This window comes from Halalkalibacter alkaliphilus, assembly GCF_023555415.1.
GTDB classification, from domain to species: Bacteria; Bacillota; Bacilli; order Bacillales; family Bacillaceae_D; genus Halalkalibacter; species Halalkalibacter alkaliphilus.
In genome coordinates, this window is record NZ_JAKRYL010000020.1 from 1 (window position 1) to 84,180 (window position 84,180).

Annotated in this window: 73 protein-coding genes, 1 tRNA gene, 2 rRNA genes, 1 pseudogene and 2 riboswitches; of the genes and pseudogenes, 69 read left to right on the top strand and 8 right to left on the bottom strand. The window is 38.2% G+C overall.

Going from position 1 to position 84,180, the window contains the following annotated elements:
- Window positions 1-549 precede the first annotated feature (549 nt).
- Window positions 550-726, top strand: a pseudogene (locus tag MF646_RS16955) (UTRA domain-containing protein); the annotation flags it as partial.
- Between the two features lie 49 nt (window positions 727-775).
- Here the strand turns inward: MF646_RS16955 and MF646_RS16960 are convergent.
- Window positions 776-1,375 carry a DedA family protein gene (locus MF646_RS16960; RefSeq protein WP_250097702.1) on the bottom strand — a complete coding sequence of 200 codons (600 nt, stop codon included), beginning with the start codon at window positions 1,373-1,375 and terminating at the stop codon, window positions 776-778.
- Between the two features lie 150 nt (window positions 1,376-1,525).
- Complete coding sequence (mgtE, locus tag MF646_RS16965) at window positions 1,526-2,887, bottom strand: magnesium transporter (RefSeq protein ID WP_250097703.1); 1,362 nt, start codon at window positions 2,885-2,887, stop codon at window positions 1,526-1,528.
- A 428-nt stretch (window positions 2,888-3,315) separates the two neighbouring features.
- Here mgtE and MF646_RS16970 point away from each other — a divergent pair, with 428 nt between their 5' ends.
- From MF646_RS16970 to MF646_RS17030, 13 genes are all read left to right on the top strand, one after another.
- Entirely contained in the window at window positions 3,316-3,729 is a 414-nt protein-coding gene (locus MF646_RS16970) for a fluoride efflux transporter FluC (RefSeq protein WP_250097704.1), read from the top strand.
- Window positions 3,726-4,109, top strand: coding sequence for a fluoride efflux transporter CrcB (gene crcB, locus MF646_RS16975; protein ID WP_250097705.1), 384 nt, complete (start codon window positions 3,726-3,728; stop codon window positions 4,107-4,109). Before MF646_RS16970 ends, crcB begins: the two co-directional genes overlap by 4 nt.
- Before the next feature lie 16 nt (window positions 4,110-4,125).
- Entirely contained in the window at window positions 4,126-5,268 is a 1,143-nt protein-coding gene (locus MF646_RS16980) for a trans-sulfuration enzyme family protein (protein WP_250097706.1), read from the top strand.
- 135 nt (window positions 5,269-5,403) lie between these two features.
- Window positions 5,404-5,519 (top strand): 5S ribosomal RNA (rrf, locus tag MF646_RS16985).
- A gap of 335 nt (window positions 5,520-5,854) precedes the next feature.
- Window positions 5,855-5,928: transfer RNA gene (locus tag MF646_RS16990), tRNA-Met, on the top strand.
- Between the two features lie 268 nt (window positions 5,929-6,196).
- Window positions 6,197-7,189 (top strand): thiamine-phosphate kinase, encoded by a 993-nt coding sequence (thiL, locus tag MF646_RS16995; RefSeq protein WP_250097707.1) that lies wholly within the window; start codon window positions 6,197-6,199, stop codon window positions 7,187-7,189.
- A 5-nt stretch (window positions 7,190-7,194) separates the two neighbouring features.
- Entirely contained in the window at window positions 7,195-7,653 is a 459-nt protein-coding gene (gene tsaE, locus MF646_RS17000; RefSeq protein ID WP_250097708.1) for a tRNA (adenosine(37)-N6)-threonylcarbamoyltransferase complex ATPase subunit type 1 TsaE, read from the top strand.
- Complete coding sequence (gene tsaB / locus MF646_RS17005) at window positions 7,646-8,365, top strand: tRNA (adenosine(37)-N6)-threonylcarbamoyltransferase complex dimerization subunit type 1 TsaB (protein ID WP_250097709.1); 720 nt, start codon at window positions 7,646-7,648, stop codon at window positions 8,363-8,365. The genes tsaE and tsaB overlap by 8 nt, the downstream gene beginning before the upstream one ends.
- Complete coding sequence (rimI, locus tag MF646_RS17010) at window positions 8,358-8,822, top strand: ribosomal protein S18-alanine N-acetyltransferase (protein WP_250097710.1); 465 nt, start codon at window positions 8,358-8,360, stop codon at window positions 8,820-8,822. Before tsaB ends, rimI begins: the two co-directional genes overlap by 8 nt.
- Entirely contained in the window at window positions 8,815-9,831 is a 1,017-nt protein-coding gene (gene tsaD, locus MF646_RS17015; RefSeq protein WP_250097772.1) for a tRNA (adenosine(37)-N6)-threonylcarbamoyltransferase complex transferase subunit TsaD, read from the top strand. Before rimI ends, tsaD begins: the two co-directional genes overlap by 8 nt.
- 369 nt (window positions 9,832-10,200) lie before the next feature.
- Window positions 10,201-12,387 (top strand): photosystem II reaction center protein PsbN, encoded by a 2,187-nt coding sequence (locus tag MF646_RS17020; RefSeq protein WP_250097711.1) that lies wholly within the window; start codon window positions 10,201-10,203, stop codon window positions 12,385-12,387.
- Complete coding sequence (locus MF646_RS17025) at window positions 12,341-12,739, top strand: hypothetical protein (RefSeq protein WP_250097712.1); 399 nt, start codon at window positions 12,341-12,343, stop codon at window positions 12,737-12,739. The genes MF646_RS17020 and MF646_RS17025 overlap by 47 nt, the downstream gene beginning before the upstream one ends.
- Window positions 12,740-12,873: 134 nt before the next feature.
- Complete coding sequence (locus MF646_RS17030; RefSeq protein WP_250097713.1) at window positions 12,874-13,776, top strand: ComEC/Rec2 family competence protein; 903 nt, start codon at window positions 12,874-12,876, stop codon at window positions 13,774-13,776.
- Window positions 13,777-14,191: 415 nt separating this feature from the next.
- Here MF646_RS17030 and MF646_RS17035 read toward each other — a convergent pair whose 3' ends face one another.
- A complete protein-coding gene (locus tag MF646_RS17035; RefSeq protein WP_250097714.1) occupies window positions 14,192-16,126 on the bottom strand; it encodes an ABC transporter ATP-binding protein in 1,935 nt (644 codons plus the stop codon).
- Between the two features lie 749 nt (window positions 16,127-16,875).
- On the opposite strand from MF646_RS17035, the gene MF646_RS17040 reads away from it, so the two are divergent.
- The 7 genes from MF646_RS17040 (at window position 16,876) to MF646_RS17070 (ending at window position 22,093) form a co-directional block, all read left to right on the top strand.
- Window positions 16,876-17,511 carry a redox-sensing transcriptional repressor Rex gene (locus MF646_RS17040; protein WP_250097715.1) on the top strand — a complete coding sequence of 212 codons (636 nt, stop codon included), beginning with the start codon at window positions 16,876-16,878 and terminating at the stop codon, window positions 17,509-17,511.
- 91 nt (window positions 17,512-17,602) lie between these two features.
- Window positions 17,603-17,785: a twin-arginine translocase TatA/TatE family subunit gene (locus MF646_RS17045; protein WP_250097716.1), complete on the top strand. Its 183-nt coding sequence runs from the start codon at window positions 17,603-17,605 to the stop codon at window positions 17,783-17,785.
- A gap of 17 nt (window positions 17,786-17,802) precedes the next feature.
- Window positions 17,803-18,561: a twin-arginine translocase subunit TatC gene (gene tatC / locus MF646_RS17050; RefSeq protein ID WP_250097717.1), complete on the top strand. Its 759-nt coding sequence runs from the start codon at window positions 17,803-17,805 to the stop codon at window positions 18,559-18,561.
- A 248-nt stretch (window positions 18,562-18,809) separates the two neighbouring features.
- Window positions 18,810-19,340 (top strand): DoxX family protein, encoded by a 531-nt coding sequence (locus MF646_RS17055; RefSeq protein WP_250097718.1) that lies wholly within the window; start codon window positions 18,810-18,812, stop codon window positions 19,338-19,340.
- 54 nt (window positions 19,341-19,394) lie between these two features.
- Window positions 19,395-19,925: a DoxX family protein gene (locus tag MF646_RS17060; RefSeq protein ID WP_250097719.1), complete on the top strand. Its 531-nt coding sequence runs from the start codon at window positions 19,395-19,397 to the stop codon at window positions 19,923-19,925.
- Between the two features lie 53 nt (window positions 19,926-19,978).
- The gene (locus MF646_RS17065) at window positions 19,979-20,509 is read left to right on the top strand and encodes a DoxX family protein (protein WP_250097720.1); all 531 of its coding nucleotides are present in this window, start codon (window positions 19,979-19,981) and stop codon (window positions 20,507-20,509) included.
- 174 nt (window positions 20,510-20,683) lie between these two features.
- Window positions 20,684-22,093, top strand: coding sequence for an MDR family MFS transporter (locus tag MF646_RS17070; protein WP_250097721.1), 1,410 nt, complete (start codon window positions 20,684-20,686; stop codon window positions 22,091-22,093).
- Between the two features lie 404 nt (window positions 22,094-22,497).
- Here the strand turns inward: MF646_RS17070 and MF646_RS17075 are convergent, their stop codons facing one another.
- Window positions 22,498-22,716 carry a YdiK family protein gene (locus tag MF646_RS17075; protein ID WP_250097722.1) on the bottom strand — a complete coding sequence of 73 codons (219 nt, stop codon included), beginning with the start codon at window positions 22,714-22,716 and terminating at the stop codon, window positions 22,498-22,500.
- Window positions 22,713-23,438 (bottom strand): CPBP family intramembrane glutamic endopeptidase, encoded by a 726-nt coding sequence (locus tag MF646_RS17080; RefSeq protein ID WP_250097723.1) that lies wholly within the window; start codon window positions 23,436-23,438, stop codon window positions 22,713-22,715. The genes MF646_RS17075 and MF646_RS17080 overlap by 4 nt, the downstream gene beginning before the upstream one ends.
- Before the next feature lie 402 nt (window positions 23,439-23,840).
- Here MF646_RS17080 and groES point away from each other — a divergent pair, with 402 nt between their 5' ends.
- From groES to MF646_RS17285, 40 genes are all read left to right on the top strand, one after another.
- A complete protein-coding gene (groES, locus tag MF646_RS17085; RefSeq protein ID WP_250097724.1) occupies window positions 23,841-24,125 on the top strand; it encodes a co-chaperone GroES in 285 nt (94 codons plus the stop codon).
- Between the two features lie 56 nt (window positions 24,126-24,181).
- The gene (gene groL, locus MF646_RS17090) at window positions 24,182-25,822 is read left to right on the top strand and encodes a chaperonin GroEL (protein WP_250097725.1); all 1,641 of its coding nucleotides are present in this window, start codon (window positions 24,182-24,184) and stop codon (window positions 25,820-25,822) included.
- 474 nt (window positions 25,823-26,296) lie between these two features.
- Window positions 26,297-27,151, top strand: coding sequence for a MurR/RpiR family transcriptional regulator (locus MF646_RS17095; RefSeq protein WP_250097726.1), 855 nt, complete (start codon window positions 26,297-26,299; stop codon window positions 27,149-27,151).
- 379 nt (window positions 27,152-27,530) lie between these two features.
- Entirely contained in the window at window positions 27,531-28,208 is a 678-nt protein-coding gene (locus tag MF646_RS17100) for an RraA family protein (RefSeq protein ID WP_250097727.1), read from the top strand.
- 22 nt (window positions 28,209-28,230) lie between these two features.
- Window positions 28,231-29,112 (top strand): NAD(P)-dependent oxidoreductase, encoded by an 882-nt coding sequence (locus MF646_RS17105; protein ID WP_250097728.1) that lies wholly within the window; start codon window positions 28,231-28,233, stop codon window positions 29,110-29,112.
- Between the two features lie 128 nt (window positions 29,113-29,240).
- On the top strand, window positions 29,241-29,711 hold the full coding sequence (locus tag MF646_RS17110) for a tripartite tricarboxylate transporter TctB family protein (RefSeq protein WP_250097729.1): 471 nt from the start codon (window positions 29,241-29,243) through the stop codon (window positions 29,709-29,711).
- Window positions 29,712-29,723: 12 nt separating this feature from the next.
- Window positions 29,724-31,238 (top strand): tripartite tricarboxylate transporter permease, encoded by a 1,515-nt coding sequence (locus MF646_RS17115; protein ID WP_250097730.1) that lies wholly within the window; start codon window positions 29,724-29,726, stop codon window positions 31,236-31,238.
- Between the two features lie 57 nt (window positions 31,239-31,295).
- Window positions 31,296-32,375, top strand: coding sequence for an amidohydrolase family protein (locus tag MF646_RS17120; protein WP_250097731.1), 1,080 nt, complete (start codon window positions 31,296-31,298; stop codon window positions 32,373-32,375).
- Window positions 32,376-32,403: 28 nt separating this feature from the next.
- Window positions 32,404-33,399 carry a tripartite tricarboxylate transporter substrate binding protein gene (locus tag MF646_RS17125; RefSeq protein WP_250097732.1) on the top strand — a complete coding sequence of 332 codons (996 nt, stop codon included), beginning with the start codon at window positions 32,404-32,406 and terminating at the stop codon, window positions 33,397-33,399.
- A 319-nt stretch (window positions 33,400-33,718) separates the two neighbouring features.
- The gene (locus MF646_RS17130) at window positions 33,719-34,750 is read left to right on the top strand and encodes a tripartite tricarboxylate transporter substrate binding protein (protein ID WP_250097733.1); all 1,032 of its coding nucleotides are present in this window, start codon (window positions 33,719-33,721) and stop codon (window positions 34,748-34,750) included.
- A 103-nt stretch (window positions 34,751-34,853) separates the two neighbouring features.
- A complete protein-coding gene (locus tag MF646_RS17135) occupies window positions 34,854-35,441 on the top strand; it encodes an HDIG domain-containing metalloprotein (RefSeq protein WP_250097734.1) in 588 nt (195 codons plus the stop codon).
- Between the two features lie 344 nt (window positions 35,442-35,785).
- Window positions 35,786-36,826, top strand: a complete 1,041-nt coding sequence (locus tag MF646_RS17140) for an Ldh family oxidoreductase (RefSeq protein WP_250097735.1) — start codon at window positions 35,786-35,788, stop codon at window positions 36,824-36,826.
- Window positions 36,827-37,509: 683 nt separating this feature from the next.
- A complete protein-coding gene (locus tag MF646_RS17145) occupies window positions 37,510-38,691 on the top strand; it encodes an ROK family transcriptional regulator (RefSeq protein WP_250097736.1) in 1,182 nt (393 codons plus the stop codon).
- Between the two features lie 72 nt (window positions 38,692-38,763).
- The gene (locus MF646_RS17150) at window positions 38,764-39,813 is read left to right on the top strand and encodes a type 2 periplasmic-binding domain-containing protein (RefSeq protein ID WP_250097737.1); all 1,050 of its coding nucleotides are present in this window, start codon (window positions 38,764-38,766) and stop codon (window positions 39,811-39,813) included.
- Window positions 39,814-39,886: 73 nt separating this feature from the next.
- Entirely contained in the window at window positions 39,887-40,339 is a 453-nt protein-coding gene (locus MF646_RS17155) for a tripartite tricarboxylate transporter TctB family protein (RefSeq protein ID WP_250097738.1), read from the top strand.
- A 3-nt stretch (window positions 40,340-40,342) separates the two neighbouring features.
- Window positions 40,343-41,860 (top strand): tripartite tricarboxylate transporter permease, encoded by a 1,518-nt coding sequence (locus tag MF646_RS17160; protein ID WP_250097739.1) that lies wholly within the window; start codon window positions 40,343-40,345, stop codon window positions 41,858-41,860.
- 54 nt (window positions 41,861-41,914) lie between these two features.
- The gene (locus MF646_RS17165; RefSeq protein ID WP_250097740.1) at window positions 41,915-43,897 is read left to right on the top strand and encodes an alpha-glucosidase; all 1,983 of its coding nucleotides are present in this window, start codon (window positions 41,915-41,917) and stop codon (window positions 43,895-43,897) included.
- Window positions 43,898-43,952: 55 nt separating this feature from the next.
- Window positions 43,953-44,099 (top strand): hypothetical protein, encoded by a 147-nt coding sequence (locus tag MF646_RS17170; protein ID WP_250097741.1) that lies wholly within the window; start codon window positions 43,953-43,955, stop codon window positions 44,097-44,099.
- A 4-nt stretch (window positions 44,100-44,103) separates the two neighbouring features.
- Window positions 44,104-45,444, top strand: a complete 1,341-nt coding sequence (locus tag MF646_RS17175; protein WP_250097742.1) for a hypothetical protein — start codon at window positions 44,104-44,106, stop codon at window positions 45,442-45,444.
- A gap of 12 nt (window positions 45,445-45,456) precedes the next feature.
- On the top strand, window positions 45,457-46,578 hold the full coding sequence (locus tag MF646_RS23455) for a M24 family metallopeptidase (protein WP_250097743.1): 1,122 nt from the start codon (window positions 45,457-45,459) through the stop codon (window positions 46,576-46,578).
- A gap of 455 nt (window positions 46,579-47,033) precedes the next feature.
- A complete protein-coding gene (locus MF646_RS17185) occupies window positions 47,034-48,200 on the top strand; it encodes a diphosphate--fructose-6-phosphate 1-phosphotransferase (RefSeq protein WP_250097744.1) in 1,167 nt (388 codons plus the stop codon).
- A complete protein-coding gene (locus MF646_RS23315) occupies window positions 48,187-48,918 on the top strand; it encodes a GntR family transcriptional regulator (protein WP_275980351.1) in 732 nt (243 codons plus the stop codon). The genes MF646_RS17185 and MF646_RS23315 overlap by 14 nt, the downstream gene beginning before the upstream one ends.
- Window positions 48,919-48,936: 18 nt before the next feature.
- Complete coding sequence (locus MF646_RS17200; protein WP_250097745.1) at window positions 48,937-49,827, top strand: class II fructose-bisphosphate aldolase; 891 nt, start codon at window positions 48,937-48,939, stop codon at window positions 49,825-49,827.
- Window positions 49,828-50,005: 178 nt separating this feature from the next.
- On the top strand, window positions 50,006-51,439 hold the full coding sequence (locus tag MF646_RS17205; RefSeq protein WP_250097746.1) for an aldehyde dehydrogenase family protein: 1,434 nt from the start codon (window positions 50,006-50,008) through the stop codon (window positions 51,437-51,439).
- 40 nt (window positions 51,440-51,479) lie between these two features.
- Window positions 51,480-52,382: an AEC family transporter gene (locus tag MF646_RS17210; RefSeq protein ID WP_250097747.1), complete on the top strand. Its 903-nt coding sequence runs from the start codon at window positions 51,480-51,482 to the stop codon at window positions 52,380-52,382.
- A gap of 757 nt (window positions 52,383-53,139) precedes the next feature.
- A complete protein-coding gene (locus tag MF646_RS17215) occupies window positions 53,140-54,138 on the top strand; it encodes a sugar-binding protein (RefSeq protein ID WP_250097748.1) in 999 nt (332 codons plus the stop codon).
- Complete coding sequence (locus tag MF646_RS17220) at window positions 54,135-55,571, top strand: sensor histidine kinase (RefSeq protein WP_250097749.1); 1,437 nt, start codon at window positions 54,135-54,137, stop codon at window positions 55,569-55,571. The genes MF646_RS17215 and MF646_RS17220 overlap by 4 nt, the downstream gene beginning before the upstream one ends.
- 1 nt (window position 55,572) lies before the next feature.
- Entirely contained in the window at window positions 55,573-57,150 is a 1,578-nt protein-coding gene (locus tag MF646_RS17225; protein WP_250097750.1) for a response regulator, read from the top strand.
- 331 nt (window positions 57,151-57,481) lie between these two features.
- Entirely contained in the window at window positions 57,482-58,876 is a 1,395-nt protein-coding gene (gene xylE, locus MF646_RS17230; protein ID WP_250097774.1) for a D-xylose transporter XylE, read from the top strand.
- A gap of 398 nt (window positions 58,877-59,274) precedes the next feature.
- Window positions 59,275-60,366: a D-alanine--D-alanine ligase gene (locus MF646_RS17235; RefSeq protein WP_250097751.1), complete on the top strand. Its 1,092-nt coding sequence runs from the start codon at window positions 59,275-59,277 to the stop codon at window positions 60,364-60,366.
- A gap of 153 nt (window positions 60,367-60,519) precedes the next feature.
- Entirely contained in the window at window positions 60,520-61,890 is a 1,371-nt protein-coding gene (locus MF646_RS17240) for a UDP-N-acetylmuramoyl-tripeptide--D-alanyl-D-alanine ligase (protein WP_250097752.1), read from the top strand.
- A 191-nt stretch (window positions 61,891-62,081) separates the two neighbouring features.
- Window positions 62,082-62,579 carry a GNAT family N-acetyltransferase gene (locus tag MF646_RS17245; RefSeq protein WP_250097753.1) on the top strand — a complete coding sequence of 166 codons (498 nt, stop codon included), beginning with the start codon at window positions 62,082-62,084 and terminating at the stop codon, window positions 62,577-62,579.
- 220 nt (window positions 62,580-62,799) lie between these two features.
- A complete protein-coding gene (urtA, locus tag MF646_RS17250) occupies window positions 62,800-64,074 on the top strand; it encodes an urea ABC transporter substrate-binding protein (RefSeq protein WP_250097754.1) in 1,275 nt (424 codons plus the stop codon).
- Window positions 64,075-64,135: 61 nt separating this feature from the next.
- Window positions 64,136-65,038 carry an urea ABC transporter permease subunit UrtB gene (urtB, locus tag MF646_RS17255; protein ID WP_250097755.1) on the top strand — a complete coding sequence of 301 codons (903 nt, stop codon included), beginning with the start codon at window positions 64,136-64,138 and terminating at the stop codon, window positions 65,036-65,038.
- 24 nt (window positions 65,039-65,062) lie between these two features.
- Entirely contained in the window at window positions 65,063-66,157 is a 1,095-nt protein-coding gene (urtC, locus tag MF646_RS17260) for an urea ABC transporter permease subunit UrtC (protein WP_250097756.1), read from the top strand.
- Window positions 66,099-66,899 carry an urea ABC transporter ATP-binding protein UrtD gene (gene urtD / locus MF646_RS17265; protein ID WP_250097757.1) on the top strand — a complete coding sequence of 267 codons (801 nt, stop codon included), beginning with the start codon at window positions 66,099-66,101 and terminating at the stop codon, window positions 66,897-66,899. Before urtC ends, urtD begins: the two co-directional genes overlap by 59 nt.
- Entirely contained in the window at window positions 66,883-67,575 is a 693-nt protein-coding gene (gene urtE / locus MF646_RS17270) for an urea ABC transporter ATP-binding subunit UrtE (protein ID WP_250097758.1), read from the top strand. Before urtD ends, urtE begins: the two co-directional genes overlap by 17 nt.
- A 95-nt stretch (window positions 67,576-67,670) precedes the next feature.
- Complete coding sequence (locus MF646_RS17275) at window positions 67,671-69,335, top strand: ATP-binding protein (protein WP_250097759.1); 1,665 nt, start codon at window positions 67,671-67,673, stop codon at window positions 69,333-69,335.
- Window positions 69,335-70,042 (top strand): response regulator, encoded by a 708-nt coding sequence (locus MF646_RS17280; RefSeq protein ID WP_250097760.1) that lies wholly within the window; start codon window positions 69,335-69,337, stop codon window positions 70,040-70,042. The genes MF646_RS17275 and MF646_RS17280 overlap by 1 nt, the downstream gene beginning before the upstream one ends.
- A gap of 207 nt (window positions 70,043-70,249) precedes the next feature.
- Window positions 70,250-71,572: a CitMHS family transporter gene (locus tag MF646_RS17285; protein ID WP_250097761.1), complete on the top strand. Its 1,323-nt coding sequence runs from the start codon at window positions 70,250-70,252 to the stop codon at window positions 71,570-71,572.
- 69 nt (window positions 71,573-71,641) lie between these two features.
- Here MF646_RS17285 and MF646_RS17290 read toward each other — a convergent pair whose 3' ends face one another.
- Window positions 71,642-72,520, bottom strand: coding sequence for an SMP-30/gluconolactonase/LRE family protein (locus tag MF646_RS17290; RefSeq protein WP_250097762.1), 879 nt, complete (start codon window positions 72,518-72,520; stop codon window positions 71,642-71,644).
- A 183-nt stretch (window positions 72,521-72,703) separates the two neighbouring features.
- On the opposite strand from MF646_RS17290, the gene MF646_RS17295 reads away from it, so the two are divergent.
- Both MF646_RS17295 and MF646_RS17300 read left to right on the top strand, forming a co-directional pair.
- Window positions 72,704-73,372: a futalosine hydrolase gene (locus MF646_RS17295; RefSeq protein ID WP_250097763.1), complete on the top strand. Its 669-nt coding sequence runs from the start codon at window positions 72,704-72,706 to the stop codon at window positions 73,370-73,372.
- The gene (locus MF646_RS17300) at window positions 73,369-74,199 is read left to right on the top strand and encodes a 1,4-dihydroxy-6-naphtoate synthase (RefSeq protein ID WP_250097764.1); all 831 of its coding nucleotides are present in this window, start codon (window positions 73,369-73,371) and stop codon (window positions 74,197-74,199) included. The genes MF646_RS17295 and MF646_RS17300 overlap by 4 nt, the downstream gene beginning before the upstream one ends.
- A gap of 56 nt (window positions 74,200-74,255) precedes the next feature.
- Here the strand turns inward: MF646_RS17300 and MF646_RS17305 are convergent, their stop codons facing one another.
- Together MF646_RS17305 and MF646_RS17310 are read right to left on the bottom strand one after the other, a co-directional pair.
- On the bottom strand, window positions 74,256-75,455 hold the full coding sequence (locus MF646_RS17305; RefSeq protein WP_250097765.1) for a DHH family phosphoesterase: 1,200 nt from the start codon (window positions 75,453-75,455) through the stop codon (window positions 74,256-74,258).
- A 121-nt stretch (window positions 75,456-75,576) separates the two neighbouring features.
- Window positions 75,577-75,747: a hypothetical protein gene (locus tag MF646_RS17310; RefSeq protein ID WP_250097766.1), complete on the bottom strand. Its 171-nt coding sequence runs from the start codon at window positions 75,745-75,747 to the stop codon at window positions 75,577-75,579.
- A gap of 220 nt (window positions 75,748-75,967) precedes the next feature.
- Between MF646_RS17310 and MF646_RS17315 the strand changes: the two genes are divergently transcribed.
- From MF646_RS17315 to MF646_RS17340, 6 genes are all read left to right on the top strand, one after another.
- The gene (locus MF646_RS17315; protein ID WP_250097767.1) at window positions 75,968-76,927 is read left to right on the top strand and encodes an AAA family ATPase; all 960 of its coding nucleotides are present in this window, start codon (window positions 75,968-75,970) and stop codon (window positions 76,925-76,927) included.
- A gap of 98 nt (window positions 76,928-77,025) precedes the next feature.
- Window positions 77,026-78,075: a DUF58 domain-containing protein gene (locus tag MF646_RS17320; RefSeq protein WP_250097768.1), complete on the top strand. Its 1,050-nt coding sequence runs from the start codon at window positions 77,026-77,028 to the stop codon at window positions 78,073-78,075.
- Between the two features lie 21 nt (window positions 78,076-78,096).
- Entirely contained in the window at window positions 78,097-80,277 is a 2,181-nt protein-coding gene (locus MF646_RS17325; protein WP_250097769.1) for a transglutaminase TgpA family protein, read from the top strand.
- Window positions 80,278-80,318: 41 nt separating this feature from the next.
- A riboswitch (purine riboswitch) is annotated at window positions 80,319-80,420 on the top strand.
- 104 nt (window positions 80,421-80,524) lie between these two features.
- Window positions 80,525-82,066 carry a glutamine-hydrolyzing GMP synthase gene (gene guaA, locus MF646_RS17330; RefSeq protein ID WP_250097770.1) on the top strand — a complete coding sequence of 514 codons (1,542 nt, stop codon included), beginning with the start codon at window positions 80,525-80,527 and terminating at the stop codon, window positions 82,064-82,066.
- A 91-nt stretch (window positions 82,067-82,157) separates the two neighbouring features.
- Window positions 82,158-82,259: riboswitch (purine riboswitch) on the top strand.
- A gap of 109 nt (window positions 82,260-82,368) precedes the next feature.
- A complete protein-coding gene (locus MF646_RS17335; RefSeq protein ID WP_250097771.1) occupies window positions 82,369-83,670 on the top strand; it encodes an NCS2 family permease in 1,302 nt (433 codons plus the stop codon).
- A 374-nt stretch (window positions 83,671-84,044) separates the two neighbouring features.
- Window positions 84,045-84,180, top strand: a 16S ribosomal RNA gene (locus MF646_RS17340); the annotation flags it as partial.

Consider the following 84,180-nt stretch of genomic DNA (forward strand, 5'->3'; position numbering starts at 1 on the left):
GCTTCTTTTTTTCGTAAACTTCACAGAGTGCTTCTAAGAATAGTATCGTGCCTTCCTTGTAGAAGAAAAGAAGTGAGTCCGAGCTGTTTCTCTTCGTAACACAACGTGAGAAACGTCGAAGAAAGAACACCATGCCTAATCACCCCCGTAGAAGTGAAAGGGCGAGCCAGGACGTTGCCAAGCAGAGGGTGTGCTCCAACTAAGAGATGATTGATTGTTATTGTCTAGAAAAAAGAGGACACATAAACAAAAATAACACTCCGACAGAAAATTAAAGAGAACCGACAGTAAATGAACTACTTTGGACAGTAAATCCTCCACTTTCCTACAGTATATTGTTCAAGTCCGACAGAAACAGATTATACGAAACTTTATACTACGTGTTACAGAATAAAGTCTAGAAATTACCCACATAAATGAACAATCTACATAAAAATACCTCTTTTTGAAGCGTACCAATCACAAAAATTCTCTATTTTGCATAAAAATTGCTTGCCTACTACATATAGATAAACTGTCGTTGATCATCCGTGCGATATGTACCTTCAAGTGGATAAGCTAAGTGAAGAAGAAGCGGGGTATTTAGGATTGAAAGTTGGATCACCTAAACTATGCGTGGAAACGATTTTTCATTTAACCAATGGCCAACCATTTGACTTTTCAAAAGTCACGTATAACTATGAACAATCACAATTCTTTGTCCAAGCCAATAGTAACTTTCTATAAGATTGCAGGCCTGCATATTTAAGAAAACCTAACCATCTGAATTATGTGGTTAGGTTTTCTTTGCTTTGAGTTTAAAAAAGAAGACGATTGACATGACAGCTATGAAAGCTGAAAGAGCAAAATAAATAACAAACTTGTATGTTTCAAAGGATTGTTTAACAAAGTACCATCTAATCCCAAGTTCATAGCCAGATAAAACAAATAGAGTAACCCAAAATAAGGCACCTACATAAGAGTAGAGCATAAAGGTTTTAAGTTTCAATCGAGAGATACCAGCTAGATATCCTGTAATATGTCTTATGCCTGGTATGAAATAACCAATTAATAAGAGCCAAGCTCCATGTTTTGCGAACAATTGTTGAGCTTTACTTATTCTAGTATGAGATAAATGGAGTTTAGGCCCATATTTCAAAAGGAATGGAAGACCTAATTTAGCTCCGAGTATATAGCTGATTGTAATTCCAATTACCGATCCTAGATAAGAACTTATTATTGCAGTGATTAAATCAACCCTACCAAGATAGGCATAATATCCAATAGTAATGAGCAATACTTCGTCAGGCAAAGGAAGCCCAACAATCCCACCTACGAGTGCAATAAAAATTCCAAAATAACCATATTCAAAAATTAAGTGCTTTAATACTTCCATAGTATCTTCCTATTCTAAAAGAGGCTAATCCCATTATATCGAATTTTCAAACAGGAAACGAGTTGAGATCTTTTGGAAGATAAAAAGAGTAACCACCACATATAGTTGTAAGTTACTCTAATCAAATGTTCTATTAATAAATTCAATAGTTTACAAGTAATGAAGCAGGCTTGTTGCAATTGTAAAGTAAATTAACAACCCTAATATATCGTTTACAGTTGTAATGAAAGGACCGGAGGCAAAAGCAGGGTCTATTTTTAATTTATGGATGATAAGAGGAACCGTTGCCCCAACAATTGTTGCAACACTTAACGAACAAAAGATGGACATACCAACAATAACAGCTACCATATAACTACCATAAAAAATCGGAATGATCAGTAATAACGTCATTGCACAAATGAATCCAATCATCATACCGGTGCTGAACTCTTTTAAGAGAATTCGGAAGAGACCTTTCTTCTCAAGTGTCCCCAGTGCAAGACCGCGTACAACAACTGCTAGTGATTGTGTACCAGCGTTTCCTGCTGATCCCATTAATAAGGGGATAAAGGCAGCGAGTAAAATGATTTGATTCAGTGTTTCTTCAAATTGTTCTATTACTCCAGCAGTAAGAAGCCCAAAAAACATAAGGAGGACAATCCAAGGAGAACGTAATTTTGCGGATTGAAATGCTGAAACGTTTATATCAGTTGCCCCTCTGGCTGCTGTAAATTCACCTAAGTCTTCAGTAGCTTCGTCCTCTAAAACATCAATAACATCATCAACGGTAACAATCCCTAGTAGGGTTCCGTCTGAACTAACAACGGGGGCAGCTAAGAAGTTATATTTTTTAATCATTTTGGCGACTTCTTCTTGATTGGTGTCAGAATCAACGGAGACAACCCGAGAACTCATTAAGTTTTGAACTAACTCATTTGATTGTGCTGTAAGCAAGTCTCTCAAAGAGACAACACCTACTAGTTGATCCTGTTCATTGACGACATATAAATAATAGATGGTTTCGGCATTAGGCGCTTCTTCTCGTAATTGCTCTATCACTTGTTGTGCACTATGTGAGGAAGCAAGTGAAATGAATTCTTTTGTCATAATGGCACCAGCAGTTTTAGGCGGATAGGCCATTAACTCTTTTACATCATTAGCATCCTCTAAATCCATGGCTTTTAAGAGAGCGTGCGCCGCGCTTTCATCTAGTTGAGAGAGTAAGTCAGCTGCATCATCTGTGTACAGATGGTTTATCATTTCTGACGTGTAATGTTGATCAAGTTCAAGGATTAACTCTTTTTGTTCTTGCAGTTCAAGAGCTTGGAAGATATCGGCCATTTCCTCTGGGTTGATCATTTCATAAAGATTTTGCCGTTGTTCCTTTACCAGTTTCGCATAAATTTCAGCTTGGTCAGTTGGATGTAACTGCAGGAATTCTTCACGGAATTGAAGGTTCGCGTTTTTCTTAAGTAATTCTATTAAGTGATTAGTGTAGTCGTCGATTGTTTCATTGTTAAGTCTAGCCATGTTATGACCTCCTTCTAAGATGTGTCACCACAGGCAGAAAGGTGCATGTGGATGTTTAAATAAATGTTTATTTAAAGTTTGACTAAGGGGTTCTGGATCAGCATTCATCTTTGAACATGCACCTCCTTAACAAAATAAAATAGGCACCTTAATGAGAGTGAGGTGCCTTTTAACAAAACAAAAATATTCGTTCCAGTTGGAAGTACTCTGCAATCTGCAGCATAAAAATTAGTCCCAATATTCGAACTATGGAGTTTTTAACATCCTCCTTACAGAATATGCAAGACTTGGTCAATCGTTCGTAAGAGAATACTAGGCATATAACAATTATTACATGGTGGTGGTTATTACAAATAGTCTGGTCCTTGCTACCAACGCTAGAGTAAGATAAAATCAAACTATTCGTACGAATTAAGGAGAATCCATTCTTGAAACATCATTTTTGGAAAAATATAGGGGCGATTGCAATTGGTTCAGCTATTGGGACAAGCCTTCGCTATTATTTAAATCTCTATACATTAGCAACAGGTTATCCAATAGGTACAATCATTGAGAACTTAGGTGGGAGCTTGCTTCTAGGTTTTTTGACTGGATGGTTTATTATCAAGGTCCCGCGTGAATGGCTTAAGGCAGGACTTGGTGTTGGTTTATGTGGTGGGTTTACTACTATGTCTACTCTTGCTAGTGATAGTGTCTATTTGTTTTTAGAACATACTTGGTGGCTTAGTGTCGTGTATATCTTATTATCCATTTTTGGAGGAATAGTGTGTGCACTAGCTGGATATATAGTGGGACAAAAAGCAGGAAAACGACAAGCTTCGCGGGAGGTGGAGCAAGGGTGAACCTACTACTGGTCAGTGTTGGAGGAGCGATAGGTGCAATACTTCGCTATTTACTGGGGCTCGTCATAATGAACAGATTTCCTACACCGCCGTTTCCGGTCGCAATGTTAATTGTCAATGTACTTGGATCACTCGGATTAGGGCTTTTCTACGGTAGCTATTACGGTGCAATTCCACTTGGAGCCTATGAAGAACCAGCTTTCTTGCTTATAGCTATTGGTTTTTTTGGGGCATTTACAACATTTTCGACTTTTAGTACAGAAACGGTACAACTTTATCAACAGAAAGCGTGGAAACCACTTATAGCTTACATAAGCTTGACTATTGTAGGGTCAATCACAATGTTTGTATTTGGTTTTTCAATCACGAAGTTAACATAGATTAGGGGATGGGAAGATGAGAGAAACAAATTTTAATACAAAGACTGTACATTTTCAAACAAAAGAACCAGCAAGAAATGCAAGTAAAGCAAAGCCGATATATCAAACATCAGCGTTTGTTTTTACTGATTTAGATGATATGGAAAGTTTCTATGAAGGGGAAAAAGAATACCTATACTCTAGATATAGCAATCCAAATACAGATGATCTAGGAAAGGGTATCGCCTCACTTGAGGAGACTGATGATGGAATTGCCACATCATCAGGAATGTCAGCAATATTAGCAGGAGTATTAGCCGTTGCAAATCCAGGAGATCATGTTTTGGCATCTGATGATTTATATGGAGGAACGTATCAGATGTTTGCACAGGAGCTGCCTAACTTTGGCATTGATGTTAGTTTTGTTTCCTTTCAAGATTTGAACGTAGTAGAAGCAGCTTTCACAGATAAAACGGTTTTGATTTATACGGAATCTATAACAAACCCCCTACTGCGAGTTGAAAGGCTTGAGGAAGTCATTGCTCTAGCGAAACAAAAAGGTGTTAAGACGATGATTGATAATACGTTTGCTACACCTTATTTGTTGCAGCCTGCCACACTTGGTGCTGATCTTGTTGTCCATAGTGCGACAAAGTATATCGGAGGACATAGTGATGTAACCGCAGGGGTTCTTGTTGGGGAGCAATCGCTTATTGATAAGGCAAAGGGAAAAGTGATTACTCTTGGGTGCAACTTGAGTCCATTTGAGGCTTGGCTCGCTTGTCGTGGCTTAAAGACATTAAGTTTACGTATGGAAAGACAAAGCCACAATGCGAAAATGCTTGCTGAAGCCTTGGAGACTCACGAGGGAGTGGCTCGTGTCTTTTACCCTGATTATGTTTCTGAAAAAGGAAATGGAGCTATGGTTAGTATTGATTTAGCTGACAATGTAAATGTTGAGGAGTTTTTCCGCTCACTTGGATGGGTAAAAATTGCCCCTACATTAGCGGGCGTTGAAACAACCGTTTCTTATCCACTTCGCACATCTCATCGTACGGTTCCCGACAAACTTAGAAAAGAACTTGGAATCGGTGCGCAATTGGTACGTATTTCAGTAGGGATTGAAGACGAGAAGGATATTATCGACGCTTTTGTTCAAGCGATCGACACAGCGAAGTAATGAGGAAGGGGTGTCTCATAAAGGTCCCAAACAGCCTTTTGAGACATCCCTCTTGTTGTGTTGAGAAAAAAAGTAAAAGAAGCTTGCTTTCAGTTTGATAACGTGTTATTATAGAACTTGTGTCAGAGAAAGTAGTCTGGTGGCGATAGCGAAGAGGTCACACCCGTTCCCATGCCGAACACGGTCGTTAAGCTCTTCAGCGCCGATGGTAGTTGGGGGCTTCCCCCTGTGAGAGTAGGACGTTGCCAGGCAAATTTCTTTGTATAAAATATGTCAGTATTGACTATACTAATTAGTGTAGAGGACATCAGTTTACTTTATAACGACGCGGGGTGGAGCATGCAGCGAAACATCGTCGAATAATCTGCGACATGTCTTGACGCATACACTACGAAGCGAAACTAGAAGAGGAAAAGATAACTTCTTTGAATAGCATCATCAGTTACTTTATAACGACGCGGGGTGGAGCATGCAGCGAAACATCGTCGAGTAATCTGCGACATGTCTTGACGCATACACTACGAAGCGAAGCTAGAAGAGGAAAAGATGACTTCTTTGAATAGCATCATCAGTTACTTTATAACGACGCGGGGTGGAGCAGTCTGGTAGCTCGTCGGGCTCATAACCCGAAGGTCGGCGGTTCAAATCCGTCCCCCGCAATACCAAGAAGAAGCCGAAACGAATATGTTTCGGCTTTTTCTATGCAGAAAACGTTTCGTAAACGGATAAAGCTTTATCCCAAATCGTTTTTGTTTGGTTAAGTTAGTTTTCTTTTAGAGTTTACATAACAATAGTTTTTCTAACTCTGTATCTAATTACTTGGGCATTTTGGTTAAAATCGGATAAACTAAAAGAGATACTCCTTAGGTATGTAGAAATCCTAAGGTTTTTTGCAGATTTATGATTTTGGTCGAGAGGGTCGGTTACAATGGAAGATGAGTTCGTGTTTATTACAAAAATATCTCCAGAAGAGACTTATCAAAAAGGGCTTGTTCGTGGAATAGGGGACGATGCAGCTGTTTATTCTAGTTCGGATCAAATGGAACAAGTCGTTTGTGTAGATACAATGGTTGAAGGAGTACACTTTCGCCGTGATACACTTAGTCCCTATCAAATAGGGAAAAAAGGGTTAGCGATCAATGTTAGTGATCTTGCTGCAATGGGGGCAATTCCTACCTATTATCTTGTGTCAATCGCTGTGCCGCCATCATGGACGGAAGAGGAGTTAACTCAATTATATAAAGGGATGAATGAGTTAGCAGAAACACATCGAATGGATTTAATTGGTGGAGATACGGTATCTACAAATGATGTTCTTGTTTTAACGGTGACGGCAATTGGGTTAGTGGAACGCGGGAAAGCTAGATATCGTGATCAGGCTAAGGCGGGGGACCTTATTTTTCTAACGGGGTATGCTGGTACGTCAGCAGCCGGGCTAGATTTATTGTTTCAAAAAGGATTACATGGTCCTTTTTCTATAGAGGAGCAAGAACTTGTAAAAGCTCACCAGGAGCCGCTTCCTCATGTAATAGAAGGGAGGATCCTTTCAACGGCAAACAAGCGCATTTCCTTAAATGATGTGAGTGATGGTGTCGCTAGTGAAGCGAATGAGTTAGCAGAAGCAAGCCGGGCGAAATTTATAATTAAATCAGACAAGCTTCCGATTCACAAAGCAATGCACTCATATCCCAAGGAGAAGCAGTTAAAGTATGCGTTATTTGGCGGAGAAGATTTTGTATTGATTGGGACGGTTCCAAAAGAGGATGCAAAAGACTTAGAAGAGGAATTTCACCAAATAGGTCTAATGTTCGAGATCGTTGGGTTTGTGGAAGAGGGAGAACCTGGTGTATTTTTACTAGAAGAAAATAAAATGAAAAAGGTAGAAAAGAACGGATATAATCATTTCAAAAAGCGCGGGTGAAGGTAGTGGAAGAGTGGAAGCTTAAAACAGAGTCGCCAGAAGAGACGATGCAACTAGCGGAGAAGTTAGCGGAAATTGTGCAGCCTGGTGATGTGATTACGCTTGAAGGAGATCTTGGTGCAGGGAAGACAAGTTTTACGAAGGGATTTGCAAAAGGGCTAGGTGTCAAACGTGTTGTAAATAGTCCAACTTTTACAATTATCAAAGAATATAAGGGGCGAATCCCGCTATATCATATGGATGTGTATCGAATGGAAGATGAGATGGAGGATTTGGGGTTAGAGGAATACTTTTATGGTGAAGGTGTTTCTGTAATTGAATGGCCTAGCATGATTCCAAATCAGTTACCAGAGGACTGCCTTGCGATTTCTTTATTCCATTTAGGGGAAACAAGTAGGGAGATTACGGTGCAAACGTCTGGGGTCCGTTCTTTGGAGTTATTAAAGGAGTTGCGTTATGAGTAAAACATTAGCGATTGATACATCATCATTTGTCATGGGGATAGCTGTTACAGAGGGTGATCGAACATTAGGTGAAGTAACAACAAATATTAAAAAAAATCATTCGATTAGGCTCATGCCAGCTATTGATCAATTAATGAGTGAAGTTGATGTCAAACCGAATGAATTAGAGAAAATTGTGGTAGCTAATGGACCGGGGTCCTATACTGGGGTTCGAATTGGCGTCACAACAGCCAAGACGCTTGCTTGGTCATTAAATATACCGATTATTGGAGTATCAAGTATTGCTGTGCTAGCACAAGCTGGCCGTTTTTTTCAAGGTGTTATTTCTCCAATTATGGATGCAAGACGTGGACAAGTCTATACGGGCCATTATGAGACAAAGGGAATCGACGTATTAGAAGTAACGAATGACCGTTTAATAATGTTAGAAGATTGGCTTGTTTACTTACAAGAATTAAGAAAACCTGTATTATTTGTTGGACAAGATGTTTCGATGCATGAAGTGATGATTCGTGAAAAACTAGGGGATCATGCTCACTTTGCTACCGGATCGATGGCTTTGCCGAGGCCTGCAGAATTAGCGAGATTAGGTGGGGCACTAACGGCAGATATTGATTCAGTACACTCGTTTGTACCAAATTATTTACAACTAGCAGAAGCGGAAGCCAATTGGCAAAAGGCTCAGAAAGAAAAGGGCATGAAAAATGATTGAGCAGGAAAAAGAGACGATTCGTTTTATGACAATTGAAGATTTAGAAGTAGTAATGGAAGTCGAGCGTGATGCTTTTACTACGCCATGGGATCCGACAATTTTTCTAAACGAACTAACATCGAATCAATTTGCACAATACCTTGTTTATGAAATGGAAGGTGAGATCATAGGATATTGTGGATTATGGGTAGTGATGGACGAGGCTCAAGTGACGAATATAGCCATTCACTCGAAAAGTCGAGGACAAGGGCATGGGGAAAGGTTATTACAATATGTCCTCTCTTTTTTGAGGCAAATGGGTGTTTCGAAACTTTCATTAGAGGTACGCGTGACAAATACAATTGCGCAAAAGCTTTACCGGAAAATGGGGTTTGTTGAAGGTGGCATAAGGAAAAATTATTATGCTGATAATTTAGAAGATGCTTTAGTGATGTGGGTGAATCTAGATGATGAGTGAAAAGGAAATGATATTAGCAATCGAGACAAGCTGTGATGAAACGTCAGCTGCAGTCATTGAGAATGGAACGAAGATTTTAAGTAATGTCGTATCTTCTCAAATTGAAAGTCATAAAAGGTTTGGTGGGGTTGTTCCTGAAGTGGCATCCAGGCATCATGTGGAACAAATTACGATCATTATTGAACAGGCAATGGAGGAGGCAAATGTGACATTTGCTGACTTAAGTGCTGTTGCTGTTACAGAAGGGCCTGGACTAGTTGGGGCTTTATTAATCGGTGTCAATGCGGCGAAAGCGATTGCTTTTGCGCACAATATTCCGTTGATTGGTGTGCATCATATTGCTGGACATATTTATGCCAATCAGCTTGTTGAACCGATTACGTTTCCGTTGTTAGCATTGGTTGTTTCAGGTGGTCATACGGAACTTGTCTATATGAAGGAAGATGGTCATTTTGAAATTATTGGCGAGACAAGAGATGACGCAGTAGGAGAGGCGTATGATAAAGTTGCAAGGACGCTTGGTTTACCTTATCCGGGAGGTCCGCATATCGATCGTCTTGCTGCAGAGGGAAGTGAAACGATTGATTTTCCTCGCTCATGGTTAGAGCGAGACTCGTTTGATTTTAGTTTTAGTGGATTGAAATCATCTGTTATTAACACATTGCACAATTTCAAACAACGTGGCGAAGAAGTGAAAATTGAAAACGTAGCAGCTAGTTTTCAAGCAAGTGTTATAGATGTTCTTGTAGGAAAAACAAGTCGGGCAGTTGAAAAATATGAAGTAAGCCAACTGTTATTAGCTGGAGGTGTAGCAGCTAATAAAGGCTTACGCCAAGCATTAGAGAACGAATTTCAAGCAACTAAAGTTGATCTAAGAATTCCACCGTTATCGCTTTGTACGGATAATGCAGCTATGATAGGTGCTGCAGCTAGTGTTAAATGGAAAAATCAGAAGTTTGCTTCCTACGATTTGAATGGAAACCCTGGACTTGACTTAGAACAACAGTAAATATGTTTAAAACCACTTATTGGCGCGAATGCTAACAATAAGTGGTTTTTTAGTTTAGAAAGAGAAAAATTGGTGCTTCGTGTTGAAATTTGGTTAAAACGGTAGTGAAATGGCTAAACTCAAGTTGGTTTTTGTCGTATTTCGTAAAAAGTTGTTAACAAGTTTTATCCACAACATTGTTAACATTGTGGGTAAACACGAAAATGCTAGAAAACACGTGAATAAAATTGTTATTAACTTATTTGTGGATAACTCAGTGGATAATGTGAATAAATAAGCAAACCCCTTAAAAAACGGTAATCTGACTGTTAATAACTATGTGGATATTGTGGATATGTCAGAAAATTAGCCCAAAAAGGTTTGAGAGAGATGTGGAGAAAGCTTATATTACTTTTAATAATACTAATTAGTTTCCAAAGTAATTTGTTGAGTTATGCTGAAACGACAGACAAAAAGGAAAAAATAGCTGTTATTTTAGTTCCTGGACTATCTATGACGGAAGCTCATTGGTTTATCCACAATGAGGGGACGAGCGAGCTCTTTGAAGAAGCTGCTCTTGGCGCTATGAATGTCAGACCGGATGGACCTTATTCATATTTAAATAATATGGTTACAATGGGAGCTGGAGCTAAGGCTGTTGGTGTCCAAGGCTGGAATAGCTATGAAGCAACAGAAGAAGTGAAGGGGTTTCCTGCAAGTGAGTGGGTCCATCAATTGACTGGGATAAGAAGAACAGAAGGCTTGTTGCATCCTGACTTTCATCGTTTAAATAATAAAAATGAACTGGGAACGCACCGAGGCCAAGTGGGGGTTTTTGGAGATATGCTGCGTGAGGAGGCAATTGTTCGCCAAGTGTATGGTCACAGTGACACGTTGGAAGAAAGAATTCGTTACGGTTCCTTACTTGCATTAGATCAAAGTGGCACGGTTAATGGCGATATTACTCAGTCTGTTAAAGAGAAATCGGGATCTCCAAATGGAATGGAGATGGATATTGAATTTCTTATTAACAAACTATCAACAGTTGGGGAAAAACAAAAACGTTTCTTTGTCATCGAGTGGGGCGACTTGTATCGTTTATATGACCAAATGTTCTATATGGAAGAGTCGCACTTTCAAAATGAACAGGAAAGTCAATTGAAGAGGTTACACTCATTTTTGGAACAGGCACGTCAAGAAGTTGATGAACTGTGGGTAATTTCACCAATGATGAACAAACAAGCGTATGATGAAAAGCAGCAGTTGGCGCCGGTTTTTTATTGGGGACAACAAAAGGGAGGATACCTCACATCAAATACAACGAGACAAGAATACTTATTAAGTAGTATTGATATTGTCCCAACACTGCTCGGCTCCTTTCATCTTCCGTCAGAATCCTATTCAGGTAATCAAGTGATGCAATCGAGTGTAGGTGTTATGGATAAAACTCCATTTTTCCAAACAGTTGATGAAATTGTGCTAATTTATAAAAGTAGAGCCAGTGTTCTCTCCATTTATATCACTTGTTTAGTCGTTGCTTTAATTGGCGCTGCTATTTATGGGGCATTTGGGACAAAAAAAAGACGAACGTGGCGCTACATAACGAGGTTAATTCTATTATCAGCATTGTGGTCACCGTTTTGGTTTCTTGCATTGTCAGGTACTGTGAAAACACTTGGAATAAGTGGATTTGTATTAGGTTTAATAGCTAGTTCTTTACTATGTGGATATGTTGTAGAAAAGGGAAGTGAGAAACCAATTTTTTGGATCGGGTTATTTACATTTCTACTTATTAATGTTGATATTATCCTTGGGTTTACGTTAATGCAACGCTCATATTTAGGCTATGATCCAATTATCGGGGCAAGATACTATGGAATCGGCAATGAATTTGCAGGAGTGTATATTATCTCTGCCATAATGGTTATCAGTCCATTAGTAGAATCCATACCAAAAAAACGGTTAGTCGCGTTAATTGTTCCTCTCTTTACTTGTGTTATTGTGATTCTTGGCAAAAATACGCTAGGAACAAATGCTGGCGCAACATTATCAGCTGGAATCGCATTTGCTTTCTTCTTTTATCGTATGATAACGAAAAGATGGTCATGGCGCTTTCTTCTCATTATTTTTGCTCTGTCTTTGAGTGCGTTATTCCTCTTCCTCTATATGCTACAATTAACAGGGGAGCAGACCCATATAGGCATGGCATTTGATCGGTTATTAAATGGAGATATTCGTTATATTACAGATACGATTCAGAGAAAAATGGCTATGAATATGAAAATCTTCCGTCATTCAAACTGGACACAGCTATTTGTTACGAGTTACTTGTTAGGTGCCATCATTCTTTGGCGAAGACGACTGCAGCTTGAAGGACGGGATAAGCAGCTCTTTTTACAAACGGGAGTAGTTGCTTCATTTGCATTGCTATTATTAAATGATTCGGGTGTCGTTGCAGCTGCGACGTCAATGTTCTGTGTCGTGTCAGCCCATTATTACTGGTTGTCTGCAAGCAAGGAGGAGAACAATTTTGCAGTTGGAAAAACGATTAATCCTAGCCAGACAGTTGAGGATTAGTGTTCTCATAGTGATCGCAGTTGCGTTAGCTATGGATTATTTTCCTGGATTAACAGGAGGATTGATAGGAAGAAACTTAGTATTCGTAATACTTGGTTTTTGTTTTGTGGCAGCAGTTGTAGCTGAATTATTGATCCCAAGAAAAGAGCATCGAAAAGTAAATGTTCCTTTGTTTGAACATGATTTATTTTTTATTTTTTACGTCGTTGCTGTGATTGGACTTCTTACCTTATTAGGTGGACAGTCACAAATAGGATTACATTTTACTCATCCCGTTCTTTGGGTTTTTGTTGTGTATGCCCTTATAAAATGGAATCTTGATCGGAAGCAGGCAAGGAAGGAACAAGAGTAGAGTTGTGGGCCTCGTTATTACTTAATCGCAGCACCCAGTCATTTTGACTGGGTGCTTTTTGAAATATTTTAAATAAATGTTTGATTAAATGAGCAAGATGACATTATAAACTATAGGCAGGAGTTGGTAAATGGATGGTTTCTTTCTATCGCAGTTTAGCGATTATTCTCGTGCTAATGTTAGGGGTGGGACTATCTCCAAACTCAATTTTAGCGATTAACAATGATGAGCTACAGATAAGATACTTTGATTTAGAAGCGGACAGAAAGTCAGGCGATGCGATTCTTATAGTAAGTCCAGATGGAAGAACACTGCTTATTGATGCAGGCATTGCTGAAACGGGTATTCAATTGTCAAACGACCTTGGGCAATTGGGAATTGATCATATTGATTATGCAGTGGCCACACATCCTCACCATGACCATATTGGTGGATATTTGACGATATTGGAACAAGTAGAAGTAGGGACTTTACTACTACCTGATCTAACACATTCCACAAAAGCATATTCAGCTTTTAAAAAGCTGATTCTAGCAAAGGATGTTGATTATAAATATGTAAAAGAAGGGGATCGCTTTTATTTAGGAAACGAAGTTGAGATAGAAGTGTTACATCCTTCTCAGGAAATGTTGGAGCAAGTGAAAAGAGAAAAGCTTTCAACATCTGAAATGAATAATTTATCTCTTGTTTTAAAAGTGACCTATAAAAATAACACATTTCTATTTACAAGTGATCTATATAAAAAGTTGGAGAAGGAGTTACTAGAGAAGAAAAAGGATGTATTGCAGGCTGACCTGTTACATGCACCTCACCACGGAGATCGTACATCGTCATCAATAGACTTTATAGACGCTGTTAACCCTAAATATATAATCATTAGTGCCAATATATTGCAAAGTAAAAAGGTGATTAACAGGTATGTGAAAAGAGGAAGTAAAGTACTTGCTACAAGGATAAACGGAGACATTCTTATTCGTTCTGACGGAGATAACATCTCTGTAATAACAGAAAAAGAGAATGGTGATAGATTATTTTAGTATTTTAATTAAAAGGTGAATGAAGGCCTAAACAGGAGAGGGGGAGAGAGGGGAAAGGTCGTCATAAGGTGAATGAAGCCCTAAACAGGAGAGGAAGAGAGGGGAAAGGTCATCATAAGGTGAATGAGTGCCTGAACTGGTAGAGAAGAGAAAGGGAAAGGTCGTCATAAGGTGAATGAGTGCCCGAACTGGTAGAGAAGAGAGGGGAAAGGTCATCATAAGGTGAATGAGTGCCTGAACTGGAAGAGAAGAGAGAAGGAGAAGTTCTTCATAAGGTGAATGAAGCTCAAAACTAGAAAAGAAGAGAGAAGGGGTGTCCTTCATCCTTTTGCTGCATACATATTTTTGGTTATTAAAAAAGAGAGACGACAACCGTGCGGTGTTCGTCTCTCTAAGCACAAAGGGGTCTTATCCTTTATTCCTGAAGATCCTCCCATTCTTCCATGAGGGATTCAATTTTAGTTTTTGCTTCATCAATCTCAGATTGAATCGTTTGCGCTTTTTCGTGATCTGAATAAATAGATGGATCACAAAGGTCTTCTTCTTTCTCGGCTAATGCCGTTTCCAATGAGTCAATTTGCTTTTCAATTTCCTCAATTCTACGTTGGCGCTGACGTTCAGCCTTTTTTGCCTCTTTGTCTTGTTCATACGAACGCTTATCTGCTTGAGTTCCAGCGGTTGTTGGGATTGAACTCGCTGCGTTCTCTTGTTGGCTTAGCAATTCTCGCTGTTCCATCTCATTTTTCTTTTCCACATAATAATCATAATCGCCAAGATAATTCGTAATTTGTCCTTCATCTAGCTCAGCCATTTTAGTTGCAATGCGGTTTAAGAAATATCGGTCATGAGAAACAAATAATAAAGTTCCTGGATAATCGATTAGAGCATTTTCTAAAATTTCTTTTGCATCGAGATCCAAATGGTTTGTTGGCTCATCGAGAATAAGGAGATTTGCCTTTTTCATCATTAATTTTGCCAGAGCCAGTCGCGCTTTTTCTCCACCACTTAACGTAGATACAGGTTTTAATACGTCATCACCACTAAAGAGGAAGTTGCCTAGTACCGTTCTAATTTCTTTTTCTGGTAAGAGGGTATGGTCATCCCACAGCTCGTGTAAAACGAGCTTGTTAGACTTTAAATTAGCTTGTTCTTGGTCATAATAACCGACTGTCACATTACTACCGAAGCGAATAACCCCATCTTTTAATGGAATATCTTTTATGAGTGCTTTTAGAAGTGTTGACTTCCCAGCGCCATTTGGCCCGATGAGTGCCACACTTTCTTCTCGATCAATCGAAAGGTTTAAATTTTGAAAGATCGTTTCATTGCCATACGCAACATGAAGATCGGTTGCACGGATAACCTCTTTTCCGCTTTGACGTTCAATTGTAAAAGAAAAAGAAGCTGATTTCTCTGATCCAGCTGGCTGGTCCAGCAAAGTCATTCGTTCGAGCTGTTTCCTGCGACTTTGTGCTCGCTTCGTTGTCGAAGCTCTAGCAATGTTTCGTTGAATAAAGTCTTCTAACTTAGCGACTTCATCTTGTTGCTTCTCGTATTGTTTTAATTCGAGCTCATAGCGTTTTGCTTTTTCATCAAGATACGCGCTATAATTCCCTGTGAATTTGGTTGATTTCGTTCGAGAGATTTCGACCACTTCGGTCACAATTTTATCTAAAAAGTAGCGATCGTGGGACACGATCAAAATCGCACCCTTATAACCAACTAAATATTGTTCAAGCCAAGTAAGTGTTGCAATATCTAAGTGGTTGGTTGGTTCATCGAGAATAAGAAGATCTGGCTTTGTTAACAATAATTTTGCTAAAGCTAGTCTCGTTTTTTGGCCACCGCTTAGTGTAGATATCTTTGTTTGATAATCAAAGTCGCCGAAATTCATCCCTGCAAGAACACCGCGAATATCAGCTTCATACTGATAACCACCCTTATCTTTATAGGTAATTTGAAGTTGATCATATTCTTTTAAAAGCTTGTTGTAACGAGTTTCGTTCTTGAGCAAGGCGGGATCAGACATTTGCAATTCCATATCCCGTATTTGTTTTTCCATTTTACGTAGAGGAGCAAAGACGGTTAACATCTCTTCCCAAATGGATAACTCTGATTCAAGACCGGTATTTTGAGCAAGGTATCCAAGCTCAGTACCTTTTGGCATCATAATTTGTCCACTATCATAGGAGAGTTGTCCGGCAATTATTTTTAGTAATGTTGATTTACCTGCACCATTTCGTCCAACTAGAGCAACACGCTCCCCAGTTTGGATATCTAATTTAATATTTGATAAAATGGGGTCAATCCCAAAAGACTTACAAACATTATGACATTGTAAAATAATCATGGATTTCATTCCTAACTAATAAAATCTATTCCTAAAAAAATACTTTATAAAAGCGCGACCAAAATGGCAATGGCTCCGCACGCCGTACGCCTTTTGAGAAACCCGCTCAAAAGGCTAAAGAGCCAACGTCGGCTCCGCTCATTGCTAAGAGGTAATACAAAAAGGGAAAACCGTCCTTTTTTATCATTACCAGTACGACCAAAATGGCAATGGCTCCGCACGCCGTACGCCTTTTGAGAAGCCCGCTCAAAAGGCTAAAGAGCCAACGTCGGCTCCGCTCATTGCTAAGAGGTAATACAAAAAGGGAAAAATCGCCCTTTTTTATCATTACCAGTACGACCAAAATGGCAATGGCTCCGCGCGCCGTACGCCTTTTGAGAAACCCGCTCAAAAGGCTAAAGAGCCAACGTCGGCTCCGCTCATTGCTAAGAGGTAATACAAAAAGGGAAAAATCGCCCTTTTTTATCATTACCAGTACGACCAAAATGGCAATGGCTCCGCACGCCGTACGCCTTTTGAGAAACCCGCTCAAAAGGCTAAAGAGCCAACGTCGGCTCCGCTCATTGCTAAGAGGTAATACAAAAAGGGAAAAATCGCCCTTTTTGTATTACCTCTTAAGTGTATCGTAGAATGCATCTTTCAACAACTTCATGAACAGATGTGTGAAACGATTACAAACTCTGTGAAATGGTGTACAATAACGGTAGTCTTGAATTGCCAACTTGACGATGGTAGGAGGGAGGCAATAGATGAAAATTGATCAAACGAAGATACCTCAAGCAACAGCGAAGCGTTTGCCACTTTATTATCGCTTCTTAGAAAACTTGTCTGCCTCAGGCAAGCAACGTGTCTCATCGACTGAATTAAGTGAGGCAGTTAAAGTGGATTCGGCCACGATAAGACGTGACTTTTCTTATTTTGGAGCACTAGGAAAAAAAGGCTATGGGTATAATGTGAATTATTTGCTTTCCTTTTTTCGTAAAACACTAGATCAAGATGAGCAAACGAAAGTCGTTCTTGTTGGTGTCGGGAATTTAGGAACGGCATTTTTACACTACAATTTTTCTAAAAATAATAACACAAGAATTGTAATGGCTTTTGATGTTGATGATCATAAAATTGGTGAGGAAGTAGGCGGTGTAACGGTTCACCATCTAGGTGATCTTGAGAAAGTTATTGATCCTGAAGTAACGGTAGCCATTTTGACTGTGCCACAAGTTGCAGCACAGAAGATTGCAGATCAATTAGTTGCTGCAGGGATACAAGGGATATTAAACTTTACACCAGCTAGACTCGACGTGCCAGAAACTGTACGTGTACACCATATTGATCTTTCGGTTGAGTTACAAGCATTGGTTTACTTTTTAAAGCATTACCCTGTATAAGGGTGGTTTTCCCTTTTTATACAGAATAGAAGCCATTGCCTTCTATTTGAACACACTCTATAATGAAACGTAGGACAAGGAGGTGCTACCTATGGGTGGATTAGGAGCAGGCAGCATTGCATTAATCGCAATCGTTGCGTTACTAATTTTTGGTCCAAAGAAGTTACCAGAGTTAGGAAAAGCTGCTGGGAATACATTACGTGAATTTAAAAACGCAACAAAAGGCTTAGCAGATGAAGATGAGAACAAGAAAAAAGATAACGATAAAGCCTAAGTAGGAAGGGTCTATAAATGGAACAAAGAGACATGTCGGTAATGGACCACATTGTGGAGCTTAGACGAAGAATTATTATAACTTTAGTCTTCTTCATCGTGGCACTAATTGCCGGCTTCTTTTTAGCTACACCGTTAATAACATATTTGCAAAGCACACCTACTGCTCAAGACTTGCCAATGAATGCTTTTAAGATGACGGATCCGATTCGGATATTTATGACATTTGCTTTTGCAAGTGCGCTTATTATCACATTTCCGGTCATCTTGTATCAGCTTTGGGCGTTTGTTAGTCCTGGCTTACATGAGAAAGAACAAAAGGCTACACTGGCCTATATTCCGTTTGCTTTCATATTATTTATAGCTGGTCTTTCATTTTCGTACTTTGTTCTTTTCCCCTTTATCGTTCAATTTATGGGGAGTTTGTCAGAACGATTAGGAATTACAGAGCAGTATGGGATTAATGAATACTTTTCGTTTCTCTTTCAAGTAACTTTGCCATTTGGATTATTATTTCAACTTCCTGTTATTGTGATGTTCTTTACCCGATTAGGGATGTTAACACCGAGTTTACTTGCTCAGGTGAGGAAGTTTGCTTATTTCGTTTTGCTTGTAATAGCTGGTTTTATAACACCACCAGAGATTTTGTCTCATTTGATGGTGACCTTGCCATTATTGCTTCTATATGAATTTAGTATCTGGGTGTCTTATCTGACCTATCGAAAAGTTCAAAGGTTGGAAAGAGAGCGAGAACAAGAAGAAAGCATAAAAGAGTGACTTCCGCTGTGATGAAAGTCACTCTTTTTTATGCTGTTTTGTGAGATATTGAACATAGTTTGACATGTCTTAAAATAGGGTAGCCAAAAAGGTTGTCCTGTCCTATACTATGAATATAGAAAAGGTTGTGAAAACAATCACATACTAAACAAGAGCTATCACAGCCGAATCTAAATAAAGTAGTGAACTACTTCAGTAATATATGTGAAGTATTGAACAAACAAAAGTAAATAAAAGGAGGACTTACAATGATCGGTCAATTTTTCAGAGAAAACAAATATGTCGCGGGAGTATGGTTGTTCTTACGAGTATATCTAGGATGGTCTTGGTTAACAGCAGGATGGGGAAAGGTGACTGGAGACTTTAACGCAGGAGGCTATTTACAAGGATCCGTCGCAAACCCTGTGATGAGCGGGGAAGCGTTAATGTATCCAAACTACGTATCATTTTTAGAGGGTATAGCGATTCCAAACGCCGATCTGTTTAGCTTTATGGTAGCGTGGGGAGAGGTATTAGTAGGACTAGGACTTATATTAGGAGTGTTCACATCAGCAGCAGCGTTTTTCGGAGTAGTGATGAACATGTCATTCTTATTTGCTGGAACGATTTCTTCTAATCCGTGGATGATTTTAATCTCAATGTTTATTTTAGCAGCAGGAGCAAATGCAGGCCGTTACGGTGGAGACAGATGGGTATTGCCTTACTTGAAAAGTGTCGTATTCAAAAATAGAAACAATGAAAAGGGCTTTGGCGGAGCGAACTTAAAAGAAGCCGTTTAACGTTTACAGTAATATGTGAATAAATGAACAAACTAATAATGAGGAGGACTTACAATGATCGGTAAATTTTTAAGAGAAAATAAGTATGTGGCAGGAATATGGTTAGTGTTACGAGTGTATCTAGGATGGTCTTGGTTAACAGCAGGATGGGGCAAGGTGACTGGAGATTTCAACGCAGGAGGCTATTTACAAGGATCCGTCGCAAACCCTGTGATGAGCGGGGAAGCGTTAATGTATCCAAACTACGTATCATTTTTAGAGGGTATAGCGATTCCAAACGCCGATCTGTTTAGCTTTATGGTAGCGTGGGGAGAGGTATTAGTAGGACTAGGACTTATATTAGGAGTGTTCACATCAGCAGCAGCGTTTTTCGGAGTAGTGATGAACATGTCATTCTTATTTGCTGGAACGATTTCTTCTAATCCGTGGATGATTTTAATCTCAATGTTTATTTTAGCAGCAGGAGCAAATGCCGGCCGTTACGGTGGAGATAGATGGGTGTTGCCTTACTTAAAAAGTGTCGTATTCAAAAATAGAAACAATGAAAAAGGTTTTGGTGGAGCGAATTTAAAAGAAGCAGTCTAACGTTTACAGTAATATGTGAAAATATGAACAAACAATAATGAGGAGGACTTACAATGATCGGTAAATTTTTAAGAGAAAATAAGTATGTGGCAGGAATATGGTTAGTGTTACGAGTGTATCTAGGATGGTCTTGGTTAACAGCAGGATGGGGCAAGGTGACTGGAGATTTTAACGCAGGAGGCTATTTACAAGGATCTGTGGCAAACCCAGTGATGAGCGGGGAAGCGTTAATGTATCCAAACTACGTATCATTTTTAGAGGGTATAGCGATTCCAAACGCCGATCTGTTTAGCTTTATGGTAGCGTGGGGAGAGGTATTAGTAGGACTAGGACTAATATTAGGAGTATTCACATCAGCAGCAGCATTTTTCGGAGTAGTGATGAACATGTCATTCTTATTTGCTGGAACGATTTCTTCTAATCCGTGGATGATCTTAATCTCAATGTTTATTTTAGCAGCAGGAGCAAATGCAGGTCGTTACGGTGGAGACAGATGGGTATTGCCATACTTGAAAAGTGTCGTATTCAAAAATAGAAACAATGAAAAGGGCTTTGGTGGAGCGAACTTAAAAGAAGCCATCTAACTGTAAAAAGAGGTAGACTCTAAAGAAAGAAGGGGTTTGCCTCTTATTGCTGTTTTCTAGGGTGAAATTAGTAAGATGGCCAAGGCGATAGGTCAATCTTATAGTGTTCCTGCTTTAACACTTATGTTATGATACAGCTATGATATTTCGAAAAACGAAATGGTGTGACTAACAATGAAAGTGTCAGGAAAGTGGATGGTCGTTGTAGCTGTACTGCTCGGATCTTTTACAATGATTTTAAATAATAGCATGTTAAATCCAGCTGTACCACAACTAATGAATGTGTTTCATGCAGATGCGGTTGCAACTGGATGGGTCATAACGATCTTTATGGTAACAATGGGGATGACCGTGCCAGTTACAGGATATCTCGGTGATCGGTTTGGGAAAAAGAAACTATATATTCTTGGGTTAGCCATTTTTGTTTTAGGCTCTTTACTCGGTTCACTTTCATGGAATCTGAGTTCGTTAATTATGTTCCGAGGGCTTCAAGGCATAGGTGGTGGAATTATGATGCCTCTTTCTATGGCACTTATCTTCGAAGCTTTTCCTCGAAAAGAACGCGGCTTAGCAACAGGGGTATGGGGCATATCTGCCATGATGGCACCTACCATTGGGCCAACATTTGGTGGGTTTTTACTTGAGACATTAGATTGGACTTACTTATTTCTTGTTAATGTTCCCTTTGGACTTATTGGTATCTGGTTTGCGTATCGTTATTTACCAACTACAACTGCTAACAAGCAAATTACATTTGATAAATACGGGTTTATCACCATTACTTTTGGGGTCGGTGCAATTTTGTATGCATTAGGAAGAATGTCTGAACTTGCTCACTTAACAGAGCCAATGAACCTTACGTTAGTGGCGGTTGGGATTGTACTTTTGTATGTATTTGTACAAATTGAAAAGAAAGAGGAGCAACCTCTATTAGATTTAGCATTGTTTCGTGTGCCAGCCTATATGTATAGCATGATTATAGCGAGTGTTTCATCTGTCAGTTTGTTTGCGGGAATATTTTTAATCCCATTGTTAATTCAACAAGTGTATGGTTTTGGTCCAATTATGACAGGTCTTATCTTTTTGCCATCAGCCTTGTTAACCGGAGTGTTTATGAGTGTAGGTGGACGGATTCTTGACCGGAAAGGACCAACTGGAGTCATATCTACAGGCCTTATTGTTGTTGCTATTGGTACGTTTCCGCTCGGATTTATGAGCCTTGAAACATCTTTAGTGGTGGTTTTCTTTTGGATGGCTATTAGAGGGATCGGAATGGGATTAAGCGGTATGCCTTCAACGACAACAGGAATGAATGCCATTCCTAGTCATCTCATTTCCAGAGGGTCTGCGGTAAATAATGTTATTAGGCAAATGAGTTCCGCCCTAGGAATTGTATTTGTTTCCATTTACTATGAAGTGAGAAGAGGACAATTAGCGATTACGCTCGGGTCGTTAGAAGAAGCAAGTCTTCATGCAATTAATGAAGGGTTTATTGCTATTGCCATTCTCACAGCAATTTCAATTCCAGTAGCTTTCTTCCTTGAAAAAGCAGCAAGGCAGGAGGAAAAATTGGCTTCAAGGTAAAAGTTTTAAAGGAGTATTATGCAAAAAGCATAGTGCTCTTTTTTATTGAAAAGGACACTAGAGCACGAATGAAAATACATACTAGCTGCATATAAAACAAGTAGGAATGAAAAACATAGAAGGTGGTAAGTAGTGGACGGCAAACGCAGGATGAAAGTGTGTTTTGTCATAGTGACGAGTATCTTAATATTATCTTTTGTGAGACACGTGTTTCTTTGAAGGGTGTACTAAGGAAGAAATGTCTGGGGGGTGTCGCAAAAGCCAGTAACAGAGGAGGCGCTGGCTCCGTTCGCTGCGAGCCTTCTATGAGAAACCCACGTATAAGGCTTAAAACAAGGAAGCGACTCCGCTCAGTGCTTGGGGGTTATTCCAAAGGTCAAAATCATACCTTTGGAATAACCCCTTTAGTCTTTCTTCTTCTTATTTGTTTTCTGGAGCTGTTTAATCACTTTTCGTAAACGATAAAAGCGATAGGCAATCATAAAATCAATTGCGGCAAAAGAAACAATTAAATAGCTCCAAAAATTCCAACCGGCGGTGTTTACATTTTGAATGGCAAAAAATATTAGTAACACACCTATGGAAAAATAGAGGAGCGCCATTGTAATCGGTGATGCTCTCATAGTAATCCTCCAATGATGAGTGATGTTTGTTGTTCAAGTTGTTCGAGTTGCTCCATCCAATCTTCAATTTGGTCTGCTAACAAAACATTAACAATGGAAACAAAAAGGTTAATTGCAACATGAGCGATAATCGGAACAAGTATACGTTTTGTTTTTACATATAGATAAGCAAAAACTAGTCCCATAGCTGTGTACACGAGTAAATGAGTAAAATCCATATGAACAGCAGCGAAAATTAATGAACTAAGGATCCCTGAAATCCAGAAATTAAATCGTTTGTAAAGAGCTCCAAATATAACTAATCGAAAAACAATTTCCTCTAAGATAGGGCCAATGACTGATATAACAAGAATAAAAGCAGGGAAAGCTTTTGCGAACTCTACAATGGTCTCTGTGTTTTCAGAACCAGGTTCAATCCCAAGAAGGAACATTTCAATTAATGCTGCTGCATACTGAGCAGCAAAAACAAAGAAAACACCAATAATAGACCAACGGATGGCTTCTCCTCTTGAAGAGCGCCCTCTTACTTCATGACGATTACGTATCTCAGGCATAAGCAATAAGACAATTATTATTAACCCTGTCGTAAAGCTAAACATACTCCAAATACCAGGTATACGCTCTAAAGGGATGTCAAGTTCCCTAAGAAGTAAGACGCCAGGTACAGCTGAAAATTGCATTAATGTGTATGTAATTAGAATCCACCAATATCTTTTATTCAATGTGTAATTCCCCTTTGTTAAAAAGTCTCAAAACGCATCTTCATATTTTAACATAAGCTTTACAGAAAAGCTGAAGGAAAGCCCCAAGTATTATCGAATATAATGTGAATAAGAATACTGAATTAGGAAAAGATAATGAAGGTTTGTTTTGAATCCTGCATATAAGCAGTCTTTTATTACGGTATGTAAGTACATAATTGATTATGTGCTTGTCTTGATTCTTGAACAAAATACATATATTAAAGTACCTGAAAGCGCACAGCAATTTTTTAAATTTTTTTTTTGCAAAATGCTTGCAAATATACCCAGTTATGCTTATTATAATAATTGTGTTAGCACTCGGAGGTGATGAGTGCTAATAATAAAAATTTAATTTGTAGATCTTGAAGGAGGGTGTTTTCCTTGTTAAAGCCATTAGGTGATCGTGTTGTAATTGAACTAGTTGAATCAGAGGAAAAAACTGCAAGCGGGATTGTGTTACCAGATTCTGCGAAGGAAAAGCCTCAAGAAGGAAAAGTGGTAGCTGTTGGTACTGGTCGTGTGACTGACAACGGTGAGCGCGTTGCTCTTGAAGTAAGTACAGGAGATTCTATCATCTTTTCAAAATATGCAGGTACTGAAGTGAAATTCGAAGGCAAAGAATATTTAATCTTACGTGAGAGCGATATTCTTGCAATCATTGGCTAATAAAGAAAGAGCTTAGTCTCTACATAAAATAGAAAAAATTCTAGGAGGGTACAAACATGGCTAAAGATATTAAGTTTAGTGAAGACGCTCGTCGTTCAATGCTACGTGGTGTTGATGCACTTGCGAACGCTGTGAAAGTAACACTTGGACCAAAAGGACGTAACGTCGTTCTTGAGAAGAAATTCGGTTCTCCATTAATTACAAATGATGGGGTAACAATCGCGAAAGAAATCGAGCTTGAAGATGCATTCGAAAACATGGGTGCAAAGCTTGTTGCTGAAGTAGCTAGCAAAACAAACGATATTGCAGGGGACGGTACTACAACTGCGACAGTTCTTGCTCAAGCTATGATTCGTGAAGGTCTTAAAAACGTAACATCTGGTGCGAACCCGATGGTCATCCGTAAAGGTATTGAAAAAGCAACTGCTGCTGCAGTTACTGAACTTAAAAACATTTCTAAGCCAATCGAAGGAAAAGCTTCAATTGCACAAGTTGCAGCGATCTCTTCTGCTGATAATGAAGTAGGTGAAATCATCGCTGAAGCAATGGACCGTGTTGGTAACGACGGTGTTATCACAATCGAAGAGTCTAAAGGTTTTTCTACTGAGCTAGAAGTAGTAGAAGGTATGCAATTCGATCGCGGATACGCTTCTCCTTACATGGTAACTGACTCTGATAAGATGGAAGCAGTTCTTGATAACCCTTATGTACTTATCACTGACAAGAAGATCGCTAACATTCAAGAAGTTCTTCCTGTTCTTGAGCAAGTAGTACAACAAGGTAAGCCAATCCTTATCATCGCTGAAGATGTTGAAGGTGAAGCTCTTGCTACACTTGTAGTGAACAAATTACGTGGTACATTCAACGCTGTAGCTGTAAAAGCTCCAGGATTTGGTGACCGTCGTAAAGCAATGCTTGAAGACATTGCAACATTAACAGGTGGTGAAGTGATCACAGAAGACCTAGGTCTTGACCTTAAGTCTGCTAACATCACTCAACTTGGACGCGCTGGAAAAGTTGTTGTTACAAAAGAAAACACAACAATCGTTGAAGGTGCTGGAGACGCAGCTGCAATCGCTGGCCGCGTAAGCCAAATCAAAGCTCAACTTGAAGAAACAACTTCTGAGTTTGACAAAGAAAAGCTACAAGAGCGCCTAGCTAAGCTTGCTGGTGGAGTAGCGGTTCTTAAAGTTGGTGCTGCAACTGAAACAGAATTAAAAGAGCGTAAACTACGCATTGAAGATGCATTAAACTCAACTCGTGCTGCAGTTGAAGAAGGTATCGTAGCTGGTGGTGGTACAGCACTTGTTAACGTTATTAAAGCTGTTCAAGCAGTTCAAGCTGACGGCGACGAAGCTACAGGTGTAAACATCGTTCTACGTGCTCTTGAAGAGCCAGTTCGTCAAATTGCACACAATGCAGGTCTTGAAGGATCTGTTATCGTTGAACGTCTTAAAGGCGAAGAAGTTGGCCAAGGGTTCAACGCTGCAACTGGTGAGTGGGTAAACATGGTTGAAGCGGGTATCGTTGACCCTACAAAAGTTACACGTTCTGCTCTACAACACGCAGCATCAGTATCAGCTATGTTCTTAACAACTGAAGCTGTTATCGCTGATAAGCCAGAAGAAAACGCTGGCGGCGGCATGCCTGACATGGGCGGCATGGGCGGTATGGGTGGAATGGGCGGCATGATGTAATAAGCCGCTTCACCCATTGATATATAAAATTGAGGCTTCTCATTAGTTAAACCAACTTTTGAGGAGCCTCTTTCTATGATACATATGGGCATTGTGGACATAAAAGTAACATGATTAATTGAGCTATAAACTATACTCAAATTTTAAAAGAAGCAAAAACAAGTAGGCTAATTGAGCTTCTTTTGATTTCAAGTTCATTGTAGTCAAGTATAACCTATATATCCTTGAAAGTATAAGCAATACAGATATTGGACAATTCATATCTTTGAAATTTAGTTTGTTGTACAAATAATGATAAAATACAAGAAGTAAGAAATATTTGTATCTAAAAGAAGTAATATTTAATCTCATGAATATTGGAAGTTATAGTTAATATTTATATATTTAAGTGCTAATATTTTATGTGGTAATTAATACTACTGTATAAGGGTTTGTTAAATTTAATACATTCTAAATTAAAAAATGGTGATAATTATGAACGATCCAATATTAAGATTAACAGAAAAAATATCAAATTTAACTGCTTCACAACGTAAGGTTGCAGATTATATAATAAAAAATCCAATGGAAGTTGCTTTTTTAACAGTAGATCAGTTAGCTGGTTTAGTGGGGACAAGTACTACAACCATTATGAGGCTTACTTTTAACTTAAATTATTCCGGCTATTCTGAATTTCAAAAGGAACTACAAGAACTATTACGTAATCAAGCTGCACCACATACAAGACTAGAGGCCAATTTGAAGGATGTACCAGAGAGCGATTTATGGATTCGCTGTGTAGATAGACAAATTAGCAATATAAACAAAACCAAAGAAATGATTTCTAATGATACGTTGGAAAAAGTTTTAGAATTAATTACTTCTTCTAACCGAATTTATTGCACAAGTGCAAAAAGTGGTCTGCCAGTGGGACAATATTTAACTTTTGGATTAAATCGATTATTGGGAAACTGCGAGCTAATTATTGCTGATCAAAGTGATTGGGTAGATTTGCTTTTAAACCTAAACTCTAATGATTTAGTTATTGCAACAAGTTTCCCGAGATATGCTAGAAGAATTGTTGATTTTGTATCTCAAGCAAAAGAGAGTGGTGTTAAGGTAATCACTATTACGGATGGTTATTCATCTCCTCTAATTAAGTACTCTGATATCGTTTTACCATGTAACTCAGGTAGTTTAGCTTTTCATAATTCTCCAATTGCTTCTATGGTTGTTGTCGATTATTTAATTAGTTCTATTGCTATAAATTATCCAGATAAGACAAAAGTTCGTCTTGATAAAATGAATGATGTGTTGACTAAAATTAATTATCATTACAATAATAATTAAATTAGGTTGAAGGAAAAGGTGTTATACATTTTCCTTCAACCTTTTTTTATACAAATTAGTTGATTATAAGAAAACCGCTAAATTGTCAAACAATTTCTAATTTTATTTTTTAAAGGGTTTACATTAAAGGGGAGCGGTGTTATTATATCCTTAAAGTTGTAATAAATATTACATTAATAAAATTTGTTGTAATATTTACAACAAAAGGCCGCGTTGATAAGACCTTGCAAATAAATAATTGGAGTGAGGTTATCAATTCTAATAATTATGCATTTGTGAAAGCGCTTCTATTAGTGATAGAGAAAGTTTCATTTAGTAATCAATAATGCTTGTGAATCAAACCTGAAAGGAATTTAAAAATTGGAAGGAGAGAATAGTTGTGAGTAATTTACCACCGTTATTATTAAAGAATACTGTTGAAAGAGCTAAAAGATTAAATACGACACTTTTATCTGATGCAATGGAATGTACTGGTTCCATGAACTACAAAATAAAACCTGTGACAAATAGAGTAAAGGTAGTGGGAACAGCCCTAACTGTAAGTTTAAGACCGGGAGATAATCTATTTTTACATCAAGCCATTCATCTAGGTGAAGAGGGATATGTAATTGTTGCTGATGGTAAAGGTCATACCGAAAATGCTTATCTAGGTGAGTTAATGGCGTTTGCCGCTAAAGCTAGAGGGTTAGAAGGAATAATTATTGATGGCTTAGTAAGAGATAAAGATATTCTTAGTCAATTAGATTTTCCTATTTTCGCAACAGGATTTATTCCAAATGGCCCTCTTAAAGATGGTCCAGGTAAAATAAATACATTAATATCCTGTGGAGGTGTTTCGGTTCAACCAGGAGATTTAATCATTGGTGATGATGATGGTGTTGTGGTAGTTCCGAAAGATCAAATTGAAGTAACTTTATTAAAAGCAGAAAAAAAATTAGAATATGAAAATAATAGAGTTGAAGTGATCGCAAAATACGAAGAAAGTCGTAAAGCGGGAAAAATAGAAGGTAGTATTGAGCCAACTTGGTTAAAAGAGAAAATCGAGTCGTTTAAATAAAAGCCTGTTGGAGGAGTAGAAAATGAAATTAGGATTTATAGGGTTTGGAGAGGCCGCATTTGAAATGTCCATGGGATTAAAAGGTGAGGGTCTTAAAAATGTAGTAGCTTTTGATCCTTTATGGAATGACACAAAATTTGGACAGTTAATTCAAGAGCGTGCTAATAATGCAGAGGTAATTCTAAAGAAAGCTCCAGATGAAGTTGTAAGTACGGTAGATGTGGTAATTGTAGCAGTACCAGCTGATAAAGCATTGGCAGTTAGTCAATCGTTGTTGCCTAATATAAAAGTGGATAGTATTTATGTTGATGTATCTGCTTCAACACCGGATGTAAAACTAGAAATAAGTCAATGCCTCAATGAAAAAGGTACAAGTTTTGTGGATGCAGCAATGATGGGACCATTACCTGTTTATAAGCATCAGGTTCCAATGCTTGCCAGTGGTAATGGAACAGATAGGTTTATTGATATGATGTCTGCTTATAGCATGAACATTAGTAAAGTAAGTGATACTGCTGGAGAGGCTTCAGCTGTGAAGTTAATCCGAAGTATATTTATGAAAGGGCTCCCATCTTTGCTAATTGAAATGCTTGAGGCTGCTAGGAAATTTAATGTGGAAGAACTAGTGATTAAGTCAATTAGCGAGACTATGGATAGTAAGACTTTTGAAGAAACGATGAATAGGCTGGTTACGGGAACATCTATTCATGCGCTTAGAAGGTCTGTGGAATTACAAGGTACAATTAAAATGTTAGAAAAAGCAAAATTAGATCATTTAATGTCAAAAGGAGCTTGTGAAAAACTTCAACAGCTTGGGGAATTTAATTTTAAAGAAAAATTCCAAGGGAGATCACCAAATTCTTGGTCACAAGTAATTGATGCTATGGAAGTAAAAAATATGTAAGTAAGAGATTTTAGGAAATGGATATTAAGATTTTCTAGGTTGTTAATTTTAGAAATGGAAGTTTCAAAAAAGTCAAAAACGAACTTTTTTAGACTTTCCATTTAGATTTAGGTGAAAGGAGGAAAAAAATGCGGACTTTACATCAAGATGTGTTCATTGGGATTGGGATGCTAATACTTTCACTTTTTCTTTATATTAAAACATTTGAGTTTGCTGGTGAGGCTGCTCTTTATCCCAGGGGGCTTCTTCTTCTGTTAACGATTTTTGGAATACTCATTGTTTATGGTGGATTTAAGAAAACAAAGCAATTAAAAGAGGGGGAGGATGTTCAATCTGAGGGAGAGGAAGAGAAATTGACTTTCTCTACTCTTAAATCCCCGCTGACTATTCTGTTGCTTGTTATGATTTATGCAGGACTAATAAGTTTGATAGGATTCTTTCCATCAACAATACTATTTGTAATTGTTTTTTTATGGTATGTAGGAGTGAAAAAGTGGACGGTGTATGTTTATACGGTGGTTGGATTAAACTTATTTATTTACGTTCTCTTCGTACTTCAACTAAATGTTCAGCTTCCGGTAGGGGCATTGTTTAATTAGAAGGAGGAGACTATGAATTCAGAATTGCTGTTTCAAGTATTTGGTCAGTTATTTACATTTCAAGTTTTGTTTGCAATTACAATGGGAGTTATTGGTGGAATTATTGTTGGTTCGTTACCTGGTTTAAGTGCCACAATGGCTATAGCTTTAATGATACCTGTCACGTTTGGAATGGATCCAATAGCAGGACTAACGATGCTTACCGCTATTTACACTGGTGCCATTTATGGAGGATCCATTTCAGCCATTCTTATTCATACTCCAGGTACTCCGTCATCGGCAGCAACAAGTCTTGATGGTTATCAATTAACATTAAAAGGTAAAGGTGCAAAGGCCCTTGGAGTTTCAACGATCTCATCAATGATTGGTGGATTTATTAGTGCCATAGCATTACTTTTTCTGGCTCCGCCGTTATCAAGAATCTCATTAATGTTCAGTGCTCCTGAATATTTTTTAATCGCAGTATTTGGGTTAACAATAATTGGTGGCTTAGCTACAAAATCAATGGTTAAAGGGCTAGCAGGAGGAGTTATTGGTTTACTAATTGGTACTATTGGTATGGATATTTTAACAGGTTACTCTAGATTTACATTTGACTTTGTGTCTCTTCAATCAGGTGTCCCGATTATACCAGCAATGATTGGATTATTCTCATTGTCGCAAGTTATGATTCAGGCAGAGAAACTTGGAAGAAAAGATACTAGTAAAATTGTTTCGAAAGTGAAGGGTAAAGTTTTACTGACGCTTAAAGAGTTTAAACAGATTTGGGTGACTATCATTCGCTCATCAGGAATTGGAACATTTGTAGGAATGTTGCCTGGAGCTGGTGCAGATATTGGTTCTTGGGTTGGTTATAATGAGGCGAAACGTTTTTCGAAGAATAAGGAAGAATTCGGAAAAGGGAGTATTGAAGGTGTTGCTGCATCTGAGGCAGCCAATAACGCTGTAACAGGTGGTTCACTCATTCCATTATTGACGTTAGGTATACCAGGTAACGTAGCGACAGCCGTTTTTTTAGGTGGTCTAATGATTCAAGGGTTGGTGCCAGGTCGTGAGTTATTTACTACCCATGCTAATATAACATACTCAGTTATTATTGGGTTTGTATTGGCTAACATCTTGATGGGAATTGTTGGGCTACTTGGAGCAAGGTATCTAGTCAAAATATCCGAAATATCGGTAAGTATTTTAGCCCCGCTTATTATTGGTTTTAGTGTGGTGGGATCTTATGCGATTAGTAACAACATTTTTGATATTTGGGTTATGATTGTCTTTGGATTTATCGGCTATTTTATTCGTAAAACTGGTTTTCATCCAGCCCCGATTATTCTTGGAATGATTTTAGGGCCAATTGGCGAGCAGGGTTTTAGACAATCTCTTGTTATGGCTAAAGGTGATCTTCTTCCATACTTTTTTTCTCGTCCGATTTCGATTGTCTTAATCTTGCTAATTGTCATTACACTCTTTTCACCTTTAATAATGAAATGGTGGAAAAATAGAAAAACAAATAACTTAAAGCAGGTGTAGCCAATATAAGTGGTTACAAAATAAATCAGTATTAATGAAAGTATTTGAGGTGAAGGAATGGCAACTTGGGGATTTAAAGGTGGATTAAAGTGGTTCAATAGTGGTTTTGTAGAAAATAAGGAAGTGAAAATAGATGTAATAAATGAGTTGGATCGAGAATTTGAACTTCCTGACGGGTGTTTAATTGTTCCAGGTTTGGTTGATTTCCATTGTCATGTTTGGGCTCCTGGAGCGTTAGTTGGAGTTACTGACATAGAATATCTTTCTTCGGGAGTTGTAGCTGTTGTAGATGCAGGAACGTTTGGCTATGATGGCTGGGCGAATGCGGACCGCTTATGGCAAAATAGTCAGATTGAAATTCGTTCTTGGCTTTCAGTACTTCCAGAAGGATTAACCCTACATCCTAATCCAAATCCAACGAAACCAGAGAACATTTCCATGGAACGCTTATTGGAAACAGCATCATTGTCGGGGCAAAGGCTCTATGGTTTCAAAGTGAGATTAGGACAAAGGGGTGTAGAAAATGATCGAGGTTTACTTACAGTAGCTCGTGAAGCAGCGGAGAAAAGCGGACTAAAAATGATGGTTCATCTTACTGACACCAGTCTTACAATAGATGAAGTGTTAGATACTTTAAGACCAGGTGATATTTTGACACATCCGTATCACGGAAAAAAAGGTAATATCTTAGATGCGAAGGGAAAAGTAGCAACCTGTTTTTTGGATGCAGTTGAGAAAGGTCTGCTATTAGATGTCGGACAAGGCAGCAAGCATTTCTCTTGGAAGGTATTTAAGCAAGCAATTTCAGAAGGATTAAAGCCGCATTTTATTAGTTCAGACCTTGTAAGAAACACGTGGAAAAAACCGCCTGTAGATGATATGAGCTATATCGTATCTCGCTTTATTGCGGGTGGACTATCAAAAGATGAAGTATTCTCATCTTTGTTGAATAATGCTACTGATTTTATGGGGATAAAGATTGATCCTACTAAAAACCTTGTTGTTTTACAGCCAGATTACTCGAAAATTTCCTATTCGGATTCGGAAGATATCTTGGAGGGGAATATTAGGTATTCACCTGTAATTCAAATTTTTAATGGGAAATCTATATTTGTAGCTGATTATTTATCAAAATAATACCAATTAGAAGTAGGAGGGGTTAATTATGAAGAAGTTTCTAGGTATATGCATTGTGTTTTTTCTTTTAGTAGCTATAACAGCATGCGGGACAGAAGGGAATAATCAGCCTTCCGGGGGAACTGCAAATGAAAGTAATAGTGATTTCCCTAATAAGCCAATCAGCGTCATTGTTCCTTTTGCAGCAGGTGGTGGAATGGATACCGCAACGAGAATTCTTACCCCTTATTTAGAAAACGAGTTAGGTGTACCGGTTAATGTAATTAATAAAACAGGTGCGGGAGGATGGGTTGGCTGGGCTGATGTGGCAAATGCCAATCCGGATGGCTATACGATTGGATATATAGGTACACCGAATTTCATAACAGGTTATTTAGATCCTAGACAAAATAGAGATCAAAACCTAGATAGCTTTTCGATGCTTGGTAAACACGTTACTGACCGGGTGGTGATGGCCGTTAAAAAGGATGAGACTCGATTCACTGATATTAAAGAATTGATAGAGTATGCGCAAAGTAATGAGTTGACATCAACATCGACTGGAGTTGGCAGTAACGGTCACATTGTTTCTTTAAAATTGAATCAAGAGCATGGAACAAACATTACAACTGTTCATAATCAAGGTGCTGCAGAAAGTTCGGCAGCTGTAATGGGAGGACATATAGACATTTTATTTGCAAACTTAGGAGACATTAGATCATCGCGCGAAGACCTTGAAATTCTGACTATATTTGCTGAAGAAAGATCTCCACTTTTACCTGATGTACCAACATTCGAAGAGTCTGGTTTTGGTGGTATACTTGCAGGCGTGGATCGTGGCTTTTTAACTCCTAATGGAGTAGATGACGAGACATTGGCGATTTTGCGTCAGGCTTTTGAGAATGCCATAAATCATGAGGAGCAGATTGAGAAACAAGTAGAAATGGGTCTTCAATCTGATTATAAAGATTACAATGAGTTTGAACAAGAACTAAGAGATATAGAGCAAACCTTAATTGAGTTGGAAGATCTAATCTGGGAATAAACAACGACCTCTTACCTAAAGTTGATGAAGTAGATCTGGATAGAAAATATCCCCAGATCTACTCTCCAATAAATAGCGGGGGATATCTTCGGACTACAGAAATCAAAGGAAAGCAGAAATTTATATAAGGAAGGGTACTGAAATAGTTCGTTTTTTTTCTTAGTTTATGGGAGCCTTTACTAAGTTTCATCGGCAAAATAAGTCGAATAAAAACCTTTCAGTGGTTTTTGTAAGCGCTTTTTTGTAATTTGTTTTGATTAATAAATAAAAAGTATATTAAATTTTAATTCTTTATTCTTTATAAGAGAAAGGGGAAAAAATGAAAAAAATCAAATTTAGTTTAGTGCTCTTCATCTTTTTATTAATCGTAATAGCTGGTTGTTCTTCAAATCAAAATTCTACTGTAGAGCCAAGGCCTGAAAACTCTAGTGAAAGTGAGTTAACTAGTGAAAGTGACATTGACTACCCTACAAAACCAATTAAAATGATTGTTTCTTATGGTGCAGGTGGAGGTACGGATACTGGAGCACGTTTATTAGCTCCAATATTAGAAGAAAAATTGGGAGCCCCTGTAGTTATCGAAAATAAACCAGGTGCTGCTGGTTGGATTGGGTGGCAAGAACTAGTGAATGCGAACCCGGATGGATATACGTTAGGATTCGTCAATGCTCCCGCAATCATTGCGGGGTATTTAAATCCAAGCACAGGAATCAATGAGGATTTGGATAGCTTTACACATATTATAAGTCATGTTAATGATGCTGGAGTTATTGCTGTACGTGCAGATGATAATCGCTTTAATACAATTGAAGAGTTAATAGAGTATGCTAAGGGAAATGAGCTTACAATTAACGCGAATGGTGTAGGTACCGAAAACCATGTTACGATATTAGAAATGAACGAACAACTTGGTACTCAATTTTCAACGGTTCAATTTACAGGTGCGGCAGAATCGTTAACTAGTGTTCTTGGTGGACATGTGGATGTATTATTGGCAAAAGTAGGTGAAGTTAACTCATCTCAAGAGGAAGGTGGCTTGAAAGTTCTAGCTACGATGATTCCAACTAGAGTACCACAATTACCTGATGTACCTACTTTCAAAGAAACTATTGGTTCTGATATCGAATTTTATTCTTTGAGAACAATAGCAGGTCCAAAAGGGCTTGATCCTAAAATTGTTTCCATTCTTCAGGATGCATTAGAGGAAGCTTTTGCTGAACCAGGCCATATTCAAAAAATGACTGAAATGGGGCTTAACATTGATGGGACAAAAGGTGAGGATCTTGTTGAAGTATTAAAAAATGAAGAAGAAAAAATGTTGAATGTAAAAAGTGTGTTAGGGTGGAAATAAAAAAGTTACTCTATAAAGTTTTGGTATAAATGTAGTGAGGTTATCTCAAGGTGTCAAAAACTTTGGTGATAACCTCTTTTAAAAAAAATTGGTGAGGTGCTATATGGGAGCATTTTATACTCTTCAAGAGGGCACTAGTGAAGAACGTGCTCATATTAGAAATGTATTATGGGGACTAGACCGTTTGCCTTGGGCAATACAAGAAAATATTATAACTGCATGGATAACCTCTTGGAAATGTAGTTGTTTTAAAACAATCGATGAAGTACCTGGGTTTTCTTTTTCTGAGTATAAATTAATTGAACACGTGAATGATGTGGTGCACTTTGGGATAGTGCTTGCAGAAAGATCAATTAATAGATGGAATACTCATGTTAATTGGGAAGAACTAATTCAAATATTAATACTCCATGATATCGATAAACCTTTACTACTAGCTAAAGAGGAAAATGAAGTTATAAAGACAGAAATAGCTAGTCAGATACAGCATGGAGTACTCGGAGCATTAATTTTAAATGAAATTGGATTTTCAGATAAAGTTATTACTACGGTAGCAACACATGCTACTAATAGCCCTTTTCATGGTTCTAATACTGAAGCGTACATTTTACATTATGCGGATTTGTTTTCTGCTGACCATGCGCTAAGAATAGATGAAAAAACTCCTTTTTATCAAAGAATGTCTTTATAAGTGGATTTTAAGAGTTCGTTTAATATCGTTATATCCCAATTTTTTAAGAGCAAATAATCTCATTTTTATCATTATTCATGACTGCTTCACCGGTAAAGTAATTGAAAGATTGGTAGTTAAAAGCTTTTAACGTTAAGCGTCATGATAGAGAGTATATTATTAATAATCCCTTATTAATATCGTTTTAATAACCACTTTTAGTTCTATATGTAGTTACTGAGACAGCATGGTAAATTCTCTTCTCTCTAGATGTTTTTTTAAGTAGTCGTTATCTTTTATGATTATTCAATAATAGATAATTTGAAAAAGTAATGAAAAGAATAGAAAAAAGGAGGGAATTTAATATGTCAATTGTGGATGCTAAAATAAGTGAACTCAAAACTAAATGTCTTAATATATTTGTAAATGTTGGACTAAATATTGAGGACGCTCATATCATTGCTGATAACTTATTAGATGCCGAAATGCGTGGTGTTCCTTCCCATGGGCTCATGAGAGTAAAACATTATATTCAAAGAATTGAGAAAGGTTTGATCAACCTTAATCCAAACGTTAAGGTAATAAAAGAAACTGGTGCACTATTATTAATTGATGGTGACAATGGTTTAGGTCAAATAGTAGCTAGTAAAGTGTTAGATTTATGTATGGCGCACTCAGAGGATTTTGGAGTAAGCGTAGCAACCGTAAGAAATAGCAATCACTTTGGAACATGTGGTTATTATACAAGAAAAGCCGCTTCAAAAGGATTTTATTCTATGGTTCAGTCAAATGCTGGTCCTACAATGGCTCCATGGGGAGGTAAAGATCCATTGCTAGGTACTAACCCACTTTCTATATCGTTTCCAGCTAGTGACTTTGATGATTTCACACTAGATATTGCTGTAAGTGCAACAGCTAAAGGGAAAATTCGAAGTTATGAAAGAGAGAACAAAAAAATCCCTCTAGGATGGGCCCAAGATAAAGATGGGTTTGATACTACAGATCCAACAAAGGCAATCGAAGGTACCATCCTACCCATGGGCGGTCATAAAGGTTACGGACTTGCAATTGCAGTTGATGCATTATGTGGAGGACTAAATTTAGGTAATTTTAGTTATGAAACAGAGTCAGTTACAAAAGCAACAAAAATTGCCGGAACCGGACACTTTTTTCTAACAATAAAAATAGAAAAGTTAGTCCCTATTGGTGAGTTTGAAAACCACATAGGGAACTGGTTTCACAAAATGAAGTCTTCATCGAAAAGAGATGGTGTGGATGAGATCATCATTCCTGGCGAAATAGAAAATAGTTTTATGAAAACTAATGAAATAAGTATTTCTATTCAAGAAGAAACATTGAATGAAATAGAAGAATTATCTTTAGCTTTAAATAAAGCCAAAAAATAGATTTATATAATAACAAAATGCTAACATTTTGCTAACGCAATCCTGTGAAAAACAATATATTCCCGTTAAAGATGTTACAGTCAAAATTTAACAAATCCTTAATTTATCGCACTTTTCGCACAGAGCGTGTAAAATATTACACACCTTCACCTTAGGGGTGGCATGATGTAATGAATCCTTGAAACCCTTTGAATAACTAAGTTTGTTGGTAAGGTGAGAGTGAAATGTTAACGTTGAAGATTTTAAATGGAGGCTCCTCATAAGTTCGCTGAACTTTTGGAAGCTTCTTTTTTTTGTATGACATGGAGGTACACATTTTTCGTTATTTGGTCATCCGTATGACCAATAGTTTTCTTGTCCTTTTTTTACATAAGCAAACCATCGGATAATAGTGTTGAAGTTTTTGTATTATTAGGTAATGCAAAATTAGGGCAAAAAATAATTTACTATGTTCTTATGAAAGCGCTAACTATTTTTGTTGACATATAGATTGGTATAATATATTATGAAAACATAATTAGTAAATTGAGTTAACCAAATCAGGTTTTAATATAATAGAGCCTGTTGGTATCGGTAATAAAGAGTCAAAAGTATTAGTTAAGAGAGTAAATAAATGAGTTAATTAGGTGTTATTATGTTTATTGGTTTAGTTAGTTAACTAATATTCAAAGGGGGGGAGTAGATTGCTTGAATTAGGGCTAAGCCAGAAAAACGTGAAATTTCAGAACCGAAGCAAAGTTCTGAAAGTGTTGAGGAAACAACCAGGGATCTCTCGTAAAGATATATCTGACCAAATAGGATTGACGAAAGCAGCTATTTCATCAATCACCTCTGAAATGATTGATGAAAAAATAATCGTCGAAACAGGCAATCAAGAAACAGGTGTTGTCGGTAGAAAAAAGGTTTTGCTAGAGTTAAACAAAGATTTTGGTTATGTTTTAGGTTTAACTATTTCTGAAACTTTCATAACAGTCCTCATAACAAACTTATTAGGCGAAACTGTTGAAAGTTATATTCATGAATTTTCTAGTGGTGACTGTTGTGACAAAGATGAGGTCATAGATCTTATTGTTGAAAAAGCTTTATATCTCCTTTGGATGAATGGTATAGATAAACAATCGGTTCTCGGAATTGGTATAAGCTACATAGGTGAATTGGGAAACGTAGATATCGATTACATAAAAGTCCAAATGGCTAAAAAGCTGAGGTTGAAGGTAGTTTTAAGCAATAACGTGAAAGCGCTTGCGATGTTGCAGGTGGACTTTAGTATTAAAGAGACTAGTGAAAACTTTCTATTCGTTAAATACGGACCAGGACTAGGGATGGCAATTGTTGAAAGCGGAACCATTATTGAAGGTGTTGATAATAAAGCTGGAGAAATTGGTCACACCATTGTAGATGCAGATGCTAATACTACTTGTCGCTGTGGGAGGACGGGATGTCTTGAAGCCCTCATCTCAGAAAAAGGGATTGTCGAAGACATCGAAAAGCTTGGTCCTAATTACAGTTATCTGATTATTAATAAAAACCTCTCGATAATCGATTATAAAAGTGTCAATGAACTGCTAGAAATGAAAGATCCAACGATCACTTCAATTTTTGAGAAACGATATGATCTGTTCGCCAAATCTCTCGCAAACAGTATTATATTGTTTAATCCGGAGTACATTTGTGTTTACGGATTGATATTTAGTCAACCAGAAATTTTTGAAATGATTAACACAAAGGTTAAAGGGTATTTGGGATTCAACACTACTGCGTTCATAAAACTTTCTGACTTAGATCCTACTAGTGATGCTATCGGAGTGGCAGCGCTCGTACTAAGAGAGTTATTTTATGATGTAGGTGGATTTAAAGAAGTCTAAAGTATTATCACGTTGGTGGTAGAGGCTAATTTGCCATAATATAAACAGGTCAGGGAAAGGGGTTAAGTAAGAATGAAAAGTTATCTTAAGATGGGGTTAGTTTTAATGGCGTTCCTAGTAATGTTTGTTGCTGTAGGTTGCAGTGGTTCAAGCGAGGGCACGACAAGTTCAGGGGCTGACTCGGATGCAAGTTCTGGTTCAAGAGAAGTAGTGAAGATCATTGTCCCTTACGGTGTTGGTGGAACAGCAGATGCGATTGGTAGGAAGTATGCACAGATTGCAGGGGAATTATACCCTAACTATAGTTTTGTAGTGGAACAAAAAACCGGTGGCGATGGGTTTGTAGGAGCCGCGTATTTTGAAAGTATTGATGTGAATGCAAAAGAGCTTCTTTTATTCGGGTATGGCAATGCTTACAGACATGAATTTGGAAATAGATACGGTACTGAACAAGTTCCTTTTGATATGGAAAACTTGAAACCGTTAGCAGCAGTTGATGATAGAACATGGATTTTATATGGAAATCCTGGTGATACACTGGAAGAAGTGTTTGATAAAGCGAGAGCTGGAGATTTAAGAATGTCAGGTGGGAATCCTTTATCTGACCCTCACCTAGCACTTGGCTCTCTAGTAGCTGTTGAAGATGGTAGTGTAACGGTAGTTGGTTATGATGGAGGAGCAGCGCAAAAGTTAGGTCTTATAAATGGTGAAGTTGATGTATTTATTGGAACAACACAAGCGGCAATGGGTGAAGTTGAAGCAGGGGATTTAGTTCCAATGCTCGCATTTTCTGAAGATTCATTTGACGGTCTAGTAGGACCAGATGGACCTATTAGTGTACCAGGATTGGTTAATGACAGACATCCTGATTTAGGTTCTGACACGGATTATTCTGGTTCAATTCTACCGGCTGGAGGGTTCCTTACTGCTCGTACAGGTACAGAACAAGCATGGGAAGATAAAGTCATTGAAATTAGTAAAGCAGTTTGGGCTACTTCAGAATTCAGAGATTGGAAGGAAGAAATCGGCCTGAATCATTTTGAGATTTATGGTGATGATGCCCAAGCTCATTTGGATGATGCAGTAGAAAGGGCAATCAATGCTTTTGAGTTGCTTAAGTAGTTAATAGTTTTGCAAAAAAATAGGGAATTACAAAAACTGTATTCCCTATTTTTAAAATATGGAGGGGCTTTAAATGAAAATTCGTACAAATCTATTAAGCGGGATAATTTTTGGCATAATTAGCATTGTTTTTATTTTGCTAGTTCCTTCCCAGGTAGCTGTTCCAACTTTTAATAACGGTGGTCCAAGTCCTCGCATTATTCCGTATATCGTTTTATATGGTATGTTAATCTGTTCGGTTGCTCTCATAATTCAAAGCCTTGTTTTTAAAAAAGAACGTATCGTTGTTTTGGATTTTAAAATTGAAAAAGCCTCGCTGATCGTTCTTGTAATAATGATTTTGTTTGGGATTGTCATGCTTAATTTTGGCTTTATCATAAGTGTTATCGTTGTTTTACCTATTTTGCTTTTTATACTTCGTGAAAGAAAACCGTTTATATATGGATTTACGATATTTGGAGGAATAGGAGTCTATTACCTGTTTACTAAGGTTTTTAATATTACACTCCCTGTATTTGGAGGTTAAATCATGGAAGTAGTTTTAAGTGGTCTACAAGAAGTTTTAACATTACACAATATTTTAATTATATTAGCATCGCTAGCTTTAGGAATGATCGTGGGTTGTATACCCGGTCTTACAGTAACGCTTGGAATAATACTGTTATTGCCTTTAACCTATTCATTTACTTCAGCATCAACGGCAATCATAGCCTTACTTGCTGTATATGTAGGTGGTATGTATGGTGGTTCTATTAGTGCCATTCTCTTGAACACACCTGGAACAAATGCCGCAATTGCTACTACCTTTGATGGATATCCGTTAGCGAAAAAAGGAAAGGTTAAAAAGGCCTTAGATGTTTCTTTGTTTGCTTCCGTAGTGGGTGGTTTATTAGCAGGTCTGCTCTTACTGTTTGGGTCAGGATTAATTGCTAGTTTGGTTTCTGGCTTTACATCTACAGAGTATTTTGCGCTTTCTATTTTAGGTCTTTCATTAATTGCAGGGGTAAGTGGAGACAATATTTTTAAAGGAATCTTGGGTGGTTTGATAGGATTATTTATTTCGATCATCGGACTTGATGTTGTAACAGGGGTATCAAGGTTTTCGTTTGATACCATGCTTTTATATCAAGGGATCACTATCATGCCTGCAATGATCGCCTTTATAGCGCTAATACAGGTTATGATTAAATCGGCAGAATACATTAATGCAAAGGGCAACAACGGTAATATTTCAAAAATTGATAACGAAGGTTTAACGGGGAAAGAAAGAAGATCGATTATGCCAGCCATTTTAAGATCGACTGGAATTTCATCCATAATTGGAGTTATGCCAGGTGTTGGTGGTGGTGTTTCTCAGTTTATTTCTTATAACGAAGCGAAACGAACATCAAAACATCCGGAGGAATTTGGAAAAGGTAGCTTAGAAGGAGTTGCGGCTGCGGAATCTAGTAATAATACCGTTGTGGGTACATCGATGATGCCATTGCTTACATTAGGAATTCCTGGTGATGGTGTAACGGCTATCTTACTGGGGGCATTTATTTTACACGGAATTGTTCCTGGTCCTACAATGTTCACGAACCAAGGAACCGTAGCCTATGCCATTATATTTGGGCTTATCATTGCAAACATCTTACTGTTTTTTGTCGCTTTAATTTTTACAAGACAAGTGGCCAAAATTGTGCAAGTACGCTATAGCTATTTAGGACCACTGATTATTACGTTTTGTTTTGCAGGTGCTTTTGCTGCAAATGGTTCTCGCAACGAAGTAATTTTAATGATGGGTTTACTAGCAATTACTTATGTATTAGTTAAACTTGGCATTTCTGTTATCCCTATAATGTTGGGGATGATCTTAGCGCCGATCATGGAACAGAACTTTGTTAACAGTATGACGATCTATAGTGGCGATCTATTGATTTTCTTCAAACGCCCTATAAGTCTTGCAATCTTAATTTTGACCGTTATTCTTGTATGGTCATTTATAAGGGTTAACAAAAAGGTTGCTAAAATTAGTGCTGAACAAGAAAAGAATGTTCAATCATGATGAGTAGTGGATTAGATTAAAAGAATGAAAACGATTTCTATGGCGAGGTGTATTATGGAATTTATAAAAAAAGATAACAGTTTCACAATTTCTAGCAATGGTGTAGCGATTATTGACCATCAGGAAAGTTGCCCATTTATTTATGCCGGTATCGGAAAAGAATCCGTGAAACAGCATTTAGGTGATTTTGATATCGAAGATAAAATTATTGAAAAAGTTGCTTTAAAAAACGTTGAATTTAACGGGGACCTTGTAACTTTCAGTAACTGCGATTATAAAGTTACGTTACAAATGAAGGTCGAAGGAAATCGCATTTCCCTTGATAATATAGAAGCTGATGAGAGAATTAACCGAATGTTTTTTATGTTGAAATCGAATAAAGAAGAACGATTCTTTGGATGTGGGGAGCAATTTTCCTACTTAAATCTGAAAGGTCGTAACTTCCCAATTTGGACATCTGAACCTGGAGTTGGTCGTGATCGTACATCATTAATCACTTTCCAGGCCGATCAAATGGGCATTGGTGGCGGTGACTACTATAATACGAATTTTCCGCAACCTACTTTTATATCAGATCAGAAATATATTTTTCACATGGATACTTCATACTATAGTGATTTTGACTTTTCTGAGGATGAAGCTGTACAAGTTTCTGTTTGGGGAAAACCACATAGCATATTTATCGAATCGGGCACTTCTTTTCTAAATATCATGGATATCGTTACTGAGCACTTTGGTACTCAACCGATGTTACCTGATTGGTTACTAGACGGTGTCACAATTGGTATGCAAGGTGGTACCGATACAGTCTATGAAAAAGTGAAACAAGCAAAAGAGTATGGTATTAATGTTAACGCTGTATGGTGTCAGGATTGGGTTGGAAAGAAGATAACTTCGTTTGGAAAGCGTTTGTTCTGGAAGTGGGAGAAGAGCGACGAAACTTACCCTGAATTAGAAAAGCTTATAAAGGATTTAAGAAAGGATAATATCCACTTCCTTGCCTATATAAATCCGTACTTATTAGAAGGAACTGATATGTTTAATTATGCTCTAGAGCATGAATACTTTATCAAAAATTCAGAGGGAGAAGCTTATATTGCTGATTTCGGAGAGTTCTTCTGTGGGACAATCGATTTCACAAACCCTGATGCGATGGAATGGTACAAGAAGATTATCAGAACGAACATGATTGATTTAGGTATCAGTGGCTGGATGGCAGACTTTGGTGAGTATATCCCAGTAGACGCAGTGTTTTACAATGGAAAAACTGGCTCAGAAATGCACAATCAGTATCCTGCTCTTTGGGCTAAATGCAATTATGAAGCAGTTGAAGAAAGTGGAAAGCTTGGTGAAGTTGTATACTTTATGCGTTCTGGCGGCGTTGGGAATGCCAAGCATTGTACGTTGATGTGGGCTGGTGACCAAAGCGTGGACTTCACCATCCATGACGGTTTGGCGTCAACAATCCCTGCTGCTATATCGTTAGGTTTGTTAGGAAACGGGCTGACACATGTAGATATAGGTGGATATACTTCTTTATTTGGCAACGTACGTACAGAGGAACTAATGCTAAGGTATCTTGAGTATTCAGTGTTTACACCGTATATGAGAACTCATGAGGGCAATAGACCGGACGAGAACTTTCAATACGATCAAAGTGAAGAGTGCTTAAAGCAATTTGCGGCTTTTTCGAAATTGAGAAAAGAATTACTTCCATATATAAGGCATGTAGTTGAAGAAAATGCAACGAAAGGTATCGGAGCTATGCGTCCGTTGTTCATGCATTATGATGAGGAAGCTTGCTTGGATATAGCTTATCAATACTTATTTGGAAGAGACTTACTTGTTGCACCAGTTTATAAAGACAATGTTACTGAATGGGAAGTATATTTACCAGAAGATGAGTGGGTTCACCTATTTAGCAAACAAACTTATCGTGGTGGAACAGTAAATGTTCCAGCTGAACTCGGAAATATTCCTGTTTTTTATAGAAAAAATTCATCCTTTAGTTCACTGTTTGACTCAATAGTGAAATGAATTAATAAAAATTAGTACAACTTTGAAATTGAAATCATTGCTGCTGCATTAAGAAATGGAAAGCAAATCAAAGATGATGCAGCAGCAGGCTGATATTGTTACATGTGGTCTTGAGGTCTATAAGGAAGCTATGGAACGCCCATTTACTACACACGGTTTGTCTGTATTTGGAAACGCTTGGGACGAAACAGCAAAGGAGTAGAATTATGAAAAAATTTAAAGCTTTATATTTACCGATTGGTGTACCTACATTTCACCAAGAAAGTATAAATCAACAATTTGAATTATCAGTACAACTATTGAATGAAATATCTGAGGATATCGAGTGCCCAGCGTACCCGTTGTTAACCATTCCAGATTTGGTAGAATTCATAGATGATAAGCAATGTGATTTAATCATTCTTCAGAACAATGCATTTGCTAACTCTGAATATACAGCTGAAATTTTAAGAAGAATTGATGCTGATGTTTTACTTTGGACATTACAAGAGCCTGTAATTGATGGTGGTCGTTTGAGACTAAACTCTCTGACAGGGGCCTTTTCGGCTGGAAACTTGATGCATCATTTAGGAAAAGAGCGTTTCGAATATATTTGGGGTTCTCCATCGGATGAAGAGGTACATAAAAAGATCAAAGCAGTAGTAGCAGCGGCAAGTCTTAAAAAAGAATTGAGATCAACGACATTAGCTTCAATTGGTCATACACCTCAAGGGTTTGGTTTTGGAAGAGGCATGGATGCGGAAATTTCTCGTTACTTTGGTATGAAGCATGTTGCTATAGAAGTTAGAGAGTTGTTGCAACGCGCAAAAAATTTAACTCTTGAAGAATGTGTAGACCAATCGAATGAAGCTGAAGACAAGATGGTCAACCTAGATCATACACCTCAGCAGAATAGAGATGATTTCATTCGCTTGTATAAAGCCTACTCTGACTTTGTAAAAGAGAACAATATTTCAGCTATTTCTTCAAGATGTTGGCCAGATCTTTTTGTAGATTACGGAACTCCCGTTTGTTCGGTACTTGGACTATTAAATGATAATTTAGTTGCGGCTTCTTGTGAAGCGGATGCCTACGGTGCGATTTCAATGTTAATTGGCATTAAGTTGTCAAATGAAAGTGTTTTCTTCGGAGATCCCGTTTCTTTAGATAAAACTGAAAATACGGTTACTTTTTGGCATTGTGGAACCTCTGCTTGTAGCCTAGCTCATCCAAGTAAAGGTGCCCAAGTTGGCGTTCATCCGAATAGAAAAATTGGCCCTACTATGGAATTTGGCTTGAAACCTGCTAAAGAAGCTACTGTTTTTAGAGTTGGAAGAAAACCAGACGGTTCTATTCGTTTCTTTATTGCAAATGGAGAGATACTAGATAAAGAACAGCAATTTTTAGGGACATCTCTAGTATTAAAAACGGAAACCCCTTCTATGGATCTAGTAAATCAAAGTGTAAGAGATGGTTGGGAACCACACTTTACCGTCGTGTATAAAGACATTAAAGAAGAACTACTCGTTTTAGGGAATTTCTTAAATGCTGAAATATGCGAATATTAAGGAGGGAATAAAGTGAGTATTTTAAAAGAGACGGATCGGAACGCTCTGGGAAGAGAAGAGGATTTCGTAAACAAAATAGAAGCGGTTAGAAGTATTCTAAAAGAAAAGGGCTTTGACGGGGTAGAAATTAAATCTCAAGCTAATTTTAGTTACCTCACTCGAGGAAGAGGGTTTATCGGACTTGCGTCAACCGCTGCATGTGGTAGTCTCTTTATTACACTTGATCGTATCTACTTAGTTAGTGAAAATATTGAGATCATGCGTTTATATAAGGAACAGTTAGATTCGAATCCTTCTGTAGAACCTATTGGATTTCCGTGGGATGAGCCTAAAAAGAGAGAGTTGGTTATAAAGGAAATTACGGAAGGATTAACACTTGCAACAGAAGAAGAGTTAGAACCGGAAATCTTTAAATTGCGCTCAATTATGACACCGTATGACCGTGAGGAGTATAGTAAGCTTTGTTATGAAACGGCTGTGCTACTTGAGGAAACTTGTATGAACATTCAGAAGGGTGTTAGTGAATATGAACTAGCAGGAGAAATTTCTAACAAGCTTTGGAGTCATAATATTGAACCTATAACGATTCTAATTGCCTTTGATGAAAGAGCTTATAACTACAGACACCCGGTTATGGCGGGTGAACGACTGGAAAATTATGCGCTTGTGGGCATTTGTGGCAGAAGAAATGGATTAATTGTGTCTATTTCTAGGGACGTTCTTCTTAATAATGATCCTGAAATGATACATAAGCACGAAAAATGTGCGATGGTCAATGCGGCCTTTTTAAGTGGTCTTAAAGTTGGAAGTACGCTTGAAAAGGTATTCGAAAGAGGGGTAATGGAATACGAAAAACAAGGGTATCCTCTTGAGTACAAGGAACATCATCAGGGTGGATTGACTGGTTTTATCCCTAGAGAACTAAGAGCAAATTATGGTTGTACACATGTGGTAAGGCAGAATGAGGTTTATGCTTTTAATCCTACAATTCAAGGATCTAAATGTGAAGATACCGTGTTAGTTACAGAAGAAGGAATTATTAATATGACCTATACCGGTAATTATGCCTATGTTACATGTGACATTGATGGTGAAAAGTTTGTAATGTCAACGGTGTATGTAATAAACAATTAAAAGTTGGAGATTTTCTCCGTAAGCTCGAAATAAAAAAATAAACATACCGGCCCGCATGACAAGTAACCGTATATCATGATTTTTTTAATCAGATATACGGTTACTTCTATTTAACAGTCTGGTTCAGTTGAAGTTATGTCATTTAACATACGAATTTAACTATTATTAAAAAACTTCCATAAAAATATGTTGAAAACGCCTTCACTTGATGTATAATAAATTTATAGGTAATTACCTTTATTGAAACGTCATTATCTATAAGTGAGTGGTTTTATTTTTGGTGGGAAATTAAAGTACAAGAGTCAGGGACCGAATATTTCGTCTCTGTTGATTCTCTGTAAGAAACTGAGTTTAAAAGAATAAATGTATTTTGGAGAAGGGAAGTACAGGTTGGTTATTGTTGAAGAGATAGAATCATTATTCTTCGAAGAGGAACTAATCGAGGAGGTAGGGATATGCGCAAAAAAATATTGATTGGTCAAGCGGGGGGACCGACAGCGGTAATAAATGCCTCACTTGCTGCTTTTGTTGAGGAACTCTCCCACCTTCATCACATATCTTACATCGTTAATGGGTACGAAGGGTTAGCGAATAACAACATCGTTAATGGGACAGATGCGCTTCATGATCAAATTATCCAACATAGGAACGTTCCAGGGGCTTGCTTAGGATCAGGAAGGTATCCTTCTGATGAAACAGCCATAAAAAAGTCTCTTAAAACTATAATGGATCGTAACGTGGATGTTCTTGTGATGATAGGTGGAAATGGGACGATGGCCGCTCTTGCTCAAATTGAACAATTAGCGCGAGAAAATAAGTATAAGCTTCAAGTCATAGGGATACCTAAAACGGTAGATAATGACTTAGGTGGAACAGATCATGCTCCTGGCTTTGCGAGTGCAGCATCATATGTTGCCCAATCTTGTGTAGATAACAGCCGTGATTTAATGGCCATGAATAATTTTGAGCAAGTGAGAATAATAGAAACAATGGGAAGAAACTCAGGCTGGCTTGCTGCTGCGTCTGGATTTTTTACACAACATGTGTCAGAAGGACCGCATTATATCGGCTTACCTGAAAAATCTTTTGACTTAGAAGAGTTTCTTGAGGTGGTCAAATCATCAATCGATAAATATGGTTATTGTTTAGCCGTTGTAAGTGAAGGAGTTAGGCTACCTAACGGACTGAGTAGATCAAAAGAAGTGAATGGTCGAGAAGTGTTAGGAGGTGTAGCTGAAACACTTAAGTGTATTATTGAAGAGGGAATGGGTGTAAATGTTCGAGCTGAAACTCTTGGAATCAATCAACGTTGTTTATCTCTAGATAGCTCTAGTATTGATTTTCAAGAAGCCGAACAATGTGGAACCTTTGCTGCAAAGCTTCTTCAGAACAATATAACTGGAGTTATGGTAAGCTTTAGTAGAGGAGAAGATTCACTAAACTATATGAATTTAATAGATGTCCCACTTAGAGACGTCCTTGCTGCAGGTGAGAGAAAGCTCCCAGATGAGTTTATTAAGGACCTGCCTAAATATTACAAGTGGTTAAGCCCTTTGATAGCAAAGAATCATATGGTCTATCCTACACCAATAATTAAGGGTGATGTTTATGCAGAAACATAAGTTTGAGCCTAATAAAGATAGTGCACTTTACTTGCAGATCAAAGACATATTGATTGAACGTATTCGAAGTGGGGTATGGAAAGAGCATGTGCTAATTCCAACGGAGAAGGAATTGATGGATGAATTTAATGTCAGTCGTACAACAATTAGAGAAGCGATATCAATTCTTGTTCAAACTGGACTACTAGAAAAAAAGCAGGGAAAAGGAACGATTGTAAAACCCCAGAAATTAGCCGGGAATTTAGGTAGACTGACGGGTTTTGCAGAAGAAGTGATCGAGATGGGGCAAGTAATTTTCTCAAAAGTATTGCGTGCCGAGTTCAGAAGTGACCTCTATCATGAACAATCTATGCTAAATGTAGGAGATGAGGAAATCTTACTCATAGAACGAATTCGCTTTGCTGATTCTGTTCCAGTTGCTTTAGAGAGAACGTGTTGGCCAAAAGAAATTGGTCAAATCTTAATGAAATATGATCTTAATGAAGCAAGGTACTACGACATTTTAGAAAAACATAATTACTATCTTAATGAAGCTTCAGAGAGCATTACTGCAATTAATGCTACGATTATCGAGGCCGATCTTCTATCGAGTCGACCTGGAGAAGCCATGTTACAGATGACTAGATTGAGTTACGGATTAAACAAAAAACCTATAGAATATACAATAACGAAATATAGAAGTGACCAATATCAATATGATATTCAATTAAAAAGATAAATTTTAGGGGGAATTGTGATGGGATTTATTAGTGGTAAAGTAATGTTAGAGCATGCGTATGAAAATCAATATGGTGTTGGGGCTTTCAGTGCTCATAATGCCGAAACAATTATGGCAATTATCGAAGCGGCAGAAGAAATGAATGCTCCAATTATGATTCAAGTTGGTCAGAAGGTTATTCAAACAATAGGTATGGAACCTATGAAACAATTAATAGATTATTACGCAAAAGAGGTTCAAGTACCGGTTGCCATTCATTTAGATCACAGTCGATCTTTAGAGCAAACATCCCGAGCAATTCAACTAGGTTTCCAATCCGTGATGTTTGATGGTTCGGCCCTTGAGTTTGATGAAAATTCAAGAATTATGAGGATTGTTAGCGAAACTGCAAAATCTCTTGGTATAGGTTCTGAAGGGGAAATTGGTAAGATTGGTGGAACCGAAGATGATATTACAGTTGACGAAAAAGATGCCCTTATCACAAGTGTTGAAGAAGCAGTGGCATTTGTTGAGGCTACAGATGTTGATTATTTAGCTATTTCCATTGGAACAGCTCATGGTATTTATAAGGCAACACCTAACCTTCGTTTGGATCGACTTGATGAGATTTCAAAAGCAGTTCGTCGCCCAATCGTACTTCACGGTGGTTCAGATGTACCCGATGAGCAAGTTCAACGTGCTATAGAACTTGGCGTTGCAAAAATTAATGTAGACACAGAACTTCGTCAAGCATTTACAAGAGGTGTTCAAGAGTACTGGGCAGAAAATCCAGAAGGAATTGTCATTGCAGATTCTCTTGGTGCAGGGAAGAATAAGATGAAAGAAAAAGTAAAAGAAAAGATTCGTGCATTTGGTAGTGAAGGTAAGGCTGCTAGTTTTGCTAAAAAAGAAAACATCGTGATGATATGATGAATTGTTATAACCTATGTGCTTTGGACGGTTCTATATAACAATGTTAGGTCGGACTCCTCTCCTTTTGAGAGAAGGAGTCTAGAGACCACTAGAGTTTACGATTACAAAATTCTGTAGTGAAAAATAACATTATACTATCGAACTTATAAGATAGAAAACATTGAGGAGTGAGAATATGACAACAATAGTCGCTGGGAAACAATATGGATTATTTATTAACGGGAAATGGGAAAAAACGATTGAAACGATGGACGTTTTAAATAAATATAATCAAGAATCAATCGCTAGCATTTCAGTAGCTGAAAAAGATCATATTGATAAAGCCGTAAAAGGTGCTAAAGATGCATTAAATGATTCATTTTCACCATATGAAAGATATGAAGTATTAATGAAAGCAGCAAATCTGTTATTAGAGCGTGGTGAAGAATTTGCGCAGGTACTAGCTTTAGAAGTTGGAAAACCAATACGTGAATCGCGAGGAGAAATCGAACGCGCAGCTCAAACATTGGTCATTTCAGCAGAAGAAGCTAAGAGAATTCATGGAGAAGGGGTTCCAGTAGAATCGGCGCCGGGTTCTGAAAACAGAATGGCTTTTACCGTTCGTGTACCAGTTGGAGTGATTGCTGCAATTACACCGTTTAATGTTCCGGTAAATTTGGTTTGTCATAAAATTGGACCTGCATTAGCAGCAGGGAATAGCGTTATATTAAAACCGGCTGAAGTAACGCCAATTTGTGCCCTAATGTTAACAGATTTAATGGAAGAGGCTGGTTTACCAAAAGGTCGTCTGCAAGTAGTAACAGGAGAAGGTGCTCAGATCGGAGAATGGCTGCTAGAGAACAAGGATGTTAATATGTTCACTTTTACTGGAAGCCCTCGTGTAGGTGAATACCTTCGTTCAAAAGCTGGCTTACGAAAAGTGGCATTAGAATTAGGAAATAACTCTGCAACAATCGTACACAATGATGCGAATTTAGAGCAAGCAGCATCATTAATTGCTCAAAAAAGCTTTAACAATGCCGGTCAAGTTTGTATTTCTGTACAACGTGTATATGTTCAAGAAGAGATTGCTGAACAATTTATTGAACTATTAAAGAAAAACACTGAAAAGCTTGTTGTAGGTGATCCTTTAGACGAGTCAACAGATATTGGGCCTATGATCCGTATTGGTGAAGCTGAGCGTGTTGAAAGTTGGGTAAATGAAGCTGTTGAACAAGGAGCTACAATTGCTTTAGGTGGAAAACGTAATGAGGCGCTTTTTGAGCCTACTATTCTTGTTAATGTAAATGATGATATGAAAGTTTGTCGTCAAGAAGTATTTGGTCCAGTGGTTTCAGTAGCAACGTACAAGGAAACCAATGAGGTTATTGCTAAGGTGAACGATTCAGACTATGGCTTACAAGCAGGTCTATTTACGAATAATTTACAATTTGCAATGAGAGCAGCACGTGAAATAGAAGTAGGGGGACTAATTGTAAACGATGCTTCTGCTTACCGTGTAGACCACATGCCTTATGGTGGAGTGAAGAACAGTGGGAATGGTAAGGAAGGTCCTAAGTATGCAATTGAGGAAATGACAGAAGAGCGAATTATTGTAATAAATTTATAAAAAAGTGTTAAAAAGATATTTTTAGATTGAAGGTGGATAAGTGAATTTCTTCCTTTATCTTATTCCGATTTTTGGTATATTCGCTCTTGGTTATTTGGGGCAAAAAAAATTGGGGTTCGATACTAAGTCAATATCAACAATGGCTCTCTACTTAATGTCTCCTGTACTAGTATTTCGGACCTTTTATACAACAGAATTTGATTTGACATATATATATATGGCATTGTACACATTTCTACTTTGTTTTGGTTTGATAGTGGTTGTATATATTATTGCGTTTTTTCGTAAATACTCCGTTAAAGAAACATGTGGAATGATCTTAGCATCTTCATTTATGAATAATGGAAATTACGGTACTCCAGTAGTACTATTGTTGTTTGGAGCAGCTGGTCTTGATTATGCGATTATTCTAATGGTCATTCAACAGATTGTTATGTGTACAGTAGGTGTATATTATGCAGCAAAAGGTAGCGATGAAGGAGATGGGATTCGCTCTGCAATTAGGGCAGTGCAAAGAATGCCGATGATTTATGGAGGGATTGTAGGATTCATATTTCAAGCGCTAAATGTTAAATTGAGTCTTCCTATCATCCAAGCAGTCAATATGGTTGCCGATGCAGCAATTCCTACTATTATGCTCGTATTAGGAATGCAGTTAGCCAAAATTTCAGTTAGAAACCTTGAGAGAGAAAAAGTTTCTCTCTCACTTATTACGAAATTAGCCATTTCGCCAATAATTGCCTATTTCATTACATTGTTTTTACCTGTCGATGAAATGGTAAAGCAAATCATGATCATTATGGCTGCTATGCCTACAGCTGCAAATACGACGATGTATGCGTTACAGTTCAATACAGAACCAGAATTTGTTTCAAGTGCAACGCTAGTGAGTACAATGCTAAGTTTAGCTACTTTACCTATCATCTTTTTTCTTGTTTTATAGTTATAGAACTTTTTTTGGTATTTTTAAAGAGTCTCATTAATGAATTATTTAATGAGACTCTTTTCATTGTAAAAAGTGGAGTGGGAGAGATGTCGTTTAAACGGTAAGTCGTTACAGTTGGCACAGATAAAAATTTGGCAAACCCTTTTTTGAAATCTAGTCTATGTTGTTATACACAGACTAGATTACTACTATCCCTACTCTAAAAGTGAGCAAGGGTAAGGTGTTAGTATTGTGAAAAATTGTATAGTGGGTCCTGAAATTAGAATAAGCTTCTCATAAGTTCACTAAACTTGTGGGAGGCTTTTTTTATGTTTAATGTTATGTGTATTGGCGAGTCCCATATAAAGGTTTAGGGAGGCCACTAAAAAAGTCCTTTTTAGTGGATTCGAGGAAGTAGCAATGGCTCCACACGTTGCGCGCCTGCTATGAGAAACCCACTCATAGCAGACTTTAAGACAAAGCAACGGTTCCGCTCATTGGACTTGATTTAGGTTCGCTGGAAAACGCGACACTCGTGACACATGGTGATGGCCTTTATTAATGGGAGAAGTGGTAAACACTATGTGCAGAAGAACGATGGTACGTATTTTATGATAAATAGAGAGAAAGAGACTGAATTTTTTATTTCCGGTTAACGGCAGACATAATAACAAATGCCCTTTCCGTTATCGTGATTGCGAAGACTTTTGATGTGTTACACTCCAATTATGATAAGATCAGACATATACAGTTATTGTTTTATTAGGAGGACAGCATGAATCGAACTATTCTATATAAAATACTGCTTTTTGCATTTATAACTGCATCTGGTTTTTCCTTATACTTTTATCAACAATCACAGGTAGACGACGAAAAAATTAGGGAAATGATGGCGCCTGAGTCTGATCTTCCAATGTATCACTTTGCTTTAATCGGAGAAGAAATGAATCATGAGTATTGGCGATTAGTCGGAGAAGGTGCGAAGACAGCAGAAGAAAATCATGATGTCCTTGTTGAATATGGAGGGCCTAAGCGTTCGAACCTTGATGAGCAGCTTAAGCTATTCAATATGGCGATCAAATCGAAGGTAGATGGAATCATTGTGCAACCGCTTAATGATCAATTTACTCCGCTTATTGATCAGGCAGTGAAACAAGGGATTCCTGTTATTACAATTGATACGGATTCTCCAGAAAGTAAGCGTGACGTTTATATTGGGACTGACAATTACTTAGCGGGTCAGTTAGCAGGAAAAGCTTTGGTTAAAGATACGAAAGGGGAAGCAACCATTGGAGTCATTTCCGGCAGTTTTGATAACGCCCTCCATCATCTACGTGTAAAAGGGTTTACTGACATTGTAGAGCAGGTTGACGGAATTGAAATTGTTGCGATGGAACAATCAGATATTTCAAGAGTAGATGTAGAGGAAACAGCATATAACATGTTAACCGAGCATGATAACATTACCGCATTTTATGGGACAAGTTCTTATAACGGGGTTGGGATCGTAGCTGCTGCAAAGGCTTTAAAAAGGGAAAATGATATGTATGTGATTACTTTTGATGCTATTGATGAGAATATACAGTTGTTAGAAAAAGGTGATATCGATGCAATTGTTGAACAACAACCTTTTGAGATGGGGTATCGAAGCGTTGAGAAGATGTTAGCTATTATTGAGGATAAGCCTGTCCAAGATGTTTATCATACAGAATTATCGATTATCCGTCTCGTAGACCTACCCAATAGAAATCGTCAAAAGGGTGGGTCCTCATGATTAAAATTCGCACGAAGTTACTCATTTATTTTGCTAGTATTCTTCTTTTGCTTATTCTGTTATTTTTTGTTCGAGAACAAAGCAACAATAAAGTGATGGAGCTCTATAATGAAAATGTTACATATTTCTTTCTCTTAAACGAAATCACAAAAACAACAAATCAGACATTTCAGTCACTGCAAATCTATGTTCATGAACCTTTGGTTGAAAACTTAAAGCATTATCAAGAAGGGAAAGAGCAGCTGTTTCAGTTACAACAAGTATTTAGAGAACAAGAAAAAAAAGGAATCTCCAAGAAAAACGTATTAAATATGATGACGAGTTTCCTTGAACAAACAGAACAGACAGTGGAAGGTGTAGCGAACCAAGATATCCAAGAGTATTCTCTGCATTTACAAGAAGCGGAGATAACATCGGGTTATATTCATGAAAAAACACTTGATATCATCAATATGGAGCTTGCAAATTATCAAGAGCTTTCTGTCCTTATCGATAATAAGGTGATGAATATACAAAAAATGGGAACGTCGATTATTATTGCCATTATCATTCTGAGTATTTTATTTGCCCTCTGGTTTTCAAACGGAATTACGAGAACGATTGAACGTTTGACAAAGGCGGCAAAAGAAATATCATCTGGTCGTTATACGGGGAAAGATGTCATTGTTTCACAGAAGGATGAGCTTTTTCTTTTGACGAAGACATTTAATGAAATGAAAAGGAACATTCTAGAGTCGGTTAATGAGATAGAAGAAAAGGCAAGGCTAGCTCAGCTTTTAAAAGAAATGGAATTGAAAAGCTTGCAAAATCAAATCAATCCACACTTTCTGTTTAACACGTTAAACACCATTTCAAAAACGTCTTATATTGAAGGGGCGGAACGAACGAGTGACTTGATTTCCTCTGTTTCCACCTTACTTCGGTATAATATCGGGAATTTAGATCGGCAAAAGACTCTGAAAGATGAAGTCGAAATTATAAGGGAGTATTTTTTTATCCAAAAAGCGCGCTTTCGTGATCGAGTAGAGTTTATTGAAAACGTAGATCCTAGTTGTCTATCAACACCACTTCCATGCCTGACGCTTCAGCCTATCATTGAGAACGCTTTTATACACGGTATTGAAGGCATGGCTGCGGGAGCAAAAATTGAAATTCATATTTACCATAAGGCTAGAATGGTATGTATAGATGTGAATGACAACGGGGTAGGGATGGATCAAGAAACGATTGATCGATTGTTGAGCAAAGAGGAAGAATCTGAGTTTTCTTTATCGAAAAAAGGGTCAGGCCATTCCACTGGGATCGGAATGAGAAATGTGATGGATCGGCTCAAGCTATTTGATAAAGAAAGTACGTTTACTATTTCTTCACGGATTGGGGAAGGCACAAAGGTAAGCATTCGGTTACGTACTAATCAGGATAGGGGGGCATGATGTGGTAAAAATAATGCTTGTTGACGATGAACCGATTGAAAGAGAAGGGATTAGCTTAATGCTTAGTAAAAATCGCTCCAATTTTGAAGTTGTGGCGGAGGCTCAAAATGGAAAGGAAGCAGTGGAACGTGCCCTAACATCTAGACCAGATTTAATCTTTATGGATATAAAAATGCCTGAATTTGATGGCATTGAGGCAATACGAAAAATTGTACCTGAGCTTCCGAACACTAAATTTATCATGGTATCGGCCTATGATACATTTGAATATGCACGTGAGGCAATGAAGTTTGGGATAAAAGAGTATTTATTAAAACCAAGTAAAGTTATTGAGGTATTAGAAGCCTTCGATCGCACGGTAGAAGAGATCGAAAGCGAAAAAAAGAGAGTGACGGAAACAAAGCAGGTCAATCGTCGTCTTGAAAGAGTCCATTCCTTAATAGAGAGAGATTTTATTGTTTCTCTTATTATGGACCATGTTCATGAGTTTGATCAGGGCGAGTGGGATGAATGGTTAGGCCTAGAACTCGAACATAAGAAGGGATTTGCAGCTGTTTTTTCGTTTGAATCAGACAAGCTCCACCCAGATCGTGAGGAAAAAAGTCGTTGGTATCGAATACTGAAACAAGTATTACATGAGCAAAGCCGCCCTTCTTGTTTTATCGGTCCGTTAACTGGGTTTCAGGTTCCTGTCCTCGTGTTATTTACAGAGCATGAAAAAGAAGATGATGAAATAAGACAAGATTTTGTACGTGTGATTCTTCATCAAGTGCAGAAGAAGATAGAGGAATGCCGGTTGTATGCAGGGGTTGGAATGGTCGTATCAAATGTGAATCACTTTTCTAACTCATATAAGGAAGCCATTTATGCGTTGGAGTTAGTTCTTAGTCATCGAAGCGCTACTTATTTGGTTTATAACGAACGGTTGAAACAAAAGCGTAAAGAATTGATTCCTTTTGAAGTAGAAAAAGAGTTAGTAGAGGCTGTTAAAAAAGGTGATATGCAAAAAGGGCTACAAATGTTTGAATCTTATTTTCAATCGGTTCAGCAAGCTGCTGACTTTCAAGTAAAACTCGTTCAAAAAGCGTTGGAGGACTTCTTCATAGTGTTAACCCGTTCTATGAAAGAGCTTGGATTTGATGGACATATTCAAGTTGGATTAGGACAGTTAGAAACAACGATGCAAATCAAAGAAGTGGCTAGATCACAACTTATCAATATTACTGAGCAGTTGGGGGAGTGGCGAGCGAACGGAATACGAGCCTTACTTTTACAAGCTAAGGAATATATTGATAGTAATTATCATAAAGCTATTTCTCTTGAACAGGTTGCACAAGAGATTGGGCTTAGCTCTTATTATTTAAGTAAGTTGTTTAAAGAAAGATTTCAAGTTACTTTTATGGAGTATTTGAAAAATGCTCGAATGCAAAAAGCAATAGAATTACTTTTAGGTGGAAACATGCCATTAAAGGAAATAGCGTTAAATGTAGGATATAAAGACCCCAACTATTTTAGTACGGCTTTTAAAAAGGAAATTGGTGTGAGTCCGCGTGAATATCGAAATAAGTATCATAAGTAAACAGCGATCATGGATTGCTGTTTTTTATTTTTTCATAAAGAGTTTTCGAGAAAATATTAAGCTTTCACAAGAATTTATAGGTATTGACATGAAAGTGAAGGAGAAAGCGCTATCTAAAATGCGTTTTCATGATATTTTTAATGTATTGAAAGTGTTTTCACAGTTTCTATTATTTAAAAATGAAAACGGAATCATAAGTGAAAATCGTTCCTATAGGAGGGAGATTCGGTTCGACAAGTGTCACAGATTACATTATCTAAGGATTAACAAAGAAATACTGGTTTAGGAGAGGGGAGGAAGAAAGAGAAGATCAATTTCTCTTTTGTCACGTATGAAGAAGAAAAATAGTACTTTATACATTGTGTTGATTACACTGGTTGCTACACTTGGTGGACTTTTATTTGGATATGACACAGCTGTTATTTCAGGAGCAGAAGGGTCACTTCAAACTTATTTTGCGGAGAGTTTAGGTCTTAGTTCCCTTGTACATGGGATTACAGTTTCAAGTGCATTGATTGGGTGTATTATCGGAGGGCTTATTTCAGGTTATTTTGCAACCCGATTTGGAAGGAAAAAAACGTTAATCCTCGCTGCATTTTTATTCTTAGTGTCAGCACTAGGATCTGCGTTTCCTGAATTTTTATTTTTTACAAAAGGAGAACCTTCCATTGCTCTATTAATTACCTTTAATATTTACCGCATCATTGGGGGAATTGGCGTTGGGTTAGCATCGGCAGTCTCACCAATGTATATTGGAGAAATTGCACCGGCGCGTATAAGAGGTACACTAGTTTCTTTAAACCAATTTGCGATTATCTTTGGGATGTTAGTTGTTTATTTTGTTAACTGGGGAATTGGGCAAGGACAATCAATGGAATGGATTAATGACGTTGGTTGGCGCTATATGTTTTTATCAGAGACCATTCCTGCTTTGCTTTTCTTACTCCTATTGTTTACAGTTCCAGAGACGCCACGATATTTAGTTTCTAAAAATCAGGATGAGAAGGCAATGGCAGTCCTTTCTAAAATTCACGATCAAACAATGGCAAAGGCAACAATGTTTGAGATTAAGAAATCCTTTGATGTAAACAAAGCAAAATTATTCTCATATGGTAAAACAATTATTGTGATCGGTATTTTATTATCTGTATTCCAGCAATTTGTCGGGATAAATGTTGCTCTTTATTATGCTCCACGGATTTTTGAAAGCATGGGAGCAGCAAGAGATGCATCCATGTTCCAAACGATCGTTATGGGCTTAGTTAATGTGCTGTTTACGTTAATTGCTATTTTCACAGTAGATAAATTTGGTAGAAAGCCGCTGTTGATTATTGGTTCGATTGGAATGACGATTGGTATGTTTGGGGTGGCTGGTATGGCATTCTCTAACACAATTGGAATCGGGACATTAATTTTCATTATTATCTACACAGCATCGTTTATGATGTCATGGGGTCCAGTGGTTTGGGTACTTATTTCCGAGATCTTCCCTAATAAAATTAGAGGGCAAGCTGTGGCAATTGCTGTAGCGGCACAATGGGCAGCTAACTACTTTATTTCATCGACATACCCAGCGATGATGGAATTTAGCGGAGGTTTAACGTATTCATTCTACGGAATTATGAGTTTACTTTCAGCGATCTTTATTTGGAAGTTTGTACCTGAAACGAAGGGTAGATCATTGGAAGAGTTAGAGACTATTTTGGTTAATAAGAAGAGTGCATAGATAGGTTTTGGGTAATGAAGAAACATTATATAAAAAGATCTCACATTTGATGTGGGGTCTTTTTTTGATAAGGTGAGATTATCGACAGAGAAAATAATAGCTGGAAATGGAAATGTAATGGAATCATGTTAAGTAAAGTCTTTCTAGCTATTTCTTTTTTTATTTCTAGAGTTACGTAGATGTATACACTTTTTCAAACAAGTATTTTCTAAGGCTCAATGTGTAAAGGTCTCAAAAAACTTTCCAGTAAACATGCCCATAGAAAAGAATTTTACATACAATAGTAAAAAAATAGGCTAATGAGCAAATACAAGGGTATAAACTAGTTAAAAATTCGTATTTGATTTAGGGGCGATAGTGTTACAATAGTAAAGGGAAAATGGATATGGAGGGTGTATATGAAAATTAAACTTGGATTGTTGTATGGTGGGAAATCTGCTGAACATAAAGTATCATTACAAACGGCAAAGGCTGTTATTAAAGCATTAGACTTAACAAAATATGAAATCCATCCAATATATATTTCAGAAAACGGTGAGTGGGTCAGGGGAGCGCAGCTTGAAGGCCCAGTTGAGGATGTTAAGCAGCTTCAATTGAAAGAAGAAGGAGAAGTAATCTCTCCAGTTGCGTTAAACTCAGAGCTCTTCCCGGTTCCGTCAAAAAATCAAACAAATGAAGATAAGATTGATGTCGTTTTCCCATTGCTTCACGGACCGAACGGGGAAGATGGAACGGTTCAAGGATTATTAGAATTAATGAACATGCCTTATGTGGGCAATGGGGTGCTGGCGTCCGCTGCTGGTATGGATAAAGTCATGATGAAAAACATCTATGAGCAGGCTGGTATTAAGCAAGCGAACTATGTATGGTACCTTCGTCGTGATTGGGAAAAGGATGCGGATGCAGCATACAAAAATGTTGAAGAAAAGCTTGGTTACCCTTGTTTTGTAAAACCGGCGAACTTAGGCTCAAGCGTTGGAATTAGTAAATGTAAGGATCGAGAAAGCTTAGAAAAAGCTTTTGAATTAGCTTTTGGATATGACCGAAAAATCATTGTTGAAGAAGGGATCGACGGTCGAGAAGTGGAAATTGCTGTTTTAGGAAACGACGATCCAGAGTGTTCGGTTGTGGGTGAGATCGTTCCAGAAACAGACTTTTATGATTATAAAGCGAAGTATGAGGACGGAAGTACGGGACTTATTATTCCTGCTGACATCACCGATGAAGAATACGAAGAAATTAAGAGAGTAGCGATTCAATCGTTCAAAGCTCTTGATTGCTCTGGTTTAGTCCGTGCTGATTTCTTTTTGACAAAAGACGGTGAAGTCCTTATGAACGAAGTAAACACGATGCCGGGCTTTACGCCGTTCAGTATGTTTCCGATGTTATGGCAGGAGTCAGGCTTACCGTACTCTAAGTTGATTGAAAAGCTAGTGGAACTTGGAGTAGAGCGTCACGAGGAAAAACAAAAGATTAAACACACTTTTTAAGGTGAATAAATAGTAATGAGGTTGACTACGTTGTGAGTCAGCCTCCTTTTACATAGAATAGAGAAACAGTGCATAGAAGAGCGAATGACTGCTATATGGGAAAGCAGTTACTTTTTTTCAGTACAGTACAATTGACAAGAAGGAGTGATTTTGATGATTAAAAGGAGTTTTAATGATATTGCTACGTGGGTGAATGGGGAAGCTGTTGGCCTAGATAATGCTCCTGTAGAGGTTGCGGGGGTTTCGACAGACACAAGAACGATCCGAGATGGAAATCTATATATCCCTCTTGTTGGCGAGAATTTCAATGGCCACGATTTTGTGAAAGCAGCTGTCGAGAATGGTGCATCTGGAGCCCTTTGGCAAAAAAAACAACCCAATCCACCTGCTGATATACCGCTTATTTATGTGGAGGACACTTTATTGGCATTGCAAGATTTAGCAAAAAACTATTTGGCGAGTCTTCCTGCAAAAGTCGTCGGAATCACTGGTAGTAATGGGAAAACGACGACGAAGGACATGGTGACTTCCGTACTTGCTACGACTTATAAGGTTCAGAAAACGGAAGGAAATTACAATAACCATATCGGAATGCCACTCACGATACTCAGGTTAGAGGAAGACACGGAAATGGCTGTGTTGGAAATGGGAATGAGCGGAAGGGGAGAAATTGAGCTTCTTTCTATGCTTGCAAAACCTGAAGCTGCGATCATCACAAACATTGGCGAATCCCATTTACAGGATTTGGGTTCTCGGGAAGGGATTTCGGAGGCTAAATTTGAAATTACGGCAGGTTTGCGGGAAAACGGAACATTTGTGATTCATGGGGATGAGCCGCTTTTAACAGACAAAGTCACAGACAGTCCGTTTCATGTCATCACATTTGGCAACTCAAAGACAAATGACTTTTATCCGGTGCAGATCAAGCAGAAGAGCGACGGAACGTATTTTACGATTAATGGAGAGGATGAGACTGAGTTTTTTATTCCGGTTCTAGGCAAACACAATATTAACAATGCTCTCGCTGCCGTCGCAATTGCCAAACAGTTTGGGGTGTCGACGCCTAACATTAAAAAAGGGCTGGAAATGATTAAAATCACCGGGATGCGTACGGAATTAATCCAAGGTAAAGATGGAGTGGCGGTTATTAATGACGCGTATAATGCGAGCCCAACTTCTATGCGCGCTGCGATTGAATTGCTTCAGGATTTAAAGGATTATAAGAAAAAAATAGTCGTTTTAGGCGATATGCTAGAGCTTGGCGAAAATGAAGAGACCTTCCACTATGAAGTCGGAAAAGGAATTGACTTTGCTAAAATCAATTATGTTTTCACATTTGGCAAGCTGGGGAACAAAATTGCAGAAGGTGCAAAAGTGAATTTCTCTGAAAATCAAGTGTTTGCATACGATGACAAACAGGCATTGATTGTTAAACTAAAAGAAACTGTGGGGGAAGGCGATATTGTTTTAGTCAAAGGATCCCGCGGTATGAAATTAGAAGAGGTTGTCACTGCATTAACATAACTAGATGTTATAATGGAGGCTTCTTATAAGGTTTAATAATCTTATAAGAAGTCTCTTTTTTATTTATTAGTAATATGGAGAAATGCTTTTTACGATTTTTAATAAATACACGAATCTATAATACAAATAGACTAGTCATTTTGAAGAAGTGGCTTAGGACCATGCAAACAGGTAGAGGGAGGGTGGATATAATGATAGATATAAGGGAAGTTAAGACAACAGAGATCGAACAGGTATCGAAGTTTTTACTAAAGACAATGCAAGAGGTGTATCCTTTTCAATTAAGTGAGAAATCTTTACGTGATCTTACAGAAATGGAATCACTCTTTATAGAGCGTACTGATGCAACAATGATTGCAGCCTTTCATAACGAAAGAGTCGTTGGTACGATTGCGGTAAGACGTTATGATGGAAGAATTGCCTCACTTTTTGATCGATATAATCTCGATACCACATGTGAAATCATTAAGTGTTATGTAGATAAAAGTGAAAGACGAAAAGGCATTGGATCGCTTCTAATGAACCGGGTACGGAGATTTTGTAGGGAGGCGAATTATTCTACTTTGTATTTGCATACGCATCATTTTTTACCTGGAGGGTTTCATTTTTGGACAAAGAAAGGATTTCAAGTCACGATAGAGGATATGGACGAATTCGAAACAATTCATATGGAACAGTTGATTGATTAAATAAAAAAGACCAGAGTGTGAATATTTTTCACTCTGGTCTTTTTATTTGACTGCTTTCGCATACTTTGTTGTTTTTATGGGTACGTGTTCGTCCTAATATTGTTTTTTGATTTTTTTGAAAATTGATGTTACATTTTCTAACAAATTTTGCGTTTATTTTTTAAAAGCTTGGTATTGTATTTCGTGTAGAGAAAAATCTTACATAAAACGGAGGGGCAATATGAAAAAATCTTTTAAGGGTAAGTCAGCATTAATTGGTGCAGCAGTATCGACTATGTTACTTTTAAGTGCTTGTGGTGGAGGAGGTGCTGAAACTTCTACTGAAACAGAAGAGGACACAGGCACAGATGCAGGTGTGGAAGTTGAGGCTGGTGAAGATGTGATTAAAGTCGGGGTTCTCCATTCGTTAAGTGGCACGATGGCAATGAGTGAAACGTCTGTAAGAGATGCAGAATTATTAGCAATTGAAGAGATTAATGCAGCTGGTGGTGTATTAGGGAAACAGTTAGTACCTGTTATTGAAGATGGTGCTTCTGAGCCACCGGTTTTCTCTGAACGTGCAGCAAAATTGCTACAACAAGATGAAGTTGCTGTTATCTTTGGTGGTTGGACTTCGGCGAGTCGTAAAGCGATGTTACCAGTCGTAGAACAAAACAATGGTTTACTCTTCTACCCTGTTCAATATGAAGGAATGGAAGCTTCTCCTAATATTTTCTATGCAGGTGCGGCTCCAAACCAGCAAATTGTTCCCGCTGTTGATTGGTTACTAGAAAACAAAGGTACCGACTTCTTCTTATTAGGGTCTGATTATGTTTTCCCGCGTTTAGCGAATCAAATTATTAAAGCTCAATTAGAAGAGAATGGGGCAACTTTAGTAGACGAACAATATACACCACTTGGTCATACGGACTATAACACAATCATTTCAAGAATTCGTGAGTCAAAGCCAACCGTAATTTTTAACACATTAAATGGAGATAGTAACGTAGCATTTTTCAAACAGCTTGCTGATGCTGGTATTACAACTGACGATCTAACAGTTATGTCTGTAAGTGTAGCGGAAGAAGAAATCCGCGGAATTGGGGCTGATGTCCTAGAGGGTCATTTAGCTAGCTGGAACTACTATCAAACAACTGACACGCCAGCGAATGCAGAGTTTGTCGCAAATTATAAAGAAGCGTATGGTGATGACCGAGTAACTGGTGATCCAATAGAAGCAGGTTACTTCATGGTTCATTTATGGGCGAAAGCTGTTGAAGCTGCAGGTACAACGGATGTTGATGCTGTACGTGAAGCGGCAGTAGGGATCGAATTTGATGCACCAGGTGGTCCAGTTAAAGTTGACGGAGATAATCAGCATGTTTACAAAACTGTAAGAATTGGTGAAATTCAAGCTGATGGACAATTTAACGAAGTTTGGAATTCTGGTGAGGCGGTAAAACCAGATCCATACTTAGAAGGTTATGATTGGGCAAGTGGCATTAGTGCTGAGTAATAGGTAGAAAACGGGGAGAGGAGTACTCTCCCTATTTATATATACAAAGGGTGGATGGAGCATGGATGGAATGATTATTCAAGCATTTAATGGCGTTAGTCTTGGATCAATTTTATTATTAATTGCTCTTGGATTGGCTATAACATTTGGATTAATGAAAGTGATAAACATGGCTCATGGTGAGTTAATAATGATTGGGGCTTATACAACCTATGTAGTTCAGGTGATCTTTGCTCAATATCTTCCAGCAACGATGTTTGACATGTATTACTTTTTAGCCATTCCTATTGCGTTTGTCGTTGCTGCATTAATCGGAATGTTAATAGAATTTACGGTGATTCGTCATTTATATGGAAGACCGTTAGATAGTTTGCTTGCAACGTTTGGTGTTGGGCTAATTCTTCAACAAACAGCAAGATCGATTTTTGGTGCGCCGAATGTTGGGGTACAGAGTCCGGGATTTTTACGAGGTGGTTTAGAGGTAATGGGCGTGACATTACCGTATATCCGACTATTTATAATTGGCCTAGTTATAGTTAGTTTTTTACTATTGGCTTGGTTTTTGTATAAAACGAGAAATGGGCGGAAGATCCGTGCGGTCATGCAAAATCGCGAAATGGCACAGTGTTTAGGAGTTTCGTCACGAAAAGTAGATCTGATTACCTTTGCAATAGGCTCAGGCTTTGCAGGAATTGCAGGAGCAGCCCTAACACTTATCGGGCCAATCGGACCAACCATTGGAACGTATTATATCGTTGATGCATTTATGGTTGTTGTTGTCGGTGGTGTAGGGATGTTAATTGGTACCGTTGCAGGTGCACTTGGAATTGGCATCTTTAATACAGTATTTGAATATTGGACGAACGCTTCGATGGGGAAAGTTCTTGTCTTTGCACTGATTATTTTATTCTTACAATGGCGTCCGTCTGGAATGTTTTCGCTCCAATCTCGGTCACTGGACTAATGAAAATTGGAAGGGGTTCAATGTATGCAAACAATAAGTGCTCGCTTGCTAGAGAGGAAGTGGCTCTTCGTAGCTCTAATAATCATATTACTTATTCTGCCCTTTTTTATATCAGATTTTAGAACGAATTTACTTGGGCGTTATATAGCATTTGCGATATTAGTTATTGGATTGGATTTGTTATGGGGATATACAGGGGTATTAAGTCTTGGTCATGGGATATTCTTTGGTCTAGGTGCCTATATCATGGCGATGCATTTGTCAATGGAAAGCATGACAGGAGCTGTTCCTGATTTTATGACGTGGAATGGGATTACTGAATTGCCATGGTTTTGGGCAATTTTTTCCAACCCTATTTCAGCTATTATCGGTGCTATTATGGTGCCGATGATCATCGCATCAATCTTATCATTCTTTATTTTCCGAAATAGAATAAGAGATGTGTATTTTACAATACTAACACAGGCCCTAGTCCTTGTTACGACAACATTAATTGTCAGTCAGCAAAGCTTTACTGGTGGAACAAATGGGATAACGGGGTTTTCAACAATCTTTGGGTATTCCCTTTCGTCTCCTGCGACACAGAAAGGACTTTATTATATATCGGTTGGAAGTTTAATCGTTGTCTTTTTGATTTGTTCAATATTGGTTAACAGCCGTTTTGGGAAAACATTGATCGCCATACGTGATGGCGAAAATAGACTTCGCTTTTCAGGGTACGATACATCAATGTTTAAAGTGCTAATTTTTTCTTTATCAGCTGGGATAGCCGGATTAGCTGGAATGTTGTTTGTGATGCAAGTTGGGATTATTTCACCGACTATGATTGGTATTATTCCATCGATTGAAATGATTTTGTGGGTTGCTATTGGTGGGCGAGGTACATTGATTGGCCCAGTAATAGGTGCAATTTTAACAAACAGTGCAAAAACGTTTTTTAGTGAAAGTTATCCTGACTTTTGGTTGTATTTCTTAGGCTTAGTCTTTGTTATTATCGTTATTTTCCTTCCAGGAGGATTAATGAGTTTAGTCGATAAAGTAAAGAGGAGAGGTGGAAAGCATGAAAAACGTAAAGAACCTACAGATAGAAAAGAAACCAGTCATTCTGCAGTCGGATAAACTTTCCGTTCGATTTGGAGGGTTTTATGCGATCAAAGAGTTTGATTTTTCGATTCCACATGGAGAGTTGCATTTCTTAATCGGACCTAATGGAGCTGGGAAAACAACTTTTTTAGACGCAGTATGCGGAAAAACAAAATACAGTGAAGGAACGTTAATGTTTAATGGAACTACAAACCTAGCGAAGTTAAAAGAGTATGAGATTGTTAGAGAAGGGATAGGGAGAAAGTTTCAAGCCCCATCCATTTTCCCCTTTTTAACTGTTTTTGATAATTTGGAATTAGCTATGAAACAAGATAAGCGTGTTATTCCCGTATTATTTTCAAGAATGAAAGCATCAGATAAAGCAAAAATTGATGAAATGTTAAGTTTGATTGGATTAAAAGAACAAAAAAATGTCGTTGCCAAAACATTGTCTCATGGGCAGAAGCAATGGTTAGAGATCGGTATGGTCATGATGCAAGAACCGAACTTGCTAATGTTAGATGAGCCGATCGCAGGAATGACGGAAGAAGAGGAAGAAAAAACGGGTGAATTGCTACTAGAATTGAAAAAACGTTGCTCAATAATAGTTGTAGAACATGATATGGATTTTGTTAGAAAATTTGCTGAAAAAGTTACGGTCATGCATGGTGGACAATTGCTATGTGATGGAACGATGGAAGAAATTCAAAGAAACGAACGAGTAATGGAAGTTTATTTAGGAAAGAAAGGAGAACAGGCAAATGCTAAAGCTCTCTAAATTAGAAGTGGCTTATGACGGAAGTACAGTTATTCGGGATGTGTCCCTTACTGTTGAACCTGGAAAAGTAGTGTGCCTAATGGGGAGAAATGGTGTTGGGAAATCAACGATTATGAAGACAATTATGGGTGTTCTTCAACCGGTTAATGGGACAGTGTCTTATAGTGATGAAGAAGTAACAAAGAAAAATGCTTCGTATAGGGCTCGGAAAGGAATAGGCTATGTACCGCAGGGGAGAGAAATATTTCCTCAATTAACCATATATGAAAATCTCCTTCTAGGTTTAGAAGCTCGTTCGAATAGTGAGGAAAAAATCAATGAAAAAATCTATGAATACTTTCCTGTCCTAAAAGAAATGAAGGATCGTCGTGGCGGAGACTTAAGTGGAGGTCAACAGCAGCAACTTGCAATAGCAAGGGCGCTTGTAGCTGAGCCGAGCTGCTTATTACTAGATGAACCGACTGAAGGGATTCAGCCCAATATCGTAAGTGACATTCAAGAAGTTATTAAAGATATAAAGAGAAGCCAAGTCAATACGTCAATTTTGCTAGTTGAACAAAGCTTTGACTTTGCCAAAAGTGTAGCTGATTACTTTTATGTGATGGATAAAGGACGAATTGTATATGAAGGCGAGGACTTAATGGAAGAGAAAGTAAGTCAATATTTAAGTGTTTAATATGGCTAGTTTAAGAGTGTGGAATCCCTCCATGCTCTTTTTTTATGTGGCTTTATGGTAAACTATAAAAGTATTTTGAGAAGGAGCGTCGGGTAATGATTTCATTTCAGAGTGGTGACAGTAGAAGATATTTAAATAAGCCAAAAACGAAGCTTAACTTAAAATTAAAAATGACGTTTCTTATTGTCATATTAATTATTGGAATGTTCTCGATTGTCGGATTATTTCTCCAATATTTCCTCTCAGATACATTGGAAACGCAGCTTGGTGAACGGGCGCTGAGTGTGGCTGAGAGTGTTGCCCAAATACCTGAGTTAAAAGATGCATTTGGTTTGGATAATCCTTCAGCGGTCATTCAACCTCTTGTTTCACCAATTCGAGAAGCGACTGGTGCAGAATTTATTGTGGTAGGTAATCGAAATGAGATCCGATATGCCCATCCGAATCCAGACCAAATAGGAAACAAGATGGTTGGCGAGGATAATGACCGTGCACTGATTCATGGTGAATCCTATGTCTCAAAGGCAGTAGGGTCGTTAGGGCAATCGATTCGGGGGAAGGTGCCAGTTATCTCGCAGGAAGGCGAAATAATCGGAGTTGTTTCTGTCGGTTTTTTAAATGAGGATGTTCAAAGCATTGTTAAAAATTATAGCCGGGAACTATGGTATGTGCTTTTAGCTATCGTTGGGGTAGGAATGATAGGTGCGGTCCTCATTGCAAATTATATAAAAAAATTGTTATTTGGCTTAGAGCCTGAAGAAATTTCACATCTTCTTTTGCAGAAAGAAACGATCCTGCAATCGACTCATGAAGGGATTATCGCCGTAAATAAAGAAGGTACGATTACAATGATGAACGCGGCAGCAAAGCGGTTGATTTCGAGTAATAGAAAAGAAACCGACCAATTGATTGGCAGGCCGATTTTGGAGGTGCTTCCGAATTCAGAGCTTCATAAAGTGCTTGAACGAGGAGAGAGCCAATACAATAAAGAGCTGTTGCTAGGAAACCATATTGTCCTTGTAAATCGCGTCCCTATTTATTATGACAATATGTTAATTGGAGCAGTGTCTACGTTTCGAAATAAAACAGAAATTGAAAAGCTATCAAAAGAACTAACAAGGGTAAAACAGTATGCTGATGCTTTACGCGCGCAAACTCATGAGTTTTCTAATAAAATGTATACAATATTAGGCCTTATTCAATTAGGGAAAAGTGAAGAGGCGGTTGATTTTATTCGGAGAGAAAGCAACATTCAACAAAAGTGGATACGGTTTTTATTTGAAAAAGTACCCGATCCATTGGTGAATGCCATATTGTTGGGTAAGTTGAATCAAGCAAATGAACAAAGGGTTCGTTTAACTATTGATCCTGAAAGCAGGTTAACACACCGTTTGTCTGATAAAAAGCGGGATGCTCTCGTAACAGTTCTTGGCAACCTAATAGAAAACGCCATTGATGCTGTGAAAAATAATTCTGAGTCGAAACGAGATGTTTCAATATTCTTTACGGATATCGGAGAAGAGATTGTGTTTGAAATTGAGGATGCAGGGAAAGGTGTGCCTAGCGATTTTGCTTTAGATATTTTTAAACAAGGGTTCTCAACTAAAGAAGGTTCACACCGAGGAATTGGTTTAGCGTTAACAAAACAGGTCCTTACAGAAATTGGTGGAAATATTTTCTTGGAAGAGGGCGAACTAGGAGGCGCTTGTTTTGTCGTAACAATACCAAAGGAAAATACAGATAAGGGGGGACTTGAGTAATGCGCCATGATTTTCAAGTGTTAATTGTGGAAGATGACTTTCGGGTTGCTGAAATTACAAGGCAATTTGTTGAGAAAGTGGAAGGGTTTAAAGTTATTGATATTGTAAAAACCGGTGAAGAAGCACGACAAGTGTTAAAACGGCTAACGACATTACCAGATCTTATTCTGTTGGATGTATATATCCCTGATGTTCACGGTTTGGAGCTCTTTTGGGAGATTCGTAAAGAGTATCAAAGCATAGATCTTATTATGATGACTGCAGCAAAGGAAGTTTCGACAATTGAAGAGACATTACGAGGGGGAATATTCGATTATATTGTAAAACCTGTTGAGTTCTCACGGTTTAAACAAACGCTTGACCAGTATTATGAACAAAGAAGCGTATTAGCTTCTAAAGAAAGTATGGAGCAGGAGGAAATTGACCAATTAACTAGATTTTCCGTACAAAAGCAAACATCTCCTAATATAGAAGCAGTCGATAATTTACCAAAGGGGATTGATCGTCTCACGTTAGATAAGATTAAAAGCATTATGGAACGAAACCGCGAAAATGGGTTGACTGCTGTGCAAGTGGGGAAAGAGATTGGAGCTAGCAGGTCGACAGCAAGACGTTATTTAGAATATTTGGTTTCAATTAAAGAGTTATTAGCAGAACAAAAATATGGAGACGTCGGGCGACCGGAACGACGATATTTGCTAAAGTGAACAATATGGACAAAATTCATTTAATGATCAATATTTTGTTTATTTTCATAAACTTCATCTCTCTTTTCAATCGTGGTAAATTTCTATGTACATAGAAAACTTTGAAAAGAGAGATTTTTTCTAGTGAAGTTAGGTTAAAATGTATCCGCTTTCAAACCTTCTCTCTTTTCAAGTGAACGTTTATTTAATTTGAAAGGGGAGATATGAATGCTGAGTATCATTGGTCTAGTTACGATCTTGACTATTGTGTTTTTGTTATTAAGCGGACGAATTACGCCGATTATCGGACTTGTGCTTGTTCCTATTATTGGTGCGCTATTTGCAGGATTTGGGTTTGCTGAAATAGGTGTCCTTTTTGGTGAAGGAATTGACCGAGTAATCAATGTCGTCATTATGTTTATTTTTGCAATTCTCTTTTTTGGAGTTATGCAAGATGCGGGATTATTTGACCCAATTATTAATAAAATGATTGCGATTTCAAGAGGGGATGTTATTGCTGTTGCTGTCGGTACAGTTATCATTGGAGCAATTGCACACCTTGATGGATCTGGAGCTTCAACATTTCTTATTACAATTCCAGCACTGTTGCCTTTATATAAGAGACTGAAAATGAGTCCGTATTTGTTGCTCTTATTAGTTGGTTTAAGTGCAAGTATTATTAATATGGTTCCATGGGGAGGCCCGATTGGGAGAACTGCTGCAGTTATTGGAGCAGATCCTACGGAGTTGTGGAGACCTCTAATTCCAGTTCAAATTATTGCCATGATTTTATTAATAGGATTAGCTGTTATTTTAGGCTTGAGAGAAAAACGGAAAATTTCAAAGTTGACGGAATCAGAAAATGCAGAATTAGAAGCTGCCGCAACGTTAGAAGTGCCAGAGCAGGCTGCGCCATCTAAAAAAGATGAGTCACTTGCGCGTCCGAAACTATTGTGGGCTAACTTACTACTGACGCTAGGTGTCATTACGATGTTAGTATGGGGGATTATCCCTGCTGGTTTTGTTTTCATGATCAGTTTAAGTATCGCCTTAATCATGAATTATCCTAAAGTTGATGATCAAATGGAGCGAATTAAAGCGCACGCACCTAACGCCTTGTTAATGGCTGCCATTATTCTTGCGGCTGGATCATTTTTAGGGATTTTAGATGGAACAGGAATGTTACAATCGCTAGCGACAGATCTCGTTCTATTTTTACCAGCATTTATCGTTCCTTATTTACACCTTGTTATCGGATTTTTGGGTGTACCGTTTGAACTTGTGTTGAGTACGGATGCTTACTATTTTGCTTTAGTACCAGTCGTAGAACAAATTGTGTCTGGGTACGGAGTGGAGACGACTTCTGCTGCTTATGCGATGGTAATAGGGAATATTATCGGTACATTTATCAGTCCATTTTCACCTGCTCTTTGGTTAGCTCTTGGGCTTGCAGGACTTGAAATGGGTAAGCATATCCGTTACTCGTTCTTTTGGGTATGGGGATTTAGTATTGTATTGATTGTAGCTGCTATGTTAATAGGAGTCATTTAATTTAAATATGAAGGGGTGTCTCGAAAAGGTCCAATACAGACCTTTTGAGACACCCCTTTTAAACTAGCATCAATCTTCAAAAAGGTAGGCAGGAATTCCTTTGACATTTGTTTTTACTTTAAATAGATGACCTGAATCGGGGTAAGAATGAAAATCTGACTCTGCCATCCCTATCCGAGCTGTTGTAATGTATAATTCATCAAGGTTTTTTCCGCCAAATGTGCAAGATGTAACGTTTTTTGCTGGAACTGCAATTTCATCTAATAGGTTCCCTGAATGTGGATCCCAGCGTGTCACCTTGCTGCCTCCCCAATGTGCTACCCAGATCATGCCTTCTTGGTCGATCGTCATCCCATCTGGATAGCCGTTACCATCTGGGATGGTTACTGCTGTTTTGGCAAGTGAGATGTCTCCAGTTTCCTTGTTATAATTGTACATTTGGACCTCACGTGTTGGTGTATCAATATAGTACATATACTTATAATCAGGACTCCAAGCTAATCCGTTTGAAATAGTAACTGGAGAGATCACTTTCTTTATGTCTCCAGATGGTTGAAAGCAATACAGGGAACCTGCACCGGTTTCTTCTTCGAGAGACATAGTCCCAGCCCAAAAGCGTCCAGCTGGGTCGCATTTACCGTCATTAAAACGATTATTGGACAATTTCTCTTCAGGATTCGTTAAAAAAGTTAATTGTCCAGATTGAATATTGTAACGGTAAATTCCATTTTCCATCGCTAACAAGAGGTCGCCTGACTTACTGCCGACAACAGCACCGATATATTGCTCAAAAGTTATTGTTCGGTTTTCGCATTTTTGTGGTTCATAAATATGGAGTTTCTTTTCGAGAATATCAACCCAATATAAACGTTCGTTTTCATGATCCCAATGCGGTCCTTCCCCTAATGTGGCTTTTGCAGGTACAGCTATTTCTACTTGATAAGACATGAATCTACCTCCTGAATTTTCAGTAACTCAATATCCTTTATCATACCATGTTTAGTAGAATTATTTAGGGAACTAAGAGGTGTTAAGGCTTGTAGGAAGTCTTATACTAGTCAAGGATCGGGTAATTAGATACACTAAATGTTACAGAGTAAGTCAACTGTGTTATGGAGGAGAGTGCGCATAATGAGCGGATCTAATAAAGTGTTAAATCGACGTGTGCTGATCGTTACTTCCGTTTCTGCAGAGAAGGAAGCCATCTTACGCGGGTTACGTAATACCAATGACTTTGATGTCATCGTAGCGGGAGTGGGACAAGCTGCAGCTGCGGTGGCTACAGCAACTGCATTGGCAAAAACGCAATATAATTATGTGATTAACGCGGGCATTGCTGGTGGTTTCGAAGGGAAAGCAGAGGTTGGTTCTCTTGCGGTATCGACTGAAGTGGTGGCGGCAGATTTAGGAGCAGAATCCTATGATGGATTTTTGAGTTTAGAGGAATTAAAGTTAGGTTCGTCTAAGATAGAAGTGGAACAAGCAATGGTTACGCGTATTTGTGCTGAGGCAATGGAACAAGGGATACCGGTTCAGGAAGGGGCTATCCTTACATTGTCGACAGTGACAGGTACACAAGAAACAGCGAATTATTTATTAGAACGGTTTCCTCATGCTATAGCAGAGGGGATGGAAGGCTTTGGTGTAGCGGAAGCAGCGAAGCAAACTCAAATCCCCGTTATCGAGGTTAGATCGATTTCTAATAAAGTTGGTCCGAGAGATCGTGAATCTTGGCGCATAAAAGAAGCGCTTGCTACGTTAGAGAAAGCAAGTTCAATTTTTTCGGAGGTGTTCAAATGAAAATAGCATTTTCTCCTTGTCCAAATGATACATTTGTTTTCCACGCATGGGTTCATGGGTTAATACCAGGAGCACCGAAACTAGATGTGACGTATGCAGATATTGATATTACAAACAATTGGGTAGCAGAAGGGAAAGGCCCCGAGGTTCAGAAAATTTCTTATGCTGCACTTCCTTGGGTGCTGTCTGAGTATGCTTTAATTCCTTGTGGAGGGGCGCTGGGCAGAGGGTGTGGACCGCTTGTCTTAACGAAAGAAGCGCAGCTAGGTCCAGAAGCAATTACAGGTAAAAAAGTAGCTGTACCAAGTGAGCGTTCAACAGCTTATTTATTGTTTCGGTTGTGGGCGGCGCAAAATGTTCCGGGTGGAGTTGGAGAAATTGTTGTGCTGCCATTTCATGAAATTATGCCTGCTGTCCAAGCTGGAGACATTGATGCAGGACTAGTCATCCATGAAGCTCGTTTTACGTATCAGCAATATGGCCTTAATCTTTTGACGGACTTAGGGAATTGGTGGGAAGAAGACACGGGGTTGCCGATTCCGTTAGGGGCAATTATTGCACACCGTTCTCTAGACCTAGAGGCAATTACAAGTTGGATTCGAGCTTCGGTTGAGTATGCTTGGGCTCATCCAGAAGTGTCAAAGTCGTATATTATGGAGCATGCTCAAGAGCTTTCTCATGACGTTGCGAAATCACATATTGATTTGTATGTTAATGAGTTTACGCTAGATTTAGGAGAAGATGGTTATGCGGCGATTGAAGCATTACTAGGAAGGGCGGCTGAAGAAGGATTAGTTCCAAAGTTTGATTTGAGTGCTCTAAGATAAGTATGGTTATGACCCCGCATTTTAATGAAATGAGGGGTCAACTTTTTTGTGAGTAGTTAATTTCCTTTTGTTTTTGAGCGTTTTTCGTTTAAGACATTTTCTGATAGGTATCTTACAAATAGTTCATCGCGAACAAGCCATGCTAAGTGATTTCGTTTAATTTGGCGCTCGGCTTCTTCGAACGATGAAAAGGAACTTTCGACTGATTGGTTCTTTTCTAATACCCACTTCTTATCACTTATAGGGTAAATGAAGAAACGATTTTCTTCACTATCTGCATACAAAGAGCCTGATTGACTTGCCTTTAAATTATGTTGGTTTCTAAAAGCGTCAATTCGCAGAGGTTCGATCGGAAATGGTTCAGCTATGAAAAGTTTGTATGCTTCTTCGTTGAGCGAGCAGCCAGAAGCTTTTGCGTGACCGCCACCACCGAACTGGCCAGCAATTTCTGATACGTCAACATCATCATGAATGGTTCGAAAACTGATTTTTTTGCCTCCTAAATTTAGAATAGCAATATAATCAAGATGCGGACTATCCTTTCCTAATTCATTTCCTAGTTCTGAATGATAAGATTCAGCATGAACAATACCGGCGCAATAGTTGCCAATGAACGTTTGTACGAGCTCTCTTCTTTTTCTTCTTATATAACGTTCGATCTTCGTTTCTTCCATATCAAGAATTTTTTCTTCAAATTCATCGAAGCTAAAAGTTTCGCTTTCTTGAAGGCGGTTCACCATTCGTTCTTCAAATTCATCGATAGAAATCATGAAAAACAGATCGTTTAGCCGTTTAGCCTTTAGGACATTGTTCCTTTCCCATTCCCATGTGTCCCATAGTCGTACTAGCTCGACAAATTCATCTAAAGAAGAAGATTGTTTCAAGAAACCTTGCTCAACTAGAAACTCATAAAATAACGAGGTTGCTGCAGCTAATCTTCCGTCTTCGTATTCAACTGTGACAGAACCCCAGCTATATTCATTAAAATGGAGAGCTGTTTTATGATGGTCAAGTAATGTTGCGCTTCCTCCCTTTTTAACGAATTCATCTAATTTTTTTTCGTTATCACTATGTACAGATAGGTCAGTGATGAGTAATACATCATCTAAGTTGTCTCTCTCTAAAAAACGCTCAATCTGAAAATTTAATCCTTGAACGGAGTTATAGCGAACGTCAACATTTGATCCAAAGGCTAAGCGAGCAAGAATTCCGCAGCCTACACCATCTAAGTCGTTGTGAGTATACAATCGATACATCAAATACCCCCTCCTATACCTATAGTATGCATCAGTGAGGAGGGAATATTGAGTGGAATTTAGAAATTTAAATGTAATGTGAGCTTGAATGTAAGGAGGTGTTTTGAGGCGTTAGTAAATGTTACTTTGTGAAAGAGGCTTCGTCGCTAGCTGTTCTTTTCTTATAAATAAGTTGATTAACAATTGTGGCAATAATGATAGCGGCAATTAACCCGTATAATAGACCGACATAACTATAGGTGATGAACCCAATGATAAGTCCGAATGCAATGAATGATAAACCGATTGTCATAAGATCCCTCCTTTAGTTTCCATATCCTAACACAGAAACAAAGGCTTTATACGTTTTGTGTTAGATTATTTACAAGAAAAATAGATGAACTCTATATGTATGCCAAAAGGAAATCGTTTAGTATTTCTCTTAAAATTGGTAATGCAATTATAACGTTTTTTATAGGTTGAAATGGTATGATGGAAATAGACTGGTTATTTATTAGATTGGAGGCAGTTGCATGACAGCAGCGGTTGAACGAATTGAAAAAGTAATTGAAAACATTGAACTTGTCGTCGTTGGCAAGAGGAAAGAGGTTGAGTTAAGCCTTGTTGCGCTCTTTGCTGGAGGACATGTTCTGCTTGAAGATGTTCCGGGAGTTGGCAAGACGATGATGGTTAAAGCGATAGCCAAATCTCTTGGAGCGGAATTTAAACGAATTCAATTCACACCAGATCTCCTGCCATCAGATGTGACAGGGGTATCGATATATAATCAACTTAAGCAGCAGTTTGAGTTTCGACCGGGTCCTATTTTGGCGAATATTGTCCTTGCAGATGAAATAAATAGAACTTCACCAAAGACGCAATCGGCATTACTTGAAGCATTAGAAGAAAGCAGTGTAACGATAGATGGAGAAACTCTTCAGCTTGAAAAACCGTTCTTTGTTATGGCTACACAAAATCCTATTGAGTATGCTGGGACATTCCCATTACCTGAAGCTCAGCTTGATCGGTTCTTAATTAAGTTAAATCTAGGGTATCCAACGGCCTTAGAAGAATTAGAAGTACTAGAACGACTTCAGCATAAGCATCCACTTGAAGATATTAAGCCGGTAATGACAACAACGGAGGTAGTAGATATCCAATCTGAAATAACGAAAGTTCTCGTTAGTGAAGACGTGAAAATGTACATGATTGACCTAGTGCATGAAACGCGAAAAAATCGAGCAGTCGAGTTAGGTGTAAGTCCACGGGGGACGATTGCGTTGATGAAAGCATCTCAAGCATATGCTTTTATGCAAGGAAGAGAGTATGTACTTCCGGATGATGTGAAGCATCTAGCACCATATATACTTGCACACCGAATGATGTTAACGGCCGAGGCCAAAATGTCTAACAGAACACAAGAAGAAGTGATTTCTTCTATTCTGGAGCTGGTCCGAATTCCTGTAAATCAGAGAAGGTTGACGCGCTCGTGAAAAGAGGGAAGAGGAACTTTCGTCTATTTGTAAAATGCGCACTTCTTTTACTATTTATTGCGACTGCGTTTTCTTATGCGATGTTTCAAGGTGGATTTGTGAGTTGGTTTTTATTTTATAGTGTTGTAACGGTAGTGATTTCCACCGTTTTGGTGGCTTTGTATCCATTTCGTATAGTCAAGGCGGAACGGGTATTTCATAAAGATGTATTGCGAGCCGGTGAGTCGTTAACGGTTACGGTCACGCTTCATAAGCGTGCGCTTCAGCCGTTTTTTTATGTTAGGGTTCTAGATCTGATTCCAAAAAATCTCGGAACCTATGAAGAATCAGGTTCTCTCTTTTTCTTTTCTTTCCAAAGGCGTCTTGTCTTCTCGTACACTGTACGTGATGTGAAGAGGGGTGCACATACATTTGAACAATTATCGCTCGTCTTCGGTGATTTATTTGGTTTGTTTGAAAGAGAGAAGAAGGTACTTTGTGAAACAAAGGTTCTTGTATATCCTCGCTTTCATGAGCTACCCCCAATTAATGATTTTGGAAAACCGAGAAGATTAGATGGCAGAAGAATTCAGCATTCTTTTGAGGAAGATCGTTCTCTTGCTGGTGTCCGGCAGTATGTGCCTGGAGACCGGTTAACTTCAATTGACTGGAAACAATCGGCTAGGTCGAGCAAGCTAATGACGAAAGAGTTTGAGTCTTATCAGGGCGAAGGGATTGTGGTTGCATTTGATTCAGCCGTTATCGATCCGAATGAATCTGTTTTTGAGCATTCAGTCGAATTGGCAGCTTCCTTAATGGTCACCTTTACTCAAAAACAACCGGGAGTGAGGCTTGCGGTTAGACTTGGAGATTGGATGTCACTTGAAGTGAATCAACGATCTATTTCAAAAGGTTTAATGACATTGGCGCAATTGATACCAAGTGGCGAGCCGACACCTGCCATTCATAAGGTATACCGAGATTGGTCAGGGATGCATGTATACTACGTTTGTGTTCGGTTAAATGAACAAGTATTAAAAGTTTGTAAAACGTTATTAGAAGAGAGTGTTGTTGTTACTGTATGTTTAGTTGCCGTTTCGGAGCAAGATCGTACGTTTATAAAGGAGCTGGAAAAGGCTGGAGTTTCGACCTTTATTGAAAACGAATAAATTGAAAGGGGAGGGGAAGTCGTGCGTTTAGATCAAAAGCAAACCGAAACAGGAAGGGATTTCTTGTTGTATGGATTAAGTTTCCTGCTGCTTATGGAATGGCTTTTACCACTCCCGCACATTACAGATACTGGGTATATTTTTGTTTTTGTGCTAGTTACAGCTGTCTTTTTCTTTATTACATTTTTACAATTGCCTGTCATTGTCTCCATGGTATTAAAGTCCTTAGTCGTTTTTTATGGACTTTACTTAGTTTTCATGGATGGACCATTTCTATCTTTTGAATGGTTCCTTTATATTGTTTCTGACATCATGATAAATATCAACCTTATGTTGACGGGTGGTTGGTATGGACTGACCGACCTATTTCGGAGCTTTTTATTCTTCGTCTTGTTAGCGATTATGAGTTATCTTTTGTTTTATTGGACAGTACATGCAAGAAGAGTGTTGTTTTTTCTAGTTTTTACTGTTGTTTATGTCACTGTAATAGATACTTTTACTATTTATGACGCCACATTTGCTATAATACGTACGTTTATAATTGGTTTTCTTTTACTAGGTTTGGTTACTATGTACCGGATGATTGAACAACAAACCGTGTATAAAGCACCTAAACTTTTGCCTGTTCGCCTTGCAATGTTACTTATCATGCTTATTGGTGCAGGTGGGTTATTAGGGTTGTTATCTCCCAAACTAGACCCGCAATGGGATGATCCTGTTCCATTTGTACGAGCAGCTGTTGGAATGGGCGAAAATGGATCAGGAGAGCTCATCCAGCGAATTGGTTATGGAGATAATGATGAGCGACTAGGTGGCGGATTCATAGATGATGATACTCCTGTATTTTATGCCTTCTCTACAAGAGAACATTATTGGAGAGGAGAAACGAAGGATTATTATACAGGTCGAGGTTGGGAAACGACCACCCCTGTAGAAAGAAAGAGTTTTTTATATAGTAATCTTGGCCGAGAGATAGTTGAATATGAAACGTTGGAAGCTGAGATTATGTTAACCGAACACTCAAGAGGGTTTGATCATTTGTTTTATCCTGGTGAATTACAGCTAAGTAATCAGATTAGAGAATTTGAATTGTTCCAAGATGCTTATACAGGGAAAGCGAGTACGTATCGAGGTGCTCAGTCTATCAAACTTGAACATTATCAATATGAGTACTTGTATCCTAGTTATCAAATTGAAGGGCTGCGCCAAACGAGTAATCAAGACCCCGATGATATACGAGATTATTATACTCAGCTTCCTGATGACTTGCCTACCCGGATACGAGACCTTGCTTTAGAAATAACTGAAGGGGAAGAAAATCGTTATGACCGAGCAAAAGCAATTGAGTCTTATTTTGGGCGGAATGATTTTCAGTATGAAACTCAAGATGTTCCTGTTCCGAGAGAGGGACAAGACTATGTTGATCAGTTTTTGTTTGAAACGATGCGAGGATACTGTGATAATTTTTCTACAGCGATGATTGTATTGCTACGAACAATTGATATTCCTGCTAGATGGGCAAAGGGATTTACCCAAGGTGAGCTTATTGGTACTGAAGATTCTCGAAATGTTTATCAAGTGACAAATGGAAACGCTCATTCATGGGTAGAGGTATATTTCCCAGAAGTGGGGTGGGTACCGTTTGAACCAACTCGCGGATTCGATAATGTGTATGAGTTTAACGAACCAGAAGTCGAAAGAGAGGAAACAGGAGAAGATTCAAGGGTAGAAGATGAGGAAGAAGAAAATGAGCCAGAAGTGGAGGATGCATTTGCCGATTTAGAGGGGGATGATGAGCAATCATCTACAAGTGCAGGTTCTTCTCGAAATTGGACGATACCGGGTGGGCCTTGGATCTTAACTGGGCTCATAGTTGGAATGTTTTTATTTGTTCTTGCTAAAAATAAACGGATTGTCCAATACTATATATTAAGAAAGTTTGGTCGAAGAGACGATAAAGAGGCCTTTTTGCAAGCGTATGATCGCTTACTTTGGTTATTAAAGTATGTTGGTTGGGAACGTGAAAACGGGGAGACGCTTAGAGAATACGCTACGCGAATGGATAAACTTTTTAACACGACAGAAATGATGAGTTTGACGATTGAATACGAACGGATTATGTATGGTGGTCAATCGATTGATGCTAGTTGGTCGAAACAAAAGCCGAATTGGCTTTCCTTTGTTCGGAAAATCGATTCTTGACCGTCTTAAAGCTCACTGATAAAATGAATCAGTGTTTAAAAAGTGTATAAAGAATCGACCTTCGTATATCCTTAGGAATATGGCCTAAGAGTCTCTACCGGATTACCGTAAAAAATCTGACTATGAAGGCAGAAAGAAGAACTAGAATTTCTGCCTTCCTTGTTCATGTATATGGACAAGTAGGTGAATTCTAGTTCTCTTTTTGTAAAGGGATGTACGAATGAAATCATAAAAAGGGTGGGAAAGCATGACTGAATTAAACCAAGAAATGATTGTTGTACTAGACTTTGGTGGACAATACAATCAATTAATTGCAAGACGTATTCGTGATCTAGGTGTGTATAGTGAATTGCACTCTAACAAGTTAACAGCAGAAGAAATTAAAAAAATGAACCCTAAAGGAATTATTTTCTCTGGTGGTCCTAATAGTGCGTATGTAGAGGGTGCGCCTAAGTGTGATCCAGCTATTTATGATCTTGGTATTCCTATTTTAGGGATTTGTTATGGAATGCAGTTAATGACTCAGCACTTCGGTGGGAAAGTGGATGCAGCTGATCACCGTGAATACGGAAAAGCGACGATTAAAGTTGAAAACCAATCAAAAATCTTCAAAGGGTTACCGATTGAACAATCTACTTGGATGAGTCATGGTGATTTAATTACTGCCCCTCCAGAAGGGTTTGTTGTTGATGCATTTAACCCTTCTACTCCAGTAGCGGCAATGAGTAATGAGGCGCAAAGCCTATATGGCGTTCAATTCCACCCAGAAGTTCGTCATTCTGAATTTGGAAATGATATGCTGAAAAACTTTGCTTTTGAAGTGTGCGGATGTACAGGCGACTGGTCAATGGAGAACTTCGTCGAAGTAGAAATGGAGAAAATTAGAGAGCAAGTAGGAGATAAGCAAGTTCTTTGTGCCTTAAGTGGTGGTGTTGATTCTTCTGTTGTAGCTGTCTTAATCCATAAGGCGATTGGAGATCAGTTAACTTGTATGTTTATCGATCACGGGCTTCTTCGTAAAGGTGAAGCGGAAAGTGTTATGAAAACGTTCAGCGAAGGCTTTAATATGAAAGTCATTAAAATTGATGCACAAGAACGTTTCTTAGGTAAATTAGAAGGAGTCTCAGACCCTGAACAAAAACGTAAAATCATCGGAAATGAATTTATTTATGTGTTTGATGAAGAAGCATCGAAGCTAAAGGATATGGATTTCCTAGCTCAAGGTACTCTTTATACTGACATTATTGAGAGTGGTACAGATACTGCGCAAACGATCAAGTCTCATCATAATGTAGGTGGACTTCCTGAGGATATGCGTTTTGAATTAATTGAGCCGCTTAATACATTGTTTAAGGATGAAGTTCGTAAACTTGGGACAGAGCTTGGCATCCCTGATGAGATTGTATGGCGTCAACCATTCCCGGGACCAGGTTTGGGTATTCGTGTACTCGGAGAGATCACAGAAGAGAAATTAGAGATTGTTCGGGAATCTGATGCGATTTTACGTGAAGAGATTAAAAAAGCAGGTCTTGATCGCGAAATTTGGCAGTATTTCACGGCACTTCCAAACATGCGTAGTGTAGGAGTTATGGGAGATGCTCGTACGTACGACTATACTGTTGGTATCCGAGCGGTTACGTCCATTGATGGGATGACGTCGGACTGGGCGCGTATTCCTTGGGATGTGCTTGAAATTATTTCAACAAGAATTGTGAATGAGGTAAAGCATGTAAACCGTGTTGTTTACGATGTAACTTCAAAACCGCCAGCGACGATCGAATGGGAATAAGTGTAAAGACGAATATTTAATAAAAATAAACAAAAAAACGTTCGTGTTTTTATTGACAAAGGATAAGGGAATTGATACAATTCTTTAGGTCAACAAGAATTGTATAGTCTTTCGTATAATTGCGGGAATATGGCCTGCGAGTCTCTACCAAGCTTCCGTAAAGAGCTTGACTACGAAAATCAATCTACCCTTTTGTTATAAGGATATGAACGATTTTTTGTTAGTTAAGCTTCCAAGTGTGATGTATTGGAAGCTTTTTTCTGTTTATATTACGAGTAAGACAAAAAAATGGAGGAACGCAAATGGAACGTTATTTTGGTTTTAAAGAACACGGAACATCGTATAGAAAAGAATCAGTTGCTGGGTTAACAACATTCTTATCGATGGCATATATTTTATTTGTTAATCCAATGATCTTAGCTGATGCGGGGATGGATATTGGTGCTGTGTTCACAGCGACTGCTTTAGCAGCGGCGATCGGAACGTTAATTATGGGGATAGTAGCGAATTATCCGATTGCTCTAGCTCCTGGAATGGGGTTAAATGCCTTTTTTGCTTATTCAGTTGTTCTTGGGTTAGGGATAGACTGGCAAGTTGCTTTATTTGGTGTTTTTCTTTCTGGTATTATCTTTATTTTAATTACGGTATTTAAAATTCGAGAAGTGATTATTAATGCCATTCCTGCTGAGTTGAAGTATGCAGCAGCAGCTGGTATAGGTTTGTTTATTGCTTTTATTGGTTTAAAAGGAGCCGGGATTGTTGTTCCTTATGAAGCGACAGCAGTAACGTTAGGAAACTTACTTGCTCCACCAACTTTGTTAGCTATTTTTGGTGTTGTGATCACGGTAGTTTTTATGGTTCGTGGTATTAATGGTGGAATCTTTTACGGGATGGTTATAACGGCTATAGCTGGTGTTGTTACTGGTGTGATTGCTCCACCAGAAGCGATTGTTGGATCTATTCCGAGTTTGGCTCCAACATTTGGTCAAGCATTTGCGATTGATTGGTCAACTGTTTTCACATGGCAGTTACTTGTAGTTGTGTTGACTTTCTTATTTGTTGATTTCTTTGATACAGCAGGAACTCTTTATGCTGTTGCGAACCAAGCTGGGTTTGTTAAAGATAATAAGCTGCCTCGTGCTGGTAAGGCGCTGCTTGCTGATTCAAGTACAACTTCTATTGGTGCGATCCTAGGAACGTCAACAACAACGGCTTACATTGAGTCTGCTTCTGGTGTAGCAGCTGGAGGGCGCACTGGGTTTACGTCTGTAGTAACTGCAGGATTGTTTCTCATTGCATTGTTCTTCTCTCCGTTACTGGCTGTTGTGACAGCTGAGGTAACATCTGCGGCGCTAATTATTGTTGGGATTTTAATGGCTTCTTCATTAGGATTAATTGATTGGAAGAGGTTTGAAATAGCTGTGCCTGCTTTCGTAACGGTAATTGCTATGCCGTTGACGTATAGTATCGCAACAGGAATTGCGATGGGCTTTATCCTGTATCCAATTACGATGGTTGCTAAAGGGAAAGCAAAAGAGATTCATCCGATAATGTATGTTCTCTTCTTTGTATTTCTTGCTTACTTTATTTTCTTGTCAAAATAACACTTGTTAAATTAGAACAGCACTCTTTTGTGAGGGTGCTGTTTTTTTTTATGGCTGTAAAGGGATATAGTTTATTTAAGGGAGGAGAAAAACTAATTTTTAAAAAAGTATTGACTGATCTTCAATAAGGTGGTAAATTTAATCTCGTTGTCAAAACAGATTATCTTTTGTTGAAATAACAAGAAAAAAGTTGTTGACTTCTTTCGACGCTGTTGTTATGATATTGAAGTCGCTAACAACGACAAATGAGTTCTTTGAAAACTGAACAAAAGCCAAGCGAAATAGAGATACATTATATCTCGTTAATTTCTAAAGTGATTTATTATAATCACGCAAAGTATCGTTAGCGATACATTTTGAGCTAATCAAACACTTTTATGGAGAGTTTGATCCTGGCTCAGGACGAACGCTGGCGGCGTGCCTAATACATGCAAGTCGAGCGGACTAATTAAGAGCTTGCTCTTATGACGTTAGCGGCGGACGGGTGAGTAACACGTGGGCAACCTGCCC

Excerpts from the sequence above, each read along its gene's own strand:
- MF646_RS17290 (WP_250097762.1), bottom strand. The coding sequence starts at position 72,520 with ATGTCTTATCAAGTAGAAATAGCTGTACCTGCAAAAGCCACATTAGGG.
- MF646_RS17110 (WP_250097729.1), top strand. The coding sequence starts at position 29,241 with ATGCGGACTTTACATCAAGATGTGTTCATTGGGATTGGGATGCTAATA.
- MF646_RS17295 (WP_250097763.1), top strand. The coding sequence starts at position 72,704 with ATGAGCGGATCTAATAAAGTGTTAAATCGACGTGTGCTGATCGTTACT.
- guaA (WP_250097770.1), top strand. The coding sequence starts at position 80,525 with ATGACTGAATTAAACCAAGAAATGATTGTTGTACTAGACTTTGGTGGA.
- MF646_RS17065 (WP_250097720.1), top strand. The coding sequence starts at position 19,979 with ATGATCGGTAAATTTTTAAGAGAAAATAAGTATGTGGCAGGAATATGG.
- urtC (WP_250097756.1), top strand. The coding sequence starts at position 65,063 with ATGCAAACAATAAGTGCTCGCTTGCTAGAGAGGAAGTGGCTCTTCGTA.
- MF646_RS23315 (WP_275980351.1), top strand. The coding sequence starts at position 48,187 with ATGCAGAAACATAAGTTTGAGCCTAATAAAGATAGTGCACTTTACTTG.
- rimI (WP_250097710.1), top strand. The coding sequence starts at position 8,358 with ATGATTGAGCAGGAAAAAGAGACGATTCGTTTTATGACAATTGAAGAT.
- MF646_RS17220 (WP_250097749.1), top strand. The coding sequence starts at position 54,135 with ATGATTAAAATTCGCACGAAGTTACTCATTTATTTTGCTAGTATTCTT.
- MF646_RS17275 (WP_250097759.1), top strand. The coding sequence starts at position 67,671 with ATGATTTCATTTCAGAGTGGTGACAGTAGAAGATATTTAAATAAGCCA.
- MF646_RS17315 (WP_250097767.1), top strand. The coding sequence starts at position 75,968 with ATGACAGCAGCGGTTGAACGAATTGAAAAAGTAATTGAAAACATTGAA.
- MF646_RS17240 (WP_250097752.1), top strand. The coding sequence starts at position 60,520 with ATGATTAAAAGGAGTTTTAATGATATTGCTACGTGGGTGAATGGGGAA.
- MF646_RS17280 (WP_250097760.1), top strand. The coding sequence starts at position 69,335 with ATGCGCCATGATTTTCAAGTGTTAATTGTGGAAGATGACTTTCGGGTT.
- MF646_RS17095 (WP_250097726.1), top strand. The coding sequence starts at position 26,297 with ATGAACGATCCAATATTAAGATTAACAGAAAAAATATCAAATTTAACT.
- urtD (WP_250097757.1), top strand. The coding sequence starts at position 66,099 with ATGAAAAACGTAAAGAACCTACAGATAGAAAAGAAACCAGTCATTCTG.
- MF646_RS17135 (WP_250097734.1), top strand. The coding sequence starts at position 34,854 with ATGGGAGCATTTTATACTCTTCAAGAGGGCACTAGTGAAGAACGTGCT.
- MF646_RS17125 (WP_250097732.1), top strand. The coding sequence starts at position 32,404 with ATGAAGAAGTTTCTAGGTATATGCATTGTGTTTTTTCTTTTAGTAGCT.
- MF646_RS17170 (WP_250097741.1), top strand. The coding sequence starts at position 43,953 with ATGGAAAGCAAATCAAAGATGATGCAGCAGCAGGCTGATATTGTTACA.
- MF646_RS17105 (WP_250097728.1), top strand. The coding sequence starts at position 28,231 with ATGAAATTAGGATTTATAGGGTTTGGAGAGGCCGCATTTGAAATGTCC.
- MF646_RS16980 (WP_250097706.1), top strand. The coding sequence starts at position 4,126 with ATGAGAGAAACAAATTTTAATACAAAGACTGTACATTTTCAAACAAAA.
- MF646_RS17310 (WP_250097766.1), bottom strand. The coding sequence starts at position 75,747 with ATGACAATCGGTTTATCATTCATTGCATTCGGACTTATCATTGGGTTC.
- MF646_RS17235 (WP_250097751.1), top strand. The coding sequence starts at position 59,275 with ATGAAAATTAAACTTGGATTGTTGTATGGTGGGAAATCTGCTGAACAT.
- urtE (WP_250097758.1), top strand. The coding sequence starts at position 66,883 with ATGCTAAAGCTCTCTAAATTAGAAGTGGCTTATGACGGAAGTACAGTT.
- MF646_RS17130 (WP_250097733.1), top strand. The coding sequence starts at position 33,719 with ATGAAAAAAATCAAATTTAGTTTAGTGCTCTTCATCTTTTTATTAATC.
- MF646_RS17300 (WP_250097764.1), top strand. The coding sequence starts at position 73,369 with ATGAAAATAGCATTTTCTCCTTGTCCAAATGATACATTTGTTTTCCAC.
- MF646_RS17055 (WP_250097718.1), top strand. The coding sequence starts at position 18,810 with ATGATCGGTCAATTTTTCAGAGAAAACAAATATGTCGCGGGAGTATGG.
- groL (WP_250097725.1), top strand. The coding sequence starts at position 24,182 with ATGGCTAAAGATATTAAGTTTAGTGAAGACGCTCGTCGTTCAATGCTA.
- MF646_RS17335 (WP_250097771.1), top strand. The coding sequence starts at position 82,369 with ATGGAACGTTATTTTGGTTTTAAAGAACACGGAACATCGTATAGAAAA.
- thiL (WP_250097707.1), top strand. The coding sequence starts at position 6,197 with ATGGAAGATGAGTTCGTGTTTATTACAAAAATATCTCCAGAAGAGACT.
- tsaD (WP_250097772.1), top strand. The coding sequence starts at position 8,815 with ATGAGTGAAAAGGAAATGATATTAGCAATCGAGACAAGCTGTGATGAA.
- MF646_RS17185 (WP_250097744.1), top strand. The coding sequence starts at position 47,034 with ATGCGCAAAAAAATATTGATTGGTCAAGCGGGGGGACCGACAGCGGTA.
- MF646_RS17165 (WP_250097740.1), top strand. The coding sequence starts at position 41,915 with ATGGAATTTATAAAAAAAGATAACAGTTTCACAATTTCTAGCAATGGT.
- MF646_RS17245 (WP_250097753.1), top strand. The coding sequence starts at position 62,082 with ATGATAGATATAAGGGAAGTTAAGACAACAGAGATCGAACAGGTATCG.
- MF646_RS16960 (WP_250097702.1), bottom strand. The coding sequence starts at position 1,375 with ATGGAAGTATTAAAGCACTTAATTTTTGAATATGGTTATTTTGGAATT.
- MF646_RS17075 (WP_250097722.1), bottom strand. The coding sequence starts at position 22,716 with ATGAGAGCATCACCGATTACAATGGCGCTCCTCTATTTTTCCATAGGT.
- MF646_RS17160 (WP_250097739.1), top strand. The coding sequence starts at position 40,343 with ATGGAAGTAGTTTTAAGTGGTCTACAAGAAGTTTTAACATTACACAAT.
- MF646_RS17175 (WP_250097742.1), top strand. The coding sequence starts at position 44,104 with ATGAAAAAATTTAAAGCTTTATATTTACCGATTGGTGTACCTACATTT.
- MF646_RS17040 (WP_250097715.1), top strand. The coding sequence starts at position 16,876 with ATGAAAATTGATCAAACGAAGATACCTCAAGCAACAGCGAAGCGTTTG.
- tsaB (WP_250097709.1), top strand. The coding sequence starts at position 7,646 with ATGAGTAAAACATTAGCGATTGATACATCATCATTTGTCATGGGGATA.
- MF646_RS17150 (WP_250097737.1), top strand. The coding sequence starts at position 38,764 with ATGAAAAGTTATCTTAAGATGGGGTTAGTTTTAATGGCGTTCCTAGTA.
- mgtE (WP_250097703.1), bottom strand. The coding sequence starts at position 2,887 with ATGGCTAGACTTAACAATGAAACAATCGACGACTACACTAATCACTTA.
- MF646_RS17030 (WP_250097713.1), top strand. The coding sequence starts at position 12,874 with ATGGTTTCTTTCTATCGCAGTTTAGCGATTATTCTCGTGCTAATGTTA.
- xylE (WP_250097774.1), top strand. The coding sequence starts at position 57,482 with ATGAAGAAGAAAAATAGTACTTTATACATTGTGTTGATTACACTGGTT.
- MF646_RS17045 (WP_250097716.1), top strand. The coding sequence starts at position 17,603 with ATGGGTGGATTAGGAGCAGGCAGCATTGCATTAATCGCAATCGTTGCG.
- MF646_RS17060 (WP_250097719.1), top strand. The coding sequence starts at position 19,395 with ATGATCGGTAAATTTTTAAGAGAAAATAAGTATGTGGCAGGAATATGG.
- MF646_RS17070 (WP_250097721.1), top strand. The coding sequence starts at position 20,684 with ATGAAAGTGTCAGGAAAGTGGATGGTCGTTGTAGCTGTACTGCTCGGA.
- MF646_RS17020 (WP_250097711.1), top strand. The coding sequence starts at position 10,201 with ATGTGGAGAAAGCTTATATTACTTTTAATAATACTAATTAGTTTCCAA.
- MF646_RS17200 (WP_250097745.1), top strand. The coding sequence starts at position 48,937 with ATGGGATTTATTAGTGGTAAAGTAATGTTAGAGCATGCGTATGAAAAT.
- MF646_RS17285 (WP_250097761.1), top strand. The coding sequence starts at position 70,250 with ATGCTGAGTATCATTGGTCTAGTTACGATCTTGACTATTGTGTTTTTG.
- MF646_RS17205 (WP_250097746.1), top strand. The coding sequence starts at position 50,006 with ATGACAACAATAGTCGCTGGGAAACAATATGGATTATTTATTAACGGG.
- urtA (WP_250097754.1), top strand. The coding sequence starts at position 62,800 with ATGAAAAAATCTTTTAAGGGTAAGTCAGCATTAATTGGTGCAGCAGTA.
- MF646_RS17035 (WP_250097714.1), bottom strand. The coding sequence starts at position 16,126 with ATGATTATTTTACAATGTCATAATGTTTGTAAGTCTTTTGGGATTGAC.
- MF646_RS17120 (WP_250097731.1), top strand. The coding sequence starts at position 31,296 with ATGGCAACTTGGGGATTTAAAGGTGGATTAAAGTGGTTCAATAGTGGT.
- MF646_RS17140 (WP_250097735.1), top strand. The coding sequence starts at position 35,786 with ATGTCAATTGTGGATGCTAAAATAAGTGAACTCAAAACTAAATGTCTT.
- MF646_RS17155 (WP_250097738.1), top strand. The coding sequence starts at position 39,887 with ATGAAAATTCGTACAAATCTATTAAGCGGGATAATTTTTGGCATAATT.
- tatC (WP_250097717.1), top strand. The coding sequence starts at position 17,803 with ATGGAACAAAGAGACATGTCGGTAATGGACCACATTGTGGAGCTTAGA.
- MF646_RS17215 (WP_250097748.1), top strand. The coding sequence starts at position 53,140 with ATGAATCGAACTATTCTATATAAAATACTGCTTTTTGCATTTATAACT.
- MF646_RS17115 (WP_250097730.1), top strand. The coding sequence starts at position 29,724 with ATGAATTCAGAATTGCTGTTTCAAGTATTTGGTCAGTTATTTACATTT.
- urtB (WP_250097755.1), top strand. The coding sequence starts at position 64,136 with ATGGATGGAATGATTATTCAAGCATTTAATGGCGTTAGTCTTGGATCA.
- MF646_RS17305 (WP_250097765.1), bottom strand. The coding sequence starts at position 75,455 with ATGTATCGATTGTATACTCACAACGACTTAGATGGTGTAGGCTGCGGA.